The sequence below is a fragment of the Serratia sp. NFX21 genome (genome assembly GCF_048517035.1).
GTDB classification, from domain to species: Bacteria; Pseudomonadota; Gammaproteobacteria; order Enterobacterales; family Enterobacteriaceae; genus Serratia; species Serratia quinivorans.
Genome location: NZ_CP183196.1, coordinates 915039 through 1030381, shown reverse-complemented (window position 1 = coordinate 1030381; position 115343 = coordinate 915039). Strand labels below are relative to the sequence as shown.

General features: G+C 55.1%; 98 protein-coding genes, 1 tRNA gene and 1 pseudogene (2 of these 100 cut by a window edge). 68 read left to right on the top strand and 32 right to left on the bottom strand.

The annotated features are described in order from the left end of the window. Positions 1-210, bottom strand: the 5' portion of a protein-coding gene (locus ACNT1W_RS04775) for a hypothetical protein (protein WP_419246467.1). 105 nt of this gene lie to the left of the window's left edge; 210 of the gene's 315 nt are visible here — the first part of the coding sequence; it begins with the start codon at positions 208-210; the stop codon falls past the left edge of the window. A gap of 194 nt (positions 211-404) precedes the next feature. On the opposite strand from ACNT1W_RS04775, the gene ACNT1W_RS04770 reads away from it, so the two are divergent. The 11 genes from ACNT1W_RS04770 (at position 405) to ACNT1W_RS04720 (ending at position 16035) form a co-directional block, all read left to right on the top strand. Then, on the top strand, positions 405-1778 hold the full coding sequence (locus ACNT1W_RS04770; RefSeq protein WP_419246466.1) for a glutamine synthetase family protein: 1374 nt from the start codon (positions 405-407) through the stop codon (positions 1776-1778). A 63-nt stretch (positions 1779-1841) separates the two neighbouring features. After that, entirely contained in the window at positions 1842-2552 is a 711-nt protein-coding gene (locus tag ACNT1W_RS04765; RefSeq protein ID WP_419246465.1) for a trehalose-6-phosphate synthase, read from the top strand. 238 nt (positions 2553-2790) lie between these two features. Next, on the top strand, positions 2791-4971 hold the full coding sequence (locus ACNT1W_RS04760; protein WP_026142180.1) for a carbon starvation CstA family protein: 2181 nt from the start codon (positions 2791-2793) through the stop codon (positions 4969-4971). 66 nt (positions 4972-5037) lie between these two features. After that, positions 5038-5241, top strand: a complete 204-nt coding sequence (locus ACNT1W_RS04755; protein ID WP_004953088.1) for a YbdD/YjiX family protein — start codon at positions 5038-5040, stop codon at positions 5239-5241. 12 nt (positions 5242-5253) lie between these two features. Continuing rightward, a complete protein-coding gene (gene yjiA, locus ACNT1W_RS04750) occupies positions 5254-6216 on the top strand; it encodes a GTPase (protein ID WP_419246464.1) in 963 nt (320 codons plus the stop codon). A 410-nt stretch (positions 6217-6626) separates the two neighbouring features. Continuing rightward, a complete protein-coding gene (locus ACNT1W_RS04745; protein WP_112363081.1) occupies positions 6627-6911 on the top strand; it encodes a 2Fe-2S iron-sulfur cluster-binding protein in 285 nt (94 codons plus the stop codon). A gap of 16 nt (positions 6912-6927) precedes the next feature. Continuing rightward, the gene (locus tag ACNT1W_RS04740) at positions 6928-7857 is read left to right on the top strand and encodes a diiron oxygenase (RefSeq protein WP_071592989.1); all 930 of its coding nucleotides are present in this window, start codon (positions 6928-6930) and stop codon (positions 7855-7857) included. Positions 7858-8126: 269 nt separating this feature from the next. Further along, positions 8127-13661 (top strand): amino acid adenylation domain-containing protein, encoded by a 5535-nt coding sequence (locus ACNT1W_RS04735; protein ID WP_419246463.1) that lies wholly within the window; start codon positions 8127-8129, stop codon positions 13659-13661. After that, entirely contained in the window at positions 13648-14460 is an 813-nt protein-coding gene (locus ACNT1W_RS04730; RefSeq protein WP_419246462.1) for a cyclase family protein, read from the top strand. The genes ACNT1W_RS04735 and ACNT1W_RS04730 overlap by 14 nt, the downstream gene beginning before the upstream one ends. Continuing rightward, on the top strand, positions 14457-15194 hold the full coding sequence (locus ACNT1W_RS04725; protein WP_044554031.1) for a tryptophan 2,3-dioxygenase family protein: 738 nt from the start codon (positions 14457-14459) through the stop codon (positions 15192-15194). Before ACNT1W_RS04730 ends, ACNT1W_RS04725 begins: the two co-directional genes overlap by 4 nt. A 70-nt stretch (positions 15195-15264) precedes the next feature. Beyond that, the gene (locus tag ACNT1W_RS04720) at positions 15265-16035 is read left to right on the top strand and encodes a thioesterase II family protein (protein WP_112363077.1); all 771 of its coding nucleotides are present in this window, start codon (positions 15265-15267) and stop codon (positions 16033-16035) included. Between the two features lie 3 nt (positions 16036-16038). On the opposite strand, the gene ACNT1W_RS04715 is transcribed toward ACNT1W_RS04720, so the two are convergent. Beyond that, entirely contained in the window at positions 16039-17208 is a 1170-nt protein-coding gene (locus ACNT1W_RS04715; RefSeq protein ID WP_419246461.1) for an MFS transporter, read from the bottom strand. Positions 17209-17312: 104 nt separating this feature from the next. On the opposite strand from ACNT1W_RS04715, the gene ACNT1W_RS04710 reads away from it, so the two are divergent. Continuing rightward, positions 17313-18080 (top strand): AraC family transcriptional regulator, encoded by a 768-nt coding sequence (locus ACNT1W_RS04710; protein ID WP_012005034.1) that lies wholly within the window; start codon positions 17313-17315, stop codon positions 18078-18080. Here ACNT1W_RS04710 and ACNT1W_RS04705 read toward each other — a convergent pair. Further along, positions 18077-19111, bottom strand: coding sequence for a LacI family DNA-binding transcriptional regulator (locus ACNT1W_RS04705; protein WP_419246460.1), 1035 nt, complete (start codon positions 19109-19111; stop codon positions 18077-18079). The genes ACNT1W_RS04710 and ACNT1W_RS04705 overlap by 4 nt on opposite strands. Positions 19112-19397: 286 nt before the next feature. Here ACNT1W_RS04705 and ascF point away from each other — a divergent pair, with 286 nt between their 5' ends. Both ascF and ACNT1W_RS04695 read left to right on the top strand, forming a co-directional pair. Next, positions 19398-20849, top strand: coding sequence for a PTS cellobiose/arbutin/salicin transporter subunit IIBC (gene ascF / locus ACNT1W_RS04700; RefSeq protein ID WP_419246459.1), 1452 nt, complete (start codon positions 19398-19400; stop codon positions 20847-20849). A 27-nt stretch (positions 20850-20876) separates the two neighbouring features. After that, positions 20877-22307, top strand: coding sequence for a 6-phospho-beta-glucosidase (locus ACNT1W_RS04695; protein ID WP_419246458.1), 1431 nt, complete (start codon positions 20877-20879; stop codon positions 22305-22307). A gap of 43 nt (positions 22308-22350) precedes the next feature. Here the strand turns inward: ACNT1W_RS04695 and ACNT1W_RS04690 are convergent, their stop codons facing one another. Together ACNT1W_RS04690 and ACNT1W_RS04685 are read right to left on the bottom strand one after the other, a co-directional pair. Next, positions 22351-22779: a putative T6SS immunity periplasmic lipoprotein gene (locus ACNT1W_RS04690; RefSeq protein ID WP_218217220.1), complete on the bottom strand. Its 429-nt coding sequence runs from the start codon at positions 22777-22779 to the stop codon at positions 22351-22353. Positions 22780-22788: 9 nt separating this feature from the next. Beyond that, positions 22789-23325 (bottom strand): type IV secretion protein Rhs, encoded by a 537-nt coding sequence (locus ACNT1W_RS04685; RefSeq protein WP_419246457.1) that lies wholly within the window; start codon positions 23323-23325, stop codon positions 22789-22791. A 558-nt stretch (positions 23326-23883) separates the two neighbouring features. Between ACNT1W_RS04685 and ACNT1W_RS04680 the strand changes: the two genes are divergently transcribed. The 10 genes from ACNT1W_RS04680 to ACNT1W_RS04635 all read left to right on the top strand — a co-directional run bounded on the left by ACNT1W_RS04680 (position 23884) and on the right by ACNT1W_RS04635 (position 37991). Continuing rightward, a complete protein-coding gene (locus tag ACNT1W_RS04680) occupies positions 23884-24192 on the top strand; it encodes a hypothetical protein (protein WP_261414019.1) in 309 nt (102 codons plus the stop codon). A gap of 255 nt (positions 24193-24447) precedes the next feature. After that, positions 24448-25566, top strand: coding sequence for an HNH endonuclease (locus ACNT1W_RS04675; protein WP_419246456.1), 1119 nt, complete (start codon positions 24448-24450; stop codon positions 25564-25566). A gap of 310 nt (positions 25567-25876) precedes the next feature. After that, on the top strand, positions 25877-26710 hold the full coding sequence (locus tag ACNT1W_RS04670; RefSeq protein WP_419246455.1) for a TerY-P anti-phage system-associated VWA domain-containing protein: 834 nt from the start codon (positions 25877-25879) through the stop codon (positions 26708-26710). Between the two features lie 7 nt (positions 26711-26717). Continuing rightward, complete coding sequence (locus ACNT1W_RS04665) at positions 26718-27437, top strand: TerY-P anti-phage system serine/threonine phosphatase (protein WP_262242138.1); 720 nt, start codon at positions 26718-26720, stop codon at positions 27435-27437. A gap of 13 nt (positions 27438-27450) precedes the next feature. Continuing rightward, the gene (locus ACNT1W_RS04660) at positions 27451-29136 is read left to right on the top strand and encodes a serine/threonine protein kinase (protein ID WP_419246454.1); all 1686 of its coding nucleotides are present in this window, start codon (positions 27451-27453) and stop codon (positions 29134-29136) included. Positions 29137-29283: 147 nt separating this feature from the next. Then, positions 29284-30990 (top strand): type I restriction-modification system subunit M, encoded by a 1707-nt coding sequence (locus tag ACNT1W_RS04655; protein ID WP_419246453.1) that lies wholly within the window; start codon positions 29284-29286, stop codon positions 30988-30990. Next, positions 30980-32410: a restriction endonuclease subunit S gene (locus ACNT1W_RS04650; RefSeq protein WP_419246452.1), complete on the top strand. Its 1431-nt coding sequence runs from the start codon at positions 30980-30982 to the stop codon at positions 32408-32410. The genes ACNT1W_RS04655 and ACNT1W_RS04650 overlap by 11 nt, the downstream gene beginning before the upstream one ends. Next, positions 32403-33590: a DUF4268 domain-containing protein gene (locus ACNT1W_RS04645; RefSeq protein ID WP_419246451.1), complete on the top strand. Its 1188-nt coding sequence runs from the start codon at positions 32403-32405 to the stop codon at positions 33588-33590. Before ACNT1W_RS04650 ends, ACNT1W_RS04645 begins: the two co-directional genes overlap by 8 nt. Beyond that, positions 33591-36725, top strand: coding sequence for a type I restriction endonuclease subunit R (locus tag ACNT1W_RS04640; protein ID WP_419246450.1), 3135 nt, complete (start codon positions 33591-33593; stop codon positions 36723-36725). 60 nt (positions 36726-36785) lie between these two features. Next, on the top strand, positions 36786-37991 hold the full coding sequence (locus ACNT1W_RS04635) for a DUF3644 domain-containing protein (protein WP_419246449.1): 1206 nt from the start codon (positions 36786-36788) through the stop codon (positions 37989-37991). A 370-nt stretch (positions 37992-38361) separates the two neighbouring features. Here ACNT1W_RS04635 and ACNT1W_RS04630 read toward each other — a convergent pair whose 3' ends face one another. The 4 genes from ACNT1W_RS04630 to fic form a co-directional block, all read right to left on the bottom strand. Further along, positions 38362-39660: a type II toxin-antitoxin system HipA family toxin gene (locus ACNT1W_RS04630; RefSeq protein ID WP_419246448.1), complete on the bottom strand. Its 1299-nt coding sequence runs from the start codon at positions 39658-39660 to the stop codon at positions 38362-38364. A gap of 2 nt (positions 39661-39662) precedes the next feature. After that, complete coding sequence (locus ACNT1W_RS04625) at positions 39663-39911, bottom strand: helix-turn-helix domain-containing protein (protein ID WP_419246447.1); 249 nt, start codon at positions 39909-39911, stop codon at positions 39663-39665. A 212-nt stretch (positions 39912-40123) separates the two neighbouring features. Beyond that, a complete protein-coding gene (locus ACNT1W_RS04620) occupies positions 40124-40759 on the bottom strand; it encodes a carbonic anhydrase (protein ID WP_012005022.1) in 636 nt (211 codons plus the stop codon). Between the two features lie 256 nt (positions 40760-41015). Next, positions 41016-42092 (bottom strand): protein adenylyltransferase Fic, encoded by a 1077-nt coding sequence (gene fic, locus ACNT1W_RS04615; protein ID WP_419246446.1) that lies wholly within the window; start codon positions 42090-42092, stop codon positions 41016-41018. 317 nt (positions 42093-42409) lie between these two features. Between fic and ACNT1W_RS04610 the strand changes: the two are divergent. Continuing rightward, a pseudogene (locus tag ACNT1W_RS04610) lies at positions 42410-42529 on the top strand (IS3 family transposase); the annotation flags it as partial. 104 nt (positions 42530-42633) lie between these two features. On the opposite strand, the gene ACNT1W_RS04605 reads toward ACNT1W_RS04610, so the two are convergent. From ACNT1W_RS04605 to lptF, 3 genes are all read right to left on the bottom strand, one after another. After that, positions 42634-42718, bottom strand: a tRNA-Leu gene (locus tag ACNT1W_RS04605). A 245-nt stretch (positions 42719-42963) separates the two neighbouring features. Then, entirely contained in the window at positions 42964-44034 is a 1071-nt protein-coding gene (gene lptG, locus ACNT1W_RS04600) for an LPS export ABC transporter permease LptG (RefSeq protein ID WP_012005020.1), read from the bottom strand. Beyond that, complete coding sequence (gene lptF / locus ACNT1W_RS04595; protein ID WP_012005019.1) at positions 44034-45128, bottom strand: LPS export ABC transporter permease LptF; 1095 nt, start codon at positions 45126-45128, stop codon at positions 44034-44036. Before lptF ends, lptG begins: the two co-directional genes overlap by 1 nt. 280 nt (positions 45129-45408) lie before the next feature. Between lptF and pepA the strand changes: the two genes are divergently transcribed. From pepA to ACNT1W_RS04575, 4 genes are all read left to right on the top strand, one after another. After that, positions 45409-46920 (top strand): leucyl aminopeptidase, encoded by a 1512-nt coding sequence (gene pepA / locus ACNT1W_RS04590; protein ID WP_012005018.1) that lies wholly within the window; start codon positions 45409-45411, stop codon positions 46918-46920. Between the two features lie 84 nt (positions 46921-47004). Then, positions 47005-47454: a DNA polymerase III subunit chi gene (locus ACNT1W_RS04585; RefSeq protein ID WP_012005017.1), complete on the top strand. Its 450-nt coding sequence runs from the start codon at positions 47005-47007 to the stop codon at positions 47452-47454. 13 nt (positions 47455-47467) lie between these two features. Further along, on the top strand, positions 47468-50344 hold the full coding sequence (locus ACNT1W_RS04580) for a valine--tRNA ligase (protein WP_012005016.1): 2877 nt from the start codon (positions 47468-47470) through the stop codon (positions 50342-50344). A gap of 196 nt (positions 50345-50540) precedes the next feature. Then, complete coding sequence (locus tag ACNT1W_RS04575; protein WP_026142174.1) at positions 50541-51044, top strand: GNAT family N-acetyltransferase; 504 nt, start codon at positions 50541-50543, stop codon at positions 51042-51044. Positions 51045-51201: 157 nt separating this feature from the next. On the opposite strand, the gene ACNT1W_RS04570 is transcribed toward ACNT1W_RS04575, so the two are convergent. Beyond that, positions 51202-52209 carry an acyltransferase family protein gene (locus tag ACNT1W_RS04570; protein WP_419246445.1) on the bottom strand — a complete coding sequence of 336 codons (1008 nt, stop codon included), beginning with the start codon at positions 52207-52209 and terminating at the stop codon, positions 51202-51204. 352 nt (positions 52210-52561) lie between these two features. Between ACNT1W_RS04570 and ACNT1W_RS04565 the strand changes: the two genes are divergently transcribed. Beyond that, positions 52562-54169 carry a GMC family oxidoreductase gene (locus ACNT1W_RS04565; protein ID WP_411227794.1) on the top strand — a complete coding sequence of 536 codons (1608 nt, stop codon included), beginning with the start codon at positions 52562-52564 and terminating at the stop codon, positions 54167-54169. Between the two features lie 21 nt (positions 54170-54190). Here ACNT1W_RS04565 and miaE read toward each other — a convergent pair whose 3' ends face one another. Both miaE and rraB read right to left on the bottom strand, forming a co-directional pair. Next, positions 54191-54955 carry a tRNA isopentenyl-2-thiomethyl-A-37 hydroxylase MiaE gene (miaE, locus tag ACNT1W_RS04560; protein WP_411227795.1) on the bottom strand — a complete coding sequence of 255 codons (765 nt, stop codon included), beginning with the start codon at positions 54953-54955 and terminating at the stop codon, positions 54191-54193. A 55-nt stretch (positions 54956-55010) separates the two neighbouring features. Beyond that, positions 55011-55439, bottom strand: coding sequence for a ribonuclease E inhibitor RraB (gene rraB, locus ACNT1W_RS04555; protein WP_012005011.1), 429 nt, complete (start codon positions 55437-55439; stop codon positions 55011-55013). A 163-nt stretch (positions 55440-55602) separates the two neighbouring features. Between rraB and argF the strand changes: the two genes are divergently transcribed. Together argF and ACNT1W_RS04545 are read left to right on the top strand one after the other, a co-directional pair. Next, positions 55603-56622, top strand: coding sequence for an ornithine carbamoyltransferase (gene argF / locus ACNT1W_RS04550; RefSeq protein WP_012005010.1), 1020 nt, complete (start codon positions 55603-55605; stop codon positions 56620-56622). 253 nt (positions 56623-56875) lie between these two features. Beyond that, complete coding sequence (locus tag ACNT1W_RS04545) at positions 56876-58444, top strand: ABC transporter substrate-binding protein (protein WP_411227797.1); 1569 nt, start codon at positions 56876-56878, stop codon at positions 58442-58444. 52 nt (positions 58445-58496) lie between these two features. Here the strand turns inward: ACNT1W_RS04545 and ACNT1W_RS04540 are convergent, their stop codons facing one another. The 3 genes from ACNT1W_RS04540 to ACNT1W_RS04530 are packed head-to-tail and all read right to left on the bottom strand — an operon-like array spanning position 58497 to position 61254. Continuing rightward, positions 58497-58895, bottom strand: a complete 399-nt coding sequence (locus ACNT1W_RS04540; protein ID WP_012005008.1) for a RidA family protein — start codon at positions 58893-58895, stop codon at positions 58497-58499. 17 nt (positions 58896-58912) lie between these two features. Then, positions 58913-60352 carry an N-acyl-D-amino-acid deacylase family protein gene (locus tag ACNT1W_RS04535; protein WP_411227798.1) on the bottom strand — a complete coding sequence of 480 codons (1440 nt, stop codon included), beginning with the start codon at positions 60350-60352 and terminating at the stop codon, positions 58913-58915. 38 nt (positions 60353-60390) lie between these two features. Then, entirely contained in the window at positions 60391-61254 is an 864-nt protein-coding gene (locus ACNT1W_RS04530) for a MurR/RpiR family transcriptional regulator (protein ID WP_017891424.1), read from the bottom strand. Between the two features lie 193 nt (positions 61255-61447). On the opposite strand from ACNT1W_RS04530, the gene ACNT1W_RS04525 reads away from it, so the two are divergent. From ACNT1W_RS04525 to ACNT1W_RS04470, 12 genes are all read left to right on the top strand, one after another. After that, the gene (locus ACNT1W_RS04525) at positions 61448-62689 is read left to right on the top strand and encodes an amino acid deaminase (RefSeq protein ID WP_419246444.1); all 1242 of its coding nucleotides are present in this window, start codon (positions 61448-61450) and stop codon (positions 62687-62689) included. A gap of 19 nt (positions 62690-62708) precedes the next feature. Beyond that, on the top strand, positions 62709-63506 hold the full coding sequence (locus ACNT1W_RS04520; protein WP_419246443.1) for an ABC transporter ATP-binding protein: 798 nt from the start codon (positions 62709-62711) through the stop codon (positions 63504-63506). A 121-nt stretch (positions 63507-63627) separates the two neighbouring features. Continuing rightward, positions 63628-64584, top strand: coding sequence for an ABC transporter substrate-binding protein (locus tag ACNT1W_RS04515; RefSeq protein WP_419246442.1), 957 nt, complete (start codon positions 63628-63630; stop codon positions 64582-64584). Continuing rightward, on the top strand, positions 64584-65588 hold the full coding sequence (locus ACNT1W_RS04510) for a FecCD family ABC transporter permease (RefSeq protein WP_115183371.1): 1005 nt from the start codon (positions 64584-64586) through the stop codon (positions 65586-65588). Before ACNT1W_RS04515 ends, ACNT1W_RS04510 begins: the two co-directional genes overlap by 1 nt. 303 nt (positions 65589-65891) lie before the next feature. Beyond that, positions 65892-66827, top strand: a complete 936-nt coding sequence (gene pyrB / locus ACNT1W_RS04505) for an aspartate carbamoyltransferase (protein WP_012005001.1) — start codon at positions 65892-65894, stop codon at positions 66825-66827. Positions 66828-66839: 12 nt separating this feature from the next. Beyond that, positions 66840-67304, top strand: a complete 465-nt coding sequence (gene pyrI / locus ACNT1W_RS04500; protein ID WP_012005000.1) for an aspartate carbamoyltransferase regulatory subunit — start codon at positions 66840-66842, stop codon at positions 67302-67304. 98 nt (positions 67305-67402) lie between these two features. Further along, on the top strand, positions 67403-67789 hold the full coding sequence (ridA, locus tag ACNT1W_RS04495; protein ID WP_419246441.1) for a 2-iminobutanoate/2-iminopropanoate deaminase: 387 nt from the start codon (positions 67403-67405) through the stop codon (positions 67787-67789). A 213-nt stretch (positions 67790-68002) separates the two neighbouring features. After that, positions 68003-70984 (top strand): amino acid adenylation domain-containing protein, encoded by a 2982-nt coding sequence (locus tag ACNT1W_RS04490; RefSeq protein WP_419246440.1) that lies wholly within the window; start codon positions 68003-68005, stop codon positions 70982-70984. Positions 70985-71240: 256 nt separating this feature from the next. Beyond that, positions 71241-72677 (top strand): circularly permuted type 2 ATP-grasp protein, encoded by a 1437-nt coding sequence (locus tag ACNT1W_RS04485; RefSeq protein WP_041418868.1) that lies wholly within the window; start codon positions 71241-71243, stop codon positions 72675-72677. After that, positions 72671-73600, top strand: a complete 930-nt coding sequence (locus ACNT1W_RS04480; protein ID WP_012004997.1) for an alpha-E domain-containing protein — start codon at positions 72671-72673, stop codon at positions 73598-73600. The genes ACNT1W_RS04485 and ACNT1W_RS04480 overlap by 7 nt, the downstream gene beginning before the upstream one ends. Further along, positions 73597-74391 (top strand): transglutaminase family protein, encoded by a 795-nt coding sequence (locus ACNT1W_RS04475; RefSeq protein ID WP_012004996.1) that lies wholly within the window; start codon positions 73597-73599, stop codon positions 74389-74391. The genes ACNT1W_RS04480 and ACNT1W_RS04475 overlap by 4 nt, the downstream gene beginning before the upstream one ends. 75 nt (positions 74392-74466) lie before the next feature. After that, entirely contained in the window at positions 74467-75195 is a 729-nt protein-coding gene (locus tag ACNT1W_RS04470) for a proteasome-type protease (protein WP_012004995.1), read from the top strand. 60 nt (positions 75196-75255) lie between these two features. On the opposite strand, the gene ACNT1W_RS04465 is transcribed toward ACNT1W_RS04470, so the two are convergent. After that, the gene (locus ACNT1W_RS04465) at positions 75256-77649 is read right to left on the bottom strand and encodes a beta-N-acetylhexosaminidase (protein WP_419246439.1); all 2394 of its coding nucleotides are present in this window, start codon (positions 77647-77649) and stop codon (positions 75256-75258) included. A gap of 145 nt (positions 77650-77794) precedes the next feature. Next, positions 77795-80503, bottom strand: a complete 2709-nt coding sequence (gene mgtA, locus ACNT1W_RS04460) for a magnesium-translocating P-type ATPase (RefSeq protein ID WP_419246438.1) — start codon at positions 80501-80503, stop codon at positions 77795-77797. 546 nt (positions 80504-81049) lie between these two features. Here mgtA and treR point away from each other — a divergent pair. The 3 genes from treR (at position 81050) to treC (ending at position 85452) form a co-directional block, all read left to right on the top strand. Then, positions 81050-81997 (top strand): trehalose operon repressor TreR, encoded by a 948-nt coding sequence (gene treR, locus ACNT1W_RS04455; protein ID WP_012004992.1) that lies wholly within the window; start codon positions 81050-81052, stop codon positions 81995-81997. 329 nt (positions 81998-82326) lie between these two features. Next, positions 82327-83742, top strand: coding sequence for a PTS trehalose transporter subunit IIBC (gene treB / locus ACNT1W_RS04450; RefSeq protein ID WP_012004987.1), 1416 nt, complete (start codon positions 82327-82329; stop codon positions 83740-83742). 45 nt (positions 83743-83787) lie between these two features. After that, the gene (treC, locus tag ACNT1W_RS04445) at positions 83788-85452 is read left to right on the top strand and encodes an alpha,alpha-phosphotrehalase (RefSeq protein ID WP_419246437.1); all 1665 of its coding nucleotides are present in this window, start codon (positions 83788-83790) and stop codon (positions 85450-85452) included. Between the two features lie 27 nt (positions 85453-85479). On the opposite strand, the gene ACNT1W_RS04440 is transcribed toward treC, so the two are convergent. Further along, positions 85480-86004, bottom strand: coding sequence for an NAD(P)H-dependent oxidoreductase (locus ACNT1W_RS04440; protein ID WP_259191829.1), 525 nt, complete (start codon positions 86002-86004; stop codon positions 85480-85482). Positions 86005-86108: 104 nt separating this feature from the next. Here ACNT1W_RS04440 and ACNT1W_RS04435 point away from each other — a divergent pair, with 104 nt between their 5' ends. The 3 genes from ACNT1W_RS04435 (at position 86109) to nrdG (ending at position 89953) form a co-directional block, all read left to right on the top strand. Beyond that, a complete protein-coding gene (locus ACNT1W_RS04435) occupies positions 86109-87017 on the top strand; it encodes a LysR family transcriptional regulator (RefSeq protein ID WP_419246436.1) in 909 nt (302 codons plus the stop codon). Positions 87018-87289: 272 nt separating this feature from the next. Further along, the gene (gene nrdD / locus ACNT1W_RS04430; RefSeq protein WP_115183378.1) at positions 87290-89428 is read left to right on the top strand and encodes an anaerobic ribonucleoside-triphosphate reductase; all 2139 of its coding nucleotides are present in this window, start codon (positions 87290-87292) and stop codon (positions 89426-89428) included. A 60-nt stretch (positions 89429-89488) separates the two neighbouring features. Continuing rightward, complete coding sequence (gene nrdG / locus ACNT1W_RS04425) at positions 89489-89953, top strand: anaerobic ribonucleoside-triphosphate reductase-activating protein (protein ID WP_411227807.1); 465 nt, start codon at positions 89489-89491, stop codon at positions 89951-89953. A gap of 71 nt (positions 89954-90024) precedes the next feature. Here the strand turns inward: nrdG and ACNT1W_RS04420 are convergent, their stop codons facing one another. Then, positions 90025-91083 carry a permease gene (locus ACNT1W_RS04420; RefSeq protein ID WP_419246435.1) on the bottom strand — a complete coding sequence of 353 codons (1059 nt, stop codon included), beginning with the start codon at positions 91081-91083 and terminating at the stop codon, positions 90025-90027. Between the two features lie 225 nt (positions 91084-91308). On the opposite strand from ACNT1W_RS04420, the gene phnF reads away from it, so the two are divergent. Genes phnF through phnP form a run of 11 tightly spaced genes read left to right on the top strand, consistent with a single transcriptional unit; the run spans position 91309 to position 99611 of the window. After that, a complete protein-coding gene (gene phnF / locus ACNT1W_RS04415; RefSeq protein WP_026142168.1) occupies positions 91309-92034 on the top strand; it encodes a phosphonate metabolism transcriptional regulator PhnF in 726 nt (241 codons plus the stop codon). Continuing rightward, positions 92035-92478, top strand: coding sequence for a phosphonate C-P lyase system protein PhnG (gene phnG, locus ACNT1W_RS04410; protein ID WP_012004979.1), 444 nt, complete (start codon positions 92035-92037; stop codon positions 92476-92478). A 3-nt stretch (positions 92479-92481) separates the two neighbouring features. Continuing rightward, a complete protein-coding gene (gene phnH, locus ACNT1W_RS04405) occupies positions 92482-93063 on the top strand; it encodes a phosphonate C-P lyase system protein PhnH (RefSeq protein ID WP_419246434.1) in 582 nt (193 codons plus the stop codon). After that, positions 93063-94148 (top strand): carbon-phosphorus lyase complex subunit PhnI, encoded by a 1086-nt coding sequence (locus ACNT1W_RS04400; protein WP_012004977.1) that lies wholly within the window; start codon positions 93063-93065, stop codon positions 94146-94148. The genes phnH and ACNT1W_RS04400 overlap by 1 nt, the downstream gene beginning before the upstream one ends. Next, positions 94141-95001 carry an alpha-D-ribose 1-methylphosphonate 5-phosphate C-P-lyase PhnJ gene (locus tag ACNT1W_RS04395; protein ID WP_017891399.1) on the top strand — a complete coding sequence of 287 codons (861 nt, stop codon included), beginning with the start codon at positions 94141-94143 and terminating at the stop codon, positions 94999-95001. Before ACNT1W_RS04400 ends, ACNT1W_RS04395 begins: the two co-directional genes overlap by 8 nt. Further along, complete coding sequence (phnK, locus tag ACNT1W_RS04390) at positions 95001-95789, top strand: phosphonate C-P lyase system protein PhnK (RefSeq protein ID WP_112363019.1); 789 nt, start codon at positions 95001-95003, stop codon at positions 95787-95789. The genes ACNT1W_RS04395 and phnK overlap by 1 nt, the downstream gene beginning before the upstream one ends. A 16-nt stretch (positions 95790-95805) precedes the next feature. Next, complete coding sequence (phnL, locus tag ACNT1W_RS04385; protein WP_012004974.1) at positions 95806-96510, top strand: phosphonate C-P lyase system protein PhnL; 705 nt, start codon at positions 95806-95808, stop codon at positions 96508-96510. Next, the gene (gene phnM, locus ACNT1W_RS04380) at positions 96510-97646 is read left to right on the top strand and encodes an alpha-D-ribose 1-methylphosphonate 5-triphosphate diphosphatase (protein WP_012004973.1); all 1137 of its coding nucleotides are present in this window, start codon (positions 96510-96512) and stop codon (positions 97644-97646) included. Before phnL ends, phnM begins: the two co-directional genes overlap by 1 nt. Further along, on the top strand, positions 97646-98215 hold the full coding sequence (phnN, locus tag ACNT1W_RS04375; protein ID WP_012004972.1) for a ribose 1,5-bisphosphokinase: 570 nt from the start codon (positions 97646-97648) through the stop codon (positions 98213-98215). The genes phnM and phnN overlap by 1 nt, the downstream gene beginning before the upstream one ends. Continuing rightward, positions 98212-98814: a DapH/DapD/GlmU-related protein gene (locus ACNT1W_RS04370; protein WP_218217185.1), complete on the top strand. Its 603-nt coding sequence runs from the start codon at positions 98212-98214 to the stop codon at positions 98812-98814. Before phnN ends, ACNT1W_RS04370 begins: the two co-directional genes overlap by 4 nt. Positions 98815-98828: 14 nt before the next feature. Continuing rightward, positions 98829-99611 (top strand): phosphonate metabolism protein PhnP, encoded by a 783-nt coding sequence (phnP, locus tag ACNT1W_RS04365; RefSeq protein ID WP_135344722.1) that lies wholly within the window; start codon positions 98829-98831, stop codon positions 99609-99611. On the opposite strand, the gene ACNT1W_RS04360 is transcribed toward phnP, so the two are convergent. Next, entirely contained in the window at positions 99562-100200 is a 639-nt protein-coding gene (locus ACNT1W_RS04360) for an NAD(P)H-binding protein (protein ID WP_135344723.1), read from the bottom strand. The genes phnP and ACNT1W_RS04360 overlap by 50 nt on opposite strands. Before the next feature lie 248 nt (positions 100201-100448). Next, positions 100449-100883 carry a YhbP family protein gene (locus ACNT1W_RS04355; protein WP_012004968.1) on the bottom strand — a complete coding sequence of 145 codons (435 nt, stop codon included), beginning with the start codon at positions 100881-100883 and terminating at the stop codon, positions 100449-100451. A 431-nt stretch (positions 100884-101314) separates the two neighbouring features. On the opposite strand from ACNT1W_RS04355, the gene speFL reads away from it, so the two are divergent. The 4 genes from speFL to ACNT1W_RS04335 all read left to right on the top strand — a co-directional run bounded on the left by speFL (position 101315) and on the right by ACNT1W_RS04335 (position 105639). Further along, a complete protein-coding gene (speFL, locus tag ACNT1W_RS04350) occupies positions 101315-101419 on the top strand; it encodes a leader peptide SpeFL (RefSeq protein WP_112363015.1) in 105 nt (34 codons plus the stop codon). Positions 101420-101696: 277 nt separating this feature from the next. Beyond that, positions 101697-103859 carry an ornithine decarboxylase SpeF gene (gene speF, locus ACNT1W_RS04345; RefSeq protein WP_368454037.1) on the top strand — a complete coding sequence of 721 codons (2163 nt, stop codon included), beginning with the start codon at positions 101697-101699 and terminating at the stop codon, positions 103857-103859. Between the two features lie 63 nt (positions 103860-103922). Then, positions 103923-105239: a putrescine-ornithine antiporter gene (potE, locus tag ACNT1W_RS04340; protein ID WP_017891391.1), complete on the top strand. Its 1317-nt coding sequence runs from the start codon at positions 103923-103925 to the stop codon at positions 105237-105239. A gap of 91 nt (positions 105240-105330) precedes the next feature. Beyond that, complete coding sequence (locus ACNT1W_RS04335; RefSeq protein ID WP_026142167.1) at positions 105331-105639, top strand: GIY-YIG nuclease family protein; 309 nt, start codon at positions 105331-105333, stop codon at positions 105637-105639. Here ACNT1W_RS04335 and ACNT1W_RS04330 read toward each other — a convergent pair. Both ACNT1W_RS04330 and ubiT read right to left on the bottom strand, forming a co-directional pair. Next, positions 105626-106129 (bottom strand): GNAT family N-acetyltransferase, encoded by a 504-nt coding sequence (locus ACNT1W_RS04330; RefSeq protein WP_012004964.1) that lies wholly within the window; start codon positions 106127-106129, stop codon positions 105626-105628. The two genes, ACNT1W_RS04335 and ACNT1W_RS04330, sit on opposite strands and share 14 nt — an antisense overlap. Continuing rightward, on the bottom strand, positions 106123-106644 hold the full coding sequence (gene ubiT / locus ACNT1W_RS04325) for a ubiquinone anaerobic biosynthesis accessory factor UbiT (protein ID WP_012004963.1): 522 nt from the start codon (positions 106642-106644) through the stop codon (positions 106123-106125). Before ubiT ends, ACNT1W_RS04330 begins: the two co-directional genes overlap by 7 nt. Before the next feature lie 221 nt (positions 106645-106865). On the opposite strand from ubiT, the gene ubiU reads away from it, so the two are divergent. Together ubiU and ACNT1W_RS04315 are read left to right on the top strand one after the other, a co-directional pair. Beyond that, entirely contained in the window at positions 106866-107861 is a 996-nt protein-coding gene (ubiU, locus tag ACNT1W_RS04320; protein ID WP_259191806.1) for a ubiquinone anaerobic biosynthesis protein UbiU, read from the top strand. Between the two features lie 11 nt (positions 107862-107872). Continuing rightward, positions 107873-108751 (top strand): U32 family peptidase, encoded by an 879-nt coding sequence (locus ACNT1W_RS04315; RefSeq protein WP_012004961.1) that lies wholly within the window; start codon positions 107873-107875, stop codon positions 108749-108751. Positions 108752-108837: 86 nt separating this feature from the next. Here ACNT1W_RS04315 and ACNT1W_RS04310 read toward each other — a convergent pair whose 3' ends face one another. From ACNT1W_RS04310 to ACNT1W_RS04295, 4 genes are all read right to left on the bottom strand, one after another. Beyond that, positions 108838-109959, bottom strand: a complete 1122-nt coding sequence (locus ACNT1W_RS04310) for a cupin domain-containing protein (RefSeq protein WP_112363010.1) — start codon at positions 109957-109959, stop codon at positions 108838-108840. A 101-nt stretch (positions 109960-110060) separates the two neighbouring features. Beyond that, a complete protein-coding gene (locus tag ACNT1W_RS04305) occupies positions 110061-111200 on the bottom strand; it encodes an ABC transporter permease (RefSeq protein ID WP_012004959.1) in 1140 nt (379 codons plus the stop codon). Beyond that, on the bottom strand, positions 111197-112351 hold the full coding sequence (locus tag ACNT1W_RS04300; RefSeq protein ID WP_017891386.1) for an ABC transporter permease: 1155 nt from the start codon (positions 112349-112351) through the stop codon (positions 111197-111199). The genes ACNT1W_RS04305 and ACNT1W_RS04300 overlap by 4 nt, the downstream gene beginning before the upstream one ends. After that, on the bottom strand, positions 112333-113304 hold the full coding sequence (locus tag ACNT1W_RS04295; RefSeq protein WP_017891385.1) for an HlyD family secretion protein: 972 nt from the start codon (positions 113302-113304) through the stop codon (positions 112333-112335). The genes ACNT1W_RS04300 and ACNT1W_RS04295 overlap by 19 nt, the downstream gene beginning before the upstream one ends. Positions 113305-113528: 224 nt before the next feature. On the opposite strand from ACNT1W_RS04295, the gene ACNT1W_RS04290 reads away from it, so the two are divergent. Further along, entirely contained in the window at positions 113529-114542 is a 1014-nt protein-coding gene (locus tag ACNT1W_RS04290) for a luciferase-like monooxygenase (RefSeq protein WP_172491137.1), read from the top strand. Positions 114543-114576: 34 nt separating this feature from the next. On the opposite strand, the gene yedF is transcribed toward ACNT1W_RS04290, so the two are convergent. Both yedF and yedE read right to left on the bottom strand, forming a co-directional pair. After that, entirely contained in the window at positions 114577-114816 is a 240-nt protein-coding gene (gene yedF, locus ACNT1W_RS04285; RefSeq protein WP_012004955.1) for a sulfurtransferase-like selenium metabolism protein YedF, read from the bottom strand. Continuing rightward, positions 114813-115343 carry the end of a selenium metabolism membrane protein YedE/FdhT gene (yedE, locus tag ACNT1W_RS04280; RefSeq protein WP_012004954.1) on the bottom strand. 684 nt of this gene lie beyond the right edge of the window, so the window shows 531 of its 1215 coding nt (coding positions 685-1215); its start codon lies beyond the right edge, outside the window; the stop codon is at positions 114813-114815. The genes yedF and yedE overlap by 4 nt, the downstream gene beginning before the upstream one ends.

Here is a 115343-nt window from a genome sequence, read left to right as displayed (position 1 = left end):
CGGGTAACGGCCGCTAATCAGCAGCGCCGAGTAACCGACGTCGTCGCCATAATGAATAATGCTTCCGGCGGCTTTTGCACCTTTCAGTCCGCTGGCTTTCAGACAGGCCGCTTGCAGCGCTTTATCGCCACTGGCCCAGGCAGCCTCCGACGACGCCGCGACGTTGAACGCCGTGATGGCGGCGATAAATACGATTAAAGATCTGATCATCAATTTCTCTCCTGAATAACCCAATGATTCGCAGTATATGCGGCTGTTTATTATTCAGCCATCGGACGACGACGCATTATTTACAGTTTTTTTATTCCGGGCGGAAATAAAGTTACGGCGTTTTTACAGACAGTTTTTAGGGCCACGGATAACATCATTACATCGCCAATATGGCCTCACGAGACGGATGTTTCATGTATTCTAATATTATTGGCTTCAACCCAATGCTGGCGGATATTACCGCCGCGCAGCCACGTCCCTTTGGCAAGGAAGTTGAACAGTATTTACAGCGTTATCCGGATACCGAACACGTCGATATTTATCTCAACGATTTAAACGGTCAATTCCGTGGCAAACGGCTGTCGGTCGCCGAACTGTTCACGCTGGATAAGGGCTGCTATTTCCCGCTGTCGATCTACGCCATGGATCTCGCAGGCCAGGTCATTGAAGAAAGCGGGCTGGGCCAGCAGGCCGGGGAGCCGGACAGGTTGTGCCTGCCGGTACCGGGCACATTGCGCCCCTGCGCCCGTGACCCACAGCACCACGCTCAGTTGCTGCTGACGATGAAAAATGCCGAAGGTGAGGCTTGCGAACTGGAACCGCGCGTGGTGCTGCAACAGATTCTCAAACGCCTGCAGGCCAAAGGTTACTACCCGGTGATCGCGGCAGAACTGGAGTTTTATCTGCATGATCCGCAGCAACAGCCCGCCGTTGCCGGCCAGTGCCCGACGCAAAGTTTTTCTGTCGATGCCCCGGAACGCCACCACGCCCTGCTCAACGACATCGAGCATCAGGCCAGACTGCAGGCGCTGCCGCTCACCGGCGTGGTGGCCGAAGCGGCCTCCGGTCAGTACGAGCTGAACCTGCACCACAGTGCCCGGGTGCTGGAAGCCTGCGACCAGGTGCTGGCCCTGAAACGGCTAACGCGCCAGATAGCGGAGAAACACCACCAGCACGCCTGCTTTATGGCCAAACCCTGCGCGCAATCCGCCGGCAGCGGTTTGCACTTTCATATCAGCCTGCAGGATGAACAGGGCAACAACCTGCTGACCGGCGCTCCGGGCGAACTAAGCGACAACATGCAACAGGCGATGGCCGGAATGCTGGCATTGATGCCGGCCTCGATGGCCATCCTGGCACCGAACGTCAACGCCTTCCGCCGTTTTCGCCCAGGCATGCATGTGCCACTGCGTGCCTCCTGGGGGCACAACAACCGCACCGTCGCGCTACGCCTGCCCTGTGCCGACAGCGCCAACCAACGTATTGAATACCGGCTGGCCGGGGCCGACGCCAATCCTTATTTGGCGGTGGCGATAATACTCGGCGGTCTATTGCACGGGCTGGAACAGCCCCTGCCGTTGCCCCCGAGCACCAACGGCTATGAAAACGACAGCGCCGCACCACTGCCACTCAACCAGCGGGAGGCACTTACGCTGTTTCGCCGCTGTCAGCCGCTGCGCGAGCTGCTTGGCCCGGCATTTTGCACCCTGTGGTACACCTGCAAAACCGCCGAACTGCGCCGCTTTGAAGGGCAGGTCACCGCCGCGGAAGTCAGTTGGATGCTTTAACCCGCCGGGTTCTGCATTCATGGGGCGAATATATTCGCCCCATAATTGAACAAGGAACAAAACATGTCTCGTTTGGTTTTGATCTCGAATAAACAGTGTGACAGCAAAGACCTGGCCTGCGCCACGCAGGCGCTATCCTCCGTTGACGCCAGTGATGATGAGCAAGGCCTGTGGCTGGGCTGGAACGGCGACGTGCAGAACTTTGGCGCCGCGCCGCTGCGCCCGGTCAGCTATCAGCTCCGCAGCGGCTATCAGCAAGTGACCTTTCCGCTGTCGACCGAAGAGTTTCACTTTCACTATCAGGGTTACTATCACGATGGCCTGTGGCCGGTGTTCCATAACCACCCGGAGAAGGCGCATTTCACGCCCGAGAACTACCGCGCTTACCGCCAGCTCAACCAGCACTTCGCCGATATCGCCTGCGAGTATGTGTGCCCGAACGACATCATCTGCATTGATGATTATCAGCTGCTGCCCTGCGGCCAGGCGCTGAAGGAACAGGGGCTGTTGAACCCCTGCGCGTTTTTCTTCCATTTGCCGTTCCCGTCGGCGGCGCTGCTCAGGCAGATCCCCGAGCACCAGGGGTTAATCGAGTCGCTATTTTTTTATGATCTGATCGGCTTTCAGTCGCTGGACGATCGCAACAACTTCCTCAATTATCTGGCCAATGAATACCCGGTGGAAATACTGCCCGACGATCGGCTGCAGGTTAACGGCCATATCTTTGCCACCGGCATCTTCCCGGCCGGGATCAACGCCCGCAACATCTACTGACCCACCGCCCGGTTGGCGTTGCCGCACAGCGCCCAACCGCTCACCCCGGGATTTTGACCGCTTAGCTCCCCTATAGCACCGCTGACTGAAATTCAGATGTCTTCCCCTGCCCCGACCCGCAATGATGAGCTGTTCCTATACCTATACCCGACCGTTATCCGCACCCGGGCCGCGCGCCTAAACATCTTATAAGCGGATTAACTCACTCATTTTGCAGATTTGAACTAAGGACACCTCAATGAACCGAGAGGGGATTTTAAAACACATACCCTGGATGCTGCTGGGGATACTCGGCGCTTCCTGCCTGGGTGTGGTGGCGCTGCGTCGCGGCGAACACATCAGCGCACTGTGGATCATCGTCGCCTCGGTGGCGGTGTATCTGGTGGCGTACCGTTATTACAGCCTGTACATCGCCACCAAGGTGATGAAGCTGGACGCCTTCCGCGCCACCCCGGCGGTGGTCAACAACGACGGCCTGAACTATGTGCCGACCAACAAGTACGTGCTGTTCGGCCACCACTTCGCCGCCATTGCCGGCGCAGGCCCGCTGGTCGGCCCGGTGCTGGCAGCACAGGTCGGCTATTTGCCCGGCACGCTGTGGCTGTTGGGCGGCGTGGTGCTGGCGGGGGCGGTGCAGGACTTTTTAGTGCTGTTCATCTCCTCACGCCGCAACGGCGCTTCGCTCGGTGAGATCATCAAAAAGGAAATGGGGCCGATACCGGGCACCATCGCGCTGTTTGGCTGCTTCCTGATTATGATCATTATTCTGGCGGTGCTGGCTCTGATCGTGGTGAAAGCGCTGGCGGAAAGCCCATGGGGCGTATTCACCGTTTGCTCCACCGTGCCGATTGCCCTGTTTATGGGCATCTACATGCGCTTCCTGCGCCCCGGCCGGGTCGGTGAGATCTCGCTGATTGGCATCGTGCTGTTGGTGCTCTCGATCTGGTTCGGCGGCGTGATTGCCCACGACCCGTTCTGGGGCCCGGCGTTGACCTTTAAAGACACCACCATCACCTATACGCTGATTGGCTATGCGTTTATCTCCGCGCTGCTGCCGGTGTGGCTGATCCTGGCGCCGCGCGACTATCTGGCGACCTTCCTGAAAATCGGCGTGATCGTCGGGCTGGCGATTGGCATCGTAATCCTCAACCCTGAGCTGAAAATGCCGGCGATGACCCAGTTTATCGACGGTACCGGCCCGGTGTGGAAAGGCTCGGTGTTCCCGTTCCTGTTCATTACCATCGCCTGTGGAGCGGTCTCCGGCTTCCATGCGCTGATCGCATCTGGCACCACGCCGAAGCTGTTGGCCAATGAAAAAGACGCGCGCTTTATCGGTTACGGTGCGATGCTGATGGAGTCCTTCGTCGCCATCATGGCGCTGGTCGCGGCTTCCATCATCGAACCGGGCCTGTACTTCGCCATGAACACCCCACCGGCGGCCCTGGGCATCACCATGCCGGACCTGCACCGTTTGGGCACCGAAGACGCCCCGATGATCATGGCCTCTCTGCGTGATGTTACGGCCCATGCGGCGGCGACCGTCAGTTCCTGGGGCTTTGTCATCAGCCCGGAACAGATCCTGCAGACCGCCAAAGACATCGGTGAACCTTCAGTGCTGAACCGCGCCGGTGGCGCACCAACCCTGGCGGTGGGTATCGCCCACGTATTCCACCAGATCATTCCTGGCGCCAATATGGGCTTCTGGTACCACTTCGGCATTCTGTTTGAAGCGATGTTCATCCTGACCGCACTGGACGCCGGCACCCGTTCCGGCCGCTTTATGCTGCAGGACCTGTTGGGCAACTTTGTGCCGTTCCTGAAAAAAACCGACTCGCTGGTGGCCGGTATTGTCGGCACCGCCGGTTGTGTGGGGCTGTGGGGCTACCTGCTGTATCAGGGGGTGGTCGATCCGCTCGGCGGCGTGAAGAGCCTGTGGCCGCTGTTCGGCATCTCCAACCAGATGCTGGCCGCCGTGGCGTTGGTGCTGGGGACCGTGGTGCTGATTAAGATGAAGCGCACCAAATACATTTGGGTCACCGTGGTACCGGCCGTCTGGCTGCTGATTTGTACCACCTACGCCCTGGGCCTGAAGCTGTTTAGCAACAACCCGCAACTGGAAGGTTTCTTCTTCCAGGCCGGCGAGTACAAACGCAAAATCGCCGAAGGCGGCGCTGAGCTGAGCACCCAGCAGGTCGCCAACATGAACCATATCGTGGTGAACAACTACACCAACGCCGGGCTGAGTATTCTGTTCCTGCTGGTGGTGTACAGCATCATCTTCTATGGGGTAAAAACCGCCATGGCGGCGCACAAAAACCCGAACCGCAGCGATCAGGAAACGCCTTACGTGCCGGTGCCTGAAGAAGCGCCATCCAATGGCGTAACTGAGGGGGACGTCAAAGTTTCACCGCAGCACTGATGGTGATTTAACGGATACCCTGCATAATGAAATCTATTATGCAGGGTCATTTTTTGGGAGAAGGCTATGTTCGGTAATCTCGGCCAGGCGGGTAAATATCTCGGGCAGGCGGCGCGCATGTTGGTCGGCGTGCCTGACTACGATACCTACGTCCAGCATATGAAAGACAACCACCCGGACAAGCCGGTGATGACCTATAAAGAGTTTTTCCGCGAACGCCAGCAGGCCCGCTACGGTGGGGACGGCAAAGGCGGCATGCGCTGTTGTTAACAAGGACCTGTAATGAAACCCATCGCAGTCACCATTCTGACCGGCTTTTTGGGCGCCGGTAAAACCACCCTGCTCCGCCATATTCTCAACGCCGAACACGGCTACAAGATTGCCGTGATTGAAAACGAATTCGGCGAAGTGCCGATCGACAACGCGCTGATTGGCGATCGCGCCAGCCGCATCACCACCCTGAGCAACGGCTGTATCTGCTGCAGCAAATCCAACGAGCTGGCTGACGCGCTGCTGGACTTGCTGGACGGTGTCGATCAGGGCCAACTGGAGTTCGACCGGCTGATCATCGAATGCACCGGCATGGCCGATCCCGGCCCGATCACCCAGACCTTTTTCTCGCACGAGATCCTCTGCGAACGCTTCCTGCTGGACGGCATCATTACCCTGGTGGACGCCGCACATGCCGATCAACAACTCAACCAGTTCAGCATCGCGCAGGCGCAGGTGGGCTACGCCGACCGTATTCTGCTGACCAAAACCGACGTGGCGCCGGACTGTGAAGCGCTGACCCAACAGCTGCAACAGATGAACGCCCGCGCCCCGGTTTATAAAGTGACGCACGGCGATATCGATCTGGGCGTGCTGTTCGACATCGAAGGCTTTGTGCTGAACGACAAGCTGAACCTGACGCCGCCCGCCCCGCTGTTCCGCCGCATTCCACAGGCGCAAAACAACATTCAATCGATTGTGGTGTACCACGACCAACCGCTGGAGCTGATGCAGGTTTCCGAAGTGATGGAAGGCCTGCTGCTGGAATACGCCGACAGCCTGCTGCGTTATAAGGGGATTTTGTCGATCAAAGACGAGCCGCGCCGCCTGCTGTTCCAGGGCGTGCAACGGCTGTATAACGCCGACTGGGATCGCGAGTGGCTACCAGAAGAAGAGCGCCGCAGCACGCTGGTGTTTATTGGCGTGGACTTACCGGAGGAGACGATCCGGGAGCGGTTTGCCGGGTTGGGTTGAGATAGCGATATTGCGCATTGCACCAGCCAAAGGGTAAGTGAAAGCTTGCCCTTTTTCGTTAACGGGACCAGATCCCAACGTTGGCCTCCAATGGAGATGAATATTCAACGCTCCTGGTGGTGGTCTCTTACAAATAAAATACTTTTAAAAAAAATTATTACAAAAGGTACATCTTGCAATATGAACATCTGCACCTGTAAAAATAAATAATTAACAAATTAACTATTAAAAAATAAAAAGGAAAATCAGACATTAATTAAATGTTAAGATTATTAACCATTCATGTTGACAACAAACAACACAGCAGCTAGTGTTATTCCGCCATTGAGGAGCATAATAAAAATCTCATTCAACCAGGGAAGAATAATGGACACCAAACCATTTAATTAATAGCTAAGGAAATTCCCACCATGATTTCACAATCACAAATCACCCGCTATCAGGTTATTCTTGATGGTGAGGACATGGGTAGCTTTTGCTCAGAGAAGTCACTATTAGATAACTTTGAAAGTAAAGGTATCGATATTCCACATTTATGTCGCGCGGGAAAATGCGGCTGTTGCAAAATGTTGTTAGTCAAAGGTGAAGTGCGTCATGGAAAACAAAGCGCCTTGGCCGAAGATGAGCTTGAGGAAAATATTATATTAGCTTGCTGTACCTATCCGCTGTCGGATATTGAAGTCGAACTCTACTAAAAAAAGGATTCTTTCCGTGAGTATAATTGAAACAACCCTGAAAAAATGGGATCGTGCTGCTATTGTCCGTTCCCGTCCGCGTCGCATACTTAATGAGCAAGATTACCAATCCAGGCAATACTTCCCTACAGAACGCCTACCGCTTTGCATGCACCCGCGCGTGACTGCGTTGGGTGACGAAGCGCTGCGCTATATTCAGGTCCAAACGCTTTATCACTATCTGAATGGTATTGCCAACATTGAGCTGGATATTATTAATGACTCAACCTACAAGCTGTACAAAAATACCGCCGGTGTCGATTTCCCCGCGGATATGCGCCTGGATGCATTAACCGTCGTTGTAGATGAGTCCTATCATGCTCTGGTCGCACTAGACCTTATCAATCAGGTCGAACATATGACGGGCATAACGCCGCTGAGCATGCCGAAAGACACCGAAGCGTCCTTCGCGCTCGCGCTCGCGCTCGGTCAGACCCTGGACGAACACCGAGAATTACTCCGGCTTGTGTGCGTTTCCCTGTCAGAACAGGCGTTAACTACCGATCTCATCGATGTCATCGACAATGAAGATATTTTCCCCTCCTTCTATCTGATCATGAAAGACCATGTCGCGGACGAAGGCCGACACGCCCGCTTTTCTCAACAGATACTTGGGCATATATGGCGCCACAGCGATACGCATGTAAAAGAGGCCATGAAACGCCCCATCCTGACCTTTATTGAACACTATACGACAGATGCCATCGCTAAAGAATTTAGCGCCCGGATGTTAGGTCATTTGAATATGGATACAGAAGCCATCGTTGCCGTCATCCACGACACTTACCCACCTACCGACGCCAAACCATGGGAAACCAATAATATTGTTACGCAGCAGATGCTGCTGGCGCTGGATAAAGCGGGCATACTCGAAGACCTGCCTATTTCACAAATAACTCAGGCATAGAACCGAAAAACAGAATAAAAACTGGGTATCAGCACCGGATGCTCACGTTACACGATTACTAGGAAGCCAATGTGGAACTACTAAACATAGTATTCTCAGGTGATATCCATTGCGGGGAAACGCTCACCTCAGAAATAAAAGAATATGGTCATCATATTTACCCGTTATCCTCATCCCCTCTGCCGGCCGGAAAAATCGACCTGATAATAACAACAGAAAATCATCAGGATAAATTACAACGACTACAAAAATTATCTGAAAACGTTCTGGTGATATCGTCCAACAAAGAAATAATCACCGATATTGATAGTTTACAAAAACAAGAATACTTATCTCTGTACTTTGTTCAAAAAGAAAAAATCGGCTACCTGTGCGGCAGCCTGGCACCCGATGCCAAACATAACCAACGGAATAACGCGACACAGCTGAAAGACTTAATCTGCGACATAGTGGTCTCTCTGTCGCGTGGCATACCGCCTGACAATATCAGTTTGCCTCCTTGCATTGGCCAAAAATATTATTCCGCGTCGCCAGAACGCCTGCGCGCTTTGATCGTCACGCTTTTACAACGGCTGGGTGACCAAACCCAAGGGCGTTGCGCGACCGATATCTGTTTCATCACCTGGCGGAAAGAGGCTGACTTCTATACTCTTGCCGAAGACCAGGTCAGGCCGGAGAATCAAAACCTGCGGCATTTCCTCTTCAATGAAACCGGCATTCTCAAACAAAACCGATACGCGCAAACCAATGCGATAATCTCCCTGGCCCCCGCCGGTGATGGCGTGTTGGTCACGGTGACCGGGGACGATTCGCGTTTCCAACGCTTCACCGACTATCTGGACGCGCTGCTCAGCTCTCAGAACGATCCCGCTACCGCGTCGCTGGTCGTTTCTCCCGATGAAATACGCCAGTTGACGTCCTTCAATAATACTGCGGATGTGACTCTGCTTTCCCAGGATATTGTCACCCTGTTTCGTCGTACGGCGGCGGCAAATTCGGCGCTTATCGCCTTGCATACCGACGAGAGAGAATACAGCTACGGTGAGCTGGATGACGCCTCTGACAGAATGGCTTGCTGGCTGCTCGAACACCGCTGCGACGTAGACGGCCACGACGTTATCGCCGTATCCATGCAGAAATCCGCCCTGCTGCCGATCGTGATGCTGGGTATCCTGAAAAGTAATAAGACCTATGTTCTGCTCGACCCACAGGCCCCGTCAACCCGCAATCAGAATATCCTTGATGACGTGCAACCCACGCTGATCCTGGCCGATACCACTCTGCAGGCAGGGGACGCGCCGTGCATTGATCCGGCAACCATTAACTACCAGGAAATGACCCTGCCGGCGTTACATCTCCCCCAGCAATCAGATAGCCTGGCTTACCTCTGTTACACTTCGGGCACCACAGGCAAAGCCAAGGGCGTCATGATCACCCGCGAGGGGCTTGCCAATGTCGCGCAAAACCATCGCGACTTCATGCGGTTGGAAACCGGCAGTAAAGTCCTGTCGATTGCCTCTCTGGGCTTTGACGCTTTTGGCTGGGATGTTTATGGCGCCTTGATCAGCGGATCAACGCTCTACCTCGCCCCTACGGCACTGCATACCGAAACCGATGCCTTATTCCGTTACCTCGCTCGGCACAAGGTGAACCATATCACCATTACCCCGGCCATCCTTGAGTTGCTGCCGCGTGAAGCCTGGTGCGGATTAAAATCGATGATTGTAATGGGCGATGCGCCGCCGGCGGATGTGGTGGCTTGGTGGGCGGCGCAGACTCGCCTGTGCAACGGCTATGGCCCGACAGAAGCCACCATCGCTACCTCTCTGTGCGAATATCAGCCCGGCGTTGCCTGGAACTGCATTGGCAAACCGCTAAAGAATTACCGCTGCCATATCCTGGATACGCACAATAATCTGCAACCCCTCGGCTTTGAGGGTGAATTGTGCATCGCCGGCCACGGCCTTGCCCGTGGTTATTTGAATCAGCCCGAATTGACCGGCGAAAAATTCATCACATTGGACCTACCCACCAGTCAGGGTAAAGAACGCATTTACAAAACGGGCGATATCGCCAAATGGGATAAACAGGGCAATATTATTTTTGTTGGCCGCAAAGACCATCAGGTCAAGATCCGCGGCGTGCGGATCGAAATTGGCGAAGTGGAAACGGCCATTCGCACCCATCCGCAGGTAGAAAGCGTGTGCGTGGTAGCCAAACCGCAAACCGCCGGCAAAGCACTGGTGGCGTTTGTGCAAGCGTCGTCGCCGACCCTGACCGCCGATGCCTTGCGGCATTCGCTGGCCCCCCTGCTGCATGCCGCCGCCATTCCGACCGTTTTCGTTTTCTTGCCTGCATTGCCGTTGACCACCAATGGCAAAGTGGCACGCCAACAGTTGGAAAACTGGGTTATAGAAGACAATGACAACGATATGGCGCTGCCGGAAACCGAAACGGAAGTGATCCTGGAACGCATTGTGACCGAAGCCATCGGCTGTGCCCGCGCCGACGTCACGCAAGACTTTATCTGCCAGGGCGCACACTCGCTTACCATGAGTAAAATCGTTTCGCTTGTCGCCCGGGATTTGTGCTGTCGTCTGAATATCGCCGACCTTTTCCAAAACAATACAATACGTAAGCTGGCTGAATATATCGAGAATAAGTCGGTCTCCGCAGACAGAGCCGTCCCCATCGGCGAACAACGCCGTGCGGCGCTCAACCCCCAGCAAAATTTACTATGGTACCTGAGCGCGCTGAATCCTGATGATTGCAGTTATAACCTGCCCATTGCGGTGGAGATCCGCGGGCCGCTAAATCTTTCGCTGTTCGAGCAGGCCATCAATTTCATTTATGAAAAACATGAAAGCCTGCGTACTCAATTCGGCGAAGATCAGGGTATCGCCTATCAGCATGCGCTGCCGCATATTCCCATTAACCTTGCCGGGCATATTCTCACCGGGCAGCATCCACCTCTGGAAGACAGAGTGAAACAGCTTTGCGCCGTCCCCTTCGATATTACCCGCCACCCGCCGGTCACCCTGCGTTTGGTGCAGTACCATGACCAGCACCACGTGTTAGTCTGGGTGAAACATAACATTCTGACCGATGCCTGGAGTGAGGACCTCATCCTCAACGATCTTTGGCGGCAATATAATCACCTGTGCAGCGGGGGCCTCTACGCCCTGCCGGCGCCAGAGGTTCAAACAATTGATATCGTCAATGATGCCGGGGCCCCCCGCCTTGAGAGCGATATCGCCTACTGGCAGCAAAAATTGCACGCGTGCAGAGAGTTGGATTTACCCTTAGACATGCCTCGCCCCCTGGCGCCGACGCATGCCGGCGAACGCATATGCCGTCGGTTAGATCCCGCTATCGCGGGGCTACTGGAACAGCGCGCCAAGGTATTAGGCGCGACCCCCTTCGTTTTACTTACCGCAGCGCTGACCTATCTGCTGAGCAAATACACCAATCAGGACGATATTGTCATTGGCAGCGCCATCGCCGCGCGCGACAATCTTTACCTGGAGCAGGTAAGCGGATTCCACGTCAATACCGTGCCGTTGCGTACGGTGCTGAGCGCGGGCGACACCCTGGCAACCCTGGTCGGTAAAATGACGGAAACCTGCACTGGCGCCTATCGGCACCAACAGCTGTCCTTCGACCGCATTCTCCACCAGCTTGATTATGAGCGCGTATCGAACAAAAATCCGTTGTTCCAAATTATGGCCATTTTGCAAAACGCCGGGGACGTATGCCAGGCGGGCCTCCATGACTGTTCATTGAAAAAACTGTCAGTGTCTTCGGGTTTCTCAATGTTCGACATGACCTGGAATTTCAGCCTGGCCGCAGACGGCATTAACATTGAGCTTGATTACGCCAGCGAGTTGTTCCACGCCGCCAGATTACAGATGATGCTGAACAATTATGAACAGGTGCTGCATCAGCTGCTGACGCAATCCCCCTCAATGGCACTTGCCGCCATTAACCCTCTCAGCGAGGCAGAGCAATCCCGACTTTTACAGCTGGCGAGAAATACGACACAGAGTGCGCGCGGGACGCTGATCGAGCAAATTCATGACCTGGCACACAGGCAGCCGAATTTACCGGCGGTGAGCTGCGAAAAAGAGAGTTACAGCTATGAGCAACTGTGGCACCTCTCAGAGCATATCGCCCATTATCTGAGTGAGCTGGACAGCAACGCGTTTTCTGTCGGCATCATGATGGAAAAGAGCTGTAGGGTGGTGGCGCTGATCCTCGGCGCACTCAAGGCCGGCAAATACTATATTCCCATAGATGTCCATTACCCGGCAGATCGCGTGCGGTACATGATTGACAATGCGCGAACGAGAATCCTGGTCACTGACGAAGCAAACGCCGCGGTGCTGGCGGACTGCCCGCACACGACTTTCGAGTCAATACTTTCTGCCCGCCCCGTCGTTGAGCAAACGAGTTCGAACAGGGAAGAGGATCCGCTGGCTTACATCATGTATACCTCCGGCTCTACCGGCAACCCGAAAGGCGTGATGATTAGCCACAGCAATCTGAACAATTTCACCAATGACTTTGCCGACAGACTGGCCCTGGGGCCTGCTGACAAGATGTTGAGCCTGACGAGCATCAGTTTCGATATTTTCGGCCTGGAGCTGTTTTGCTCTTTGGTCTCGGGCGCCCATGTCGTGCTGTGCCCACGGGAAACCGCAATGGATCCTGTCAGGCTTTATCATTTTATCGAGCAGCAGCAACCCAGCGTCATTCAGGCTACCCCTACCGTCTGGGGTACCATCGTCAGCCATTTACCGGCGGCTGGCAGCCGGAAGTTGACGGTGCTGTGCGGCGGTGAAAAAATGCCCGTCGTGCTGCTTTCACAGCTGCGGCGCATCGCCACTCAGGTGCTGCAGGTCTATGGGCCGACGGAAACCACCATCTGGTCAACCTGCGCCGATCTGACCTTTGAGGGCGACAGTACCTGCATCGGCACACCGATAAACATGACTGAGGCCTTCATCATGGACTCGGCCGGCGACCTGGTGCCCAGCGGCACTTTCGGCGAGCTTTACCTGGGCGGCGCCAGCGTATCTCCGGGCTACTGGAACAACGGTGTACTGAGCGCCCAGGCTTTCGTCAAACGCCAGGTCCTTGACAGCGTCCGTTACCTGTATAAAACCGGCGACATTGCGCGTTTCGACAGCCGCGGGCAATTAGAATATCTGGGCCGTAACGATCACCAGGTAAAAATTCGCGGCCATCGCATTGAGCTCAGCGAGATCGACCTCAATTTATCCTCCATGGATAGCATCGCGCATGCCTTGAGTCTGATCGTCGGAGAAGGGAATAACGCCAGGATTGTCAGTTACCTGCAAATGGTGCCCGGCGCGGAGTTAAACGAGAAATCCGTGCGCGCGGCGTTAAAGGGCAGGCTGCCCAACATCATGATCCCCTCCAGCTTTATGGTACTGTCCGCTTTCCCGCTGACCAACAACAACAAGATCGACGTTCGCAGGCTTCCTGCCCCGACGATAACCTACTCGGCCTCCGAAACGGACTACGTGCCACCGGCCAGCGAGGCGGAACGCGCCATGCAGGAGATCTGGCAGACCGTGTTGCTGCAGGAACACATCAGCGTGACGGACAGTTTTTTCAGTCTGGGCGGCAACTCGCTGCAGATCCCACGGCTATTGCACGCCATTCGCCAGGCGATGCACATTTCTCTCACTATTCGCGAATTCATCCTGCACAGCCAAATTCGCGAGCTGACTGCGCTGATGCTCACCAAAACCAGGGAGGAAGCACATGGAGTGCATTGAGGTGACCTACCGCGGCCAGCGCCACCGGGTGCATCACCATGAGCGGGTCCCGCTGTCCACCATGCTTAAATTCGGCAACAACCCAACCAATATCTACGGCGTGGCGCCGGCGAGCACGGCGCCCTTGCGCTACGGCGATTCGCTGGCCAGCGTAGAGCATGGGGGGACATGCAATGCCTCCCTTATCTCTTTGGTGCCGCATTGTCACGGTACCCACACGGAGTGCGTCGGGCACATCATGCCTGGCGAACATAACGTGGCAGAGTTGGTTTTCGAGCCATTCATTGCCGCCACGCTGATTCGAGTGCCGCTGCGAAGGGCGGGCGAAATGTCGGAAACTTATAATGCGAGCGCCCGGAGAACGGACCTGATCATTACCCGTGCGGCGATCGACGATGCCTTGTCGCAGGTGGCGCCGCATTATCTTCAGGCGTTGGTGATCGCCGCCAAAGCGCCGAGCTGGCGGCTGGCGGATGAAATACCGCCTTATTTCAGCCACCAGGCGATGGCGCGCATCGTTGAGCTTGGCGTTCATCACCTGTTGGTTGATGTGCCTTCGATCGACCGATTGCACGATGGCGGCAGGATGGACAACCACCGCTGCTTTTGGGGAATGGGCCTGCCAGCAACGGAGGCGCGCACAAGATTGCGCTGCTCCGTAACGGAAATGGCGCAGGTCTCGCCGGCAACCCCGGTCGGCAGCTATTTCCTGTCATTGCATTTGCCAGATTGTTCGGGCGACGCCCTCCCCAGCAAGCCCATTTTGTTTCCGTTCTCCCGAGGGAATGACGCAGCATGAATTACTCAAGTTATTTGCAGTTAAATCAGCTACTCGCTTTGCAGCAACCGGCCTCGCCGCCGAGTGAACACCGCAACGAAAACCTCTTTATCATTACGCATCAGACGTACGAACTGTGGTTCAAACAGCTGATCGATGAGCTCCACTGCCTTATCGATCAGATAGAAAACGGCGACATAGCCGCCGCTAACAACGGGCTGATCCGCATCAACGCCATCACGAAAACTGTGGTGAACCAGATTGAGGTGATTTTCACGCTGAAATTCCATGAGTTTCAAAAATTTCGCGGTTACCTCGGTTCCGCCAGCGGATTTCAGTCCTACCAATTTGCGGGCATTGAGGCGCTGTTGGGTAAAGCGAACGGTAAAAAGTTGCAGCAGTACGGTGAAGATCCGGCCATTCAGAAAATGCTTGGAGCGATCATTCGCCCAATTTCGCTCTGGCAAGCGGTTCGACGCCATTTGCTTCTGCTCAACGATCGCCAGGGACAGCAGGCCGAGTCCTTCAAGGCCGTCATAAAAACCGTACTGGAGGAAGCCTCCAGCGAGTCGCTGTTGCTCAATCAGCTGCTGGATCTGGACTCGCTGCTGCAGGAATGGCGCTATCGGCACGTCAAGCTGGTGGAAAGAACCATCGGCCAACGAAAAGGCACCGGCGGATCCGCCGGTTCCGACTACCTGAAATCCACACTGTTTACGCCGATCTTTGACGAACTGTGGGAGGCGATCAACTGATCGCCTTAACCGGAAACCAGGGGATCGCGCGATCCCCTTTCCCTTCATCCTGAACGGCGATTAACCTGCCATGCATACTATACAATCCCGGGGAACTGATCGGTGCCTGAAAGCGCTGACCCCCACACGTCAGGGTAAATTGCGACTGATTTGCTTTCCTCATGCCGGAGGGAGTGCCGGCATCTTCCGTGCCTGGAGCTGCCTGCTGCACCCTGACATCGAACTGTTCGCCATACAATATCCCGGGCGCGAAGACCGGGCGGACGAAGTGCCAGCGTGCCAGCACCGCAGGCTGGTGACCGAACTGCAGCAGGCTCTGGCCCCCCTGCAGGACAAACCCTGCGTCTTTTTCGGCCACAGCCTTGGCGGCAGACTGGCATTGGCGACCGCGCTCTCAGCCAGGTTGTCGCCCATAATGTTGATCGCATCCGCCTGCTCCACGCCCTACGTAGCAAAGCACGGTCATTTGCTGCGCATGACGCGCGACGCGCTGATTGAAACACTTCACGAATCTGGGCAAACAGGTGAAATCACCGACGAAAGCGCCGACCTGCTTGACGCCTATTTGCCGCTTATCCGTGCCGATCTCCTGCTTGCCAGTCAGATTATTTTCCCACGGGAAACTCATTTCCCGATCCCGCTGGCGGTTTTTTATGGCGAGGACGATCTTTGGGTCGACAGGCAGGATCTGGCGGATTGGCGGTTGCTGGCCGGGGGCGAAGTGCATGAACAACGCTTCCCCGGCAGGCACCTCTTTTTGAACGAACAGCGCAATGCGGTGATAGATGCTCTTCATGCCTTGCTGGCGGGCCCGCTGAGCGCCCCGCCAACGCCCTGCTGAGGGTTACGCCTGCTCGCTATTGCGTTTACCCAATGTGACGGTGCGTTCACCGCGCACCAGGGTCCACGCCAGCAGCAGCGCGCAGGCGCTACTCGTCATCAGTACGATGCCCGGCCGCTGCGCCAACCCGGCCAGCACCAGCCCCGCCGCCAGCATCAGGTAGTACATCAGGCCAAGGATTGCGCCCGCAGTGCCCATGCAATCCTTATAATTTCGCAGCGCCCGCGCCAGAATATTGGGGATCGCGATGCCGTAGGCCATCACCACCAGCATCATCGGCAGCACGAACCACAGCTTATCTTCCAACAGGAACACCAGGCCGCCGCCGATCAACGCCAATACGCAGGCCAGCATCAGCAGTGGCGTAAACAGCCACTGTTTGGCGATGAGAAACTTGTTGATTGCCGCGCCGATCCCGACGCCAGCGGCCAGCACCAAACCGGTATAGCCAAACCACTGCGGCGGAAGGCCCAGCGCTTCAAACCGAAACGGTGCCAGCTGGTAATAGCTGAACATGCAGACGTTGAACAGGGCCACCAGCCATGCGCTGCGCCAGATATCGCCGTCTTTCGCCATTCTGCCAAACGTGCCGAAGAAGGAGCTTTTCACCACCTGCGCCGGGCGCGTTTCCGGTAACTGCCATGCGGCATAGGCCAGCAGCAAGGCGGCCAACGCCGCCAGCCCGGCAAACACCCCCTGATAACCCCAGTAATGGGTTAACAGGGCGCCGCTCAGCACCCCCACCGCAGGGCTGAGCGCCATCGCAATCCCCATCACGGAAAACACCCGCGCCAGCTCATAACCGTCGAACCGATCGCGAATGGCAGTCTGGGTGCCTACGGACCCCACCGCTGCACCAAACGCCGCCAGTACCCTGGCCGCCAACAGCAGGGTAAAGCCGGTGCTGAAGATGGCGATGATCGACGCCAGCAGATACAGCGCCAAACCGGCCAAAATGGTGGGGCGCCGGCCGATCACGTCGCACAAACGGCCCCAGATGACAACCCCGAAAGCAAAAGCGAAAAAGTAACAGGACAGGGTTTGCGCCGCGACCTCCGCGCTGACGTGAAAACCGTCGGCAATGTGCGTGAGAGCCGGGCTATAGATCGTTTCCACAATTTGGGGAAACATCATCATCAGTGTCGCCAGGGTAAGGGTCAGTCTGCGTTGCATGGTACATCCCGTATCCAAAAAGAAAGTAGGCCACAAAGTAGCACCTTCCCCACTCCGACCATTACAATATAAAAGACAAAAAACTTATAAAATCGGACAGACTTATGGCATGGCTCAGCGCACAGGATGAATTTGATCCCGATGCTATCAACAATAGCGTGTTAGGCATTGCAGCCGAGCTGGCGCAACATGATTCCGGACCGCACTGGCACAACATGGGGCAGTTGCTGTTCAGCCAACGGGGCTGTATGCGCATCACGCTCAATGAAAGCATTTGCCTCCTGCCGCCGGCGCGCATTGCCTGGATCCCACCGTTGGTGGTGCACCGTGTTCAGGTTACCGGCGTGGCGGGTTATCGCTCGGTTTATCTCGACAACCACCGCTACCCCGGCCTTTCGCCCCATCTGGAAGTGCTGTCGGCCTCTTCTTTGCTGCGGGAAGTGCTGGAGCGGATCGCCCTCGCCGACTTTACCACCCAGTGGGAAAGCGGCCCCAGCGCCAATATTCTTGCCGTATGCCTGGACGAAATACGGCATGCACAACGTGAACTGACCTTATTGCCGCTGCCCAAGGACCGCCGCTTACGGCAGTTGGCCGGCATGGAGGAGGTTCCGCCGCTCAATGAGCTGGCGCGCTACAGCGGCGCTTCGGAGAAAACCATCAGCCGTATCTTTCGTAAGGAGACCGGATTGAGCTACCAGCAGTGGCGCCAGCAATGGCGTTTGATCAAAGCCATCGAGCTGCTGGCGGAGGGATACGGCCTGTCAGATATCGCCGGCAAGCTTGAATTCTCCAGCGACAGCGCCTTCTCAACCTTCTTTAAAAATATGACCGGCAGTTCGCCGCGCGCCTATATGCTGATCCGCCGTTAACCGCGCGCCTTCTCTGCCAACCAATAAGGCCCCGCAGCCACCGAATCACGCAGCATCAGGCTGGCCGGGAAGCTGGGGCGCTTGCTCAGTTCGCCGCCGTCCAGCATCGACACCAGCCGATGGATGGTTTCCTTAATCATTTCGGACACCGGCATTTTCATGCTGGAGAGTGAGGGAATGGTATAAGGGGCCAGTGGAATATCATCGAAACCTATCACCGACACGGCGGATGGCACCGGGATTTGGCATTCCGTCAGCCGCTTGATGGCGCCGATGGCCATTTCGTCGTTGCTGGCAACAATCGCGCTAAAGGCGTGGCCGCCGGCCAACAGCTTATCGACCGCCGCCATGCCGCTTTGCGCGTTCCACTTCCCTTCAACAATCAGCGCGTCTTTTACGTCAATATCATGTTCCGCCAGCGCAGATTTGTAGCCTGAGAGCCGCTCCAGCCCGGTAGGGGAATCCAGCGAGCCGGTGATAAAAGCGATATCGCGATGCCCCCGCTCGATCAGCTGCTGCACCGCCGTCACGCTGGCGGCGTGTTGATCGCTGAAGATGCAGTAGCTGTCGTTCAGTCTGAGCCGACGGTTGATGACCAGGATCGGCTGCTTGTGCCGGGAGATGATCTCGTCCATTTCGCTAATCGACAGAAAACGCGGGTAGATGATCACGCCGTCGCAGCGCATATCCAGCAGGTATTCAATGGCGGCTTTTTCTTCTGAGGCGGTGTGCTTGCCGTCCGCCAAAATCAGTTGGCGGCCGTGCTCTTCCATGATGCGCGCCGACTGAAACATCAGCTCGCTGAAGTAGTTACCGCTGTACAGCGTGTTGGTCACCACCAGCCCGATGGTCTGGGTGGTTTTGGTCGCCAGATTACGCGCCAGCAGATTGGGCCGGTAACCCGTTTCGGCGATGGCTTTGTCCACCAGTTCACGCTTCTCCGGACTGACGTAGCCGCTGCCGGACAACACGCGGGACACCGTCGCTTTCGACACGCCCGCCCTGTTCGCTACCTCAAGTATTGTTGCCATCTCTGCGCCGTCAAAGTCGATTGAGTCAGCGCAGTCTACCCAAGACGCCCCCGGTTTGAAATGTTTTCACGCCCGCTCCCGTCGCCACCCCTGAACCAAAAGTGACCACCATCACGAAACAAAAAACCAAAAAATCATAATTCTTGCCACCAAACAAATATCACATCATGATTTTGTGAAACCGGTTTCTTATGGGCGTTTCATTCAGATGGAACGGCGGATCGCCCAGGCAATAAAAGTTCGCCTTTGGGCAATCCGAATTCCTATCTAAAGAGACGATAATTCCATGCCGAAGAATTACGCAGAGATCTCACCCGCTATCGTGAAGGCGCTGGGTGGCCTCACCAATATTGAAGCCGTGACCCACTGCATGACCCGCCTGCGGTTCGTGGTGAAAGACCAGGCGCTGATCGACACCCTGGCGCTGAAAGCCATTAATGGCGTATTGGGCGTGGTGCACAGCGGTGAGCAATGCCAGGTGATCATCGGCAATGAAGTGTCGAAGGCTTATCAGGCGGTGCTGGCGCTCGGCATGCCGGGTACCCCCCCCACCGCCACTCCGGCAAAACGCAAAATCACCCTGAAAGGCATTGGTGCCGGCATTCTCGACGCCCTGATCGGCACCATGTCGCCGTTGATCCCGGCCATCATCGGCGGTTCGATGGTGAAACTGCTGGCGATGATCCTGGATATGTTCGGCGTATTCGAAAAAGGCTCGTCGACCCTGGTGATACTGAACGTGATTGGCGACGGCGCGTTCTTCTTCCTGCCGGTGATGGTGGCCGCCTCTGCGGCGCTGAAATTCAAAACCAACATGTCACTGGCAATCGCCATTGCCGGGGTGCTACTGCACCCCAACTTTATCGACCTGATGGCCAAGGCGGCGCAGGGCCAGGCGGTGGAGTTCGCCTACATCCCGGTGACGGCGGTGAAATACACCTACACGGTGATCCCCGCGCTGGTGATGACCTGGATATTGTCGTACATCGAGCGCTGGGTTGACCGCATCACCCCGGCGGTGACCAAGAACTTCCTTAAGCCGATGCTGATTGTGCTGATTGCCGCGCCGATCGCGATAGTGTTTATCGGCCCGGTCGGCATCTGGATCGGCAGCGGGATTTCGGCGCTGGTGTACACCGTGCATGGTTATCTGGGCTGGCTTTCCGTCGCCATTATGGGGGCCATTTGGCCGCTGCTGGTGATGACCGGCATGCACCGCGTATTCACGCCAACCATCATTCAGACCATCGCCGAAACCGGCAAAGAGGGCATGGTGATGCCTTCGGAGATCGGTGCCAACCTGTCGCTCGGCGGCTCTTCGCTGGCCGTGGCGTTCAAAACCAAGAACCGCGAACTGCGCCAGACCGCCTTGGCCGCCGCCGCTTCCGCCATTGTCGCGGGCATTTCCGAACCGGCACTGTACGGCGTGGCAGTGCGGCTCAAACGCCCGTTGATCGCCAGTTTGATCAGCGGTTTTATCTGCGGTGCCGTCGCCGGTATCGGTGGATTGGCCAGCCATTCGATGGCTTCGCCAGGCCTGTTTACCAGCGTGCAGTTCTTCGACCCGACCAACCCGATGAGCATTGTCTGGGTCGGCGGCGTGATGGTGCTTGCCGTGGTGCTGTCGTTCGTGCTCACGCTGCTTTTGGGCTTTGAAGACATCCCGGAAAGCGAAGAGGCTCAAACCGCGCCCCCGACCCCGTCGACGAATACCGTTAACGCCGCGAATACCCAATGAAGCACTATTTAAGTTACAGAGGATTTCATGTCTGATTCGACATTCCCGCAAGGTTTTTTATGGGGCGGCGCCTTGGCCGCCAACCAGTCTGAAGGTGGCTATCTGGAGGGCGGAAAAGGGCTGACCACGGTCGATATGATCCCGCATGGCCCCAACCGCATGCCGGTAAAACTCGGCCTGGAAAAGCGCTTTACCCTGCGTGAAGACGAGTTTTACCCAAGCCACGACGCCATTGATTTTTACCACCGCTACCGCGACGACATTGCGCTGATGGCGGAGATGGGCTTTAGCGTATTCCGCACCTCCATCGCCTGGAGCCGGATTTACCCGAACGGCGACGAGCTGACGCCCAACCCGGAAGGCATCGCCTTCTACCGCAGCCTGTTTGAAGAGTGCCGCAAATACGGCATCGAGCCGCTGGTGACCCTGTGCCATTTCGACGTGCCGATGCACCTGGTGACCGAATACGGCTCCTGGCGCAGCCGCAAGATGGTGGAGTTTTTCACCCGCTATGCCCGCACCTGCTTTGAAGCCTTCGACGGGCTGGTGAAATACTGGCTCACCTTCAACGAGATCAACATTGTGCTGCACAGCCCGTTCTCCGGCGCAGGACTAGTGTTTGAAGCAGGCGAGAACCCCGAGCAGGTAAAATACCAGGCCATACATCACGAACTGGTGGCCAGTGCGCTGGCAACGCGCATTGCGCACGAGGTGAACCCCGCCAACCAGGTGGGCTGCATGCTGGCCGGCGGCAATTTCTACCCCTGGTCCAGCAAGCCGGAAGACGTGTGGGCCGCGCTGGAGAAAGACCGCGAGAACCTGTTCTTTATCGACGTGCAGGCCCGTGGTGCCTACCCTTCTTACTCTGCCAGGGTATTCCGCGAGAAAGGCGTGAGCATCGCGATGGAAGAAGGCGACAGCGAAATCCTGAAGAATACCGTCGATTTTGTCTCCTTCAGCTATTACGCCTCGCGCTGCGCTTCTGCCGATATGAACGACAACAACAGCAGCGCCGCCAACGTGGTGAAATCCCTGACCAACCCGCATATTCCGCGCAGCGACTGGGGCTGGGGCATCGATCCGCTGGGTTTGCGCATCACCATGAACATGATGTACGACCGTTACCAAAAACCGCTGTTTCTGGTGGAAAACGGCCTGGGCGCGCACGACGAGTTCAATGCCGACGGCGAGATAGCCGACGATTACCGCATCAGCTACCTGCGCGAACACATCCGCGCCATGGCCGACGCCATCGCCGACGGCGTGCCGGTGATGGGTTACACCACCTGGGGCTGCATTGACCTGGTGGCGGCATCGACCGGGGAAATGAGCAAGCGCTATGGTTTGGTTTATGTCGATCGCGACGACAGCGGCAACGGCACCCTCACCCGTACCCGCAAGAAGTCTTTCTGGTGGTACAAACGAGTGATTGCCAGTAATGGGGCCGATTTGGGGTGATGGGGTTGCCAAGACTCCGGTGATAGCCGGGACAGCCCCTATTTTATAGGGGCATTTTTGGTGCGATGTTTTCAATCTCGTAGCTGCCATTGAGCTTTTTCACTTTGAAGTGGGCAATAAAAGCTCTGCCAGATGCATCCTGCAGGTTTTCTCGTTTCTCAATCGGGATAAAATTCAATCTCATGCTGTACATCTGGTTTTCCTGAAACGAGTAATCGCCTTGAGTTACACAAATCCCTTTTTTCGGATCCTGATTAGCAACTTCGATCAACTTCTCACCCGCATCACTGCTGATATAGACCGTATCTTGTTTTTCGTTTTCTTTCGGTAACGGATAAATGCAGATATCGCCATTATCTTTAGCATGGGCTGTTATCGGGATATCAGGTGCATAACGCCGGTCGAGACGGTCACCTACGCAAGCACTTAGCAAAATTACGCCGACTGTCGTGAACAATAATTTACCCTTCATAACCACCTCTTATTTATAAGGAAAGCCGGCTAATACTTTTCCATATTTTTCTTTTACTTTTCTCACATCAGCATAATCATTGCCAATGTAAGTCACTTCCTTGCCAAAGCGGTTTCGCCAGACAGCATAACCAGCTGAAGTCAGTAAATGATAATCTGCGATGATTTGGGCCTGCTGCTCCATCGAATAATTCTTTAAGTTTTTTGTTTCATCGAGCTCATAGGAATAATTGGCCAGCCAGCTATAGAGACCACGAGTCTTAACCCACATCCCACGCTGATATTGCCATACATGAGCCATTTCATGGATGAATAGATGCTTATAGCTATAACCCTGCGAAGAGAAATCCGGTGTGTACCACTCCCGAAAATACAGTTCACCATTGGGGGACATGGCCGTATTGCGATTTTGTAAACCAAATGGCAGATAGCTACCGTGATGGACCCAGACCTTCCCGTAGATAATCGAACCGCCGAATACAGTTTTGGCGAGACCAATCTCTCCGGGAGTCAGCAGCCTCAACGTCCCTTCTTCTTGTTGCGCCATCGTTAGCTTCCCTTCTTATCACTAAAAGAAAATGCTGTCTCACCCGTATGTTAACGGAATGTGTCATGCTAACATTTTAGGTTTATGGAGAAAATAATAAATTGCAATCTTAGTCATATCTAAGAGCTATATAACAATGAAGACATTATTTTCTATCCCTAAGTTACACTCATCGATATTAATGGAATAGTCCCACACTTGAACTATTTCAGGCCCTCTAGGAAGCACAACTTAATAACTGCGATCTGCATTCCAATCCAAAGAGTAATTTAACTGTAATTCTGTACAGGTTATTCTTTCATTTTTGGCGATAGCGTTATAGTTTTCGGGCTGCGTCAAAATACGCAGCCGGAGTTAGCGTTCCGAATCTGACATATACCGCGGCGTTGTGTAATAATGCCGCAGCTTTAGCCCACCCCAAATTATGGTGGCTCAGGCGGGGGCTTCATACGAAGCGCCGGTTCCTATGTCCCGGTAACGCTAACCCCGTCTGGGCTGCCACCCGAGTTTAGCGTCTCTGATGGTAGTCATTATCCAATGACATACGGAGATGCAATCATGGCGGATACTTCCACCTCACAACCCATCCTAAGCACCCTCACCCTCTATCGCCAACTGTTCAATCAGCTCGATCTCAGCACTTTAGACGCAACGCAACTCCTAGACCTTGCAGCCCTATCCGCCGAACAGGCCGAAGGGCTCTGCCATGGCCTGATGCTGTTCGGTGACCTTATGCAAAAGCACCCGCAACCCGACGACACCCAGTGGGAACAGCTAACTCACTACCTCAACGCGACGGCTCACTTGGTGCCTGCGCTGTGTAATCTTTATGGTCGTGCGCTGCGGCAGATGGAGTGCCAGAGCTGAGAGGCTAAAAGTCAGAGCAAAAAGAAATAATAAGAACGGTATTAGTTTTGTGCCGTTCTTATCACTCCGGTAAATCTCATAGATCTGACTGACATATCACGATAAACACATTCACGAAGGTAGGCATTTCCCCCGTGGCCTGGCATAGTTAACGCATTCGATAAATCGATGAGTTAACTGCTGGGTGACGACGCATGGCCGCTAGCAGTACGAAAACGCATTGATCAGAATCTGTTCTGCAATGAGGGGATGGTTTTGCCTACTAAGATAGAGACGTTATCTTCGAAAGATGCTGTTTTAAAAGCCATCGAAGAATATAAATTGCTAGGCCGCGATGCCTTCCTAGAAAAATACAAAGTCAAACGAATTAAAAAATGTGAGCTTCTTTATAATAACGAAAAGTACGATATCAAAGGTATCGTCGCGGCAGCTTATATTGAGCAGTTCGGAATACCATTCGAAAAAATAAATTCTAACAGTGGTGCTAAGAGCGCTATCCAAGCGCTTAAAAACCTCGGTTTCGAGATCGTCGACACACCACACCCTGTTGAACGTTTAGTAAAAGGTGACATTTATAAACGCAAAGATCTCCACAACATCTACGGTGGACAAGAACAAGGCGGAATATCCACACCAAGAGAATTCCCGGTAATATTCATTTTTACTGGTGAGATTGGCGAAACTCATGGGTACAAAGATGGGTGGTCTACCGACGATCACTTCTCCTACACGGGAGAGGGACAAAACGGTGATATGGCGTTTACAAAAGGTAATAAACACATCCGAGACCATAAAGAGAATGGCAAGGATATACTTTTATTTGAATATAATAAAAAACGTACTGGCGTAAAATTTATTGGACTGTTTGAGTGCGATTCATGGAATTATACTCAATGTGTAGATACCGCTAAAAACATGCGGCAAGGGATAGTTTTTAATTTATTCCGGGTATCTTCTGCTCAAGACGTTGACAATGACACCACTACATCAGAAATAGACCAAAAAAAAGAAACGCTCGAGCAGCTACGTGCCAAGGCCATAACATCATCCATGATGACGGGCCAGCGTAAAGAGAGTGACAGCAAAAATTCTTGGTTCAAACGCAGCGAGGACGTTAAAAAATACGTGCTGCAACGCGCCAATGGCATCTGTGAGTCATGCGAACAACCCGCACCGTTCCAGAAAAAGAATGGCGAACCCTACCTGGAGCCTCATCACACAAAACGCCTAGCCGATGAAGGCCCTGATCACCCTCAATGGGTTGGTGCTATATGCCCTACCTGCCACCGTCGGATACACAGTGGGGTTGATGGAAAAGCGCTGAACCAGACTTTGATGGTGAAGTTGGAACTGAAAGAGACTAGTTTTAAATAGTTTTTCTTTATAAAAAACATTCAAGTAGAACTGCTTAGAGGATGATATTTAAAGAGATGAGCCTACGCAAAAGGAGCATCTTTTCCCCATATCATCCTCTGCCCACGCTTTGCGGTGATCCGATAAGGCACAACCAAAAACTATTAAAAATCCAATAATCAGTACGGTATATTAATTACATTATAAAGAAAATGGCTTAGTGTGATTTTAGTCAAGCCCCGACTAAAAATTTAAACTGTTCTTCGGGCTTTTCTCGCATTCGTCTAATAAGTTGATACGATATGAACAATCTCAAAGAGGAAAAAGATATATGTCTTACGAAGCTCAGATCAGTCGTAATAACCCTGCAGCATTTCTTTTCGTCGTCGATCAGTCTGGTTCGATGTCAGACAAAATGTCCTCCGGTCGCAGCAAGGCTGAGTTCGTTGCCGACGCGCTTAATCGAACTTTAATGAACCTCATCACTCGCTGTACTAAGTCGGAAGGCGTGCGTGACTATTTCGAAATTGGTGTTTTGGGTTATGGCGGTCAAGGGGTTTCTAATGGCTTCTCTGGTCCGCTGGGGGGACAAGTCCTCAATCCAATTTCTGCTCTCGAACAGAATCCAGCCAGAGTAGAAGATCGTAAACGGAAAATGGATGATGGAGCTGGGGGAATCATTGAAACAGCGATTAAGTTTCCAGTATGGTTCGATCCTACTGCTAGTGGTGGCACACCTATGCGTGAAGCCCTAACCAAGGCGGCTGAAGAGCTGGTGACTTGGTGTGATGCCCATCCGGATTGCTATCCTCCGACTATCCTGCATGTGACTGACGGCGAATCAAACGACGGTGACCCGGAAGAGATTGCCAACCATCTACGACAAATTCGGACCAATGACGGTGAAGTTCTAATTCTTAATATCCATGTCAGTTCTCTCGGCAATGATCCAATCAGATTCCCTTCCTCTGACACTGGCTTACCGGATGCCTACGCTAAGCTGCTTTTCCGTATGTCTAGCCCTCTTCCGGAGCATCTGGTGCGTTTCGCGCAGGAAAAAGGTCATACGGTCGGTATCGAATCTCGTGGTTTCATGTTCAATGCAGAGGCTGCCGAACTCGTCGATTTCTTCGACATCGGAACCCGCGCTTCTCAGCTGCGTTGAGTCAGCAATGAAACTGGAATTCTCAGGGACAGTTCCAAAAGATCCTGGATACCCTGAGGCGAATGAAGATAAATTTGCCTTCTCCGAAGACGGGAGAAGGCTTGCTCTCTGTGATGGGGCGAGTGAGTCCTTCAACTCAAAGTTATGGGCTGATCTTCTTGCTAGTAAATTTATTGCAGATCCGAAAGTAAATCCTGAATGGGTAGCATCTACTTTAGCGGAATATTCTGCCACGCATGACTTCCCGTCTATGTCTTGGTCTAAACAAGCGGCATTCGAAAGAGGCAGTTTTGCGACACTAATAGGTGTAGAGGAATTTGAAGAGCATCAGGCGATAGAGATTCTTGCTGTAGGAGATAGCATCACGATGCTGGTTGATTGCGGGAAACTCATTCGCGCATGGCCTTTCGATAATCCGGAAAAATTTAAAGAGCGGCCGACACTGATTGCTACGCTCCCCGCTCATAATGATTTCGTCGGCGGGGGTAGTTTCTGGACACTTCATGGGAAAACTTTTTACCTTGAAAAACTAACCCAACCCAAACTCCTCTGTATGACCGATGCGCTCGGCGAATGGGCACTGGAACAAGCGCAGGCGGAGGATTCTGGTTTTAACGAATTACTTTCGCTGCAAACAGAGGAGCAGCTTGCAGAGTTAGTCCTGAGGGAGCGTGCAGCAAAACGTATGCGTATCGACGACTCAACGCTACTTGTACTATCGTTTTAACGCGGAAAGAAAGATGCCTTACCCGTCTCTTGAACAATACAACCAAGCGTTTCAGCTACATAGTAAGCTGTTAATCGATCCCGAATTGAAGTCAGGCTCTGTCGCCACGACAGGGTTGGGTATGCCCCTGGCTATCAGCGGTGGTTTTGCGCTGACCTATACGATCAAATCAGGTGCTAAGAAATACGCCGTTCGTTGCTTTCACAGGGAATCAAAAGCCTTAGAGCGCCGTTATGAGGCTATCTCCAGAAAGATTTCCAGCCTTCGCTCACCCTACTTTCTCGACTTCCAGTTTCAACCACAAGGGATCAAAGTCGAAGGACTATCTTACCCTATAGTAAAAATGGCATGGGCTAAAGGAGAGACGCTAGGAGAATTCCTTGAGGTCAATAGGCGTTCTACGCAAGCAATGGCAAAACTATCTGCATCGATTGAATCACTTGCCGCCTACCTTGAAAAAGAAAAAATTGCACATGGTGATTTTCAGACCGGAAACCTGATGGTTTCCGACGGAGGAGCAACCGTTCAGCTAATCGACTATGACGGAATGTTCGTTGATGAGATTAAGACCTTAGGAAGCTCAGAGCTGGGACATGTCAATTTTCAGCATCCCCGTCGTAAAACAACGAATCCGTTCAACCACACTCTGGACCGTTTCTCACTAATTTCACTATGGCTTGCTCTTAAAACCTTGCAAATCGATCCGTCCATTTGGGATAAATCAAATTCGGAACTGGATGCAATCATTTTTCGAGCTAATGACTTTGTAGACCCCGGTTCATCTTCCATCTTAGGGATGCTATCGGGCATTCAACAGCTTTCCACCCATGTAAAGAATTTTGCCGCAGTCTGCGCTTCAGCGATGGAAAAAACACCTTCCCTTGGTGACTTCATTGCAAGTAAAAACATTCCCATATCGCTAGCTTCGATCAGTATGAATGGGGATATTCCAGTCAGCAGACTGAAACCCGGTTACATCGGTGCCTACACTGTATTATCAGCTCTAGAGTACAGCGCCTGCCTTCAGCGAGTTGGTGATAAAGTTGAAGTTATCGGGAAGATTATTGACGTCAAACTCAATAAGACCCGAAATGGCAAACCATACATCTTTGTTAATTTCGGAGATTGGCGCGGTAATATCTTCAAGATATCAATATGGAGCGAAGGTATTGGTGCTTTGCCTTCCAAACCAGATGCCTCATGGGTAGGGAAATGGATTAGTATAATTGGCCTTATGGAACCGCCCTACGTTAACGGGAAATACAAATATTCACATCTATCAATTACTGTAACGGCCATCGGTCAAATGACAGTCCTCTCAGAAACAGATGCCCGCTGGCGTCTTGCTGGGCCAAACAATAGCCAACAAACGCTAACTGCTATCAGCAACAATCAGGAAGCCCTGGCTCGCATTAAAGGTAAGAAAACCACAATAGCACCTCAGCCTATAAGCGCTAAGACCACATCGGCAAATCAGGCAATCCTCGACAAGATACGAGCATCAGCACAGCCTTCCGCACCAGCGAGAGTGCAAACACAACATATAGTGCCTAATAAATCATCGGCACATTATGCAGCGCCAACTAAAACTTCAGCTTCACAGGCAGTTCAAAATATTCCGAGTACTGCTATCACCTCAAAGCAGCAAACCTCTCAAAAAAATATAATTATAAAGATTTTGAAATGGATTTTTGGATGATTGGCGCTAGTAAAGAACAAGTACAATTTCAATAGCCGTATCGCTTGCGCTTGAGGCGCCTGCAGGTATGATCTTGCGACATACACCATTAAAACGAATTCGTGGCAGCGCTTTTCGCCTGCCCCTGTGTTTTTCCCGAGGATTTACATGAACAACGCTGAACAGCTATTCCTGAACGAGCTGGATAACAAATTCTGGAAGGCTGCAGACAAGCTGCGCGCCAACATGGATGCCGCCAACTACAAGCATGTGGTACTGGGGCTGATCTTCCTAAAATATGTTTCTGATGCATTTGAAGCTCGCCAGCAAGAGCTCCTCACGTTGTTCCGTGACGTTGGGAATCCAGACAATATCTATGCTATGCCGCGTAATGGTTACGACTCTGATGATGCCTATGCACAAGCGATAGCTGAAGAACTGGAGATCGAAGACTACTACATCGAAAAAAACGTGTTTTGGGTGCCAAAAGCTGCCCGTTGGGAAACACTGAAAAACAAAGCCACGTTACCAACTGGCACTGTTCTCTGGATTGACGAACTCGGGCAGGAAGTGAAGTTGCGTTCCGTTTCCTGGCTGATCGATAACGCTTTGGACAAAATAGAAGAATCCAATCCGAAACTGAAAGGTATTCTGAACCGCATCAGCCAGTATCAACTGGGTAACGAGGTCCTGATCGGACTGATTAACACCTTCTCGGATGCCAACTTCAATAACCCAGAATATAACGGTGAGAAGCTCCAGCTTAAAAGCAAAGATATCCTTGGCCACGTTTACGAGTACTTCCTGGGGCAGTTTGCACTGGCTGAAGGTAAACAGGGCGGCCAGTACTACACGCCAAAAAGTATAGTTACACTGATTGTCGAAATGCTCCAGCCGTACAAGGGACGTGTATATGACCCGGCTATGGGCTCCGGCGGGTTCTTTGTTTCCAGCGACCGGTTTATTGAAGAGCACGCAGGCGAGCAGCATTACAACGCCGCCGAGCAAAAGCGCAATATCTCCGTCTACGGTCAGGAATCTAACCCAACCACTTGGAAGTTGGCGGCGATGAATATGGCGATCCGCGGCATCGACTTCAACTTCGGCAATAAAAACGCCGACACACTACTCGACGATCAGCACCCTGATTTACGTGCCGATTTCGTGATGGCAAATCCGCCGTTCAACATGAAAGAGTGGTGGAGCGCGAAACTCGAAAAAGACGTACGCTGGAAATACGGTACGCCACCGCAGGGCAACGCCAACTTTGCGTGGATGCAGCATATGATCCACCACCTGGCACCGAAAGGCTCAATGGCACTGCTGCTAGCAAACGGCTCAATGAGTTCCAACACCAATAACGAAGGTGATATCCGCCGTAACTTGATTGAAGCAGATCTGGTGGAATGTATGGTGGCGCTGCCTGGGCAATTGTTTACCAACACCCAAATTCCGGCCTGTATCTGGCTACTAACCAAAGACAAAACTGGTAGTAACGGTAAAGCGCACCGTAAAGGTGAAGTGCTATTTATCGACGCTCGTAAAATCGGTTTTATGAAAGATCGCGTACTTCGTGACTTCACTAAAGACGATATCGCGAAAATTGCCAATACCTTCCATGCATGGCAGATGGATAAAGATTACGAAGACGAAGCCGGTTTCTGCTTCTCTGCGACGCGAGAAGATATCCAGAAAAACGACTTTGTGCTGACCCCTGGACGCTACGTCGGTGCAGCCGAGCAGGAAGAAGATGATGAGCCGTTTTCTGAGAAGATGATGCGGTTGACCCAGCAGTTAAAAGTACACCTGGAAGAGAGTGCAGAACTGGAGACGCAGATCAAGGCAAATCTGGGGGGGTTGGGTTATGAGTTTTGATTTTAAAAGGGTTGTTGTTTCTGAGGTTTGTGAATTAATCGTCGATTGTGTCAACAAAACGGCACCGAAAGTTGATTACGCAACGCCTTACAAAATGATAAGAACACCAAATATAAGGAATGGTGTAATAAATTTAGATGGATGTAACTTTGTTACGGAAGATACATATAGGAAATGGACTCGAAGGGCAATTGTCAGAAGGGATGATGTTCTTCTAACACGTGAAGCACCTATGGGTGAAGTCGGTATTGTTGACTTTGAGGATGAAGTTTTTCTCGGGCAACGTATTATGCAATATCGTGCAGATCAAAATAAAGTTTGTCCTAAGTTTCTTTTTTATAGCTTTTTGTCTTCTGATCTTAGAAATCAATTTTATCAACACGAAGGTAGTGGTTCTGTTGTAAGTCATATTCGTGTCCCAGACTGCCTTAAATTCGAAATTAATCTCCCCCCCTTAGAAACTCAAAAAAGAATAACTTCAGTCTTATGGTCCTTGGACCAGAAAATTAAAAACAATAGTGCAATAAACCAAACCATTGAACAAATGGCACAAGCTCTATTCAAAAGCTGGTTTGCCGATTTCGATCCGGTAAAAGCCAAGATCGCGGTGCTAGAAGCTGGTGGTTCGCAGGAGGAAGCAACTCTTGCGGCAATGACTGCAATTTCTGGTAAAAATGCCGATTCACTGGTTTTTTTTGAACAAGAGCAACCTGAAAAATTTGCTGAGTTAAAAGCGACGGCAGAATTGTTTCCTTCGGCTATGCAGGAAAGTGAGTTAGGAGCGATTCCAGAAGGATGGCTAAGTGGATCTATTAGAGATGTAACTGAGAAGGTTTTTAGTGGAGGGACTCCGACAACAACTAAATCTGAATATTGGAATGGTGATTTTCATTGGTTTTCATCAGGTGAAACCCGAAATAGTATTATAACAAGTACTGAAAAAACCATTACCCAATTAGGTGTTGAAAAATCCGCTACTAAAAAATCTATGTTTGGCGATGTATTAATTGCTTCTGCTGGGCAAGGTCATACTCGTGGGCAAACAGCACTGAATATGATTAATACATATATTAACCAATCTGTAATAGCAGTCAGGCCTAAAAGCTCAATATTTATTAGCTGGTTATATCTTAATTTGCGTTCACGTTATGAGGAGATGAGAGCAATATCAGACTCTCATAGTAGTCGAGGCAGTTTAACCACAAAACTAGTAGCAGGAATGCCAATTGTTATTCCTGATGAAAATATTTTACAAAAATTCGAGAGTAGTATTTTCCCTTTTTTTAAAAGCATTAATTGTAGCCAGAGCGAAACCGACTCATTAACCAAACTCCGTGACACCCTCCTCCCCAAACTCCTCTCTGGCGAAATCACCCTGCCGGAAGCTGAGCGAGCGGTAAGCGAGGCGGAAAATGTATAAAGTCGATAGACCAACAAACAGCCTGCAATCCCTTCAGGAAGTCTCTTTCAGCAGCCTTGGTTTTACCGAACGCTATCATCTGCAGGAGTGGCTGGCGAAAAACCCTCAGGCGCTAACACGTGAAAATGAAGATGAACTACTGATTATCCAGAAAGAGTTCGCCGGTTTTGACGACACCAAGGAACGCCTAGATCTGCTGGCGATTGATAAGAAAGGCAATCTGGTCATTATCGAGAACAAGCTCGATGACTCGGGGCGTGACGTGGTGTGGCAGGCGCTAAAATACGCCGGTTATTGCGCCAATCTGCGGAAAGATCAAATCCTCGAGATCTTCCAGCTTTACCTCGATAAAGAAGATCCGGAAGAAACCCGCCCGGCTGCTGAAGTGATGGCAGAGTTTCTGGAGTATGAAAGTTTAGATGAAGTGCTAATCAACCAGATCCGTACTCAGCGTGTGATGATGGTGGCTGCCAATTTCCGCAAAGAAGTCACCAATACCGCGCTTTGGCTGATGCAGTTTGGTATCCGTGCCCAGTGTTTTAAGGTTACGCCGTACCGCTTCAATGATGATGTTTTTGTCGATATTCGTCAGGTGATTCCAACGCCTGAAGCGGAATCCTACATGATCGGCATGGCGCAAAAAGAAGCAGAAGAACAATCTACCAGTGGTGAAATGAAATCCCGCCACCACATGCGCAAAGCCTTCTGGACGCAGATGCTGGAGAGATTGAGAAATAGCGCCTGCACGCTTTATAACAACATCAGCCCCTCCACTGACCACTGGCTGAGTGCCGGTTCAGGTATCAGCGGCGTTTCGTACAATCTGATATTTAGCAAAAAAGAAATTCGCGTAGAGCTATGGATTGCCAAATTCTCCGCTGAAAGTAATACCTTTGCGTTCGACTGGTTGTATGAGCATCGCCAGGCCATCGAGAGTGCATTCGGTCACCCCCTTTTCTGGCAGCCACTGCCGGGGAAAAAATCTTGCCGGATTAGTTTTGCAAAACCCGTAGCCAGTTTTGATCAGAGTAACTGGCCGGAAATGACAGACTGGCTCCTGAAAAATATGAGCGCGTTTGAAAAAGCGTTCGATCCCTTTATTGGGCCGTTGAATATGGCGCTCAAGGAAGTATCAAACGCGCCGGAAGAAATTGAAGCGCCAGAGACAGAGGAAGTGTAAATGCTGAGTGAAGACGATTTAGAGCAACTCAGTCTAGGCTGGTTTGCCGGGCAAGGGTGGGAAGTACTGCACGGACCGGATATCGCACCCGATGGCGCGAACCCACTGCGTATTTCTTTCCATGATGTGTTCCTACGCCCGGTTTTTCTGGAGCAATTAGAGAGGCTGAATCCTCATATTCCAGCCAGCGTATTTGATGAGGTGATTACCCGCATCACTCGCCCAGAAAGTCCTGATATCGTCGTCAGCAATAAAGCTTTTCATCATCTGCTGTTAACCGGTGTACCAGTCGAATTCAAACGTGATGACAAAGTGATTCACGATACGGTTCTGCTGATGGATTTTAACCATTCTAGTAATAACCGTTTTACGGTGGTTAACCAAGTTGCGATCAGTGGCACTAAACAGTTACGCCGCCCTGATGTGATTTGTTATATCAACGGCCTGCCCATAGCGGTTATTGAGTTGAAAAGTCCAATTGATGTTAACGCCGATATTTGGGCAGCATTTAATCAGCTCCAGACTTATAAAAACGAAATCAGCGATCTGTTTATTTGTAATGAAGCACTGGTCGTCAGCGACGGTTATAACGCACGTATTGGATCCCTGACGGCCGACGAAGAACGTTATCTGCCGTGGAAAACCATCAGTAACGAAGATGATAAACCATTGCTGGAATGGCAATTAGAAACCGTGGTTAAAGGCTTCTTCAATCGTGAATTACTCCTTGATTACATTCGTTATTTCATCCTGTTTGAAAATGACGGTAAGCACCTTATCAAAAAAATTGCCGCTTACCATCAGTTCCACGCAGTGCGTGAAGCCGTGAATGCGACTATCGTCGCTTCTACAGGTAAGTTTTTGCCACTGCGTAGTGATATCAAACCAGGCAGTAAGAAAGCCGGTGTTGTATGGCATACCCAAGGTTCGGGTAAAAGTATTTCAATGTGCTGCTATGCAGGGAAATTGTTGCAGCAGGCGGAGATGAATAATCCGACAATTGTCGTGGTTACTGACCGCAACGATCTGGATGGACAACTCTATGCTACGTTTTGCCAGGCTAAAGACCTGCTGAAGCAGGAGCCTCAGCAGGCCAGCGACCGCGACCAACTGCGCGAAATGCTGGCTGCCCGCGAATCCGGCGGTATTATCTTTACGACTGTGCAAAAGTTTGCGCCGCTGGAAGGTGAGAAAACCCATCCAGCATTGAACCTGCGCGACAATATCGTGGTGATTTCTGATGAAGCCCACCGCAGTCAGTACGGCTTAAGTGCCACTCTGGATAGGGAAACTGGCTCGTATAAATACGGCTATGCCAAACATATGCGTGATGCTCTTCCAAATGCATCGTTTATGGGTTTCACCGGCACACCGGTCGCTTCAGAAGATAAAGATACCCGCGCAGTATTTGGTGAGTATGTCTCGATTTACGATATTCAGGATGCGGTAGATGACGGCGCAACAGTGCCTATTTACTACGAATCTCGACTGGCAAAACTCGATCTGAATCATGAAGAACTAGAAGAGCTTTCAAGCCAAGTCGATGAGTTGGTTGAAGATGAAGAGACTGATCAGAAAGAGAAAACTAAAGGTGACTGGAGCCGTCTTGAAAAGCTGGTAGGTTCGGAACCTCGTATTAACCAGGTAGCAGCCGACCTGGTTAAACATTTTGAAGCCCGCAACGCAACGATGAATGGCAAGGCGATGGTTGTCGCCATGAGCCGTGATATCTGTGTGCGCCTTTATGACGCGCTGGTGGCGCTGCGGCCTGAATGGCATAGCGATGATGTCGAAAAAGGTGAGATAAAAATCATCATGACCGGCTCTGCGTCGGATAAAGCGCACCTTCAACCCCACATCTACAATAAACAAACCAAAAAACGCCTAGAAACACGGTTTAAAGATCTGAACGACCCACTAAAAATCGTAATTGTGCGCGATATGTGGCTAACCGGTTTCGATGCGCCATGCTGCCACACTATGTATATCGACAAACCGATGCGTGGGCATAACCTGATGCAGGCCATCGCTCGCGTGAACCGCGTATTCAAAGATAAACCCGGTGGGCTAGTTGTGGATTACATTGGTATTGCTAATGAGCTGAAACAAGCGTTGAAAACCTATACCGACTCAAAAGGTAAAGGTCAGACGACGATTGATGCCAGAGATGCCTTTGCTGTATTGCTGGAAAAATTCGATATCATCCACGGCATGTTTGCCAAAACCACAACTGCACCGGGTTTTGACTATTCAGCTTTTGAAAACAATCCGCGGTTTATATTGCTTGATGCAGCTAACTATATTCTTGGGCTGGATGATGGCAAGAAACGTTACTTTGACGTGGTGCTTGCACTAAACAAAGCTTGGTCGTTGTGTAGCACTTTGGATGAAGCTAAACCATTACAGAAAGAGCTCGCCTTTCTATCCGCGGTGAAAGTGGCAATTATCAAACTCACCACGACAGATAAAAAATTCAGCCAGTCCGAGAAAAACTCACTGCTGAGTCGTATTCTCGATAACGCTATTGTCGCAACTGGCGTAGATGATGTGTTTGCTCTGGCCGGACTGGATAAACCCAACATCGGCTTGCTTTCTGATGAGTTTTTGCAGGAAGTGCACGATATGCCTCAGCGCAATCTGGCTGTTGAATTGCTGCAAAAATTGCTGAATGACGGTATTCATGCTCGCAGTAACAATAACGTAGTTCAGGAGAAAAAATACTCTGACCGTCTGAAGGCCGTACTGCTCAAATACAACAATCGGGCAATTGAAACCGCTCAAGTGATTGAAGAACTGATCCAGATGGCGAAAGAGTTTCAGGCAGCAATGGCACGTGATGATGCTCTAGGCCTGAATCCTGACGAAATTGCCTTCTATGACGCACTGGCGGAAAACGAAAGTGCAGTTAGGGAGTTAGGGGATGATATCCTCAAGAAACTGGCGATTGAAGTCACTTTAAAACTACGACAATCAACTACGGTTGACTGGCAGGTACGCGAAAGCGTGCGTGCGCGATTACGGATTCTGGTACGCCAGACTCTACGTAAATATAAGTACCCACCGGATAAAACGTCTGATGCAGTTGAATTGATACTGAAGCAGGCTGAGGTGGTATCGAATAGTTGGACAGTTTAATATATACGAAGGGAGGCCCCACCTCCCATTGTTTATTATTTAAGTCTACGAGGGAATTTAATGAGCCGCTCAATAAAACAGTTAAAATTATTGGAATCACTTAGGTTATATGAAAAAAACAATCAAAAATTCACCGTAAAAAATCTAGTTGAGTCCACAGGTTACAATGAAAATAGCATCAGAAAATACATTAATGAAAAACTGAACGGCGTTTATTTATATCCAATTAATGAAAAAGAATGGCGGTGTGATGGACTATTAAAACTATCAAATGATGATTTCCTTAGAATGATGTCACAATCACTAAGAGCAAAAGCTGTTACACCAGAATTGAAAATATATAAAGGGCTATTAAAACGTAGTTTAGATGCGTTCATTCTTTCACTCGAGGTATATAACAGGCCAAGCTTAGATAACCGCGTTGAAGCATTTTGCATCCTTTCCATCAATGCTTGGGAACTATTGCTTAAAGCTGAATTAATTAAGACATTAAGTTTAGATGAAGTATTCAAGCCTAATGGTCGTTCGATTAGTATAAACGATGCGTTAAATAGAAGATTACAACAGAATGACCCCGTCAGAAAGAATTTAGAAACGCTAGTTGAGTTACGCGATAGCGCGGTGCATTTACTCATCCCTGAATTACAGCCCGAACTTTCAAGGATTTTCCAAGCAAATGTACTGAACTATCAACAGCGTTATTTAAATGAAACAGGCTCATCACCATTGTCTGGTCAGAGTATTGGGTTGCTCAGTTTAGTTATTGATGGCCCACAAAGTGACCTCTCTGTTATTAAAGAGAATTATGGGAGTATGACAGCATCAGTAGCAGAGGAATTTTTGGGAAGATTCAATAAAACAGCAATCGAATATGATTCTGTAGAATTCACAATCCCTATTGATTACAAGCTAACATTAACGCGAAACACTAAAGACAGTGATTTAGAATTAGGTATTGGGGAAAACGGACATAATGCTATTATTATTAGAGAAACAAGGGATCCAGACGTCACCCATCCTTATTATGAAGGAACTGCCATTGATAAAATAAATTCTCAACAAAACACTCACTTGATTACTCGATATTCATTCAGAGCTGTAATTAGCAAACACAACATTCAAAAAAACAAAAAATCCCCTATGCATTTTGAAATTGACAAGAGACATAGATATTCAGAAAAATTTTTAGCATGGTTTATTGATAATTTAAAACATCAAGAATGGTTAGATGAAGCTTTAAAATATTTAAAAAACAAAAAAAGATAATTTATATAGGTAACTGTACTCATAAGTTACCTATATAAACCCAATGTAACTGATATTAAATAATTTAGTAAATTAATTTATAAATTCACATTCCATATTTATAAGGATTTGGAAAATATTGGCACTATCAAATCTCAGGCTTATTGTCACATAATAAGACTAACTACCCAATTAGCCCAAACAACTATAGGAATCAATTGAGTGTAATTACACTAATTTTATCCACGTCCTCCCGAACACCAATCCCAGACACCCAAGCAGCAGACCCAATAGCCCAGCCCGTATTTTTGACATGATGACAAAAATCCAAATGGCAGATATAAAAAAGACACCGACCCCACGTGTCTTAATTTTTTATTCTTTTCACACCCTACCCAGGCAACCTCTCCGCCTGCCGCCGAACCCCGGCAAAAATAGCATTACTCACAGAGCGGGGAAATTCGTCCGGCAACATCGCATTCACATTGGCGATTGCTTGCTCCGTTTGTGCTTTCAGCTCAGCCATCACTTGTAGCGTCTTCTCTTCGGAATACCCCACCGCTCGCGCGGTAGAGATAAAGTGCCGGGGCAAGATCTGGCTCCAACGGTAATGGCGGCCCTTCCCAATCGCGGCCATGGCCATTTTTGCTTTCTGCGGCGCGATGCCGCGGGCGTGCATAAAGGGATAACCCGAGAGCACATCATAAAGCGGGGTCATTCGATAAGTCGTTTCCGGCTGAAGGAACAAACTAAAGTTCTTAGCATGCCCATCAATGGCCGCCAGCATCCAGAATACGATTTGGCTTTTAAAGAAAGTGTCTCGATCGAGCAAGGGCTGTTGAGAGCCCAATAACAATTCCATAGCCGCCACAATACCGGGCCCGCCATCAGCCTCGTATTTCAGCGCAGGGGGAATGCCTAACGCCTGGCAAAAATCCTCCTGCGGCAAGCGAATCAACCAACTGTTATCCCGCGCCCAACGCCGGTCAAAACGTTCGACGATCAAGACCTTCTGCTCACCAAAACGCGCTAACTGAGTTTGCGCTACCGGCAGGCCAAACTGTTCAGCCATGCGTAAACATAACCACTCGTTCTCACAACTTTCACTGAGATCCAAATTGTTATGCGCGATATGGCCGATGGGCAGTTTTATGATGTGGCTGGTCGGTGTGCTCCCTTCCGGTCGGCACCACTGATTGTCGAACCAAAGCAGCGCTGTCTTTTCCTGAGCGCCTGCCAGAGATATTCGAAAATCATCACTATCGGGTCCCATGCCCAAGGGGGCTTCTCGGTAGCCCTGCAGTAACTGCTCTATTTCTTCGTCACTGACCGGTACTGCATTCACTTGCTTTACCGCGGCCACCTCAGCATGTTCAGGGTAAAGCTGGATCGCCCCCACGCAGTCGCTGCCAATGTTGGCCAGCAAATCAAAAGGTTGTTTGGTTACCGTTCTAAAACGCGCCTGTATGCGGCTGCGAATAAGCTCGCTGTCCGGCAACAGGTTGTCGAAAAAGTTATACACCACGTCACCGCGAAATGGCTCTGGTTGTAATGGCAGGGATAACGATATGGCGCGTGTGCCGGCTTGTGCCAACCACGCTTCCTGATAAACAAACGACAGTGCGCCGCCTGCATGCTTTTCCAACGTCCCAACAACAGTGCCATTTAGCGCCACGCGTAGCTTTTCCATGCTCACCACTCCTGATCCCAGGTCTTGGGATCTACCGGCTTGCCACGCGGGGTGACCTGCAGTTCTAAGTCCAGCGCAGCAAGCAGTTTGAATAACGTCTCCAGCCGGGTACTGTCCGGGTTGTTTTCAAACGCGGAAACCGTCGCCTGTTTTAACCCAACGCTGTCAGCGGTTTTGCTTTGGCTCTGGTTACGCTTTTTACGCTCGTTGCGTAATGTATGCGCCAGCATCTGTGCCGAGGTGATTTTCATTTTATCCTCCCAAGCGGATGAAACGAATATTATCCCCTATAACGGATAAAGCAAATATTATCCTCTATAGAGGATAGATGCCCTCGCCATATCGTGGGATCTGCTATGGCTTTTAGTGAGTATCAAAAGCGGACATGATTATTTAGATCTGCCCCTAAAAAAATCCACGCCGAAGCGTGGATTGAATTTGATAGCCAAGGCCAGGCATCACGTTATTCGAAGTGAACTGCGGGGTTATCCGCCAGTGACACGAAATTCTTCGTATTTTTATCCAGCGTGCGGATCTCGCCACTTTCGATGTCATACACCCAGCCGTGCAGACGCAGACCGTTGTTGCGAAGGCCCACGGCAACGGACGGGTGAGTCTTAATATTATTTAACTGGGCAATGACGTTCTCTTCGACCATAGCGTTAACCTTGTCGATTTCGTTATCCCAGGTTTTCTTCTCTACCACCGCTTTGGCCGCGTCCGCATAGTGCAGCCAATGGGCCACCGCTGGCATCGGGTCCAGGCACTGGCAAGAGGCTATCGCCTTCATGGCGCCGCAGTTCGAGTGGCCGCAAATCACGATATCCGTAACGCCCAGTGCCACCACCGCGTATTCAATGGTCGCCGACACACCGCCCGGTTCCGGGCCAAAGGAAGGAACGATGTTGCCTGCGTTACGGATAACGAAAAGCTGCCCCGGGTCTTGCTGAGTCACAAGCTCGGGTACCAGGCGGCTGTCAGAACACGAAATAAAAAGCGCTTTAGGGTTCTGGCTGGAGGCAAGGCTGCGGAAGAGTTCCTTACGCTGTGGGAAAATCTCTTTCTGGAAGCTGAGGAAACCTTCAATGATATGTTGCATAACACGCTCTCTGGATCGGTAGTATCGATAACATGATAATCATCACTCCCGGTTAGTCCAGTATCTATTGGAGGGAAATGAACGCTCAGGGGACTGCGAGGCGTGCCTGTAAAAGTGGCAATGACGAGGTGCGGCAACGCGGTTAAATTGGGGATAACCGCTTTCTGCGCATTCTTTAATTGAGGGGGTGACCGTGAACTCCCCCCACTTATTGAGCACGGATAGGTCGTTGCCCCCTACCTTAATGGGTATATAACTACTGATTCAATTCCTGTAGCAGCCTGGTGTTGATATACAGCTTTTCACGGCCAACTCTCATTTCCTCCAGAATTCCAATTTCTACCAGTTGCTTAAGATACGTTGATGCCGTCTGGCGCTTGGCTACACCGCGTTCCACAAGGTTATCGATCCGGCAATACGGCTGCGCAAAAAGCGTCTGGATAAGTTCATGGGTGTAAATTTTCGGCAGCTTCTGGCGCACATATTCTGTGGTTTCTGCCATCAATGCCCGCACAATCGATATCTTGTCAGTCGTCCACCGAGACGTGTTCTCTACCGCCTCCAGCATAAACAAGATCCATGATTCCCAATCCCCCTCTTCTGTCACCCTGCGCAGGAGCATATAGTAATCGTCACGCCGCTCCAGGATGAAGTGAGATAAATACAGAATAGGCAGCGAAAGCAGCCCAGCCTGAATCAAATACAAGATATTCAGGATACGGCCCGTTCGCCCGTTCCCGTCAGGAAAGGGATGAATGCACTCAAACTGATAGTGCGCAATAGCCATTTTTACTAGTGGATCTAAATCATCATCGCCGTGTATGAATCGCTCCCAATTCGCCAGTAAGTTACGAATAACGTCTTCACCCACGGGGGGGGTGTACACAGCGTTTTTGTTCTGATCGCGCAATACCGTACCCGGCGTTTTCCTGATATCGGTTTGCACTGCGCGTAATTTGGTACAGAGAGTTATCGCGGTGTTTGTACAGAGCGGATAAGCCTCAAGGTGGGTGTAGCCATCATAAAGTGCTGTACGATAGCGCAGCGCTTCCTTGGTGGCCGGATCTGCACCATCTGCGCGATCTGCATACTGGAAGAGCCGATCGCTGGTAGTCACGATATTCTCAATGCGCGAAGAGTCTTTCGCTTCCAGCATAGGAAGGATATTTATCAGCAAACCTTGATCGGGGATCAGCTCGCCTGCAGTTTTCAACTCTGCGATCGCTACGCGCGCACTTATGCACGCTTTGAGTACATTGCGCGTTTCAACACGCTCCAGATCGGGCGGCAGTATCGGCAAATCGTTGTAAGGAGTTTCTGGATTCCAGGTCATATGTTTATAAAAATCGTTTTCATCGACATATAGCCATCTTATGTCGATGCTATAAACATGTCACGCCATCATGTTTAAAAAATTGCATTTTATCGACATATCACCGGAACCTGTCGATACCCTGGATCTATCCCAGCCATATGTTTAAAAAAACGAATTTCATCGACACAGAGTCGGAATATGCCGCTGTCATAAACACGTTGGGGGATTAGGTTTGAAAAGGTCATTTTTATCGACCTATCTGGATATGCAGCGTAGCTTGCCTGCATAAATTGATTGCACTGCCGAGAGTTTTACTGCCCGTTGGGTTAACTCACTATAAAAATCAGGACATGGCCCGGGTGGATATCTTCGATTACATTGAAGTGTGCTACAGCCGTACCCGGCACCATAGCCATCTCGGTGGCGTCAGCCCTGAGGTCTTCGAAAAGGCCTCGCCGCGAGGACAGAAACTGTCTACCGGAACGGGGGCACTCCACCATGCCAAATTTCAGGCACAAAAAAACCACCTTTCGGTGGCTTCTTGTTCGCGCTGTACTAATGGTGCCGAAGGCCGGACTCGAACCGGCACGTATCTCTACGGTTGATTTTGAATCAACTGCGTCTACCGATTTCGCCACTTCGGCACTGCAAGTAGTATGCGGAAAACGTGGGCATTATACCTTTCAGCGATCCGCGTGCAACACTTATCCGTTGTTCAATGAGTTAAGTGCTGAAAAAATCGTCGCCGGGGTCACATTTGGCTGGTTTTATGGGCGCAGCATGCGGCGCTCCTAGGTATTCATTTCGGCAAGAGCCGCCTCACCAGGCCACCAGAAACAAAAAAGGCGTAACCTAATGGCTACGCCCTCTTAAACTGCCTGCAGTGCCGCTACTTGCGTTTCAGCAGCATATAAACGCTGATTAACAAGAACAGCATGCTTGGCAGCAACGCGCCCAGCACCGGCGGCATGTTGTACACCAGGCTCAGCGGGCCGAATATCTGGTCCAGCACATAGAACAGGAACCCGAAGCTGATACCGGTCACCACGCGCACGCCCATCGGCACGCTGCGCAGTGGGCCGAAGATGAACGACAGCGCCATCAGCATCATCACCGCGACGGAAAGCGGCGAGAACACCTTGCTCCACATGTTCAACTGGTAGCGGTTGGCTTCCTGGCCGCTCTGCTTCAGGTACTTCACGTAGTTGTGCAGGCCGCTGATGGAGAGTGAGGTTGGATCCAGCGCCACCACGCCCAGTTTGTCCGGGGTCAGGTTGGTTTTCCATTCGCCGGTCAATGTTTGGGTGCCGGTGACCTGTTTTTCGTTGGTCAGGTCAGAGGTATCCACCTGCGAAAGCTTCCATACACCGTCTTCAAAGCTGGCGCTGGCGGCATAACGCACCGTCTCCAGCCTGCGCTGGTCGTTGAAGTGGTAGATGTTCACGCCGGAAAGCTCTTTCTCGCCCGCAACGCGTTCGATGTAGATAAAGTCGGTGCCGTCTTTCGCCCACAGGCCGTTCTTGGTGGAAAGCAGCGAGCCGCCGTACATCTGCTGCGCGCGGTAGTTACGCGCCATTTGGTCGCCCTGTGGTGCCACCCACTCGCCAATCGCCATGGTCAACAGCACCAGCGGGATGGCGGTTTTCATCACCGATCCGGCGATCTGCATGCGGGTAAAGCCGGAAGCCTGCATCACCACCAGTTCACTGCGCGTCGCCAGTTGCCCCAGCCCGAGCAGTGCGCCCAGCAGGGCCGCCATCGGGAAGAAGATCTCGATGTCCTTCGGCACGCTCAGCAGGGTAAACATCCCGGCGCTGAGCGCCGTGTACTCACCCTGGCCCACTTTACGCAACTGGTCGACGAACTTGATGATGCCGGAAAGCGACACCAGCATGAACAGCGTCATGATGATGGTGTTGAAAATCGTCTTACCGATATATCGGTCTAAAACGCCAAACATCAGGCCGCTCCTCTCAGGCGTGCACGCAGCTTACGCATCGGCACCGTATCCCACAGGTTCAGCGCCAGCGCGATAGCAAAGTACGCCGCGTTGACTACCCACAGCCATACCATCGGATCCAGCTTGCCCTTGCCGCCGTTAGAACGCAGCGAGGTCTGCAGCAGGAAGAATATCAAATACAGCAGGATGGCCGGCAGCATGCTCAGCACGCGGCCCTGACGCGGGTTCACCACGCTGAGCGGCACCACCAGCAACGCCATAATGACCACGGAAAGCACCAACGTCAGGCGCCAGTGGAACTCGGCGCGCGCGTCCGGATCGTCAGACGCCAGCAGCGTCTTCATCGACATCTGCTCGGCCTGGTTGCCGTCCACGGTGACCGCACGGTGGCCTACCACCGCTTTATAGTCGTTGAAATCGGTAATGCGGAAGTCACGCAGCAGCGCAGTGCCCTCAAAACGGGTGCCCTTGTCCAGCGTCACCACCTGCGAACCGTCTTTCATCTGGTTAATCTGGCCATGTTCAGCCACCACCACGGAAGGGCGCTGGTTGCCGTTCGGCCGCAGTTGCGCCAGGAACACGTTGTTAAAGGTGCTGCCCTTAACGTTACCGATAAACAGCACCGCGTTGCCGTCTTGCGAGGTTTTGAACTGCCCTTCTGCCAGCCCGGCGATACTTGGGTTGGCTTTGGCTTCGGAAACCACCACGTCCTGATAGCGCGAAGCCCAGGGCCCGACCCAGAACACGTTGGCCGCCGCAATAACGGAGGTGAAAAGTGCCAATACCATGGCCGCAATGATCAGGGTTCGTTTACCCAATCCGCAGGCGTGCATCACGGTGATTTCGCTGTCGGTATACAGCCGCCCAAGCGTCATCAACAAGCCGAGAAACAGGCTTAATGGCAGGATTAGCTGCGCCATCTTCGGCACACCCAATGCGAGCAAAGAAAGAACTAAATTTGTCGGGACATCGCCGTCCACCGCATCGCCTAACACCCTGACTAAATTCTGACAAAAGAAGATCAGAAGCAGGATGAACAGGATCGCGATTTGGCTCTTTAGCGTTTCCCGTACCAGATATCTTATGATGATCACGCTTATTACGCCTGTGAAAACTTGTCTTTTTGCAGGAAAATCGATAGTTTCATCGCTAATCCGCCATTTATTCTCATCATATGGCAACCGACACAGCTAAAATAGTATTACAACATCTAGCATTTGGGTGTCCTATAGGAACTTGCCTATAGTCGCCAAAACAGAGCAATTTACGCCGTTCAGGTTAACATAACTCGTTAACTCAATGGCGGGAGATCGTTACGGAGTGCGCCATTCTAGCCGTAGCGCCTGCCTTTGTCTTTAAGATTCAGGAGAGTGCATGGAGTTCAGTGTAAAAAGCGGTAGCCCGGAAAAACAGCGCAGTGCCTGTATTGTAGTCGGCGTTTTCGAACCGCGCCGCTTGTCCCCTATCGCAGAACAACTCGACAAAATCAGTGATGGTTATATCAGCGCTTTGCTGCGCCGTGGCGAACTGGAAGGTAAAGTCGGGCAGACGTTACTGCTGCACCATGTACCTAACATTCTCTCCGAACGCATCCTGTTAATTGGCTGTGGCAAAGAGCGTGAGCTCGATGAACGCCAGTACAAGCAGGTGATTCAAAAAACCATCAATACCCTTAACGATACCGGCTCCATGGAAGCGGTCTGCTTCCTCACCGAGCTGCACGTGAAAGGCCGCAACACTTACTGGAAGGTGCGTCAGGCGGTGGAAACCGCAAAAGAAACGCTCTACACCTTCGATCAGCTGAAAAGCAACAAAGTGGAACCACGTCGTCCGCTGCGCAAGATGGTGTTCAACGTGCCGACCCGTCGTGAGCTCACCAGCGGTGAACGTGCGATCCAGCACGGTCTGGCGGTGTCTTCCGGCATCAAGGCAGCGAAAGATCTCGGCAATATGCCGCCGAACATCTGTAACGCCGGTTACCTGGCCTCACAGGCTCGTCAACTGGCGGACGCCTTCAGCACCAACATCACCACCCGCGTCATCGGCGAACAGCAGATGAAAGAGTTGGGGATGAACGCCTATCTGGCGGTTGGCGCAGGTTCGCGTAACGAATCATTGATGTCGGTGATGGAATATAAGGGCAATCCTAACCCGGACGCTAAGCCAATTGTGCTCGTCGGTAAAGGCCTGACCTTCGATGCCGGCGGCATCTCGATCAAACCTGCCGAAGGCATGGACGAGATGAAGTACGACATGTGTGGCGCGGCCACCGTGTACGGCGTGATGCGCGTGGTGGCGGAACTGAACCTGCCGCTGAACGTGATCGGCGTGCTGGCCGGCTGTGAAAACATGCCGGGCGGCAGCGCTTATCGTCCGGGCGACGTGCTGACCACCATGTCCGGCCAGACCGTCGAGGTGTTGAACACCGACGCCGAAGGCCGTCTGGTATTGTGCGACACCCTGACCTACGTTGAGCGTTTCGATCCGGAGCTGGTGATTGACGTTGCCACCCTGACCGGTGCCTGCGTGATCGCCCTGGGCCACCACATCACCGGCCTGATGTCGAACCACAACCCGCTGGCGCATGAACTGATCGGCGCGTCCGAACAGGCCGGCGACCGTGCGTGGCGCTTGCCGATGTCCGACGAGTACTACGAGCAGCTGGACTCCAACTTTGCCGATATGGCGAACATTGGTGGTCGTCCGGGCGGGGCTATCACCGCAGCCTGCTTCCTGTCGCGCTTTACCCGCAAGTACAGCTGGGCGCACCTGGATATCGCCGGCACCGCCTGGCGCTCCGGCAAGGCCAAAGGGGCCACCGGTCGTCCGGTTGCCTTGCTGTCGCAGTTCCTGCTTAACCGCGCCGGGTTAAACGGCGACGATTAAATCTGAGCGGTAATTCAGGTATAATCCCGAGGGGCACAGCATGCTGTGCCCCTACACTTTTTATAGGCAGCGGTGAATCAGACCATGAAACAGGCAACGTTCTATCTAATCGAACACGCGGAACCCGCAGGTGCGCTCAGCGCGCATGAGGCCGTGGCCTGCGCCGTTGCCGCCGAACGTTGGCGTTCCGGCAAGCGGGTGTTGATCGCCTGCGAGAGCCAGGAACAGGCCCAACGGTTGGACGAAGCGCTATGGCAGCGCGATCCACACCAGTTCGTGCCGCACAACCTGGCCGGTGAAGGCCCGCATTACGGCGCCCCGGTCGAACTGTGCTGGCCCGGCAAACGCGGCAACTCCCCGCGTGACCTGCTGATCGCCCTGCTGCCGCAGTTTGCAGATTTTGCTACTGCTTTCCATGAAGTGGTAGACTTCGTCCCATACGAAGACACCTTAAAACAGTTGGCGCGCGACCGATATAAAGCTTATCGCAGCGTCGGCTTCCATTTGACCACGGCCACGCCGCCAACTCACTGAACAACGATATAAAATGGAAAAGACAAACAGTCACCTCGATACCGCCTACGACCCGAAAGAGATCGAACAGAAGCTGTACGATCACTGGGAAAACCAGGGTTACTTCAAGCCAAATGGTGATACCAGCCAGGAAAGCTTCTGCATCATGATCCCGCCGCCGAACGTCACCGGTAGCCTGCACATGGGCCACGCCTTCCAGCAGACCATCATGGACACCATGATCCGTTACCAGCGCATGCAGGGCAAAAACACCCTGTGGCAGGCGGGTACCGACCATGCCGGTATCGCCACCCAGATGGTGGTTGAGCGCAAGATCGCCGCAGAAGAAAACAAAACCCGCCATGACTATGGCCGCGATGCGTTCATCGACAAAATCTGGCAGTGGAAGGCAGAATCCGGCGGCACCATCACCCGCCAGATGCGCCGTCTGGGCAACTCCGTGGACTGGGAGCGTGAGCGCTTCACCATGGACGAAGGCCTGTCCAACGCGGTACGTGAAGTGTTTGTTCGTCTGCACAAAGAAGATCTGATCTACCGTGGCAAGCGCCTGGTGAACTGGGATCCGAAACTGCGCACCGCCATCTCCGATCTGGAAGTGGAAAACCGCGAGTCCAAAGGCTCCATGTGGCACCTGCGTTACCCGCTGGCCGACGGCGCCAAAACCGCCGAAGGCAAAGATTACCTGGTGGTCGCCACCACCCGTCCGGAAACCGTGCTCGGTGATACCGGCGTGGCGGTGAACCCGGAAGATCCACGCTACAAAGACTTGATCGGCAAAGAAATCCTTCTGCCGCTGGTTGGCCGTCGTATCCGCATCGTCGGTGACGAACACGCCGATATGGAAAAAGGCACCGGCTGCGTGAAAATCACCCCGGCGCACGACTTTAACGACTACGAAGTCGGTAAACGTCACGGCCTGACGATGATCAACATTCTGACTTTCGACGGCGATATCCGTCAGGAAGCGGAAGTGTTCAACACCCTCGGCGAAATCTGCACCGATTACTGCAACGAGATCCCGGCCCAGTTCCGTGGCCTGGAGCGCTTCGCGGCGCGTAAAGCGGTAGTGGCTGCCTTTGAAGAGTTGGGTCTGCTGGAAGAAATCAAACCACATGACCTGACGGTGCCTTACGGCGACCGCGGCGGCGTGGTGATCGAACCTATGCTGACCGACCAATGGTACGTGCGTACGGCTCCGCTGGCGAAAGTGGCGGTGGAAGCGGTTGAGCAAGGCGAGATCCAGTTCGTGCCGAAGCAGTACGAAAACATGTACTTCAGCTGGATGCGTGACATTCAGGACTGGTGTATCTCACGTCAGCTGTGGTGGGGTCACCGTATCCCGGCCTGGTACGACGTGAACGGCAAAGTCTATGTTGGCCGCAACGAAGCAGAAGTGCGCAGCGAGAACAACCTGGGCCCTGACGTGGTGCTGAACCAGGACGAAGACGTGCTGGACACCTGGTTCTCTTCCGGCCTGTGGACCTTCTCTACCCTGGGCTGGCCAGAGCAGACCGACGCGCTGAAAACCTTCCACCCGACCAGCGTGATGGTCAGCGGCTTCGATATCATCTTCTTCTGGATTGCGCGCATGATCATGCTGACCATGCACTTTATGAAGGATGAAAACGGCAAGCCACAGGTTCCGTTCAAGACCGTCTACATGACTGGTCTGATCCGCGACGACGAAGGGCAGAAAATGTCCAAGTCGAAAGGTAACGTGATCGACCCGCTGGACATGGTTGACGGCATCTCGCTGGAAGACCTGCTGGAAAAACGTACCGGTAACATGATGCAGCCGCAGCTGGCGGAAAAAATCCGCAAGCGCACCGAGAAGCAGTTCCCGAACGGCATCGAGCCGCACGGCACCGACGCCCTGCGCTTCACCCTGGCGGCACTGGCTTCAACCGGCCGTGACATTAACTGGGACATGAAGCGCCTGGAAGGCTACCGTAACTTCTGTAACAAGCTGTGGAACGCCAGCCGCTTTGTGCTGATGAACGCAGAAGGCCAGGACTGTGGCTTTAACGGCGGCGAGAAAGTGCTGTCGCTGGCGGACCGCTGGATCCTGGCTGAATTTAACCGCACGGTGAAGGCATACCGCGAAGCGCTGGACACTTACCGCTTCGATCTGGCGGCCAACATCCTGTACGAATTCACCTGGAACCAGTTCTGTGACTGGTATCTGGAGCTGACCAAGCCGGTGGTGACCAACGGCAGCGAAGCGGAACAGCGCGGCACTCGCCATACGCTGATCACCGTGCTGGAAGCCCTGCTGCGCCTGGCGCACCCGGTGATCCCGTTCATTACCGAAACCATCTGGCAGCGCGTGAAAACCCTGACCGGCGAAACCGCAGACACCATCATGCTGCAGCCGTTCCCAGAGTACGACGCCGCGCTGGAAGATACGCAAGCGCTGAACGACCTGGAGTGGATCAAGCAGGCGATCACCGCGGTGCGTAACATTCGCGCCGAGATGAACATCGCCCCGAGCAAACTGCTGGAAGTGCTGCTGCGCAACTGCAATGCCGACGCCCAGCGCCGCGTGCAGGAGAACCAGAGCTTTATTCAGCGTCTGGCACGTCTGGAGTCGATCGCCCTGCTGCCTGCCGGTGACAAAGGTCCGTTATCGGTCACCAAACTGGTGGACGGTGCCGAGCTGCTGATCCCTATGGCCGGCTTTATCGATAAAGACGCCGAGATTGCGCGTCTGTCGAAAGAGATGGGCAAGCTGGATGCGGAAATCGCCTCGATCGAAGGCAAGCTGTCTAACGAAGGTTTTGTGGCGCGTGCGCCAGAAGCCGTGGTCGCCAAAGAGCGCGAACGTCTGACCGCCTGCAAAGAAGGCAAAGTGAAGCTGCAGGAACAGCAGGCGACCATCGCCGCGCTGTAATCTGTCGGTTCACTGTAACAGCTGAAAACAGCGGGGATTTCCCCGCTGTTTTTTTATCGCCGTTGCATCTGGCCCGCTTAAGATGTTATTACAATATATTAATATATGCAGCATGGATGCCGCCGGGGAATCAACCCAGGCGCGTTTTGTGCTGCGATAAAAACGAATGTGGTTCCTTTTAATGGCGAGTGTAAACATGACAACAGCAACCCCAGTACGTCTTCTGGTGCGCCCAATAACGGCTGACGATAATGCCGCTATTGCCAATGTCATTCGCGAAGTCTCCGCCGAGCACGGTTTGACGGCGGACAAAGGCTATACCGTTTCCGACCCCAATCTGGACGTCTTGTATCAGCTCTACAGCCTGCCTCGCAGCGCTTATTGGGTGATAGAAGTCGACGGTCAGATTGCCGGGGGTGGCGGTGTTGCGCCGCTGCAGGGCGGTGAAGTGGATATTTGCGAATTACAGAAAATGTATTTCCTGCCGGTTTTACGCGGCCAGGGTCTGGCAAAACGCCTGGCGCTGCAGGCACTGGAGTTCGCCCGTCAACAGGGTTTCCGCTGTTGTTATTTAGAAACCACCGCCAGTCTGACCCAGGCTATCGGCCTGTATGAGCATTTGGGCTTTGAGCATATCGACCAGGCCATGGGCACCACCGGCCACGTCGACTGCGAAGTCACCATGCTGAAGACGCTGTGATCAGCGCTTACTGTTCAGCCCGAGATACCCGGGCCTAGCGCACCGAGGGGCGCTCCGGCAGCCAAGGCTGCTACGACCCCTTCGGCACGCTCTCCCTAATAACAAACATTGTTCGTCTTCTGAGAGAACACACAAATGATCTCTTTTCTTATCCAGCTTACCCCGCCTTCTGCTCTTTCCCCGTCATTCCACCCTTGATAGCCAATTCAATCCGGCTCAGCACCAGGCTGGTCAGGTAGGATACGGCAATTAACAACAGCAGGATCAGCGGCGTATAGCGCGGCGCAAAGATCAGCTTCTGGGTGAAGTAATAGCAATAGAAACTGTGGGTCAGCCACATATACATCGAATGCTTGCCCAACTCGCCCACTATCCGGTTCACCCTGCTGCCCAGGCCATCTGCCGTATTCATCAGCGCAATAATAAACAGCGGCGTCACCAGCAGCAGCCCAGGATTATGCGCGACGATAAATACCGCCACCGTCACCATCAGCAAGATCAGTGGATGGGTACGACTCAGGGTCGCAATCAGTTTCACCAGCCACGAGTTCGGCGGCATTTTCTGGCTACGACCAAACACCATGCCAAAGCCAAACGGCAGCAACCAGGTGCAATATTCGATCAACACCTCTGGCGCCCAGCCAACATACTGCAGCCCCTTGCCGCAAAGTGCCGCCAGAAACAGCAGCCCCAGCAACGGGCCGATATTCAGCCGCGACAGCAGCGGCAAAGAGAGCACATACAACACGTAGAGTTTAAAGAACCACCACTCGCTGTTATAAGTGGATTTTATGCCCATCAGGTTTTCGAGAAACAGCGACGGCGACAGGGAATATCTTTCGCCCGGAAAGAAAATGATGCCAATCGGCACAAAGATAAACAGCACTATCCAGTAGCTGATATATAAGTTCTTCAGCTTGCCCCAGATATATTTAAACGACACTTCTTTTTTTAGCGAGAATCCGTAGCCGGATAAAAACAGGAACATCGACACACAAATCTTGCCGAACAGGCCAACAAACATCTCAATATCGACACTGTTAACCATATGATAAACCGGGATATCCGGACTAATACGGCTCGGGTAGGCAAATAGATGGTGGATTAACATCAGAATGATGGCAATCCCTTTTAAATAATTAGACTTATTAATCGAAATTTCCATATTTCTTAATATCTTATCCGATAATAGATTGGCTCATCATATAGCAGCATTTTTACGCTGACACTCTCTTTCCTGCTCGGATAAGTCTCATAATTAATATTCCTTTAAGAAACAATGCGCCGTTTGTTTATAAAACCGCATGTTCTCTCGCCAGCCTGTACCCGCAGAAAAGCAACAAACAAACATTAATATGGTTACGTTATTTTTTATTCATAAAAATCATGTATATAATAAAAAATACAAATATTTTTTGTGATATTCGTTAATAAATTAATGATTGCAAATTGACCTCTGACCCGCTTGGGATACTCTGCCAGAACAGGCTAATGCCGCAATCGCACAGGGAGCAGTCATGTCGGAAAACGCTTTTGATTACATCATTGTCGGTGCCGGTTCTGCCGGTTGCGTGCTGGCGGCGCAGTTGATCCGCCGCACCCAGGCGCGGGTACTGCTGCTGGAAGCCGGTGGCGACGACAATAATCTGTTCATCAAGATGCCGGCCGGCGTGGCGAAAATCATCGCCAAGAAAAGTTGGCCGTATGAAACCGAGCCGGAGCCGCATGCCAATAACCGCCGCATGCAAATCGCCCAGGGCAAGGTGTTGGGCGGCAGCAGCTCGGTCAACGGCATGATCTATATTCGCGGCCAGCGACAGGATTACGACGAGTGGGCCGAACGCTATGGCTGTGTTGGTTGGGGCTATCAGGACGTGCTGCCCTACTTCAAACGCGCCGAGGCCAACGAGAGCCTGTCGGATACCTATCATGGTGGCGAGGGGCTACTGCCGGTCAGCGAGAACCGTTACCGCCACCCGCTCAGCATGGCGTTTATCCGCGCCGGCCAGGAGTTGGATCTCCCCTACCGCAACGATTTCAACGGCGACAGCCAACAGGGCGTCGGCTTCTACCAAACCACTACCCACAACGGCGAGCGCGCCAGCACTGCACGTACCTATTTGAAAGCCGTGCGTAACGAACAGCGGCTGGTGGTGAAACTCAATGCGCTGGTACACCGGGTGGTACTCGACAACAACGTCGCCACCGGCGTGGTGTATAGCCAAAACGGCGGTGCCGAAGTCACGGCCCATGCCGCGCAGGAAGTGATCCTCAGCGCCGGCGCGGTAGGATCGCCAAAGATCCTGATGCTGTCCGGCATCGGGCCACGCGAACATCTGCAGCAGTTGGGGATCGAACCGCTGGCGGATCTGCCGGTCGGCAAGAACTTTCACGATCACCTGCATATGTCGATCAACGTCAGCACCCGCGAGCCGATCAGTTTGTACGGTGCCGATCGCGGCCTGCAGGCGCTACGCCACGGCACCGAATGGCTGGCGTTTCGCAGCGGCGTGCTGAGTTCCAACGTGCTGGAAGGGGCCGCCTTCACCGACAGCCTGGGCGACGGCCGACCGGACGTGCAGATCCACTTCCTGCCGATGCTCGACAGTTGGGACGACGTACCCGGCGAACCACTGCCCAATATCCACGGCTTCACGCTTAAGGTTGGCTATCTGCAACCCAGGGCGCGCGGTGAAGTGCTGCTGCGCAGTCGCGACCCCAAGGATCCGGTGAAGCTGCACGCCAACTATCTTGGCCACCCGGAAGATTTGGCCGGCAGCGTGCGTGCGGTGAAGTTCGGCCTGCGTTTTCTGCAAACCGCCGCCCTCAAACCGCTGATCAAAGATTTGCTGATGCCGCAGCCGGCATGGCTTAACGATGAGGCACAACTGGAAGAGTTCGTGCGCAATTTCTGCAAAACGGTGTATCACCCGGTCGGCAGTTGCCGCATGGGCCAATCCCCGCAGGACTCGGTAACCGATTTACAACTGCGGGTGCACGGATTTGAACGGCTGCGGGTGATCGACTGCTCGGTGATGCCGCAGGTGACCAGCGGCAATACCAATGCGCCGACCATCATGCTGGCGGAAAAAGCGGTGGATTTACTGCTGGGCACGCCGGAATAAATTCATACGGGTGCCCGGCTATCAGGCGGTGGCAGGCACGCCGCTGTGGAAGCGGAATTCGCTGTCCGGGGTTTGGATCAGCGCCGCTTCTATGCGGCCAAAGTGGGCCACCCGTTCGCTGATATCGCCACCGGCTATCTGTTCGGCCAATGTCAGGTAGTCCTGGTAGTGACGCGCTTCAGAGCGCAGCAACGAAACGTAGAAGCGGTTGAGCTCGTCGTCCAGGTGCGGCGCCAGGCGGGCGAAACGTTCGCAGGAACGCGCTTCGATATAAGCGCCGCAAATCAGTTTATCAATCAGCGTGGCCGGATCGTGGGTGCGGATCTCACGGATCATGCCTTTGGCATAACGACTGGCGGTGATTTTCTTATACGGGATCTGCCGCGCCAGCATGATCTCCAGCACCTGCGAGAAATGATGCAGCTCTTCTTTGATCAGCAGCACCATTCTGTCCGCCAGATCCTGACCGTAGGCCGAGCCGTTTTTTGGCAGGATCTTGCGGGTGAAATTGTTCTGCTGGAACAGCGCTTCCGGCACGCCCTGCGCTTCATGCAAAAATGCCTCGTAAGGCCTGAGCAGCGCCAGCAGTGCGTCACCGCTCTCCTTGTCAGCCACGTAACGACGGATCAGCCACATGCCGGTCTGCGCGGCTTTTAGCTCGCACACCATATGGTCAGTCAGCAGCAGCGGCAGGTTTTCCGGGCGGCGCGCAGCATCAATCCAGGCGTCTGGGGTTTCACAGTGCAGGAAGTTTAAAATCGGGGCTAACAGGGATTGGTATTTCATGTGTTCTTATCAGGGGCCAACAAGCGCCGGCCCACAGGAATTAAGCAGAAGTTAATTAATGGCGTTTACCGTCGTCGTCTTCGTCGATGAAGTCACCTTCTTCTTCATCATCGTCACCTTCTTCGCCGTTCGGATCTTCGAAGTAGGTGCCCCAGCCGTCGTAGTTAACGCCGCAACGCGCCGCCAGTGCGACCAGTTGCTCAACCTGAGCGTCGATTACTTCGGCGTTCAGACCCACTTCGCTGATCACGTCACAACACATCACCAGGGTACCGTCTTCCACTTCCAGCTCTTCGGCGTCGGTCACTTCAAAGCCTAACTTGAAGGCTTCGACAGCGGCTTTCTCCAGCACTTCAAACTTCTCGGCAGAGAGATGGTGTTCGATGGTGTAGAGCGCCTCTGGATCGCTGCCGTCTTCCAGCAGTTCTTCGATGATCAGGCGGGTCTCTTCACGTTGTTCGTCTAGCTGTTCGCTGTTTGCCATGCCTATATCCTCAAGTCAAATGGCCTGTATTGCGCCTATTTTCACACACCGTCGGCATTGCTTCCACGATAAACGTGAAAGATTTCCACTCCGGGGTTGAAATTGAATATTCATACATATAAAGTGAATTTAAATTCAATTTAAACGATAAGGATATACGGCAATGAGTAGCATAAACCCGTTCTACAAACGTCACTTCCTGAGGTTAATGGATTTCACCCCGGCACAGCTGCATGCGCTGCTGAAACTGTCGGCCGACTTGAAGCAGGCCAAGAAGCAAGGCAAGGAAGTACGCCACCTGCAGGGCAAAAACATCGCGCTCATCTTCGAAAAAGACTCGACCCGTACCCGATGCTCTTTCGAAGTTGCCGCATTCGATCAGGGTGCTCAGGTCACCTATCTCGGCCCGAGCGGCAGCCAGATTGGCCACAAGGAATCGATGAAAGACACCGCCCGCGTGCTGGGCCGGATGTATGACGGTATTCAGTACCGCGGTTACGGCCAGCATCTGGTGGAAACCCTGGCCCAGCATGCCGGCGTGCCGGTGTGGAACGGGCTGACCAATGAGTTCCACCCCACCCAATTGCTGGCAGACCTGCTCACGGTACAGGAACAGTTGCCGGGCAAGCCGCTGAGCGAGGTGAAGTTCGCCTACCTCGGCGATACCCGCAACAATATGGGCAACACCCTGCTGGAAGCCGCCGCACTGGCGGGAATGGATCTGCGTCTGGTGGCGCCAAAGGCCTGCTGGCCGCAGCCGGAACTGGTGGCAGAATGCCAGGCATTAGCCAAACAGACCGGGGCCAAAATCACCCTGACCGAAGATATTGCCGAAGGGGTGAAGGACGCGGATTTCCTGTATACCGACGTCTGGGTGTCGATGGGTGAACCCAAAGAAACCTGGCACGAGCGTATTGGGCTGTTGAAACCCTATCAGGTCAATATGGCGATGGTGAAACTGACCGGCAACCCGAACGTTAAATTCCTGCACTGTCTGCCGGCGTTTCACGACGATCAAACCACCCTCGGCAAGCAGATGGCAGAGCAATACGGACTGCATGGCGGCATGGAAGTGACCGATGAAGTGTTCGAGTCCGCGCACAGCGTGGTGTTCGATCAGGCGGAAAACCGTCTGCACACCATCAAGGCGGTGATGGTCGCCACCCTGAGCGAAACGCTTTAACCATTAACTCCCACACATATTGCCGGGGCGCGTCACGCACAGGCAATGGGGAGCGCGGGTTTGCAGACTCGCGCTCCCCTCCTCTCTGGCAACCCCTGCCAATCCGTCTAAGATGTTTAAGGCATATCAAATAGCCGATTAGCCTTTGTCAGCCACCAGCAAAGGTTCTACCGTGGCATTCTGGCGGCGAAAATGCCGTGAAAACAAACGATAACAATAATTTCTTGTAGTGCCTTCAAGGGAAAACACATCGATGAAAGCCAAAGTCCTGCCGCTGTTAATGCTTGCCGCCCTATCCACCGCCACGCTGGCCGCCACTCCACCCAATACGCTGGTGGTGGTGCAATCGCTGGATGACATCGTCAGCCTCGATCCGGCGGAAGCCAACGAACTGTCCAGCATCCAGACCGTGCCAAGCCTGTATCAGCGGCTGGTGCAGGCGGATCGCGACGATCCGGCGAAGGTGGTGCCGGTGCTGGCGGAAAGCTGGCAGGGCGACGCCGCCGCCAAAACCCTGACGATCAAATTGCGTCCACAGGCAGTATTTGCCTCCGGTAACCCGCTGACCGCCGATGACGTGATCTTTTCCTACAGCCGCGCGGTGAAGATGAACAAGTCACCGGCATTTATCCTCAACGTGCTCGGCTGGCAGCCGGATAACATCGACGCACAGTTGAAGAAAATCGACGACCATAGCCTGCAACTGAGCTGGACGGCAGACGTCAGCCCAGCGGTGGCGCTGAATATTCTCTCTACGCCGATCGCCTCGATCGTCGACGGCAAGGCGGTGCAGGCCAACATCAAAGACGGTGACTACGGCAACGCCTGGCTGAAAATGCACTCCGCCGGTAGCGGGCCGTTCAAAATGCGCGTCTACCAACCGCATCAGGCGATTGTGCTGGATGCCAACCCGACGTCGCTGGGTAGTAAGCCGCTGCTGAAAAGCATCATCATTAAAAGCGTGCCAGACTCCGCCACCCGCCGCCTGTTGATCCAGCAGGGCGACGCCGACGTAGCACGCGAACTAGGCCCGGACCAGACCGTGGCGCTGAAAAATCAGCCGGGCGTGAAGGTGCTGGAAATCCCTTCCGCCGAGCAAAACTATCTGGTGTTCAACACCGGCAATACCGCCAATCCGCTGCTGAAAAATCCGGCCTTCTGGGAAGCGGCGCGTTATCTGATCGACTATCAGGGCATCACCAAAGATCTGCTGAAGGGCCAGTATTTTGTCCACCAGAGCTTCCTGCCGGTCGGCTTGCCGGGCGCGCTGAAAGACAATCCGTTCAGCTTCGATCCCGCCAAAGCCAAGGCGATCCTGGCCAAGGCCGGCATCACCAACGCGGCTCTGACGCTGGACGTGGAAAACAAACCGCCGTTTATCACCATCGCCCAGGCGTTGCAGGCCAGCTTTGCCGAGGGCGGCGTGAAGCTGGAACTGTTGCCGGCGGCCGGCAGTCAGGTCTATTCGCGGGTCCGCGCCCGCCAGCATCAGGCAGCGATCCGTCTGTGGATCCCGGACTATTTTGACGCCCACTCCAATGCCAGCGCCTTCGCCTATAACGACGGCAAGACCAGTACGGTAGCGGGCCTCAACGGCTGGCAGATCCCGCAGCTAAGCCAACAAACATTGGCGGCGGTGGCCGAGGCCGATCCGGCCAAACGCACCGCACTCTATACCGCCATGCAGCAGGAACTGCAGCGCAGTTCGCCGTATGTGTTTATCGATCAGGCAAAAACCGAAGTGGTGCTGCGCGATAACGTCAAAGGCTACCAGCAGGGTCTGAATGCCGACATGGTCTATTACGATCGCGTCAGCAAATAAGCGGCTCCCGGCGCAGGGTGACTTAACGCCTTGCGCCGGGCCATTCCGGCGTTTATCGGGTCATGCGCGCCGCGTTATAGCAGGTGATATCCACTTCAACTTTGCAATCCACCACCAGATCGGCAACCGCACAAATACGCGCCGGTGGATGAGCAGCAAAAAACTCGCGGAAGACTTTATTGAATGACTGGAAATAACGCGCATCGGTCAGAATGACCTTAACGTGCACCACGTCTTCCAGGCCGTATCCTGCCTCCACCATAATATCCAGACAGTTTTGGATCGCCAGGCGCGACTGCTCGATAATGCCGCCCTCCACCACTTCACCGTCCTTCATCGGTGTCTGGCCGGAGATATACAGCCAGCCACCGGCTTCAACCGCTCTGGAAAAGGGCAGATGCTGCCCGCCGGTGCCGGTTCCGCCATCAATTCCGTATCTTTTAATCGTCATGCCTTGCTCCTGTCGATTTATTTGCCCTGGCGGCACAAAAACCGCCCGGCGCGCAGGCCGGTAACGGCCTGATGTTCATAACTCAGTACGCCGTTCACCCACACCGCGTCAATCCCGGCGGCGGGTTGTTGGGGCTGGCTGAACGTCGCGCTGTCTTTTACTTTCAACGCATCGAACAACACCAGATCGGCGTAGTAACCCGTTTTGATCAGCCCACGCTGCGGCAGTTGATAGCGCGCCGCGGACATGCCGCTCATTTTGTGCACCGCCACGGTCAGGGGGAAGAGACCTTCGTCACGGCTGTAATGCCCCAGTACGCGCGGGAAAGCCCCCCACAGGCGCGGATGCGGCATCGGATCGTTCGGCAGGCCATCCGACCCCACCATGGTCAGCGGATAACTCAACACCCGGCGTACATCCTGCTCGTCCATGTTGTAGTAAATCGCCCCTGCCGGCATCAGCCGCTTGCCGGCCTCATGCAGGCTCATCGACCAGCCTCCGGCGATGTCGCGCAAAGACTGCCCCGCCATCTCCGGGTGCGTTGCGGACCAGGTGATGACGATGTCGAAATCATCGGTGATCTGTTTTAAATCCAGCGTCGAAGAACTGGCGGAATAAGGGTAGCAGTCGCAGGACACATCCTGTGTCTGGCGCACCTTGTCGAAGAGTTTTAAGGTTTCCTGCGTGCGGCCCCAGTTTTTGGCCCCGGCACATTTATGATGCGAAATCACCACCGGCACCCGGCCGTGGCGGCCAATGCGGAAGGCCTCGTCCATCGCCTCAAGGATAGGTTCAAACTCCGAGCGCAGGTGAGTGGTGTAAATACCCTGCTCATCCGCCAGCTCTTCCGCCAGGGCCATCACCTCTTCGGTAGGGGCCGAAAACGCCGAGGCATAGGCCAGACCGGTACTCAACCCCAACGCGCCCTGTTGCAATGCGCTGCGCAACTGCTCGCGCATGGCAACGATCTCTTCGCTATTGGCCGGACGAAACAGGTCATCCATCTGATTACTACGCAGCGTCGTATGTCCGATTAACGTCGCCACATTCACCGCGGGTGTTACGGTCTCCACCTGCTGACGGTAGGCGGCAATCGTCGGGTAAACGAAATGTTCTTTCTCACCCAGCAGGTTCATCGGATCCGGCACCTGGGTTCTGATCGTCGCACCGGCCGCGCTGATACCACAGTTGCCGACAATCACCGTGGTCACGCCCTGTGAAATCTTCGGCAGCATTTCAGGCATGCGGATCACGTTGGTATCATCATGGGTATGCACGTCGATAAATCCTGGCGACAATACCCGTTCGTACCCCTCAATCACCACCTCGGCGTCGGCCTCGATGGCAGGCGCAATCGCCGCAATGCGATCGTTTTTGACCGCAACATCCGCCCGGTACTGTGGCCCACCGCTGCCGTCGATCACCGTGACATTTTTAAACAGATACTGATACCGCATGAATCATTATCCTTCCGTTATTGTCTGTGGGATCCGGCTCAGTCACCCAATGGTTGCCGATCGGCCCCTCCGCGATGGCTGTCCAGCGCCAGCTTGATGCGGCGTAGCCGATCTCTGGACTGGCGTTTATTTGCCATGGCCAGCGCCGTCGCCAGCACGTCCACCATCGCCAGCATGGCGTAGCGCGAGCTGCTGGGTTTGTAGATGTAATCATTTTCCTGCACCACCAACGCCAACAGCACGTCAGCCTGCGCCGCCAGTGGCGTTCCGGCGGGAGCAATCACCACCACTTTGGCCCCGTACTGGCGGGCAATGGCGGCACTTTCCACCACTTCCTGCGTGTAGCCGCCCAGTGACAGCGCCACCACCACATCCTGCCGGCTCACCACCGCCGCCATCATGCGCACCAGCAAGCCATCACTTTGTGCCGTCACCGGCAATCCCAGACGAAACAGCCGATGCTGGATCTCTGCTGCGCAGAGGGTCGAGCCGCCGCCCATACCCATCGCCACAATTTGTCGTGCACCACTGAGTAACTCCACCGCCTTGGCCAGCGCTGCGTCATCGAGGCTCCGCCGATTTATATTCAGGACATTGATGATGCTTTCATAAATCCCCTGAATTCCTTCGAGGTCCGGCTCTTCGTGAATAAAGCGTTGCCCCACCGCCAGCGACTGCGCCAACTTCACCTTAAGGTCACGCACGTCCCGGCAGCCCAGCGCTTTGGCGAAACGAGTGATCGAAGCCTGGCTAACGTTAGCCTGCCGGGCCAATTCGGCAATCGGCAGGGCAGTCACCGCCTCCGCATCATCCAGAATGAATTGTGCGATGCGTTTTTCGGCGCTGCTCAGCTCGATAAAACGCTCCGTAATGCGCGAGATAATGTCGATTTCAACACCCATCGCCTGACCTCATAGTGGTTAAATTTTGTCATTTACAATGCAAGAAAACAGTGGAAGACTACACAAAAAACAGTTCTAAAAATGATACTTTGTACCCAACTCAAGATAATAAATATTTAAAAATCATTTAAATCAATAATTTTAGTCACGATACTCATTTTAAAAAAAGATAGAGCACCTAAAGGATAGTGTTATGAAATACCAAACAGATTTCACCGTTACCCACAAAGCCGCCGTGATGCACAGCACCCCGAACGGCCCGGCGAACCTGCTCAATGAAGATGTCTGCCTGCCGGCTGCCGCCATCAAGCGCAGCAGCCTGGAAAACAATATTGCCTGGATGCAAAACTATGCCGATGCGCGCGGCGTCTCTTTAGCCCCGCACGGTAAAACCACCATGACGCCGTGGATTTTCCAGCGTCAGGTAGCGCAAGGTGCCTGGGCAATTGGCGTCGGCTCCGCCTGGCAGGCCAAGGTGGCCATGGAAGCCGGCGTGCCTCGGGTGCTGATGGCAAACCAACTGGTCGGCAAGGCCAATATGCAACTGATCGCCGAACTCAAGGCGCAGCATCCCGCTAGCGGTTTCTTTTGCTGTATCGACAGCCTGAGCAATGCGCAAACCCTCGCGGCATTTTTCAGCCAGCGCGGGCAAACGCTGGATGTGTTGGTGGAATTGGGCGTCCCCGGCGGGCGCTGCGGTTGCCGCAGCGTGGCGCAGGCAGAACGGCTGGCGCAGGAGATAGCCGCACTGCCGGGTTTGCGTCTGCAAGGTATCGAACTGTATGAAGGCGTGATGCACGGCGACGACGCCCAGAGCAAAATCGAACAATTCCTGCGTGAAGCCGCCGGTCTGCTGCGCAGGCTACACCAGCAAGGTTTATTGAACGCTGAACAAGCGATCCTGACCGGTGCCGGTTCCTCCTGGTATGACGTGGTTTGCAACGTCTGGAGTGAAGAGGCGCTGCCGGCAAACTGTCGCGTAGTGATCCGCCCCGGCTGTTACATCACCCACGACCAGGGAATTTACCAGGACGCGCAAAATGCGGTGCTGGCCCGTGACAGCTACGCCTGCGATTTGGCGGGGGAATTAACCTCGGCATTGGAACTGGTGGCGCTGGTGCAGTCGGTGCCTGAGCCGGGCCGGGTTATCGTCAACTTCGGCAAACGAGATGCCGCCTTCGACGCCGGCCTGCCGCAACCGATCGCCCATTACCGCAATGGGGTTCGCCAGCAGAGCGACACACAGCACCTGATGACCCATGGCATCATGGATCAGCATGCCATGTTAAGCTGCCCGGCAGAGTTCCCGGTGCAGGTCGGTGATATTCTGGTGTTCGCCACTTCTCACCCGTGCCTGACCTTTGATAAATGGAAAACGCTGTTTTTGATTGACGATAATTACAACGTTATAGAAACCATTGAGACGTTTTTCTGATAACGGAAAAGGATACCTGATGAATAACCTGCCCACCGACCGTCTTTTATCGGCGCAGAATCTTTCCCTGGCCGGCCCTGGGAAAGTCCCACGGATTAATCGGGTCACCTTTACCCTTCAGCAAGATGAGTCCGTCACCATTATCGGTCCAAACGGCAGTGGAAAATCCACGCTATTACGGCTAATTACCGGTGAGCTAAAACCGAGTGAAGGTGAGATTCTCTTTCAGGGAACGCCCTTATCGGCCATCAAACCCCAACAGCGTGCCCGTTCCATTGCCTTACTTAGCCAACACGATAATGCAGATTTACGGCTTAAAGTTAATGAGTACGTGGCCCTGGGACGCCTGCCCTGGCAGGCCGATCGCGTGCCATCCGAGCACCAGCGCATTATCGCAACGGCGATGGATGACGTAGGTATCCGCCATCTGCAACATCTTCCGTTGGCCAGGCTTTCGGGGGGCGAACGTCAACGTGCCGGGTTTGCCCGGGTTCTGGCGCAGCAGCCGGTGTTGTTATTACTTGATGAGCCGACCAATCATCTCGATCCCCTGGCCCGGCACCAACTGCTGTCACTGATCCATCAAAAAAAGATAGCCAGCTTGAAAGTGCTGCATGATCTTGAGTTGGTCCAACCCTTTTCCGACCAGGTCATCATGATGCATCAAGGAAAAATCCTTTGTTATGGGCCCCCCGATGCGGTGCTGGAGTCAGCGCACCTGCAACAGGTATTTGGTATGAAATCGCTGCAAGCCCGCCATCCGCTAACTGGCGAAGCCCTGCGTTTTTTCGAGGCGTTGCCGATATCACCCTGCTGAAATTCATCCCAATCGACGGTTGTTTGATCTAACTACATTTGTCATACGAATTATTCAGGTATGTTGCCCCGGTTCCCAATGAGCCGGGTTACTGACTCCGGTTTATCAATCTGGAGTCGATGTGAAAAAGTTAATCCTCGCCGCCTTGCTGGCATTAGCCTCAGAAAGCGTCGCAGCCTCTGGTTTTCCTGTCACCGTAGACAACTGCGGTCAGCCACTGACCTTTGTCCAGGCCCCGCAACGGGTGGTTATCCAGGACATTAATATGTCGCAAATGGCATTTGCCCTGCAGCTACAGCCTGCGATGGTTGGCGTGACCGGTATCTCCGGCTGGTATAAAAATATCCCTGAGTTTACGCAACAGCGGGGAACCATCCCTGAGCTGGCACCGAAATACCCGACTGTCGAAAATCTTCTCGCCGTTAATCCTGACCTGTTTTTCGCTGGCTGGAACTATGGCCTGCGCGGTGACGTCACCCCGCAGGCGCTGGCGAAATTTAATATCAAAACGCTGATACTGAGCGAAAGCTGCATCCACGTAGACAGTCATCGCCCACGCGCCAGCCTGGATTTGTTGTACGGCGACATGATTAGGCTCGGCAAAGTCTTCGGCAAACAGGAACAGGCGGAAACGCTGGTCAGTGGCTGGAAGCAGCAAGTGACCGATATCCATCGAAAAATTGCGACGCAAAAGCCGATAAAGGTGTTTCTTTATGATTCCGGCGAAGACAAGCCCTACACCAGCGGGGCTTACGCGATGCCGACGGCAATTATTGAAGCCGCCGGGGCGAAGAATGTGATGGATAGCCTGAACACCAGTTGGGCAACCACCAACTGGGAAAGTGTCGCGGCGGCAGAGCCTGAATTTATCATTCTGGTGGATTACCAGGCAGAGACGACCGACGATACCGACCAAAGGCAGCTTTTCCTTGAACAGCACCCATTGATGAAACACACCCGGGCAGTGCTCCATCATCGTTATTTGAAATTGAAATATCAGGAGCTGACGCCGGGGCCGGTCAATATTGATGCCATCCGCAAACTGGCGCACGCCCTTTACCCCGCAGCCTTTACCTAATGTCGGAAAAAATGCGTTTCAGGCTGGCATGGACAGTCGCCCCACTGTTGCTGGCAGGGTTGATGTTCGCCAATGTCGCACAAGGCAGCGTGTCGCTCTCTTTCTCTCAGGTGGTGACCGCTCTGGGTATCACCCCTGGCGAAGTGCCGCCGATGATTAAAAGTATTGTGCTGGATCTGCGGCTGCCCCGCACGCTGCTGGGATTACTGGCCGGTGCCGGGCTGGCGCTGGTCGGGGCGCTATTACAAACCACCACCCGCAATGACCTGGCCGATCCTTTTCTGTTCGGCCTTTCCTCCGGTGCCTCTGCCGGCGTGGTCATGGTCATTACCCGCCTCGGTAATAGCCTCGGGGCCTGGGCCTTACCGGTGTCTTCTTTTGTCGGTGGGATACTCTCCGCTGCGGTGGTGATGATTATTTTTATGACTCAATCGCAGAAAGGCACCGATAAACTGATTATCTGTGGTCTGGCGGTCTCTTTTTTATTCGGGGCCTTCACCAATTATCTGGTGTTTTCCGGCGATCAACGCACCGCCAGCAGCGTGCTGTTCTGGACGCTGGGTGGGCTGGGGCTGGCGCGTTGGGACAATTTGATTTTTGCCTTGCTGGCGCTACTGATATTGGTGGCATTGATTGCCTTGCGCTGGCGATCGCTGGATGGCTTGCTGGCGGGCGAACAGACAGCAGGCACCCTGGGCATCAACACCAGCCGCTTACGCACCGAAGTTTTTCTGTGCTGTTCGCTGGCAACCGCGCTACTGGTGGCATTAACCGGAGTGATTGGGTTTGTCGGTTTAATGGTTCCCCACCTGGCTCGCCCCTTTACCGGCGTACGTCACCGGCGTCTGCTGCCGTTGGTTGGCGTATTGGGTGCGGTACTGCTCTCTGCCGGCGATCTGCTCAGCCGGGTCATTACCGCGCCGCAGGAACTGCCTATCGGCATTATTACTGCCGGTCTGGGCGGTATTTTCGTGCTGGCCATTTTGCTACGACGAACCCAGTGATCGTCAATTGAGATGGCCTGTCTCTAAAGGCCACCAGCCAATCGATTGCGAAAGGGCAAAAAACGGCGCTTTAGCGCTTGCAGTGATCAAAAGCGCGAGTATAATGCGCGACAATTTGCCAGGAGAAAGCATGAAAAACGACGCTTGTTTTGTTAGCCACAACCGACAAAACCGACTGCCAAGCGGCAGCCAACTGCCGTTGTTTCTCCTGTTGCTAAACCGATCGTTTCAAGCCCCTCGTTGAGGGGCTTTTTTTTGCCTGAAAAGTCCCGCGCCACGGGCACGAGTCGAGGAGAGTGAAAAATGGCCAACCCGCTGTATCACAAACATATCATCTCTATTAACGATCTCAGCCGCGAGGATCTGGAGCTGGTGCTGCGCACCGCCGCCAGCCTGAAAGCCAATCCACAACCCGAGCTGCTAAAGCACAAGGTGATCGCCAGCTGCTTCTTTGAAGCCTCTACCCGTACCCGTCTGTCGTTTGAAACCTCGATGCACCGTCTGGGCGCTTCGGTCGTGGGCTTTGCCGACGGCAGCAATACCTCGCTCGGCAAGAAAGGCGAAACCCTGGCCGACACCATCTCGGTGATTGGTACCTACGTCGATGCCATCGTGATGCGTCACCCGCAGGAAGGCGCGGCGCGGCTGGCAACCGAGTTCTCCGGCGGCATTCCGGTGCTCAACGCCGGTGACGGTGCCAACCAGCACCCGACCCAGACGCTGCTCGACCTGTTCACCATTCAGGAAACCCAGGGCCGCCTGAACAACATCAATATCGCCATGGTCGGCGACCTGAAATACGGCCGCACCGTACACTCGCTGGCGCAGGCGCTGGCCAAGTTTGAAGGCAACCGCTTCTTCTTCATCGCCCCGGACGCGCTGGCGATGCCGGCCTACATCCTGCAGATGCTGGAAGAGAAAGGTATTCAATACAGCCTGCACAGCAGCATTGAAGAAGTGGTGCCGGAGCTGGACATTCTCTACATGACCCGGGTGCAGAAAGAGCGCCTGGATCCTTCCGAATACGCCAACGTGAAGGCGCAGTTCGTACTGCGCGCGGCAGATCTGGCCGGGGCACGTGACAACCTCAAGGTGCTGCACCCGCTGCCGCGCATTGATGAGATCACCACCGACGTGGATAAAACGCCGTACGCCTACTACTTCCAGCAGGCGGGCAACGGTATTTTCGCCCGTCAGGCGCTGTTGGCGCTGGTATTAAACGCAGATTTGGCTCTTTAAGGGGGAACCGTCATGACTCACGATAACAAACTGCAGGTTGAAGCGATCAAGTGCGGTACGGTGATTGACCATATTCCGGCGCAGATAGGTTTTAAGCTGCTGACGCTGTTTAAGCTGACCGCCACCGACCAGCGCATTACCATCGGCCTGAATCTGCCTTCAGGCGAGCTGGGCCGCAAAGACCTGATCAAAATCGAGAACACTTTCCTGACCGAGCAGCAGGCCAACCAACTGGCGATGTATGCACCCAAAGCCACGGTTAACCGCATCGACAATTACGAAGTGGTGCGCAAACTGACCCTCAGCCTGCCGGACCATATCGACGGCGTGCTGACCTGCCCGAACAGCAACTGCATCAGCCGCAGTGAGCCGGTGTCCTCCAGCTTTAGCGTGAAATCCCGCGACGGCGACGTACATCTGAAATGCCGCTACTGTGAGAAAGAGTTCGAACATCAGGTAGTGTTGCAGGCAGACTGAGTCTGCGGTTTTCGCCGGGAGACGGCGCTGTTATTCTCCCGGCGACGCCCTATAATGGGGTTTCTGGATAGAACAACCCTCGATTATCAGGAGAAAAAATGCCACGTAACATTAGCACTGAACTCGCCCCGGCAGCCATTGGTCCTTACGTGCAGGGCGTTGATCTGGGCAGCATGATCATCACTTCCGGTCAGATCCCGGTCGATCCTAAAACCGGCGCCGTTGCCGACGACGTGGCCGCTCAGGCACGCCAGTCACTGGAAAACGTTAAAGCGATCGTTGAAGCTGCCGGCCTGAAAGTCGCCGACATCGTGAAAACCACGGTGTTCGTCAAAGACCTGAACGATTTCGCCACCGTTAACGCCGCTTATGAAAGCTTCTTCACCGAGCACAACGCGCCGTTCCCGGCCCGTTCTTGCGTCGAAGTGGCCCGTCTGCCAAAAGACGTGAAAATCGAAATCGAAGCCATCGCCGTTCGTCGTTAATTCCACGACCGCGCACGCGCCCAACGGTCAGCCATCGGCTGGCCGTTTTTATTTCAGGAAAATTATTATTCCAGTTATTTTATAAAGATAACCTCACTTTCAACACATTTACATTCCCACAATAAAAATGCATCTATAATTATTTTTCACCCGGCCGGGACATGACTCTTTGCAGTTTGTTAATCAGACTAATAATCTCAGGAGAATAACCCCATGGCTCAAAGCGTATTGGATTATTTTATCCAACAGGTGACCTATTCCCCCGAAGCGCTGGCGATCGTCAGTCACAATAAGCGCCTCACTTATCGGCAGTTGGATGACGCCAGTAACCAACTGTGCGGATACCTGCAACAGCAAGGCGTCCGCCCCGGTGACTGCGTGCCGCTCATAGCATTACGTACTGCAGAATTCCCGATCGGTATACTGGCCATCCTGAAAGCCGTAGCCAGTTATATTCCCATTGATGCCCGATATCCTGAAAAAAGAATTCAGGATATCCTCAGACAAAGCGCATCAAACACAATAATATTGAGCAACTTATCAATCGATCTTGCAATTAAATCCCCTGGCGTACAAGCCTTTGCCATTGATAATATTACCTCGAATGAACCGTTACCCTTTGAATTAATAAAACCGCAGGGTGATGAGACGGCCTATATTATTTTTACCTCCGGTACTACCGGCAATCCCAAAGGGGTCATGATTGCCCATCATTCACTGTTGAATATTGTCCTCTGGCATAACCAAAAGTTCGCCATGAACCACACAAGCCGTTCAACGCTGATAGCCGGTATTGGTTTTGACGTGGCGCAGTGGGAAATTTGGGCAGCGTTGACCAGCGGCGGTACGTTGTATTTGCCAGAGGAAGAGACCCGCTTGCAGCCTTCTGCCCTGCTCGACTTCTTCGCGCACCACCAAATCACCCATGCTTTTGTGCCCACAGTGTTGGTGGCTGAAATTGTCAGTGCGCCACAGCCGGAAAACCTGGCGTTGCGCTACCTGTTTACCGCAGGGGAAAAGCTCAACCCGGTCGATCTCAGCGGGGTGAGCTACCCGTTGGTGGATTACTACGGCCCGACAGAAGCCACCATCTTCGCCACCTGGAATTTGGTCAGTTGCGCCACACAACACGCTCCTGCCACTATCGGTCGGCCGGTGGCAGATACCGAGATATTCATTCTCGATGATAATCTGCAACCCGTCAGCGGGCAGCAACCCGGCGAGCTTTACATCAGCGGCAGTTGCCTGGCACGCGGCTATCTGAATGATTCGCCGCTCACCGCCGAAAAATTTATTACCCCCGCGCATTTTGCCGGAAAACGGCTCTACCGCAGCGGCGATCGGGCGCGCTGGCTGCCGGATCATCGTGTCCAGTTCCTCGGCCGTATCGACGACCAGATCAAGATCCGTGGTAACCGCGTGGAACTGGGCGAAATAGAAAGCGTCATGGCACAGGTGACAGGCGTGAAGGCCGCCGTTGCTGCCGTTACCCAGCCGCAGGATCCGGCTAACAAACAGATTGTGGCCTTTCTGGTGGCCGATCGGAACGACGCTGGGGTGATCGAACGCGTGAAGCAACATCTGAAAACCACATTGCCATCTTACTTCCTGCCCGCCGAGTACCGGCTGCTGGAACGTCTGCCGATCAACGCCAACGGCAAAACCGATAAGGCTGCGCTGCTGGCCCTTTCCCACGCGGATCAACCTCCGGCAGCAGAAACGCTGACCGGCAGCCGGCAGACCCTTGCCGCTATTTGGTGCCAGCTGTTGGGGACGGAGAATATCCGCGCCGAAGACAACTTTTTCGACATCGGCGGCCATTCACTGCTGGCGGCAAAGTTGGCGACGGCCATCGCCCAGCAAATTGGAGGGAAGGTTTATGTCCGCGATATTTATGAATACCCGACGATAAATCGTCTGGCGCAGGCGCTGGATGAACGCAGCGGCCATGCACTGCCGACGGTGGACAGCGAACCGGTGCGTGCTCTGCAGGACGACGTCTGGTTACCCGCAGACCTCACCATCAATCCGCATTACGACGTATGGCAGATAAGCTCGCCCAGGGCCATTTTGCTCACCGGTGCCACCGGGTTTATCGGTGCGCATCTGCTGGCAGAGCTGCTGACCACCACCCGTGCCGAGTTGTATTGCCTGGTGCGGGAGCGCAGCCGGATATCCCCGCAACAACGCCTCGACGAGATCCTGACTCGCTATCAGATTGCTTTATCCCCCGAGCAGCGCGGCCGCATCCATCTGATCCCCGGCGACGTGGCCGAGCATGATTTCGCCCTGTCACCTGAGCGCTACCGTGAACTCAGCCAGCAAGTCGATATCATTTATCATTCGGCAAGCGCGGTGAACTTTATCCAACCCTATTCTTATATGAAACGCGACAATGTGCAGGGGCTGCGCGAAATCATTCGCTTTGCCGCGCATCAGCGCACCAAACCACTGATGTTGATGTCGACGATTTCGGTCTATAGCTGGGGGCATCTGCACACCGGCAAACGGGTGATGCTGGAAAGTGACGACATCGACCAGAACCTGCCGGCGGTGATCACCGATATTGGCTACGTCCGCAGCAAATGGGTAATGGAAAAAATTGCCGATCTGGCGGCATCGCAAGGCCTGCCGCTGATGACCTTCCGTCTGGGGTACGCCACCTGCCATAGCCGCACCGGCGTCAGTGCCAGCTATCAATGGTGGGGGCGACTGGTGAAAACCTGTATTGCCAGTGGCACGCGGCCTGCGCTGCAGGATTTGCGCGAGGGCCTGACGACGGTGGACTATATGACCCAGGCCATTGCACATGTCAGCCGTAATCCGCTGGCTCTGGGGAAGAAATTCAACCTGATCCACCAGCACCGCAATAACCTGACGCTGCAGGACTTCTTCAGCCTGCTGGAGCGTGAATTTGGCTACCACTTCCATCCGCTGCCCTTCGATCAATGGCGGGCGCAGTGGGAACACAACGGCGATGCGCCGCTCTACCCGTTGCTCAGCCTGTTCAGGGACAATATGGTGAATGGACAATCGACGGTGCAGCTCTACCAAAACACCTACCAGTGGGATTGCAGCAACCTGCAGCATTTCCTGCAGCACAGCGGGATAGAAGAACCACACTTTACCCGGCAGGTGCTACTGAATTATCTGCAGCAGTCTATCGGCGCTCCACAGCCGTCATTGCAGGTTTGAACCTCAAGGCGGGCCCCTGTGGCCCGCCAGTGCACCAGTAGAACATTTTGCCCTTAGCGTTGCGCCATCAGCGGTCATAATTACCCCAGACGCGCCGCAGTTTTGCCCCGTTTTAAGGCAGCGTCCGGTTGGGTTGCACCCAAAGCGGGCCGTCTCCTGCCACAACCTGGCGTTTTCGCGCCATTATCGCCCCTTTATCACCTTGGCACATTTTATGCTGGATCCGTCTACAGCCTGCAATGTCGACGAGGTGACGATGCTAAATATCGATCTGTCCGCTTCACCGTTTTTTGATGAGATGCTTCTGGCTGAGGGTAAACACCGGGGTCATTACGAAGCTTACTGCCATTGGCTGCAACAGGCCGATCACAAGGCCATTCAGCGTAAAAGGGAAGAGGCTGCACTGCTGTTCCATCGGGTGGGAATTACCTTTAACGTTTATGGTGAGGATGATGGTGCCGAACGGCTAATCCCGTTCGACAGCGTGCCGCGCATCATTCCCGCCGGCGAATGGGCGATGCTCGATCGCGGCATCCGCCAGCGCGTCCAGGCGCTGAACGCCTTTCTGCACGATATTTACCATCAACAACATATTCTGAAAGCCGGGATCATTCCGGCGGAACAGGTGCTGGCCAACGATCAATATCAACCCTGCATGCAAGGGGTCGATTTGCACCGCAATATTTACGCGCACATTGTCGGCGTGGATATGGTGCGCGGCGGCGACGGCCAGTATTACGTGCTGGAAGACAACCTGCGCACCCCGTCCGGCGTGTCCTACATGCTGGAAAACCGCAAAATGATGATGCGCCTGTACCCGGAACTGTTCGCCCAGCAGCGTATTGCGCCGGTGGAACGCTACCCGTCGCACCTGCTGCAAACCCTGCGTGAAAGCTCGCCGATTAACGATCCGACCGTGGTGGTGCTGACGCCGGGCCGCTTTAACAGCGCCTATTTCGAGCACAGTTTCCTGGCGCAGCAGATGGGGGTTGAACTGGTGGAAAGCGCCGATCTGTTCGTCAAGGATGGCGCGGTGTTTATGCGCACCACCGCCGGGCCTTGCAAGGTGGACGTGATCTATCGGCGGGTAGACGACGCCTTCCTCGATCCGCTGGCGTTCCGCCCGGACTCGATGCTCGGCGTGCCGGGGCTGCTGTCGGTATATCGCACCGGTAACGTGGTGCTGGCCAACGCCATCGGCACCGGCGTGGCCGACGACAAGTCAATCTATCCGTACGTACCGGAGATGGTGCGCTTCTATCTGCAGGAGGAGCCGATCCTCAACAATGTGCCGACCTGGCAATGCCGTCATAAAAATGAGCTGTCTTACGTGCTGGCCAATCTGGAACAGATGGTGGTGAAAGAGGTTCACGGCGCCGGCGGCTACGGCATGCTGATCGGCCCGGCTGCGACCAAAGACGAAATCGCTCACTTCCGTACCCTGCTGCTGGCCAAACCGCACAACTATATTGCGCAAAACACGCTGGCACTGTCGACCTGCCCGACCTTCGTCAACGACGGCCTCGCGCCGCGGCATATCGATCTGCGGCCGTTTGCCCTCAGTGGTGCGGAAATTCGCCTGGTGCCCGGCGGCCTGACGCGCGTGGCGCTGGCGCAAGGCTCGCTGGTGGTCAACTCGTCGCAAGGCGGGGGAACCAAGGATACCTGGGTGTTGGAGGACGACGCATGCTGAGCCGAACTGCCAGTGAACTCTATTGGATGGCCCGCTATCTGGAGCGGGCAGAAAGCATCGCCCGGGTACTCGACGTCACCAACAAGTTATCGATGATGCCGATCCGTGACAGCGAAGATCAGGATCTGCAGGTGCCGCTCAATCTGACCAGCACCGGGGAGCTGTATGCCGCAGCCTATCCCGACCTGACCATGGCCAATCTGGTCAGTTTTTTTGCCCTCGACAGCCGCAACCACAGCAGCATTTACAGCTGTTTGCAGATGGGCTGGAACAACGCTCACGCGGTACGCGGCAGCCTGTCTTCCGAGGTTTGGGAGTGCATTAACTCCACCTGGATCGAGATGAAGCTGATCCGTCGCCAGGGCATTGGCTCGGTGGGGGCCGATGCTTTCTTCGACTGGGTAAAAGAACGCTCACACCTGTTTCGCGGTGCCATGTTCGGCACACTGCTGCGCAGCGACGCCATGTGCTTTATTCGCCTCGGCACCCTGCTAGAACGGGCCGACAGCACCGCCCGCTTGCTGGGGGTGAAAAACGCGCTGATGGACAGCGACGGCGACCCGGTACGCGAGTATTACCGCATGGATACGCTGCTGCGGGCGGTCAGCGCCCGCGAAGCCTATCACAGTATCTACAAGCAGCAGCTCAGCCGCGACACCATCGCCGAACTGATGATCCTGCGTAATGAGATCCCGCGCTCCCTGCTGGCCTGCGTCGGCGATATGGTGCAGCAACTGGAACAAATTGGTGGCAACAGCGCCAATCAACCGCGCCGGCTGGCACATACGCTGCACGCCGAACTGCGCTTCAGCAGCATGAAGGATCTGAACCGGGTCGGGCTGAACGACTGGCTGGACGCATTTCTTGGGCAAATTGGCGGCATTGCGGAAAGCATCCATCACACCTATCTGGAGGCACAATGAAACTCAACATTGAGCACAATACCCATTATACCTACGCCCAGCAGGTGCAGCGCAGCACCCAGTATCTGCGCCTGACGCCACAGAATTCCCGGCACCAGCGCGTTATCTCCTGGCAACTGACGCTGCCGGAAGATGCGGTGTGCACCACCGATGCCTTCGGTAACGTACTGCACGTGCTGACGCTGGATCACCCGCATCAGGCGATCACCATTCAGGCCCACGGCGTGGTGGAGATTGAAGACGGCGTGGAAGATCAGGTGATGGGGCATCTGTCACCGCTGGTATTCCTGCGCCACAGCCCCTTGACCCAGCCCGACAGTGCGATCCAGGCCTTTGCCCTGCGCTATTACCAACCGCAAGCGGTGCTTGCCGGGCTGGAAAACCTGATGGGCGAACTGCTGCTGAAAATGCCTTACAGCCCAGGTTCCACCAGCGTCACCGACAGCGCGGCCCAGGCGTTCGCCACCGGTACCGGCGTCTGTCAGGATCACACCCACGTATTTCTGGCCTGCTGCCGTAGCCTGAATATTCCGGCGCGCTATGTCAGCGGTTATCTTTACAGCGAAGACTCGACGCACGTCGCCACCCACGCCTGGGCGGAAGCCTGGGTCGACGAACGCTGGCACAGTTTTGACGTTACCAACAACACCCGTCTGCCGAATCAACACCTTAAGCTGGCGGTAGGCATCGACTATCTGGACGCCTGCCCGGTGCGCGGCATGCGGCTGGGCGGCGGCTGCGAGAATATGCAGACCATCGCCGAAGTGCAGATGATGCCCAGCGGGCAATAGCCTGTTGCCGAAAGTGAAGGTTTACGGCACGCTGGCGTTTGGCGGCGTGCCAGTCTTGTTTTGAGGAATTGTGGAATGACCTATTGTGTGGCCATGCGCTTGTCATCCGGGCTGGTCTTTGCTTCAGATTCGCGTACCAATGCCGGAGTGGACCATATTTCTACCTTCCGCAAGCTGCACGTGTTCCAGCAGGACGGCGAACGCTTGCTGGTGCTGCAAAGTGCCGGCAATCTGGCGACCACCCAGAGCATCATCAGCCTGCTGCAGCGCCGCTGCAAAGACGCCGAACGCCCCAATCTGCTGAATGCGCCCAGTCTGTACGAAGCCGCCACGCTGGTGGGCGAAACGGTGCGGGAAGTGATCCAACGCGACAGCGAAGCCCAGCAGAGCGGCAGCACCACCGATTTTAGCTGCAGCCTGTTGCTCGGCGGCCAGATCCATGGCGAAGAGATGCGGCTGTTTCATATCTATCCGCAGGGTAACTTTATCGAAGCCACCCGCGATACGCCCTATTTCCAGATTGGCGAAAGCAAATACGGCAAACCAATTATTGATCGGGTACTGAACTACGATACCCCGCTGGAACAGGCGATGCAGTGCGCGCTAATCTCCCTCGATTCCACGCTACGCAGTAACCTGTCGGTCGGCCTGCCGCTCGACGTGATGATCTATCCGCGCGACAGTTTCAGCAGCGCACAACAATACCGTATTACCGAAGATCATCCGCATTTCAACGCCATCCGCAAAGGCTGGGGCGAAGGGCTGGTCAGCATTTTCAAACAGTTGCCGCCGCTGCAGCTGTAGGTGCTGTGAGGACTCGGCATGCAGATCCCCTACGCATGCTGAGCCCGACGATGCAGAAAATTATTCGATCGCGCTGGCACGCAGCAGGGCTTCCAGCGGATAAACCGCCGCAATCACCACTTCGTCGCGTATTTGCGCCGCCGCGTCCAGCTGTTGCTGTATCTGCCCGGCTTCTGCTTTGCTCAAGGGTTTGTTCTGCTGATAACGTTCCAGCAGCATCAGCCCCAGTGCCGACAGCGCGCCGACATCCTGCGCTACCGGAGCCAGATCCTGCATCACCCGGTTACCGGCAATCACCGTTTTCACCGGCGCGGTATTCAACTGCCAGCGTTGCAAACGTTCGCGCAGCGCCTGTGCCGCCGCACTGTTATTGCGATCTTTCAGCAGGGCCGCGACCTGCAGCCCCATCTCGCGCACTGCGTTGCTTTCCGCCGGCAGAGCGTCGGCAAAGCGATTCAGCGGTTCGAACTGATGATAATTACCGGCCTTGAATTTCAGATGCTGACGGGTGTAGTACTGGCCCGGCTCGACCGCCTCGGCCAGGATTTGCAGCGGCGCGATTTGCACGCTATTCGCCAGCCGGGTGAATTCACGGGCGGTCTCTGCGTGCTGCTGCAAGCCCACCGACACCACCGACCAGGCGTCAACTGCCGCCAGCCGCCGGTACATGTTGTTTTCATCGGTTACGTCCTGCGCCGACCACAAGCGCTCCGCCACCGCGAACCCGCGCGGCCACAGCTTGAGATCGAGGATCGGCGCCCTGATGTTTTCCGCCCACAGCGCCGCCTCGCCGCCAAGAATATTGGCCTGCTGCTTCGCGTCCGGTACCACCGGCATCTTGCCCGCCGGGATCGCCGTCAGCTTGCCGCCGCTGGTCGGGTAACGCACGTTGCCAACCAGCGTATACCCACTGAGCTTATCCTGCTGCAGCGTGAACACCGGACGCGTCTCGCCCATCCAGGTATCGACGCGGAAGCTCACCTGCTGCGGAGAACGCCAGACGATATCCTGCAACGCACGGCGAGATTTGCCGTTGAAGTCGATAAAGCCACGCCAGCCTTGTTTGCCTTCAATCAGGGTAAAACTGCCCTCCACCGCGCTGCCCTTCAGTCGTGGCATGCTGAACTGCCAGCTCTGCGCCTTTTCATCGGGCTGCACCTCGGTGGCGACGCCCAGCGGCTGCGGCAGGATCTCGTTGCGATAGTGATAGGCGCTGCTCTGCGGTTGATCGAGGTAGAAGCCGGTGGACAGAATGCCCTGATAGCCGTCCTGCGCGCTGGCCCCCAGTGAGTCCTGACCCTGCCAGGATTGGATCACAATGCTGCGTGGCAGCGACGGGTGATAAATTTCATCCCAGCCGACCATCTGCCGTTGGTGCTGTTCGAGGATTTTTTCCAGCTTCTGGTTGAAGTAGGCCTGCAGCGCGTGGGTGTCCGCCAACTGATGTTGCTGCATAAAGGCCTGAATGGTTTTCGATTGCTTCCATTGGCTGGCATCCACCTCGTCACCGCCAATATGCAGGTAAGGATCGGGGAAGATCGCCGCCAGTTCGCCAATAATAGCGTCTACAAATTGATAAACTTCTTCACGGGTCGGATCGAGCGTTGGCTTATGGACACCCCATTTGCGCTCCATCTGATACGGCCCCGGCGCGCTCATCAATTCCGGGTAAGCCACGGCGATGCTGGAAGCATGGCCCGGCAGATCGATTTCCGGCACCACCCGGATGCCGCGCGCGGTGGCATAGGCCACCACCTGTTGCATCTGTTCGCGAGTATAAAACTGGCCGTCACTGGCCTGCTGTTGCAGCTTGGGATAATGCTCAGAAGCAAAACGCCAGCCCTGATCGTCGGTCAGGTGCCAGTGAAACACGTTGAGCTTGGCTGCTGCCATGCCGTCGAGCTGGCGCAAAATATCCGCCAGCGGCAGGAAATGACGCGCCGAATCCAGCAGCACGCCGCGCCACGGGAAACGCGGTACGTCGGTGATGCTAACCAGCGGCAGGAAGGTGTTCTGGCCGTCGGTCTGCACCAGTTGCAGCAGGGTTTCCATGCCACGCAGCGCACCGAAACGGGTATTGGCGGTCAGCGTGACGCCATCCTGCATCACCACCAGTTTATAGCTCTCGTCGCTGCCCGGCAGCGGCTGCGCCGCCACCTTGTCTTTGATGTTCACGTTAATCACCACGCCAGCGGCTTTTGCCGCCTGCGGTGTCAGCGTCCAACCGGTTTGCAGTTCAATACGTTGCCGCCAGCGCGGCAGCGCATCACCCAAATCGTCGCCCTGCAGGTTAATCGACAAACGGTGATCCAGCACCAGCCTGCCTGCCGGTTGGGTCAGTTCCACCTGCTGCGGCCAGGGCATCAGCGGCAAATCGCCGGCCGGCTGCGCCAGCGCACCCAGGGAAAGCAATAACGATGAAGCCAGTAGCGTATAACGCAGAGATCTGTGCATCAGAAATTCCTCAGAGGAAAAAAATCAATAAAAACAGCGAAGCTGTAAATAAAGACTGAGCACAGTACAGATGTCCAACGGCGAGGGTGAAAAGCCGGGTTGGATCACAGATGCCCCTCTTCCAGACGAAAGAGGGGCGCGGGAATCACTGCCAGCCGTAACGGCGCACAAACCAGCCTTTCACACACTGGGTCAGCACCATATAACCGGTCAGGATCAGCACCAGCCATGGGAAGTAGCCTAGCGGTAGCGCCTGCAGCTGCAGGAAACTGGCCAGCGGCGAGAAGGTCAGGCCGATACCGGTGGCGATCACCACCAGGGTCATGATGCACAGCGGCCACGAAGGACGACTCTGGATAAACGGAATTTTGCGCGTGCGGATCATATGCACAATCAGCGTTTGCGACAGCAGCCCTTCAACGAACCAGCCGGACTGGAACAACGTCTGCATTTCCGGCGTATTCGCTTTAAACACCCACCACATCAGGCTAAAGGTCAGCACGTCAAAGATCGAACTGATCGGCCCAAAGAACACCATAAAGCGCCCAATATCGCCGGAGTTCCAGCGCTGTGGCTGGGTGATCTGATCGTCATCGACGTTGTCGAACGGAATAGCGACCTGCGAAATGTCATACATCAGGTTCTGGATCAGCAGGTGCAGCGGCAACATCGGCAGGAACGGCAAAAAGGCGCTGGCGATCAGCACGCTGAAAACGTTACCGAAGTTAGAGCTGGCGGTCATTTTGATGTACTTGAGCATATTGGCGAAGGTACGACGCCCCTCAATCACCCCCTGCTCCAGCACCATCAGGCTTTTTTCCAGCAGGATAATATCCGCCGCTTCCTTGGCAATATCCACCGCAGAGTCGACTGAAATCCCGATATCCGCCGCACGCAGCGCTGGAGCATCGTTAATCCCGTCGCCCATAAAACCGACCACATGGCCCTGTTGGCGCAGCAGCTTGACGATACGTTCCTTATGCAACGGCGTCAGCTTGGCGAACACCGTGGTACGCGCCGCCGCCTGCGCCAGTTGCTGGTCGTCCATCTGTTCGATTTCACTGCCGCGCAACACATGATCCGCCGCCAGCCCAACGTCTTTACACACCTTGGCCGCCACCAGCTCGTTGTCGCCGGTGAGGATCTTCACCGTTACACCGCTGTTTTTCAGCGCCGCCAGCGCCGGTGCGGTGCTCTCTTTTGGCGGATCGAGGAAGGCCACATAACCTTCGAGGATCAGATCCGATTCGTCGGCCACGCCGTATTCATAAGCCTGCGCCGGCAGGATCTTGTTGGCTACCGCCACCACCCGCAGCCCCTGCTGGTTAAGATCGTCGGTAACGCGCCGAATGCGTGCCAACAACGCCTCGGTCAGCGGGATCACTTGATCTTCCTGCCGCACATGGCTGCAAATCGCCAGCATCTCTTCCAGCGCGCCCTTGCAGATCAGCTCGTGATACTGCGCGTCTTTGGCCACCACTACCGACATCCGGCGGCGTTCAAAATCAAACGGGATCTCATCCACCTTGTGGTAATGCTGCAACGCATCCGGCTGTTGGTTTTGTTCCGCACAGCTCAGCACCGCCACATCGAGCAGGTTTTTCAGCCCGGTCTGGTAGAAGCTGTTCAGCCAGGCGTAATGCAGTACCCGGTCGCTGGCGACGCCGAACACGTCGGTATGGCGCTCCAGCACGATTTTATCCTGGGTCAGGGTGCCGGTTTTATCGGTGCACAGAATATCCATGGCGCCAAAGTTCTGAATGGCGTCCAGGCGTTTGACGATCACTTTCTGTTTGGACAGCTTCACCGCCCCTCTGGCCAGGGTAGAAGTGACAATCATCGGCAGCATTTCCGGGGTCAGCCCCACCGCCACCGACAGCGCGAACAACGCCGCTTCCCACCAGTCGCCCTTGGTGTAGCCGTTGATCAGCAGCACAATCGGCGTCATCACCAACATAAAACGGATCAACAACCAACTGACTTTACTGATCCCACTCTGGAAGGCATTGGGTTGCTGATCCTGACCGATCACGCGCTGCGCTAGTTGACCGAAATAAGTGTCGCCACCGGTACCGATCACCATCGCCAGCGCGGTGCCACTCACCACGTTGGTACCCATAAAGCACAGGTTTTGGCATTCCAGCGGATCTTCTGACTGCTCACGCAGCTCGGCGACTTTCTCCACCGGCAAGGACTCACCGGTCAGCGCCGCCTGGCTGATAAACAGATCCTTTGCCGACAGCACGCGCAGATCCGCCGGGATCATGTCGCCCGCCGCCAGTTTGATGATGTCGCCCGGCACCAGTTGCGAGATCGGCAGTTCCAGGTGTTCGCTTTTGCCGGTCAGTGCGTCACTACGAATTACTGTAGCGGTATTGCTGACCATGGCTTTCAGCGCATCCGCCGCCTTGTTGGAACGCGCTTCCTGAATGAAATTCAGCAGCGTGGAGATCACCACCATCAGGGCGATCACCAGTGCCCCGGTCAGATCCTCGGTGGCATAAGAGATCATGCCAAGCGCGGTCAGCAGCAGGTTGAACGGGTTGCGATAGCAGTGCCACAGGTGCTGCCACCAAGCCTCTTGCTGCTGATCGTCGATCACGTTCTCACCGCAGCGTTCGCGTACCCGCTCCGCCTCATGGGCGGTTATGCCTTCCGGGTGGCTTTGAAAGCGCAGATAAAGCTCGGTGGTGTTCGCGGCAGCGCATTCCAGCCGCTGCTGCGCCAGACCGGCGGGCAACCCCTGCGCTTTGCCGCCCAGGCCGTCCAACAGGCTGTCACGGTGCACCAAACGGTGCGGTAAATTGCGGCTGAGCAGGCCCAGCAGCTGACGGGGGATATTTTTTAGTTTCATTTTTTTGCACCTCGTCGCCCATTGCCTCACGGCAGCGGGTGAACGCGGGATCGCCCCCGGCCAGGCTTTCGGACACGCCAAAAAGCCTCTGCCGGGGCAGATCCTTGTCTTTTTTTATAGCAGCAGGAGCGAACGACGGGCGCGCGCTACCGGTTACCGTTTATTACTTCCCCGGTAAAACAGCAGCGCAAAGCGGGCAGGTTTTACCGGGGAGCCGAGTCAGGGTCTAACGGGGTCGGATCGGGATCCATAGGGTTGATAACCTCCGGTAAATGAAAAGATCGAACGACAAGAGCGGCCGTTCAGCGCAGTACGTAAATCCCTGCATTAGCCTATAGCTTTCAAGTTGCAGCTAGGCGACCAGCTTGCTCATCCCCAGGCGCTTACTTAAGTAAGTAACTGGGGTGAGCAAGTGCAGGTAACAACGCTGCAACTTGAAAGATGATGGATACAGCGCCAAGATCCGTTGCGGAAAATAGGCTATGCTGACGGGCATTCAGCGTAGGCCGCCAGTTTACGCCTTTTAACCTCAATGAAAATTAAACCATGCAAAACCGGCTGACCATCAAGGACATCGCACGCCTGAGCGGCGTAGGTAAATCCACCGTATCACGCGTGTTGAACAACGAAGGCAGCGTGAGCCCGCAGACCCGCGAACGGGTGGAAGCGGTGATCCGTCAGCAGGGGTTCACCCCCTCAAAGTCTGCTCGCGCCATGCGCGGCCAGAGCGACAAAGTGGTCGGCATTATCGTTTCCCGTCTCGACTCTCCGTCTGAAAACCAGGCGGTACGCACCATGTTGCCACTGCTGTATCAGCACGGCTTCGACCCGATCGTGATGGAAAGCCAGTTCGAGACCCGGCTGGTGGAAGAGCATTTGCACGTTCTGCAACAGCGTAATGTCGACGGAGTGATCCTGTTCGGTTTCACCGGCCTGACGGCGGCCATGCTCAGCCCATGGCAGGATAAAATGGTGGTGCTGGCACGCGAATACGAGGGGTTTTCTTCGGTTTGCTACGACGACGACGGTGCCGTGCGGCTGCTGATGGAACGCCTGCAGCAACAGGGCCACCGGCATATCGGCTACCTGGGGGTGCAACTGTCGGATGCCACCACCGGTATGCGCCGCCACCAGGCCTATCTCGACGCCTGCCGGCAACAGCAGATTACCCCAAGCGTGGCGCTGGGCGAACTGAGCTATCAGAGCGGCTTCCAACTGGCTGCCTCGGTCATCGATGCCCAGACCACCGCGCTGGTGTGCGCCTCCGACACTATCGCCCTGGGTGCGATCAAATACCTGCAACAGCAGCATATTGCCCCGCTGCAAGTGTGCGGCATCGGCAACACGCCGCTGCTAAACTTCCTGTTCCCCGAGACGTTTTCGGTTGATCTGGGCTACGGCACGGCCGGGCTGCAGGCCGCACAACAGCTGCTGGGCCAGCTCAGCGGCGAACAGGGCATCCGCCAGATCATCGTACCCAGCCAACTCGCCTGACGGCGGGTTTAGTAGAGTGTGATAACAATCTTCAAGGCCCTCCGTCATAGTCATCATGGACTAATGAGTCGCGCTAATTTCAATCAACTTATTGATTGTTAAGGGTGACAGTATAGCCGCCAATGCGCTTGCTCAAGAAAATATTACCGGATGTTTCGGCCGGCTCGCAAAATTCCCTGTTGAATAAATGGTCATTTTTTTATCATTTTGTGATCCTCGCCCCAAACCGGGAACGTTCCCATTCCATAAAAAAAGCGGAGTGACTAAGCTTTGATCATTACTCCGACAACACCTCTGCGGCAGTCCCATACCAAGAAAGGTATCTAATAATGAGCAAAGTAAAACAGCAGGATATCGATCGCCTGATTGTGCTGGTGGGCGGGCGCGAGAATATCGCTACCGTTAGCCACTGCATTACCAGGCTGCGTTTTGTTCTCAATGACCCAGCTCTGGCCAAACCGAAAGAAATCGAAGAGTTGCCGATGGTCAAAGGCTGCTTCACCAATGCCGGGCAGTTCCAGGTGGTGATCGGCCCCGAGGTCGGGGATTACTACCAGGCTCTGATCGCCACCACCGGCGTCAATGAAGCCGACAAAGAGCAGGCCAAGGTCGCAGCGCGCCAGAACATGACCTGGAGCGAACGCGCCATCTCGCACTTCGCCGAAATCTTCTTCCCGCTGCTGCCTGCCTTGATCAGCGGCGGTTTGATCCTCGGCTTCCGCAACGTCATCGGCGACATCCCGATGTCCGGCGGCCAAACGCTGGCACAGATGCATCCGGCGTGGAAAACCATCTACGACTTCTTGTGGTTGCTCGGTGAAGCCATCTTCATGTTCCTGCCGGTCGCTATTTGCTGGTCAACGGTGAAAAAAATGGGCGGTACGCCGGTACTCGGCATCGTGCTGGGTATCACGCTGGTGTCCCCGCAGTTGATGAACTCCTATCAGCTCGGCCAGCAGATCCCGGAAGTGTGGAACTTCGGCTGGTTCACCATTCAGAAAGTCGGCTATCAGGCGCAGGTGATCCCTTCCATGCTGGCCGGTATGGCGCTGGGCTGGATTGAGACCCGCTTGAAAAAGATCGTGCCGGATTACCTGTATCTGGTGGTGGTGCCGGTGGTTTCCCTGCTGCTGGCGGTGTTCCTGGCGCACGCATTTATCGGGCCGTTCGGCCGCATGATTGGCGACGGGGTAGCCTGGGCGGTGAAAGCCGTGATGACCGGCAGCTTCGCACCTATTGGCGCCGCGCTGTTTGGCTTCCTGTATGCACCGCTGGTGATTACCGGCGTGCATCAGACCACGCTGGCCATCGATATGCAGATGATCCAGAGCATGGGCGGCACCCCGGTTTGGCCACTGATCGCACTGTCCAACATTGCGCAGGCCTCGGCGGTGCTGGGCATTATTATTGTCAGCCGCAAGGCCAACGAACGTGAAATCTCGGTGCCGGCGGCCATCTCCGCCTACCTCGGCGTCACCGAACCGGCGATGTACGGGATCAACCTGAAATACCGTTTCCCAATGCTGTGCGCAATGATCGGCTCCGCCTTCGCCGGGCTGATCTGCGGCCTGGACGGCGTGATGGCTAACGGTATCGGCGTCGGTGGTTTGCCGGGCATTCTGTCGATCAAACCGCAGTTCTGGATGATTTACACGGTGGCGATCCTGGTGGCGGTGGTGATCCCACTGGTACTGACCATCATGGTTTACAAACGCAAGGCCAGCCGCGGTGAGCTGCCGGTCTGATTGAAATATAGGGGCCCGGTACGCCGGGCCTGTTAAGGTATTTATATGAGCAATCCAATCCCCTGGTGGCAGAACGGCGTCATCTATCAAATCTATCCGAAGAGTTTTCAGGACAGCACCGGTAACGGCTACGGCGATCTGGCCGGTGTGACGGAGCGGCTGGACTACCTGCAGGAACTGGGCATCGACGCCATTTGGCTGACGCCGGTGTATGTCTCGCCGCAGGTGGACAACGGTTATGACGTGGCAGACTACTGCGCCATCGATCCTGCCTACGGCACCATGGAGGATTTTGATCGGCTGATTGCCGCCGCCCACCAGCGCAGCATCCGCATCGTGATGGATATGGTGTTCAACCACACTTCGACCGAACACCCGTGGTTTAAAGCCTCGCAGGATCCTGACAGCCCGTTCCGCCAGTTTTATGTCTGGCGCGACGGCGAAGGCGATGCCCTGCCGAACAACTGGCGCTCCAAGTTTGGCGGCAACGCCTGGCAGTGGCACGCCGACAGTGGCCAGTATTATCTGCACCTGTTTGCCACCGAGCAGGCAGATCTCAACTGGGAGCACCCACCGGTGCGCGAAGAGCTGAAGAAGGTTTGTCAGTTCTGGGCCGACAAAGGCGTTGACGGTCTGCGCCTGGACGTGATCAACCTGGTCTCCAAGCAGCAGGATTTCCCGTCCGATAACCAGGGTGATGGCCGCCGTTTCTACACCGATGGCCCACGCATTCATGAATTTCTACAGGAAATGAGCCGCGACGTGTTTCAGCCGCGTGGCCTGATGACCGTCGGTGAAATGTCCTCCACCACGCTGGAACATTGCCGGCAGTACGCGGCGCAAAGCGGCGAAGAGCTGTCGATGACTTTCAACTTCCACCACCTGAAGGTGGACTATGCCGGCGGCGAAAAATGGACGCTGGCAGCGCCGAATTACGTCGAACTCAAACAGATTTTCAGCCATTGGCAGCAAGGCATGCACAATCAGGCGTGGAACGCGCTGTTTTGGTGTAACCACGATCAGCCACGTATCGTTTCACGCTTCGGTGACGAGAGTGAACTGCGGGTGCCGGCCGCCAAGATGCTGGCGATGGTGCTGCATGGCATGCAGGGCACGCCTTATATTTATCAGGGCGAAGAGATCGGCATGACCAATCCGGGCTTTAACTCCATAGAACAGTATCGCGATGTGGAAAGCCTGAACATGTACGCCGAACTCAGCACGCAGGGGAAAAGTGACGCCGAGCTGCTGGCGATCCTGGCCAGCAAATCCCGCGATAACGGCCGCACGCCAATGCAGTGGAGCGCCGCGCCAAACGCCGGTTTCACCCAGGGCACGCCGTGGATTAGTTGTGCGGAAAACTATCCGCAGATCAACGCCGAAGCGGCGCTGGCCGATCTGGATTCGGTGTTTTACGCCTATCGTCAGTTAATCACCCTGCGCAAACAGTACCCACTGCTGACCCACGGTGACTACCGTGACCTGGCCCCTGCTCACCCGGCGTTGTGGTGCTATCAACGCAGCTGGAATGGCCAGCGCCTGCTGGTGGTGGCCAACCTCAGCCGCGAGCCGCTGGCCTGGCAGGCCGAAGGCGTGGAGCCGTCTGCTTTATGGCGACCGCTGATGGGCAACTACGCCGACGCCCCTGCCCAGCCGCAGGCCACCAGCCTACGCCCGTTCGAAGCGGTGTGGTGGCTGCTGGAAGACTAATGCTGTCGGGGCGTGGCCAACCGCGCCCTACAGTTTTTTCAACAGTTCCACCACGCCGGCAGCCTCTTGCGCCAGGCGTTCATCGCTCATATCAAACACCCCCTGCACCAGATGCGGCGGCAGGTAATCCATGCCGGTCAGATTGGCCACCGCATGGAACGGGCGCAGCAAATCTGCCACCGGATAACGGTTATAACCTTCTGGCGTATAAGCCTGCTGATTGCCGCCGGTAGTGACCACCAGTTGCAGCGGTTTACCCTGCAGTTGGGTGCCTTCGCTGCCGTAGGCGAAACCGTGGGTTAATACCGCGTCCTGCCATTCACTGAGGATCGCCGGGGAGCTGTACCAGTAGAATGGGAACAGCATCACCACCGCATCATGGCCCTGCAGCAATTCCTGCTCGCGCGCCACGTCGATTTGATAGTCCGGGTAGGCACGCATCAGTTCGTGAATAGTCACGTTCGGCAAAGGACGTAGGGCTTCGATCAACGCTTTGTTGATCCGTGAGTCATCGGGAAAACGGTGGGCGGTTAACACTAAAATGCGCGACATAAGAGATCCTTGATTTAAATTTGATATCGCATTTTTCCATTTCTCACGCGCCGGGTGTAGGCTGTTAGTTGTCACTTTAATTTCAACCGAAAGTATCAACCACTATGTCGCTTCCCTTTGATGTGCACCGCCTGCTGCCGGCCTTCCTTGCAGCCGCCCAGGCGCAGAACTTTTCCGCCGCCGCACGTCAATTGGGCGTCACGCCAGCGGCCATCAGCAAGAATATCCGCGTGCTGGAAGAAAAACTGGCGCTGCGGCTGTTCCAGCGTAATACCCACAACGTGGTGCTGACCGATGAAGGCAAGGCGCTGTTGCAACAGGTAGCGCCGTTGTGGCAGGCACTGTCCGCCACGCTGGAAACCGCCGGCAGCGCGCAACAAGCCCCTTCCGGTACGGTGCGCGTCAGCATGATCCCGGGTTTCGGCCGCCAGATGCTGATGCCGTTGATCCCGCAGTTCCTTGAACACTACCCGCAGATCGACCTGGATCTTTCGCTGGATGCGCGGGTGGTCAATTTGGTGGGGGAAGGTTTTGATGTGGGGATCGGCAGCCGGGTCGATCCCGACAGCCGGCTGGTGGCGCGATCCTTGTACCCGATGCAGATGGTGCTGGCGGCCTCGCCCGGCTATCTGGCGCAGCACGGCATACCGCAGGATCCGCAAGATCTGTTGCAGCACAACTGCCTGTTGCATCGCAACCCGGCTACCGGTCGCAGCGTAAAATGGCCGCTGCAACAACAGGGCGAAGCCAAAACGCTGGAGCTGCAGGGCCGTCTGGTAGCCAGCCGCCCGGAAATGCTGCTGGATGCGGCGCTGGCCGGGCTGGGCATCGTCTGCCTGGCCCGTTGGTACGCAGAACATCATTTTGCACAAGGCACCCTGCAGCCGGTGCTGGCGGAATGCTGGCCGCGGCCGACCCAACTGTGGCTGTACTATGCCTCCGCCGATCTGCCGCCGCGGGTGCGCGTCTGGGTTGAGTTCCTGCTCGAGCATTTCCGTCACCGCCCGGCCTGAGTTTTCAGGCCAAAAATTCAGGCTTGTACAGCTAACGCCCGCTCTTTCCATTTCCTTGTTCTACGTCAAAAGAATCTCGCCAATATCTATATATAGTGCGTTAATAAACACCAACACCTATATGTAGTAGTTATCCACAAATTCATCCACACGTCGCTTCAGCCCTTGCGCGCTGCGGCATTGCCCTGTGGATAAGCCGAAATCATACCGATACCCAACGGCTTTTAGCCTGCCGGGCATCAGCGCTCCCTCGGGGAACAAGGAGTAACAACGTGAAACCAGTAGTGATTAAACGGGACGGTTGTCAGGTACCTTTTGACGAGGCACGTATTGGGCAGGCTATCGAGCGCGCCGCGCTGGCCGTCGGTATTGTCAATGCCGACTACTGCGCAACCGTCGCCCGCGTAGTCGCTCAACGGATGTCACAGCAGCAGCGCGTTGATATCCATGAAATTCAACAGGCGGTAGAAAATCAGTTGATGGCCGGCGAATACAAGCAGCTGGCCCGCGCTTATATTGAATATCGTCACGATCGCGACGTAGCGCGTGAACTGCGCGGGCGGCTGAACCAGGAGATCCGTGGCCTGGTGGAGCAAAGCAACATGGCGCTGCTGAACGAAAACGCCAACAAGGACAGCAAAGTGATCCCCACCCAGCGCGATCTGCTGGCCGGGATCGTCGCCAAGCATTATGCCAAGCAACACATCCTGCCGCGTGACGTAGTGCTGGCTCACGAGCGCGGCGAGATCCACTACCACGATCTCGATTACTCGCCGTTCTTCCCGATGTTCAACTGCATGTTGATCGACCTGAAAGGCATGCTGACCAACGGCTTCAAGATGGGCAACGCCGAGATCGAACCGCCGAAGTCGATCTCCACCGCCACTGCAGTCACCGCCCAGATCATCGCGCAGGTTGCCAGCCATATTTATGGCGGCACCACCATTAACCGCATCGACGAGATCCTGGCCCCGTTCGTCAGCGAAAGCTTCAACAAGCATCGGCAGGTCGCCGAACAGTGGCAGATCCCGGACGCGCAAGGCTACGCCATGGCACGCACCGAGAAAGAGTGTTACGACGCCTTCCAGTCGCTGGAATATGAGGTCAACACCCTGCACACCGCCAACGGTCAGACGCCGTTCGTGACCTTCGGTTTTGGCCTGGGCACCTGCTGGGAATCGCGGATGATCCAGCGTTCAATCCTGCAAAATCGCATCGCCGGGCTGGGCAAGAACCGTAAGACGGCGGTGTTCCCCAAACTGGTGTTCGCCATCCGCGACGGCCTTAATCACCAGTACGGCGATCCGAACTACGATATCAAACAGCTGGCGCTGGAGTGCGCCAGCAAGCGCATGTACCCGGACATCCTCAATTACGATCAGGTGGTGAAAGTCACCGGCTCGTTCAAAACCCCGATGGGTTGCCGCAGCTTCCTCGGTACCTATGAAGAAAATGGCGAACTGGTACACGACGGCCGCAACAATATCGGCGTGATCAGCCTGAATCTGCCGCGCATTGCGCTGGAGGCGGTCGGCGATGAAGACCGCTTCTGGCAGCTGCTCGACCAGCGTTTGCTGTTGGCGAAAAAGGCACTGATGACGCGCATTGCCCGGCTGGAAGGCATCAAGGCCCGGGTCGCGCCAATTCTGTATATGGAAGGCGCCTGCGGTGTACGCCTGAAGGCGGACGACAATATCGCCGACATTTTCAAGAATGGCCGCGCGTCGATCTCACTGGGTTATATCGGCCTGCATGAGACCATCAACGCGCTGTTCGGTGACCAACGGCACGTCTACGACGACGAAGCGCTGCGCGCCAAGGCGGTTGCCATTGTTGCCCGCCTGCGGGCCGCCACCGACAGTTGGAAGGAAGAAACCGGTTATGGCTTCAGCCTGTACAGCACGCCGAGCGAGAATCTGTGCGACCGCTTCTGCCGGTTGGATACCGCCGATTTCGGCGTGGTGCCGGGCGTCACCGACAAAGGCTATTACACCAACAGCTTCCACCTCGACGTGGAGAAAAAGGTCAATCCTTACGACAAACTGGATTTTGAAGCGCCTTATCCCCCGTTGGCCAACGGCGGTTTCATCTGTTATGGCGAATACCCGAACCTGCAGCACAACCTGAAAGCACTGGAAGACGTGTGGGATTACAGCTACAGCCGCGTACCTTATTACGGCACCAATACGCCGATCGATGAGTGCTACGAGTGCGGCTTCACCGGCGAGTTTGCCTGTACCAGCAAGGGCTTTACCTGCCCGAAATGCGGCAACCACGAGCCGTCCAAGGTGTCCGTCACCCGTCGGGTGTGTGGTTACCTCGGCAGCCCGGACGCCAGGCCGTTCAACGCTGGTAAGCAGGAAGAAGTGAAACGCCGGGTGAAACACCTGGGGAATGGGCAGATCGGCTAACGCCGGGCCGCTATGCATCAGGGCTCAGCATGCTGAGCCCCTACCATCAGAAAGCGAAATATGAACTACCACCAGTATTATCCCCTCGACGTGGTCAACGGCCCCGGTACCCGCTGCACGCTGTTTGTCGCCGGTTGCGTACACCAGTGCCCCGGCTGCTACAACAAAAGCACCTGGCGGCTTAACTCCGGCCAGCCTTTTACCCAGGCGATGGAAGACCAGTTGATTGCCGATCTGAACGACTCGCGTATTCCGCGCCAGGGCCTGTCGCTGTCCGGCGGCGATCCGCTGCACCCGGCCAATGTCGCGGCGGTGCTGCAATTGGTGAAAAGAGTGCATGCCGAGTGCCCCGGCAAGGATATCTGGCTGTGGACCGGCTACCGGCTGGCAGAGCTGGATACCCAGCAAATGCAGGTTGTGGATCGGATTAACGTGCTGATTGACGGCAAGTTTGTGCAGGATTTAAAAGACCCGGCGCTGATCTGGCGCGGCAGCGCCAATCAGGTGGTGCATAAGCTGCGTTGAGGATCCCCTCACCCCGGCCCTCTCCCTCAGGAGAGGGAGATGGGCATCTAACCATTGTCGCATATCTTCGCTTACACCATCCCCATTCCCACCACGCCAGTGACGATCCCGCACAGCGCCACCAGCGCGGCGGTCAGGCACAGGGCTTTGGCGGAAAAGGCTTTGTTCAGCATCAGCAGTGAAGGCAGGCTGACCGCCGGCAGGGTCATCAACAACGCCAGCGCCGGGCCGGTGCCCGTCCCCGCCAACATCATGGTCTGCACAATCGGGATTTCCGCTGCCGTGGGGATCACAAACAGGCAACCGGCGATCGCCAGCCCAATGATCCACAGCAGACTGTTGTCTATCGCACCGTCAGCATGCGGGAACAGCCAGACCCGTGCCGCCCCCAATGCCAGCACCGCCAGAATGTAGATCGGAATGGTCGACCAAAACAGCGCCCACAGCGCCTTTAGCCAGCGGCCAAAGAAGGGTTGTGCCTCGGTTTTCTCCAGCGGTATCACCGGCATTTGCAGTGCTGCAGGTTGCGGGTCGTTGGCAGTCGCGCGCTGCACCAGCCAGGCAATGCCCAATACCATAATCACCCCGGCCACCAGCCGAATAGCGGCAAACTGCCAGCCAAGCACGAAGCCCATAAAAATCAGCGTCGCCGGGTTCAGCACCGGATTACTTAGCCAGAATGCCATCGCTGCGCCGCTGGATACCGACTGACGACGCAGCCCGGCGGCGACCGGTGCCGCACAGCAGGTGCACATCATGCCCGGCAGGGCGATCGCTGCGCCCAAAAGGGTGCCGGAAAACCTCGGATGACCCAATGTACGCATCAACCAGTCACGCGGGATTAACACCTGCACCAGCGAGCCCAATACCACGCCGAGCACTGCAGCCTTCCACACCGCGGTGAAATAGACCAGCGCATAGTGCCAGGCCGCCAGCCACGGGCTGCTGTCGCCATTAGCCAGTATCGATTTGCCGATCGAGTGGGTATCCGCCGCCAGAAAAGCCTTGCCGTAATAGGGCTGCCATTTGACGTAGTAGAGCCCGACGGCCACCACCAGCAGAAACAGGATCGGTTTCCACAGCGGCCAGGGGCGGCTGCGGTGTTCGGTTGCGGTCAGGGGTTGTGGCATGGGTTGGCTCGGTTCGGTGAACAATGACGTCAGCTTAGCGCGCCGCCGCCCCGAGCGCATCATCAGCCTGTCCCAAATAGTTCATCTGTTCGCCACTGACACGTAACCAGATTGTCATTTAACCCCGGCAGAATAACGCCAACTTCACCAAAGGGTACACATCATGCAACGCCAACCATCAGCATCCTGTGAATGGGTATTCGGCACGCCGAGGTTTTTATTATGATGGACTTATCTAGACATCCGACCAGTTTCCCTACCCGCTACCAGCAAATCGCCGCGCAGCTAGAGCAAGAGCTGCGTACCCAATACCGCTGCGGTGACTATCTGCCTTCCGAACAACAGCTGGCAGAGCGCTATCAGGTTAATCGCCATACCCTGCGCCGCGCGGTTGACCAATTGGTGGATCGCGGCTGGCTGCAACGTCGACACGGCATCGGCATTTTGGTGCTGATGCGCCCCTATGACTATCCGCTGCATGCCAATACCCGGTTCAGCCAGAACCTGTTCGAGCAGGGCAGCCACCCCACCAGTGAGCGCTTACTCGCTGTATTACGCCCGTGTAATGGGCATGTTGCCAGTGCACTGTCGCGTGAAGAAGGCGAAACGGTGATCCACCTGCGCACCCTGCGCCGGGTCAACGGCGTGCCGATGAGCCTGATCGACCATTATCTGCCCGATTTGGACTGGTGGCCGGCGTTGCAGCAGTTCCACAGTGGCTCATTGCACGAATTTATCGAACTCAACATCCACCAGCCGCTGACCCGCAAGCAGACGCGCATCAGCGCACGCCGCGCGCAGGCTAAAGAGAGCCGGTTGCTGGAAATAGCCACCCACGCGCCGCTGCTGTGCGTGCGCACCCTCAACGTCTGCACCGGCAGTGACAGCGTGGCGGAATACTCCGTCAGCCTGGCACGCGCCGACATGATTGAACTGACCATGGAGCACTGAATGCAAGCCTTACAGCCGAGACAACGCTGGATGTCGGTATTGGCGCACAGCCAGCCGGACCAGTTGCGCAGCCACTGGCAGGCGCTGAACCTCAGCCCGCGCTACCAAACCATTCGCGCGCCGGAGATTGGCCTGGCGCAGTTACAGGGCCGCATGGGCGCCACCGGCCGCCGCTTTGTGCTGGGCGACATGACCGTCACCCGCGCGGTAGTGCAACTGGAAAACGGCGGTTACGGCTACAGCTATATCGCCGGACGTGACAAGGCACATGCCGAACTCTGTGCGCTGGCGGATGCCCTTTTGCAACTGCCGGAGCAGGCCGAATTGCTGCAACAGCAGCTGATTGAGCCACTGGCGGCCTTGCAGCATGAGCAACGCCAACTCCGTGCCCGGGCGGTAGCCTCCAGCCGGGTGGACTTCTTTACGCTGGTGCGAGGGGATTAACCGATGAGCCTACTGACAGGTTTTGCACAGCCGATCGAACAATCGCAACAGGCTTTCCGCCTGATCCTTAAGGCGTTAAGTGAACCAGGCTATATCGTCACACTGCCGGCAAGCCCGGCCTGGGACGCGCTGAACGCCGCCAGCACCGCCGCACTGCTGACCCTGGCAGACCAGGAAACCCCGATTCAACTGTGTCTGGCGCTAGAAAGTGAGCAAGTGCTAACAAACATTCGCTTCCATAGCGGTGCTCCGTTGGCCAATAACAGCGAAGAGGTGTGCTTTGCCCTGTTCGATGCGCAGCTGCAGGCCACTGATTTGCAAGCGTTACCGCACGGCAGTGAGATTTCCCCCGAGTTCAGCGCCACGGTGGTGGTACAGATCGACAGTCTGGAACAGGGTACCCCGCTGCGCCTGACCGGCCCCGGCATTGAACATCAACGGGTTATCTCGCCGTCGTTGCCGCAGGCCGTGCTGGATTACCTGATTAACCGCCCGCAGCGTTTCCCGCTGGGGCTGGATTTCCTGCTGACCTGCGGTGAGCGCCTGCTGGCGCTGCCACGGACCACCCATGTGGAGGTGTGCTGATGTACGTTGCCGTTAAAGGGGGCGAAAAAGCCATTGAGGCCGCCCATCAGTTACAGGAACAACTGCGGCGCGGCGACGACAGCGTACCCGCGCTCGGCACCCAGCAGATTGAACAGCAATTGGGGTTGGCGGTAGATCGGGTAATGACCGAAGGCGGTATCTACGATCCGCAGTTAGCGGCGCTGGCCATCAAGCAGGCGAGCGGCGATCTGGTCGAGGCTATTTTCCTGCTGCGCGCCTACCGTACCACCCTGCCAAGGTTGGCGGTCAGTGAGCCATTGGCGACCGAAAATATGCGGCTGGAACGCCGTATCTCGGCGGTTTACAAGGACTTGCCCGGCGGCCAGGTGCTGGGGCCAACCTACGATTACACCCACCGGCTGCTGGATTTTGCCCTGCTGGCCGAAGGCGAAGCGCCGCGTGCGCCACAGGCCGACGAACCGCTGCCGGAAAATTGCGCCCACGTGTTCGACTTGCTCAGTCAGCAGCAGCTGGCACTGGCGGAGCAGGATGACGGCAGCGCGCCGGATGATATCACCCGCAATCCGCCGGTTTACCCCTGTTCCCGCTCGGCACGCTTGCAACAACTGGTACGCGGTGACGAAGGTTTCCTGCTGGCACTGAGCTACTCCACCCAGCGTGGTTACGGCCGTACCCACCCGTTCGCCGGCGAGATCCGCACCGGTTATGTTTCGGCGGAGATAGTGCCTGAAGAGCTGGGTTTCGCGGTAGATATCGGCGAGATCCTGTTGACCGAGTGTGAAATGGTCAACGGCTTTATCGACCCGGTCGACCAGCCGCCACATTTCACCCGCGGCTACGGTCTGGTGTTTGGCCGCGCCGAACGCAAGGCGATGGCGATGGCGCTGGTGGATCGCGCGCTGCAAAGCCCCGAGTACCAAGAAGGCATCGCCAGCCCGGCGCAGGATGAAGAGTTCGTGCTGGCCCACGCCGACAACGTCGAAGCCGCCGGCTTCGTTTCCCACCTCAAATTGCCGCACTACGTCGATTTCCAGGCCGAACTGGAATTGCTCAAGCGCCTGCGGCAGGAATTCAGCGAACGTCAGGAGGCCCGCGATGAGTGAAGTATTAACCGGTTATAACCTGGGCTATCTGGACGAACAGACCAAACGCATGATCCGCCGCGCTATTTTGAAGGCGGTGGCCATCCCCGGCTATCAGGTGCCGTTCGGCGGCCGTGAGATGCCAATGCCCTACGGTTGGGGCACCGGCGGCATTCAGTTGACCGCCAGCGTGATTGGCCGCGCCGACGTGCTGAAGGTGATCGACCAGGGGGCCGATGACACCACCAATGCGGTTTCCATCCGTCGCTTCTTCCAGCGCGTTGCCGGCGTCGCCACCACCGAGCGCACGCCGGAGGCCACGCTGATCCAGACCCGGCACCGCATCCCGGAAACCGCGCTGCGTGAAGACCAGATCCTGATTTATCAGGTGCCAATCCCGGAGCCGCTGCGCTTTATCGAGCCGCGTGAAACCGAGACCCGCAAAATGCACGCGCTGGAAGAATACGGCGTGATGCAGGTAAAACTGTATGAAGACATCGCGCGCTACGGCCATATCGCCACCACCTACGCCTATCCGGTGAAGGTCAACGATCGCTACGTGATGGATCCGTCACCGATCCCGAAATTCGATAACCCGAAAATGCACATGATGCCGGCGCTGCAGCTGTTTGGGGCCGGACGCGAGAAGCGTATCTACGCCCTGCCGCCGTTCACCAAGGTAGAAAGTCTGGACTTCGACGACCATCCTTTCACCGTGCAGCAGTGGGACGAGCCTTGTGCCCTGTGTGGCTCACGCCACAGCTATCTCGATGAGGTGGTGCTCGACGATCAGGGCAGCCGCATGTTCGTTTGTTCCGACACCGATTACTGCCAGCAGCAGCTGGCGCAACCTTCGCAAGAGGCGCAGCACTGATGACTTCCACCCCTCTGAGCACCACACCGCTGCTGTCGGTGACTAACCTCACCCATCTGTACGCACCGGGCAAGGGCTTTAGCGATGTCTCTTTCGATATCTATCCCGGCGAAGTGCTGGGCATCGTTGGCGAATCCGGCTCCGGCAAGACCACGCTGCTGAAATCTATCTCCGCCCGGCTGGCACCGCAACAAGGGCAAATCCTTTATCGTCCGCAGGCCGGGCAACAGCACGACCTGTACGCGATGGCGGAAAGCGATCGCCGCCGCCTGCTGCGTACCGACTGGGGCGTGGTGCATCAGCATCCGCTCGACGGACTGCGCCCCAAGGTTTCTGCCGGTGGCAACATCGGTGAACGCCTGATGGCTATTGGCCAGCGTCACTACGGCGACATTCGCCGTCAGGCCGGCCAGTGGCTGGAGGACGTCGAGATCCCGGTATCACGCCTGGATGACCTGCCGACCACCTTCTCCGGCGGCATGCAACAGCGGTTGCAGATTGCCCGCAATCTGGTGACCCATCCGAAGCTGGTGTTTATGGACGAACCCACCGGCGGGCTGGACGTTTCGGTACAGGCGCGGCTGCTCGATCTGCTGCGCACGCTGGTGGTGGAAATGCAGTTGGCGGCGGTGATCGTCACCCACGATCTCGGCGTAGCGCGCCTGCTGGCACACCGACTGCTGGTGATGAAACAGGGCGAGGTGGTGGAAAGCGGCCTGACCGACCGGGTGCTGGACGATCCGCACCATCCTTATACCCAACTGCTGGTTTCTTCGGTGCTGTCGTAACGCAAGGTAATTACAGATGACTATTCAAATCCGGGTTGAACACCTCAGCAAAACCTTTGTGCTCCACCAGCAGCACGGCACGCAACTGCCGGTGCTGCACGATGCCAACATGACGGTCAGCAGCGGCGAATGCGTGGTGCTGCACGGACATTCCGGCAGCGGAAAATCCACTCTGCTACGCTCACTGTACGCCAACTATCTGCCTGATAGCGGCCATATCTGGGTTAATCACCAGGGTGAATGGCTGGATATGGTGCAGGCCGAAGCGCGTCAGATCCTGGCGGTACGCCGCCATACCCTTGGCTGGGTCAGCCAGTTTCTACGGGTGATCCCGCGTATCAGCGCGCTGGACGTAGTGATGCAGCCGTTGCTGGAACAGGGTGTCAACCGCGCCGAATGCCGCGAACGCGCCGAGACGCTGCTCAATCAGCTCAATGTGCCGCAACGCCTGTGGCAGTTGGCGCCGTCGACCTTCTCTGGCGGTGAACAACAGCGGGTGAACATCGCTCGCGGCTTTATCGTCGATTACCCGATCCTGTTGCTGGACGAACCGACCGCCTCCCTAGACAGCCGCAACAGCGCGGCCGTGGTCGCACTGATCGAGCAGGCCAAACAACGTGGCGCGGCTATCGTCGGTATTTTCCATGATGAAGGCGTCCGCCAGCAGGTCGCCGACCGGTTATATGACATGCAGGCGCCACAGGCGCTGGAGATCCTCTGATGATCATCAATAACGTGAAACTGGTGCTGGAAGATCAAACTGTCGAAGGCTCGCTGGAGGTCAGCGACGGCATGATCCGCAGCTTTGCCGATACGCCCAGCCAGTTGCCGCAGGCATTGAACGGTGAAGGCGGCTGGCTGCTGCCGGGGTTGATTGAACTGCACACCGACAATCTGGACAAGTTTTTCACCCCACGTCCGAACGTCGACTGGCCGGCGCATTCGGCCATGAGCAGCCATGATGCACTGATGGTGGCCAACGGCATCACCACCGTGCTGGACGCGGTGGCGATTGGCGACGTACGCGACGGCGGTCATCGGCTGGAAAACCTGCAAAAAATGATCGACGCGGTGATCCACAGCCAGCGCGCCGGGGTCAACCGCGCCGAGCACCGGCTGCACCTGCGCTGCGAACTGCCCAACGAGAGCACCCTGCCGCTGTTCGAACAGTTGATGGACAAGCCCGGCGTCTCGCTGGTGTCGTTGATGGACCATTCGCCGGGTCAGCGCCAGTTCGCCTCACGCGAAAAATACCGGGAGTATTATCAGGGCAAATATCACCTCAACGACCAGCAGATGAGCGAGTATGAAGAGCAGCAGATCAAGCTTTCTGCCCGCTGGGCCACGCCGAATCGTGAAGCCATTGCCGCCCATTGCCGGGCGCGTAAAATTTCGCTCGCCAGCCACGATGATGCTACCGCCGCCCACGTCAGCGAGTCCTGCGCGCTGGGTAGTGTGATTGCCGAATTCCCCACCACCGAAGATGCCGCTCTTGCTTCGCACCAACAAGGATTGCAGGTGCTGATGGGCGCACCGAATATCGTGCGTGGCGGCTCACATTCCGGCAACGTGGCGGCCCATCACCTGGCGGCGTTGGGCGTGCTGGATATCCTGTCCTCAGACTATTACCCGGCCAGCCTACTGGATGCGGCGTTTCGCATTGCGGCCGATGAGCGCAACGGCTACAGCCTGCCGCAGGCGGTACAGATGATCACCCGTAACCCGGCCAGGGCGCTGGATTTGCAGGATCGCGGCACCATCGCCGAAGGCTTGCGGGCAGATCTGGTGTTGGTACGACCGCACGGCGAGCACGTTTACGTGCAGAACGTGTGGCGCCAGGGCAAGCAGGTGTTCTGATGGCGCAGCTTATCTATCTGATGGGGCCATCCGGCTCAGGCAAAGACAGCCTGTTGGCCGCACTTCGCGCCGATGTCGACAGCGCCCCACTGGTGGCGCACCGCTATATTACCCGGCCGGCAGACGCCGGCTGCGAGAACCATATTGCGCTCAGCGAACCGGAGTTCCTGCGCCGCCGCGCCAAAGGGTTGTTTGCCCTCGACTGGCAGGCGCACCAACACCATTACGCCTTTGGCATCGAGGTGGATCTGTGGTTACTGCAAGGGATCGATGTGGTGGTCAACGGATCGCGTGCCCATCTGGCACAGGCACAGCAGCGCTATGGCGCACAACTGCTGCCGGTGTGCCTGCAGGTCAGCACGGGGATTCTGCGCCAACGGCTGCAAAACCGCGGGCGCGAAAATGCCGATCAGATAGAACAGCGGCTGGCTCGGGCGGCGGAATATCAGCAAAAGCTGCCCGCCATTTGCTGCCGACTGGATAACGACGGCAACCTTGACGACACCCTGGCGGCGCTGTTGGCGCTGCTGCCCGCTTCAGCCAAACAACCACAGGATGCCATGCCATGAGTGATTTGGCGCAGCCGAGAATCGGCGACAACGTGACGCTTAACCGCAGCCGCCTCGGCCAGTATGTTCATCTGGCCGACGATGCGATCCTCGAAGAAGTCGAAATGGGCGACTATTCCTACACCGCCGGACATAACCAGATTTTTTACGCTACCATCGGCAAATTCGTGTCGATTGCCTCTTACGCGCGCATCAATCCCGGCAACCACCCCACCTATCAGCGCATCGCCCAGCACCATTTCACCTATCGCGCTTCAGAGTACGACCTGGGGGAAGATGATGAGGCCTTCTTCGACTGGCGGCGCGAACACCACGTGACCATCGGCCACGACGTGTGGATCGGCCATAACGCCATCGTGATGCCCGGCGTCAGCATCGGCAACGGCGCGGTAATCGGCAGCGCGGCGGTGGTGACCAAGGATGTGGCCCCTTATGAGATTGTCGCCGGGGTGGCGGCCAAAAAGATCGGCATGCGTTTTGACGACGCACTGATTGAACGTATTGAACGCAGCCAGTGGTGGCACTGGGATCATCAGACGTTGCAACAACGGCTGGCGGATTTCCGTGATATCCATGCCTTTGCGGAGAAGTATTTATAATCGGGAGTGACCAGATGCAACTGACGTTTCTCGGCACCGGCGGTGCCCAGCAGATCCCGGTGTTCGGCTGTGATTGTCTGGCCTGTCAACGGGCGCGGCGCGAGCCTGCATTCCGGCGCAGAGCCTGCAGCGCAATGCTTAAATTTCAGGGGGAAACGACCTTGCTGGATGCGGGGTTACCGTCGTTGGAGCGGCGTTTTTCGGCGGGGGAAATTCAACGTTTTTTACTGACACATTACCACATGGATCATGTGCAGGGGTTATTTCCTTTGCGCTGGGGGTGCGGAAATTTTATTCCGGTGTATGGCCCGGCCGATGAACAGGGCTGCGATGACCTGTTCAAACATCCGGGCATTCTGGCATTTCAGCCGCCGTTTACCCCCTTCGAAACGGTTGAACTGGGCGGGCTGCACATCACCCCGCTGCCGCTGCAACATTCGAAACTTACTCTGGGTTATTTGATCCAGGCCGCAGGCAAATCGCTGGCCTATCTGACCGATACCGTCGGTTTACCGCCGGATACCGAGGCTTTTCTGCGTGCAGTAACATTGGATTTAATGGTGCTCGACTGCAGCCTGCCGCCTCAGCTGCAGGCTCCGCGCAATCACAACGATCTGACCCGCGCACGGGAAACCCAACAACGCTTACAACCCGGCCGCACCCTGCTGACGCACATCAGCCATCATCTCGATTTGTGGCTGATGGACAACGAACTGCCACCGGGTCTGGAATTGGCGTTCGATAATCTCAGCGTGCACTGTGGTAGCAATGCAGCCGCTCGGATTCCAGCACCTTAACACCCTGACCGGGGCTGAACGCCTGCTCCAACAGAGTCTGCGCCACGTCTTTGGCGGCAACCCCGCGCCATTTGCCGGGCAGCAATTTAAACAACGGCGCACTCAGGCGCTCCAGCAAACGTGGCGAGGAGCGCTCGCCCAACAGCATCGATGGCCGCACCAGCGTCAGGCGCGGCCAGTTCTGCTCACGCAGCGCCTGTTCCATTTCCCCCTTGGTACGGTTGTAAAGGAAGGTCGAACGCGTGCTGGCACCCAGCGCACTGACCGCCAGACAGTGCTGCGCACCTAATCGCCGACCGGTCAGCGCGCTTTCCACCACCAGGGTGTAATCGACGTAGTGAAAATTGGCATCGCTGCCCGCCTCACGCCGCGTGGTACCCAGGCAACAGAATACTATATCGACCGGCTGCTCCTGCTTTGTCAGCAGCGCGAACAGGTCATCACCCACCGGGTTATCCAATTTTTCATGCGCCGGCAGCGGCTTACGAGTTGGCGCCACGATCGCCGTGACCTGCGGATCGGCCTGCAGCAGGTGCAACAGTTCGCGCCCCACCAACCCGGTAGCCCCTACCATAAATACCCGTGCCATATACCCTCCCGCCGAATGATCTCTATGAAAAGTATATACCCGTCATCTTTCAAGTTGCAGCGTTGTTACCTGCACTTGATTACGTGGCCCATCCGTGGGCCACGCCCCTTAAGGGGCCGCTGCAAGCAGCGTTCAAATCTGCTCCCGGCAGATTTGTCACCCCAGTTACTTACTCGAGTAAGCGCCTGGGGATGAGCGAGCTGGCCGCCTAGCTGCAACTTGAAAGCTATAGGCTAGAGTTTATTGCGTCAGGTCCGCGTCCAATGCAGTTTCGTGCCGAAGCCGAGGGTGTTGTCGGTCATTTTCACTTCTTGCAAACTCAGTTGCCATACCGGTGCTTTCATCACTTTGGCTATTGGGAAACGCTTGCAGTAGCGTGCACGTGCAAGCCGCTCCTCGTCACCGCTCAGCATCACCGCTTCGGCGCGATACTGCACCCCGCGGATCAACGCGATGGTCTTCGGCTTTGGCGCTATGGTGCCGACCACCCGGCTATTTTGCAGCATCAATTCGCCGTGGCGGGTATGGGTCTCGGTCATTAGCCACAGCGCCATCTGCCCGGCATCAAAGACGTAAAAACAGTTGGCACACCACATGTCCATACCATTGCCGGCGCACAGTGTCAGCACATGCTGTTTGCTGAGGAAATGCGCAATTTGTTGCTGCTCTTCGGTCGTGTTCAACGTCAATTCTCCTTCCCTTTGCTCGCGTCATCTTACCTGCGTTGTTGAGGACGGTCACAAATAACGATAATGCCACCACTTTACGCAGATGATTAACCAATCATGCATGGTGCATTTATATTCAAATAACGCATAAGTGATCTTATAACATATAAAAAACAAATTAGATTTATCTGGGCATTATGCAAACAGTTTAAATGCTTTTTTTTGTTACCGGCCATACGCAGATAAAATTCAGCGCTCAATTCGCTGGTTTTTTATCAAACCATTTACATATCTAAAAAGCACCATTATTCATTTTTATGCACATCACTGCATAACAAGTGAATAATTATTTATCAATAACCCATGTTACGTGACTGACGTCACATATTTAACTCTGCAGCACGTTAAAATAACGCCATCTTTTCACTCCATAAGGTGGATTAGAAATGGAAAACAACAATCGAAAAATGGCGCATATAAGACGCACAACCCATATTATGATGATGGCTCATCGTAGCTGCTTTAGCTTTGCCTTCTTTAACTTCAGATAACCCTCACCTCTCTCGTTGTTACTAAAAACAGCCTGTCACTATTACGTCTGAACTATTTTTCCTGACATATCAGGACGGATCCCTATTTTATTTTTCCGTGAAATAACAGAAGTAAATTACTGTTTATAGTACACGCGACATAAAACAAAAATCCGAATGAACTCAGGCCTGCGATTAAGCATGACTGCGTTCTTCTCACGCCTTTATTTTAGTGAGGGCATTAGCGACAGGGTTATTAACCTGCCGGCGGGATGCCTTTGCCTGAAGAATGATTAAAATGAATAAATTAAAAATTGCCGCTAATAGCAAAACATTAAGTTGCTTCGAAACCACTCGCGAAGTTGTCGATGTACACCAGAGTGATTTTAATGATATTGCCGCCATCGTATTGTCGGTGGAAGACGTCACGCAGGGCATGGTGGCTCACCTCGAAGAGATCGGCCTGAATATCCCGTTATTCGTGGCGGTTTGCTGCGAAGAAGAGCTGGACAACGCCATACTGCCTGCCCTGCATGGCGTATTTGAACTCTGTGGCAAGAACACCCAGTTCTATGGCAAGCAGCTGGAAGCTGCGGCCGTAAAATACGAAAGCGAACTGCTGCCACCTTTCTTTAATACGCTGACCCAGTATGTCGAAATGGGTAACGCCACCTTTGCTTGCCCTGGGCATCAGGGGGGCGAATTCTTCCGTAAGCATCCGGCCGGGCGTCAGTTCTTTGACTTCTTTGGCGAGACCCTTTTCCGTTCCGATATGTGCAACGCGGACGTCAAACTGGGTGATTTGTTGATCCATGAAGGCGCCCCCTGCGCGGCGCAGCAGCATGCCGCCAAAGTGTTTAACGCCGATAAAACCTATTTCGTTCTTAACGGCACCTCCGCCTCAAACAAGGTGGCAACCAACGCCCTGCTGACGCGCGGTGACCTGGTGCTGTTCGACCGCAACAACCATAAATCCAATCATCATGGCGCGCTGATCCAGGCGGGGGCAACACCGGTGTATCTGGAAACCGCCCGCAACCCGTTTGGCTTTATCGGCGGCATTGACGCGCACTGCTTTGAAGAACGCTACTTACGCCAGCAGATCCGCGAGGTCGCGCCGGAGCGCGCCAATGAAGCCAGACCTTTCCGCCTGGCGATCATTCAGTTGGGCACCTATGACGGCACCATTTATAACGCCCGTCAGGTGGTCGATAAAATTGGTCATCTGTGCGATTACATCCTGTTCGACTCGGCCTGGGTCGGCTATGAGCAATTCATTCCAATGATGAAAGACTGCTCTCCGTTGCTGCTCGAGCTAAACGAAAACGACCCGGGGATCATTGTGACCCAGTCCGTGCACAAACAGCAGGCCGGCTTCTCACAAACCTCGCAAATCCACAAGAAAGACAAGCATATCAAGGGACAAGAACGCTATTGCAACCACAAACGCTTTAACAATGCCTTTATGCTGCACGCTTCCACCAGCCCGTTTTACCCGCTGTTCGCCGCACTGGACGTTAACGCCAAAATGCATGAGGGCAAAAGCGGCCGACGTCTGTGGAAAGAATGCGTTCGCGTCGGCATTGAGGCGCGCAAGATGCTGCTGGAGACCTGCAGCTTAATCAAACCTTTTGTGCCGGACCAAATCGACGGTAAAGCCTGGCAGTCTTATGATACCGAGACGATGTCCAACGATTTGCGCTTCTTCAACTTCATTCCCGGTGAAAAATGGCATGCCTTTGAAGGCTATGCCCAATCGCAGTATTTTGTCGACCCGTGCAAACTGCTGCTCACCACGCCGGGCATTGATACGGCAAGCGGTAACTACAGCGATTTCGGTATTCCGGCGACCATTCTGGCTAACTATCTGCGCGAAAACGGCATAGTACCGGAGAAATGCGACCTTAATTCGATCCTGTTCCTGCTGACTCCGGCCGAAGACATCGCCAAGATGCAGCATTTGGTGGCGCTGATTGCCCGCTTTGAAAAACATATTGAGCAAGATTCGTTAATTAGTGAAGTCTTGCCTGCGGTTTATAAAAACAATCAGCAGCGCTATGAAAATTATACCCTGCGCCAACTCTGCCAGGAAATGCACGACCTCTACGTGAGTTACGATGTTAAAGAGCTGCAGAAAGAAATGTTCAGGAAGAGTTATTTCCCTCGTGTGGCAATGAATCCACAAGACGCCAACACCGAATTTGTCCGCGGTAATGTGGAATTGGTTTCTCTGGCGAAAGCCGAAGGCAGAATTGCCGCCGAAGGTGCCTTGCCTTATCCCCCAGGCGTATTGTGCGTTGTCCCTGGTGAAGTGTGGGGCGGGGCTGCACAGCGTTATTTCCTGGCATTGGAAGAAGGCATCAATTTATTGCCCGGCTTCGCACCGGAATTACAGGGCGTGTATATCCAGCAGGATGAAGATGGCTGGAACCGTGCTTACGGTTACGTAATGAAAAATTAATCACCTTACAAGGCGGTGGATTTTATTCACCGCCCGGATCGCATTATAAAAGAGAGAATGATCATGAGTAAGTCCAATAATAAAATGGGGGTCGTGCAGCTAACGATCCTTACTGCGGTAAACATGATGGGCTCCGGCATAATTATGCTGCCCACCAAGCTGGCCGAAGTGGGTACTATTTCTATCGTTTCCTGGCTGGTTACCGCCGTGGGCTCGATGGCGCTGGCCTACGCCTTCGCCAAATGCGGCATGTTCAGCCGCAAATCCGGTGGCATGGGCGGATATGCTGAATACGCATTCGGTAAATCGGGCAATTTCATGGCGAACTACACCTATGGGGTGTCGTTGCTGATCGCCAATATCGCCATCGCCATTTCCGCCGTTGGTTACGGCACCGAGCTGTTTGGTGCCAACCTGTCGCCGCTGGGGATCTGTATCGCCACCATTGGCGTACTATGGCTGGCTACCGTCGCCAACTTCGGCGGGGCACGCCTGACCGGGAAAATCAGCGGCATCACCGTTTGGGGCGTGATTATCCCGGTGGTGGGGATCTCGATCATCGGCTGGCACTGGTTCAGCGGCAGCGCCTATATTGCCGCCTGGAACCCGCACTCGGTACCGACCTTTGAAGCCATTGGCGCTTCTATCTCCATGACGCTGTGGGCATTTCTGGGCCTGGAGTCCGCCTGCGCCAATACCGACGTGGTGGAAAACCCGGAGCGTAACGTGCCGATCGCCGTACTCGGCGGTACCCTCAGCGCGGCAGTCATCTATATCGTTTCAACCAACGTCATCGCCGGTATCGTGCCGAATATGGACCTGGCCAACTCAACCGCGCCATTTGGGCTGGCGTTTTCCCATATGTTCAACCCTACGGTCGGCAAGATCATTATGGCCCTGATGATCATGTCCTGCGTCGGCTCACTGCTGGGCTGGCAGTTCACCATCGCCCAGGTGTTCAAATCCTCTGCCGACAGCGGCTTCTTCCCGAAAATTTTCTCCAAACTCAGCAAGGCCGACGCACCGGTCAAAGGCATGCTGACCATAGTCATGATCCAGAGCGTGCTGTCTTTGATGACCATCAGCCCGTCGCTGAATAAACAGTTCAACGTGCTGGTGAATCTGGCGGTGGTGACCAATATCATCCCTTACATTCTGTCGATGGCGGCGCTGATCATTATTCAGAAAGTGGCGAAAGTACCGGAGAAAAAAGCGCGAATTGCCAACATCATTGCCGGCATTGGCGCACTGTACAGTTTCTATGCCCTCTACAGTTCCGGTGAGGAAGCGATGATGTGGGGCGCCATCGCCACCTTCCTCGGCTGGACTCTGTACGGTATGGTTTCACCGCGTTTCGAAATGGCGGGGAAAAAAGGCTAACGGTGATAAGCCATAGGCGGCCGGGGATGGGATTACGACGGGGAACATGCCATCATATTCCATCCCTGGCCACCAACGTTGCTGCTTATTCATGACGGAAATACTCCCAACCTGGCATCTCTACATGCTGCGCATGCCCAGCGGTATGCTGTATACCGGCATTACTACCGACGTAACGCGGCGGCTGGCGCAGCATCAGGCAGGCAAAGGGGCCAAGGCACTACGGGGTAAAGGCCAACTGGTGCTGGCGTTTCACTGTCAGGCGGGGGATCGCTCAAAAGCGCTGAGACTGGAATATCGGGTCAAGCAACTGAGCAAAACGCAAAAAGAGAGGCTGGTGAGTCACCCGCCTCTTTCGTTGGATTATTTACTGCCGGACGTTGAGGTTAAAGCCGGTTAAACGGCTCGGAGTATTCCACCGCCCCGCCAACATCAACCAAGGCATCTTCCGCCAATGGGTAAACCTGGAACGCGGCCTCGGTGTCTGGCCAGCGGCACTGCAGACCATAGGCAGCGGCCGGTTTAAAGCCAAAGCGCCCGTAGTAAGCCGGTTCACCCAGCACCACTACCGCGGCATAGCTGAACTCGTTCAACGCATCCAGCCCTTCGTATATCAGCTTTTCGCCCAGCCCCTGACGACGCAGACTTTCGTCCACCGCCAGCGGTGCCAGACCGACCCATTGACGATCCTCACCGGCCACGTCCACCGGGCTGAACGCGGCATAACCCACCACGCCGCCTTCGTCGTCGGTGGCGACAATGCCCAGCGTCAGCAGGCCGTCTTCGCGCAGTTGCTGCACCAGATCGGCTTCATCATCTCGCCCAAAGGCGCGACGCAGCAGGGCATCAATGCCTGCCGCATCTACCGGAATTTCCACGCGGATTAACATGTTGCCGGCACACGGGAAGTTTGCACCGTGCCCTCCTGCAGCCCTGCTTCCACAAATTCGGCCAGTTGCAGCAGGCCAATGCGCAACGGCGCAGGCATGGCTTCCAGCTCGATGGCGTCCATCAGATTTTTTACATACAGGCCCAATTCGGTGTCCCCTTCAATCTGCAGCCGACGCTGAAAGAACAGCGTATCGGGATCTTGCTTACGCGCTGCGATCAGAATCAGATCGTTGGCGTCGCCGCTGAAGCTGACATCAGCTTCGGCGTGTTGGCTGACAACCAGTTTGTCGTTTTCTACCGTCATAAACCAGTGTAGCGCCAGATCGCGAATTTCGATCTTCAACCAGCGCGATTCGAGAAATTCCAGATCGCCATCTGCCAGCGCCTGACGAAATTGCCAGCCCAGTACCTGTTCCAGAAGCTGACGCTGCAAGGCAAACGGCGTGAATTTTAGCGGTACGCGCAGCAACGACGGCCCCTGGCGCACAATGCGCGCTCTTAATTGTTCCAACACTGTCGTTCACTCCTTTCAACACAGATACGCTATTTTGCCACAGCGATACACGGCTGCCGCGCTCTATATCAACAAATAGTGCATTTCACCGCCAGCTTTATCAATACGCCAGAAGCTGCCTCAAATCAAAACCTGTTAAGTACGCTTTCACTAAAATTGCCTCCCGATTAGCGTTTGCCGGTGAAAGAGCCACCGGCAACCCTTGGAGTCAGGATAAATCTATGGAGCTGCTTTGTCCCGCCGGTAATCTGCCGGCCCTGAAGGCTGCGGTAGATAACGGTGCCGACGCCGTGTATATCGGCCTGAAAGATGATACCAACGCCCGCCACTTTGCCGGCCTCAACTTTACCGAGAAAAAGCTGCAGGAAGCGGTCGAGTATGTGCATCGTCATAACCGCAAACTGCATATCGCCATCAATACCTTCGCCCACCCTGACGGCTATGTCCGCTGGCAGCGCGCGGTAGATATGGCGGCGCAGTTGGGCGCCGATGTGCTGATCCTGGCCGATTTGGCGATGCTGGAATACGCCGCCGAACGTTACCCGCAGTTGGAGCGCCACGTCTCGGTGCAGGCGTCCGCCACCAACGAAGAAGCGATCCGTTTCTATCAGCGCCATTTCGATGTCAGCCGGGTAGTGCTGCCGCGCGTGTTGTCGATGCACCAGGTCAAGCAGTTGGCACGTACCAGCCCGGTGCCGCTGGAGGTCTTCGCCTTCGGCAGCCTGTGCATCATGGCCGAGGGGCGCTGCTACCTTTCCTCTTATCTGACCGGCGAGTCTCCCAATACCGTCGGGGCCTGCTCACCGGCGCGCTACGTGCGCTGGCAGCAAACGGCGCAGGGCATGGAGTCACGCCTGAATGGTGTGCTGATCGACCGTTATCGCGACGATGAAAATGCCGGCTACCCAACGCTGTGCAAGGGCCGCTATCTGGTCGATGACGTGCGCTACCACGCGCTGGAAGAACCCACCAGCCTCAATACGCTGGAGCTGCTGCCGGAGCTGCTGGCTGCCAATATCGCGTCGGTGAAGATTGAAGGTCGTCAACGCAGCCCGGCCTACGTGAGCCAGGTGGCCCGCGTCTGGCGCCAGGCCATCGACCGCTGCCGGGCCGACCCGGCCGCCTATCAGGCCGACGCCGGCTGGATGGAAGCCCTGGGTGCGATGTCAGAAGGCACTCAAACCACGCTCGGTGCTTATCACCGTAAATGGCAGTAGCAGGAGGAAACATGAAATACGCATTAGGCCCGGTGCAGTATTATTGGCCGAAAACCGAGCTCGAAGAGTTCTACCGCCAGGCGGTAAGCAGCAGCGCGGAGATTATTTACCTCGGTGAAAGCGTCTGCACCAAGCGTCGCGAGATGAAGGTCGGCGACTGGCTGGCGCTGGCGCAAGAAATTGCCCGCAGCGGCAAACAGGTGGCTCTCTCCACTCTGGCACTGCTGCAGGCACCGTCCGAACTGAACGAACTGAAGCGCTATGTGGAAAACGGGGAATTCCTGATTGAAGCCAACGATCTGGGCACCGTGAACATGGCGGCCGAGCGCAGCCTGCCATTTGTTGCCGGTCATGCGCTGAATTGCTACAACGCCTACACCCTGCGCCTGCTGCACCGCCAGGGCATGATGCGTTGGTGCATGCCGGTCGAGCTTTCCCGCGACTGGCTGACCAAACTGCTGGAACAGTGCGATGAACTGGGTTTCCGCCGGCAGTTTGAGGTGGAAGTCTTGAGCTACGGTCACCTGCCGCTGGCCTATTCGGCACGCTGCTTCACCGCACGTTCGGAAGACCGTGCCAAGGATGAATGCGAAACCTGCTGCATCAAATACCCGCAGGGACGAGTGATGCGTTCGCAAGAACAGCAGCAGGTGTTTGTGTTGAACGGCATCCAGACCATGAGCGGGTACTGCTACAACCTGGGCAACGAGTTGACCAGTATGCAGGGGTTGGTGGACATTGTGCGTCTTTCGCCACAGGGCACCGAGACGCTGGCGCTGGTCGAGCGCTTCCGCGCCAATGAGCAAGGCACACAGCCGTTAACCCTCACCGATCGGGCCGATTGCAACGGTTACTGGCGGCGGGTTGCCGGACTGGAGTTGGTGCCCTAATCAGACGGCCTGCCACAGGCAGGCAACGGAATGTTTGCAAGCCGGGTAAGCGTAATGCCACCCGGCCATTAAGCAGGCAGCGGCAACTACTCTTTGAAGAACCAGTAGCCCTGGTTCATCAGCTCCGTCAGCTCAGCCACAAACGCCGGGTTTTGCAGCGCATCGCCCAGTTCCTGCCGGCCCAGCTCGGTATAACGACACAGCGCATCGGCCGCGCGTGCGTCCACGGTGTCCAGACGCTCGCTGTTGATAAAGAAGCTGTCGCCGATGTGCAGCACACGCAAGCCGCTCAAACGGGTCAGGGTTTCACCGTCCATCAGCGCACTCAGTACCTCTTGCGCCTCATACGGCGGCTCCGCCATGGCGATATCCAGCTCATGACGAGGCGTGGTGGCAAAACGGCCAAACCACTGCTTAAAGTCTTCCGGCTTGCTGATCATTTCGACCATCATTGTGCGCAGGCGCTCAAGCTCATATTCCTCTACCCGCCCCGGATGTTCACGCAGGGTTAAATCAGGATCGCTGTAGTGCACGCCACCCAGATCGTTTTCCAGTGCGTAGTCGGCAAAGCTGCTGATGAGGTCGCGGTCGTTTGGCCCACGGAAACCCACTGAATAGTTGAGCGCAGTTTCGTGGGTGAAGCCGTCATGCGGGAAACCTGGCGGGATGTACAGGATGTCTCCCGGCTCCAGATCTTCATCAATGATCGGCTCGAACGGATCAACGTGCAGCAGCGCCGGATGCGGGCAGAACTGACGCATCGGTAAGGCATCGCCTACGCGCCAGCGACGGCTGCCCATCCCCTGAATGATGAATACATCGTAGTTGTCGATGTGCGGCCCCACACCGCCGCCCGGCACCGAGAAGGAGATCATCAGGTCATCCAGACGCCAGTCCGGCAAAACGCGAAACGGGCGCACCAGCTCGGCTGAGGGCGCATGCCAATGGTTAACGGCCTGCGCCAGCAAGGACCAGCCGGTTTCACCGAGGTTATCGAAATGTTCAAACGGACCGTGGCTGGCCTGCCATTGCCCTCCTGTCTGGCTCACCAGACGGCTGTCAACTTCCGGCTCCATCGCCAGACCCGCCAGTTCGTCTGGCGTGATAGGGTCAACAAAGTTCGGGAAGGCATTTTTCAAAACCACAGGTTTTTTCTGCCAGTATTTCTCTAAAAACTCGGGCCAGTTCAGGTTCAGTTGGTAAGCCATATCATCACACCAGTAAGAGGATCCACGGGCGTGATTATGCGAGAGCGCGGGCCTGCACACCTTGTTAAGGGTCAAGGAAACATGGCTTCAGGCCCCCGGAATTAACTTGCCCGTTTGCGGAGCAGGCTACGCAGCGCCACGCTGTTACGCATGAAACCCACCCCGACACCCAGCAGGGTGTAAATAATCCCCAACACCAGCAGCATCACTACGTCGCCCCAGACTTCATTGAGCGACAGGCCCATTTGGTTAACCCCGGCAATGGCCTTGGTGGCCCAGGTGGAGGGGATACAGTAGGAAATCGCCCGCACCCAGGCCGGCATCGCCTGCAGCGGCCAGATGGTACCGGAGAGGTAGAATATCGGCGTGGTGATAAACGCCAGCGTCAGGTAGATCATTTCTACGCTGCGCAGGCATTCGGTGACCAGCTTGCCCAGCCCCAGTACCGCCAACAGGAACGGGAAGGTCAGCAACAAAATTTCTGCAATACTCGCCGTCTGACGATAGCCCAAGACCCACGGCCACAGTACAAACAGCACGATAGACAGGAAGAGCCAGATCGGTAGCAGCGCCGTCAGCCCGCCCAAATGGGCCGCCAACGGGGGCTTGCCGCCGGGGATGCTCTTCATGGCAATGCTGACGCGAACGCAGGCAATCAATAACGAGTGCTGTAACAGCATCACCAGCAGGCCAGGGAAGATGATCGCCGCAAAGCTGATGCCAGGGTTGAACACGTCCAGCGTTTGCCCCCGTATGGGCGTCAGGATCACCTGCGCCTGGCGTTCGCTGAAACCGCTGCGCAGCAGTAAGCCGTTGTTGTACTGGTTTAGCAGTTGCTGATAGGCCGCAACCACGTCCTGCTGGATCTGGCCGTTGGCCAGCCGGTTGGTAGCATCGCCATAGACCGGTACCACGATATTTTGGCCGCTCAGGATCTTCTTCTCCAGATCCACCGGCATGATGATCACCGCGAACAGTTTACGCCAGCCGAGGTCACTTTTTGCCTGCTCGAGGCTATCGTAAGTCACGATGGCAATCTTCGAGGTCGCGTCCAGTTGGCGGATCAATTGGCGGCTGGCGGTGCTGTGGTCCTGATCAATCACGCCGACCGGCAGATCCCACACCGTCCGGTTGGCATAGACCATGCTCATGACGCACAGCGACAGGATCAGCATCAACCACATCGGCCTCTCCAGCATGCCAAGCAGCACCCGGACGAAGGTTTGCCAGTAGATTTTCATCCCGCGCCCCCTTCCTTCAGCAGCCGCGGCAACAGCCGGTTACGCACCAGGAATGCCGTCACCAACGGGTAGACGGACAGTAATGCACAAACGCTGAAGATGGCACTGGCCGGAACCTGCCGCAGGAACACGTCAAACATCGCGTACAGCGCGTGGGTTAAGGGTTCAATATTGGAGATGATTCGCGCCGGCAGCGGCATCGACAGTTCCGGTACCGCCATACCCGAGAAGGTCAGCGCAATACTGACCAGGATGGCGATCAGGCTGTAGGCGGTGATAATGCTGCTGGTAAAGGTAAACAGCAGCAGGCCGATGCTCTGCGCCGCCATCACGTAAAAGAAGGCAATCATCAACATGAACAGCGGATTGCCGCTGACGCGGGCGTCAAAAATACCCACCAGCGCGGCAATTTCAACCATCAGCAGGCTGGTGAAGCACAGGGTATATGGCGCCAATTTACCCAGCAGTGCCAGGCTGAATGGCCGGGCCTTCAACAGCGATTTGCTGCGCGCCAACACGTAGATCATGCAGGTCACCACAAACAGCTGCAGCAAATGGATAGTCGCGGCAAACTGCTGGTAATAAATATAACTGCCGCTGGCGTTGAATAGACTGCCGTACGACAGCGTCACGTCCGCCAACGGCGGCAGCGTCTTGCCCATCTCGGCGGCGATAATGCTGCGGTAGTTGGCATTGATTTCGGTCATCAGCCCGCTGAAATCCTGAGTGGAATACAGCCCGGCACCATAGAACAATGCGTTGTAATACATCACCACGCTCGGCTGCTTGCCCGCCAGCGCATTGGCTTCAAAGTCCGGCGGTACGTACAACAACGCGTAATCCTGCGCACTACGCAGACGATACAGCGATTCATTCAGCCCGCCGTCATATAGCTCTACGTGAGCATGAGAGCCGGCATCCAGTCGGCGCGTCAGCGACTTGGACAACGAGCTGTGATCGTTATCCACCACCGACACCGGCAGATCCAGCAAGGTCCCTTCCGAAAAGTTGCTGCTGACCAGACCAAACAGCATCAGCGGGAAAATCCAGCTCAGCCAGTGTATTACCGGGCTGCGGAAGGCGACGCGGCACTCGTTATCAAACGCGTGACTGAAGCAGCGCCAACCGGCCCTTACTCTTTCCATAGCCATAAGCTGCTCATCCCTGGACGCAGGCCTTCCACCGGCTGTGACGGATACAGCCGCACTTCAAAGGTTTTCAGGTCGAAGTCACCGGTAGCGCGGGTGGCGCGTTTGGTGGCGTAATCGCCCAGCGGCGCAATATAACGCACCTCCGCTTCGATCATTTTGTCCTTCAACGCCGGTACCCGCATCTGCACCTTATCGCCCTTACGCACATGAGCCAGAATGTCTTCACGCAGGTTAAAGACGAAGTAGGCATCCGGAACGCGGATCAGCGTCAGCAACGGGCTGCCGGCATTCAACAATTCCCCGACCTCCGCCGGGATCGGCCCGACTTCACCGGCCACCGGGGCTAAAACCCGCAGGTCGTCAGTCTGAGCCTTCACTTGCAGCAGGTTTTCTTCTGCTGCCCGCAGCGCTGCGGCGTACTGTTGCCGCAGTTCGATACGGTCGCCATTCGTGCCTTCGTCCAGGTTGGCCTTGGCCGCCTGCACCTGTTGGAATGCGGTGTCACGCGCCCGGCGTGAGCTGTCCAGCTCGGACTTCGAAATATAACCTTTGCCGGAAACGCTCAGGTTACGGTTGTAGTCGTTCTGCGCGTTGCGGTATTGCGCCTCGGCCTGCGCCAGGTTGGCACGCAGATTACGGATGCTTTCTTCACGCGTGCCGTGCAGAGATTGGTCGAGCTGCGCTTTGGCTTCATCGCGCGACGCCTGGGCGGAACGCAGCTGGGCCATCAGTTCCGGGCTATCGAGCTGGATCATCACCTGTTGGGCTTTCACGTCGTCACCACGCTCAACCAGGCGTTCAACCACCCGTCCCTTGGCCTTGGACGCCACGATCACCTCTGGCGCGTCCACTTCCCCCTGCAATAACAAATCCTGATTATGTGCCCGGAACAAGATCGCCATGGCGATCGCCACCACCATCAACAATAAGGTAAACAACGTCTTTTTTTTCATTCTCTCAGCTCCCTGAGCGATAAGCGGCGGGTGGAATCATCACGTCCATATTTTATATCAACTCCCAAAAACCATTTTTATCATAAGGATATAGCAAGCACATATATCCTCTTTTATAACTATAAATTGGATTATGCTTTTAACACTAAAAGCACATTTTGCTTTGTAGTTTGCAGACCGCTGCAATCGCCCTTTAAGCGATCAACTCTTTGATGGACGATATCATGACTGAAAAAACTACGGTGCCGGTTTCGGTACTGGATTTATCCCCCATTCCGCAAGGGGCCAAACCCCGTGATGCCTTTCACGCCTCTTTAGATTTAGCACAACATGCCGAAAAATGGGGCTATCAACGCTATTGGTTGGCAGAACATCACAATATGACCGGCATTGGCAGTGCGGCAACCTCGGTTTTGCTGGGTTATCTGGCCGCCGGTACCCAGAGTATCCGCCTCGGCTCCGGTGGCGTAATGCTGCCCAACCATGCGCCACTAGTCATTGCCGAGCAGTTCGGTACGCTGGAGTCGCTGTACCCTGGACGTATCGATCTGGGTCTGGGCCGCGCGCCCGGCACCGACCAACGCACCATGATGGCGTTGCGTCGTCATCTGTCCGGTGAAGTGGATAACTTCCCGCGCGACGTGCAGGAACTGCAACATTACTTTGGTGAGGTACAAGCGGGCCAGCCGGTGCAGGCAGTACCCGGCCAGGGGTTACACGTGCCGATCTGGCTGTTGGGCTCCAGCCTGTACAGCGCCCAGTTGGCGGCACAGCTTGGCCTGCCGTTTGCCTTCGCTTCCCACTTTGCACCAGAGATGCTGTTCCAGGCATTTAACCTGTACCGCGACAACTTCAAGCCTTCCGAGCAATGCCAACGGCCACACGCCATGGTATGCGTCAACGTGGTGGCCGCCGACAGCGATGCCGATGCTCGTTTCCTGTTTACCTCGATGCAGCAGCAGTTTATCAATCTGCGCCGCGGCTCGCCGGGCCCACTGCCGGCACCGGTGGACAATATCCACGCGCTGTGGACCGCCGGAGAACAATACGGCGTCGATCAGGCGCTGCGCATGTCTGTCATCGGCAATGAAGCTACCGTGCGTAATGGGCTGCAGACGCTGCTCAGCGAAACCGGCGCGGATGAAATCATGGTTAACGGCCAGATCTTTGACCATCAGGCGCGCTTACATTCGTTTGAAATTGTCGCCGGGGTGAAAGGCGATTTGGTGAAGGGATAAACTATTTGGGCGCCTTTACGGCGCCCTCATTTTATCAGCGCTGAATCAGGTAGCGGATGGTGGGACCATCCTGCTGGATATCCAGTACCTTGTAGCCATGGTTGCGCGCATCAAGCGGGATGTTGTTGATTGACTGCGGGCAATCGCTGATCACCTCCAGGATTTCCCCTGGCTTCAACTGCGGCATCGCTTCCAGCGTCGCTACCGCCGGGTAAGGGCAAGGCTCACCCAGCATATCCAACCGGTAATCCGGCACTATCGCCGTTTGCTTCATGACACACTCCTTAAATTAACCACCTGCGCGTCGGGCCTGGCGCGGAAAAATCGTTTTTCCCACCACAGCATGGCGCCAAACGCCAATGCCAGCAGCAGGTAGGTCACCAGCAGGCCGCCGATCGGGCCGAAGGTCTCCAGCAGGTTAACCTTGTCGTAGTCAGTGGCCAGCGTCGGGGCCAAATCATCCCAGTAATAGGCCAGCAGCGTGGCACCAATGATATTGCCCAGCCCAACCCACCAGTAATGCACCTGCCCCTCGACCGCACGGTACATCCAGCCGGTTTCGCAACCCCCGGCCAACACTATGCCAAAACCAAATAACAATCCGCCCAGCACCGCATTGGGGCCGGCCCACATGATTTTAGGCGCCACGCCCAGTTGGACGTAGCTGAAAATGCCGATGGCACTGGCGGCCATACCGAGAATGATGGCCTTCGCCATGTGGGTACGCCCGCTGATCCACAGATCGCGAAACGCCGAGGTGAAACAAATTTGCGCCCGTTCAATCAGCAGGCCAAAACCGAT

Coding starts and splice junctions, on each gene's coding strand:
- ACNT1W_RS04770 (WP_419246466.1), top strand. CDS start 405: ATGTATTCTAATATTATTGGCTTCAACCCAATGCTGGCGGATATTACC.
- ACNT1W_RS04765 (WP_419246465.1), top strand. CDS start 1,842: ATGTCTCGTTTGGTTTTGATCTCGAATAAACAGTGTGACAGCAAAGAC.
- ACNT1W_RS04760 (WP_026142180.1), top strand. CDS start 2,791: ATGAACCGAGAGGGGATTTTAAAACACATACCCTGGATGCTGCTGGGG.
- ACNT1W_RS04755 (WP_004953088.1), top strand. CDS start 5,038: ATGTTCGGTAATCTCGGCCAGGCGGGTAAATATCTCGGGCAGGCGGCG.
- yjiA (WP_419246464.1), top strand. CDS start 5,254: ATGAAACCCATCGCAGTCACCATTCTGACCGGCTTTTTGGGCGCCGGT.
- ACNT1W_RS04745 (WP_112363081.1), top strand. CDS start 6,627: ATGATTTCACAATCACAAATCACCCGCTATCAGGTTATTCTTGATGGT.
- ACNT1W_RS04730 (WP_419246462.1), top strand. CDS start 13,648: ATGGAGTGCATTGAGGTGACCTACCGCGGCCAGCGCCACCGGGTGCAT.
- ACNT1W_RS04725 (WP_044554031.1), top strand. CDS start 14,457: ATGAATTACTCAAGTTATTTGCAGTTAAATCAGCTACTCGCTTTGCAG.
- ACNT1W_RS04720 (WP_112363077.1), top strand. CDS start 15,265: ATGCATACTATACAATCCCGGGGAACTGATCGGTGCCTGAAAGCGCTG.
- ACNT1W_RS04715 (WP_419246461.1), bottom strand. CDS start 17,208: ATGCAACGCAGACTGACCCTTACCCTGGCGACACTGATGATGATGTTT.
- ACNT1W_RS04710 (WP_012005034.1), top strand. CDS start 17,313: ATGGCATGGCTCAGCGCACAGGATGAATTTGATCCCGATGCTATCAAC.
- ACNT1W_RS04705 (WP_419246460.1), bottom strand. CDS start 19,111: ATGGCAACAATACTTGAGGTAGCGAACAGGGCGGGCGTGTCGAAAGCG.
- ascF (WP_419246459.1), top strand. CDS start 19,398: ATGCCGAAGAATTACGCAGAGATCTCACCCGCTATCGTGAAGGCGCTG.
- ACNT1W_RS04695 (WP_419246458.1), top strand. CDS start 20,877: ATGTCTGATTCGACATTCCCGCAAGGTTTTTTATGGGGCGGCGCCTTG.
- ACNT1W_RS04690 (WP_218217220.1), bottom strand. CDS start 22,779: ATGAAGGGTAAATTATTGTTCACGACAGTCGGCGTAATTTTGCTAAGT.
- ACNT1W_RS04685 (WP_419246457.1), bottom strand. CDS start 23,325: ATGGCGCAACAAGAAGAAGGGACGTTGAGGCTGCTGACTCCCGGAGAG.
- ACNT1W_RS04680 (WP_261414019.1), top strand. CDS start 23,884: ATGGCGGATACTTCCACCTCACAACCCATCCTAAGCACCCTCACCCTC.
- ACNT1W_RS04670 (WP_419246455.1), top strand. CDS start 25,877: ATGTCTTACGAAGCTCAGATCAGTCGTAATAACCCTGCAGCATTTCTT.
- ACNT1W_RS04665 (WP_262242138.1), top strand. CDS start 26,718: ATGAAACTGGAATTCTCAGGGACAGTTCCAAAAGATCCTGGATACCCT.
- ACNT1W_RS04660 (WP_419246454.1), top strand. CDS start 27,451: ATGCCTTACCCGTCTCTTGAACAATACAACCAAGCGTTTCAGCTACAT.
- ACNT1W_RS04655 (WP_419246453.1), top strand. CDS start 29,284: ATGAACAACGCTGAACAGCTATTCCTGAACGAGCTGGATAACAAATTC.
- ACNT1W_RS04650 (WP_419246452.1), top strand. CDS start 30,980: ATGAGTTTTGATTTTAAAAGGGTTGTTGTTTCTGAGGTTTGTGAATTA.
- ACNT1W_RS04645 (WP_419246451.1), top strand. CDS start 32,403: ATGTATAAAGTCGATAGACCAACAAACAGCCTGCAATCCCTTCAGGAA.
- ACNT1W_RS04640 (WP_419246450.1), top strand. CDS start 33,591: ATGCTGAGTGAAGACGATTTAGAGCAACTCAGTCTAGGCTGGTTTGCC.
- ACNT1W_RS04635 (WP_419246449.1), top strand. CDS start 36,786: ATGAGCCGCTCAATAAAACAGTTAAAATTATTGGAATCACTTAGGTTA.
- ACNT1W_RS04630 (WP_419246448.1), bottom strand. CDS start 39,660: ATGGAAAAGCTACGCGTGGCGCTAAATGGCACTGTTGTTGGGACGTTG.
- ACNT1W_RS04625 (WP_419246447.1), bottom strand. CDS start 39,911: ATGAAAATCACCTCGGCACAGATGCTGGCGCATACATTACGCAACGAG.
- ACNT1W_RS04620 (WP_012005022.1), bottom strand. CDS start 40,759: ATGCAACATATCATTGAAGGTTTCCTCAGCTTCCAGAAAGAGATTTTC.
- fic (WP_419246446.1), bottom strand. CDS start 42,092: ATGACCTGGAATCCAGAAACTCCTTACAACGATTTGCCGATACTGCCG.
- lptG (WP_012005020.1), bottom strand. CDS start 44,034: ATGTTTGGCGTTTTAGACCGATATATCGGTAAGACGATTTTCAACACC.
- pepA (WP_012005018.1), top strand. CDS start 45,409: ATGGAGTTCAGTGTAAAAAGCGGTAGCCCGGAAAAACAGCGCAGTGCC.
- ACNT1W_RS04585 (WP_012005017.1), top strand. CDS start 47,005: ATGAAACAGGCAACGTTCTATCTAATCGAACACGCGGAACCCGCAGGT.
- ACNT1W_RS04580 (WP_012005016.1), top strand. CDS start 47,468: ATGGAAAAGACAAACAGTCACCTCGATACCGCCTACGACCCGAAAGAG.
- ACNT1W_RS04575 (WP_026142174.1), top strand. CDS start 50,541: ATGACAACAGCAACCCCAGTACGTCTTCTGGTGCGCCCAATAACGGCT.
- ACNT1W_RS04570 (WP_419246445.1), bottom strand. CDS start 52,209: ATGGAAATTTCGATTAATAAGTCTAATTATTTAAAAGGGATTGCCATC.
- ACNT1W_RS04565 (WP_411227794.1), top strand. CDS start 52,562: ATGTCGGAAAACGCTTTTGATTACATCATTGTCGGTGCCGGTTCTGCC.
- miaE (WP_411227795.1), bottom strand. CDS start 54,955: ATGAAATACCAATCCCTGTTAGCCCCGATTTTAAACTTCCTGCACTGT.
- rraB (WP_012005011.1), bottom strand. CDS start 55,439: ATGGCAAACAGCGAACAGCTAGACGAACAACGTGAAGAGACCCGCCTG.
- argF (WP_012005010.1), top strand. CDS start 55,603: ATGAGTAGCATAAACCCGTTCTACAAACGTCACTTCCTGAGGTTAATG.
- ACNT1W_RS04545 (WP_411227797.1), top strand. CDS start 56,876: ATGAAAGCCAAAGTCCTGCCGCTGTTAATGCTTGCCGCCCTATCCACC.
- ACNT1W_RS04540 (WP_012005008.1), bottom strand. CDS start 58,895: ATGACGATTAAAAGATACGGAATTGATGGCGGAACCGGCACCGGCGGG.
- ACNT1W_RS04535 (WP_411227798.1), bottom strand. CDS start 60,352: ATGCGGTATCAGTATCTGTTTAAAAATGTCACGGTGATCGACGGCAGC.
- ACNT1W_RS04530 (WP_017891424.1), bottom strand. CDS start 61,254: ATGGGTGTTGAAATCGACATTATCTCGCGCATTACGGAGCGTTTTATC.
- ACNT1W_RS04525 (WP_419246444.1), top strand. CDS start 61,448: ATGAAATACCAAACAGATTTCACCGTTACCCACAAAGCCGCCGTGATG.
- ACNT1W_RS04520 (WP_419246443.1), top strand. CDS start 62,709: ATGAATAACCTGCCCACCGACCGTCTTTTATCGGCGCAGAATCTTTCC.
- ACNT1W_RS04510 (WP_115183371.1), top strand. CDS start 64,584: ATGTCGGAAAAAATGCGTTTCAGGCTGGCATGGACAGTCGCCCCACTG.
- pyrB (WP_012005001.1), top strand. CDS start 65,892: ATGGCCAACCCGCTGTATCACAAACATATCATCTCTATTAACGATCTC.
- pyrI (WP_012005000.1), top strand. CDS start 66,840: ATGACTCACGATAACAAACTGCAGGTTGAAGCGATCAAGTGCGGTACG.
- ridA (WP_419246441.1), top strand. CDS start 67,403: ATGCCACGTAACATTAGCACTGAACTCGCCCCGGCAGCCATTGGTCCT.
- ACNT1W_RS04490 (WP_419246440.1), top strand. CDS start 68,003: ATGGCTCAAAGCGTATTGGATTATTTTATCCAACAGGTGACCTATTCC.
- ACNT1W_RS04485 (WP_041418868.1), top strand. CDS start 71,241: ATGCTAAATATCGATCTGTCCGCTTCACCGTTTTTTGATGAGATGCTT.
- ACNT1W_RS04480 (WP_012004997.1), top strand. CDS start 72,671: ATGCTGAGCCGAACTGCCAGTGAACTCTATTGGATGGCCCGCTATCTG.
- ACNT1W_RS04475 (WP_012004996.1), top strand. CDS start 73,597: ATGAAACTCAACATTGAGCACAATACCCATTATACCTACGCCCAGCAG.
- ACNT1W_RS04470 (WP_012004995.1), top strand. CDS start 74,467: ATGACCTATTGTGTGGCCATGCGCTTGTCATCCGGGCTGGTCTTTGCT.
- ACNT1W_RS04465 (WP_419246439.1), bottom strand. CDS start 77,649: ATGCACAGATCTCTGCGTTATACGCTACTGGCTTCATCGTTATTGCTT.
- mgtA (WP_419246438.1), bottom strand. CDS start 80,503: ATGAAACTAAAAAATATCCCCCGTCAGCTGCTGGGCCTGCTCAGCCGC.
- treR (WP_012004992.1), top strand. CDS start 81,050: ATGCAAAACCGGCTGACCATCAAGGACATCGCACGCCTGAGCGGCGTA.
- treB (WP_012004987.1), top strand. CDS start 82,327: ATGAGCAAAGTAAAACAGCAGGATATCGATCGCCTGATTGTGCTGGTG.
- treC (WP_419246437.1), top strand. CDS start 83,788: ATGAGCAATCCAATCCCCTGGTGGCAGAACGGCGTCATCTATCAAATC.
- ACNT1W_RS04440 (WP_259191829.1), bottom strand. CDS start 86,004: ATGTCGCGCATTTTAGTGTTAACCGCCCACCGTTTTCCCGATGACTCA.
- ACNT1W_RS04435 (WP_419246436.1), top strand. CDS start 86,109: ATGTCGCTTCCCTTTGATGTGCACCGCCTGCTGCCGGCCTTCCTTGCA.
- nrdG (WP_411227807.1), top strand. CDS start 89,489: ATGAACTACCACCAGTATTATCCCCTCGACGTGGTCAACGGCCCCGGT.
- ACNT1W_RS04420 (WP_419246435.1), bottom strand. CDS start 91,083: ATGCCACAACCCCTGACCGCAACCGAACACCGCAGCCGCCCCTGGCCG.
- phnF (WP_026142168.1), top strand. CDS start 91,309: ATGGACTTATCTAGACATCCGACCAGTTTCCCTACCCGCTACCAGCAA.
- phnG (WP_012004979.1), top strand. CDS start 92,035: ATGCAAGCCTTACAGCCGAGACAACGCTGGATGTCGGTATTGGCGCAC.
- phnH (WP_419246434.1), top strand. CDS start 92,482: ATGAGCCTACTGACAGGTTTTGCACAGCCGATCGAACAATCGCAACAG.
- ACNT1W_RS04400 (WP_012004977.1), top strand. CDS start 93,063: ATGTACGTTGCCGTTAAAGGGGGCGAAAAAGCCATTGAGGCCGCCCAT.
- ACNT1W_RS04395 (WP_017891399.1), top strand. CDS start 94,141: ATGAGTGAAGTATTAACCGGTTATAACCTGGGCTATCTGGACGAACAG.
- phnK (WP_112363019.1), top strand. CDS start 95,001: ATGACTTCCACCCCTCTGAGCACCACACCGCTGCTGTCGGTGACTAAC.
- phnL (WP_012004974.1), top strand. CDS start 95,806: ATGACTATTCAAATCCGGGTTGAACACCTCAGCAAAACCTTTGTGCTC.
- phnM (WP_012004973.1), top strand. CDS start 96,510: ATGATCATCAATAACGTGAAACTGGTGCTGGAAGATCAAACTGTCGAA.
- phnN (WP_012004972.1), top strand. CDS start 97,646: ATGGCGCAGCTTATCTATCTGATGGGGCCATCCGGCTCAGGCAAAGAC.
- ACNT1W_RS04370 (WP_218217185.1), top strand. CDS start 98,212: ATGAGTGATTTGGCGCAGCCGAGAATCGGCGACAACGTGACGCTTAAC.
- phnP (WP_135344722.1), top strand. CDS start 98,829: ATGCAACTGACGTTTCTCGGCACCGGCGGTGCCCAGCAGATCCCGGTG.
- ACNT1W_RS04360 (WP_135344723.1), bottom strand. CDS start 100,200: ATGGCACGGGTATTTATGGTAGGGGCTACCGGGTTGGTGGGGCGCGAA.
- speFL (WP_112363015.1), top strand. CDS start 101,315: ATGGAAAACAACAATCGAAAAATGGCGCATATAAGACGCACAACCCAT.
- speF (WP_368454037.1), top strand. CDS start 101,697: ATGAATAAATTAAAAATTGCCGCTAATAGCAAAACATTAAGTTGCTTC.
- potE (WP_017891391.1), top strand. CDS start 103,923: ATGAGTAAGTCCAATAATAAAATGGGGGTCGTGCAGCTAACGATCCTT.
- ACNT1W_RS04335 (WP_026142167.1), top strand. CDS start 105,331: ATGACGGAAATACTCCCAACCTGGCATCTCTACATGCTGCGCATGCCC.
- ACNT1W_RS04330 (WP_012004964.1), bottom strand. CDS start 106,129: ATGTTAATCCGCGTGGAAATTCCGGTAGATGCGGCAGGCATTGATGCC.
- ubiU (WP_259191806.1), top strand. CDS start 106,866: ATGGAGCTGCTTTGTCCCGCCGGTAATCTGCCGGCCCTGAAGGCTGCG.
- ACNT1W_RS04315 (WP_012004961.1), top strand. CDS start 107,873: ATGAAATACGCATTAGGCCCGGTGCAGTATTATTGGCCGAAAACCGAG.
- ACNT1W_RS04310 (WP_112363010.1), bottom strand. CDS start 109,959: ATGGCTTACCAACTGAACCTGAACTGGCCCGAGTTTTTAGAGAAATAC.
- ACNT1W_RS04305 (WP_012004959.1), bottom strand. CDS start 111,200: ATGAAAATCTACTGGCAAACCTTCGTCCGGGTGCTGCTTGGCATGCTG.
- ACNT1W_RS04300 (WP_017891386.1), bottom strand. CDS start 112,351: ATGGCTATGGAAAGAGTAAGGGCCGGTTGGCGCTGCTTCAGTCACGCG.
- ACNT1W_RS04295 (WP_017891385.1), bottom strand. CDS start 113,304: ATGAAAAAAAAGACGTTGTTTACCTTATTGTTGATGGTGGTGGCGATC.
- ACNT1W_RS04290 (WP_172491137.1), top strand. CDS start 113,529: ATGACTGAAAAAACTACGGTGCCGGTTTCGGTACTGGATTTATCCCCC.
- yedF (WP_012004955.1), bottom strand. CDS start 114,816: ATGAAGCAAACGGCGATAGTGCCGGATTACCGGTTGGATATGCTGGGT.